The 113233-nt window shown below is 70.2% G+C and carries 105 protein-coding genes and 2 rRNA genes (1 of these 107 running past the window's edge); 46 read left to right on the forward strand and 61 right to left on the reverse strand.

Annotation, left to right across the window (positions count from 1 at the left end):
• Nucleotides 1-1077, forward strand: partial view of a cytosine permease gene (locus D1369_RS17095; RefSeq protein ID WP_007383908.1) — the 3' portion only. 315 nt of this gene lie to the left of the window's left edge; the window shows 1077 of its 1392 coding nt (coding positions 316-1392); its start codon lies beyond the left edge, outside the window; it ends in the stop codon at nucleotides 1075-1077.
• A gap of 48 nt (nucleotides 1078-1125) precedes the next feature.
• Here D1369_RS17095 and D1369_RS17100 read toward each other — a convergent pair whose 3' ends face one another.
• Complete coding sequence (locus D1369_RS17100; protein ID WP_007383907.1) at nucleotides 1126-2100, reverse strand: 2-oxoglutarate and iron-dependent oxygenase domain-containing protein; 975 nt, start codon at nucleotides 2098-2100, stop codon at nucleotides 1126-1128.
• Nucleotides 2093-2542, reverse strand: coding sequence for a nucleoside deaminase (locus tag D1369_RS17105; protein ID WP_202477060.1), 450 nt, complete (start codon nucleotides 2540-2542; stop codon nucleotides 2093-2095). The genes D1369_RS17100 and D1369_RS17105 overlap by 8 nt, the downstream gene beginning before the upstream one ends.
• Before the next feature lie 93 nt (nucleotides 2543-2635).
• Between D1369_RS17105 and D1369_RS17110 the strand changes: the two genes are divergently transcribed.
• Nucleotides 2636-3898 (forward strand): PucR family transcriptional regulator, encoded by a 1263-nt coding sequence (locus tag D1369_RS17110; protein WP_007383905.1) that lies wholly within the window; start codon nucleotides 2636-2638, stop codon nucleotides 3896-3898.
• Here D1369_RS17110 and D1369_RS17115 read toward each other — a convergent pair.
• Together D1369_RS17115 and D1369_RS17120 are read right to left on the reverse strand one after the other, a co-directional pair.
• Nucleotides 3895-4764, reverse strand: coding sequence for a transglutaminase domain-containing protein (locus D1369_RS17115; protein ID WP_240436079.1), 870 nt, complete (start codon nucleotides 4762-4764; stop codon nucleotides 3895-3897). The genes D1369_RS17110 and D1369_RS17115 overlap by 4 nt on opposite strands.
• Nucleotides 4765-4884: 120 nt before the next feature.
• Complete coding sequence (locus D1369_RS17120) at nucleotides 4885-5859, reverse strand: zinc-binding dehydrogenase (RefSeq protein WP_007383903.1); 975 nt, start codon at nucleotides 5857-5859, stop codon at nucleotides 4885-4887.
• A 96-nt stretch (nucleotides 5860-5955) separates the two neighbouring features.
• On the opposite strand from D1369_RS17120, the gene D1369_RS17125 reads away from it, so the two are divergent.
• Nucleotides 5956-6288, forward strand: coding sequence for a helix-turn-helix domain-containing protein (locus D1369_RS17125; RefSeq protein WP_007383902.1), 333 nt, complete (start codon nucleotides 5956-5958; stop codon nucleotides 6286-6288).
• Between the two features lie 79 nt (nucleotides 6289-6367).
• Here the strand turns inward: D1369_RS17125 and D1369_RS17130 are convergent, their stop codons facing one another.
• A complete protein-coding gene (locus tag D1369_RS17130; protein ID WP_007383901.1) occupies nucleotides 6368-7750 on the reverse strand; it encodes a cytochrome P450 in 1383 nt (460 codons plus the stop codon).
• A 59-nt stretch (nucleotides 7751-7809) separates the two neighbouring features.
• Here D1369_RS17130 and D1369_RS17135 point away from each other — a divergent pair, with 59 nt between their 5' ends.
• The 6 genes from D1369_RS17135 (at nucleotide 7810) to uppS (ending at nucleotide 13742) form a co-directional block, all read left to right on the forward strand.
• Entirely contained in the window at nucleotides 7810-9297 is a 1488-nt protein-coding gene (locus D1369_RS17135; RefSeq protein ID WP_082319442.1) for a GMC family oxidoreductase, read from the forward strand.
• A gap of 128 nt (nucleotides 9298-9425) precedes the next feature.
• A complete protein-coding gene (locus D1369_RS17140) occupies nucleotides 9426-9788 on the forward strand; it encodes a nitroreductase/quinone reductase family protein (protein WP_237557656.1) in 363 nt (120 codons plus the stop codon).
• 399 nt (nucleotides 9789-10187) lie between these two features.
• Nucleotides 10188-10844: a hypothetical protein gene (locus tag D1369_RS17145; RefSeq protein WP_162951015.1), complete on the forward strand. Its 657-nt coding sequence runs from the start codon at nucleotides 10188-10190 to the stop codon at nucleotides 10842-10844.
• A 50-nt stretch (nucleotides 10845-10894) separates the two neighbouring features.
• Nucleotides 10895-11491, forward strand: a complete 597-nt coding sequence (locus D1369_RS17150; protein WP_007383897.1) for a DUF6230 family protein — start codon at nucleotides 10895-10897, stop codon at nucleotides 11489-11491.
• The gene (locus tag D1369_RS43875; protein WP_162951016.1) at nucleotides 11482-11961 is read left to right on the forward strand and encodes a DUF6114 domain-containing protein; all 480 of its coding nucleotides are present in this window, start codon (nucleotides 11482-11484) and stop codon (nucleotides 11959-11961) included. The genes D1369_RS17150 and D1369_RS43875 overlap by 10 nt, the downstream gene beginning before the upstream one ends.
• Nucleotides 11946-13742: a polyprenyl diphosphate synthase gene (uppS, locus tag D1369_RS17155; protein WP_037903556.1), complete on the forward strand. Its 1797-nt coding sequence runs from the start codon at nucleotides 11946-11948 to the stop codon at nucleotides 13740-13742. The genes D1369_RS43875 and uppS overlap by 16 nt, the downstream gene beginning before the upstream one ends.
• Here the strand turns inward: uppS and D1369_RS44540 are convergent.
• The gene (locus D1369_RS44540; RefSeq protein ID WP_272920904.1) at nucleotides 13736-13867 is read right to left on the reverse strand and encodes a hypothetical protein; all 132 of its coding nucleotides are present in this window, start codon (nucleotides 13865-13867) and stop codon (nucleotides 13736-13738) included. The two genes, uppS and D1369_RS44540, sit on opposite strands and share 7 nt — an antisense overlap.
• 108 nt (nucleotides 13868-13975) lie before the next feature.
• On the opposite strand from D1369_RS44540, the gene D1369_RS17160 reads away from it, so the two are divergent.
• Nucleotides 13976-16075 (forward strand): hypothetical protein, encoded by a 2100-nt coding sequence (locus tag D1369_RS17160; protein ID WP_007383895.1) that lies wholly within the window; start codon nucleotides 13976-13978, stop codon nucleotides 16073-16075.
• On the forward strand, nucleotides 16075-17637 hold the full coding sequence (locus tag D1369_RS17165) for an ABC transporter substrate-binding protein (protein ID WP_007383894.1): 1563 nt from the start codon (nucleotides 16075-16077) through the stop codon (nucleotides 17635-17637). Before D1369_RS17160 ends, D1369_RS17165 begins: the two co-directional genes overlap by 1 nt.
• A 23-nt stretch (nucleotides 17638-17660) precedes the next feature.
• Here the strand turns inward: D1369_RS17165 and ccsB are convergent, their stop codons facing one another.
• The 7 genes from ccsB to hemL form a co-directional block, all read right to left on the reverse strand.
• Nucleotides 17661-18767, reverse strand: coding sequence for a c-type cytochrome biogenesis protein CcsB (ccsB, locus tag D1369_RS17170; protein ID WP_007383893.1), 1107 nt, complete (start codon nucleotides 18765-18767; stop codon nucleotides 17661-17663).
• Nucleotides 18764-20479, reverse strand: coding sequence for a cytochrome c biogenesis protein ResB (locus D1369_RS17175; protein WP_007383892.1), 1716 nt, complete (start codon nucleotides 20477-20479; stop codon nucleotides 18764-18766). Before D1369_RS17175 ends, ccsB begins: the two co-directional genes overlap by 4 nt.
• Before the next feature lie 3 nt (nucleotides 20480-20482).
• Complete coding sequence (locus tag D1369_RS17180; protein WP_007383891.1) at nucleotides 20483-21256, reverse strand: cytochrome c biogenesis protein CcdA; 774 nt, start codon at nucleotides 21254-21256, stop codon at nucleotides 20483-20485.
• A gap of 1 nt (nucleotide 21257) precedes the next feature.
• On the reverse strand, nucleotides 21258-21863 hold the full coding sequence (locus tag D1369_RS17185; protein WP_007383890.1) for a TlpA disulfide reductase family protein: 606 nt from the start codon (nucleotides 21861-21863) through the stop codon (nucleotides 21258-21260).
• Between the two features lie 66 nt (nucleotides 21864-21929).
• Complete coding sequence (locus D1369_RS17190; protein ID WP_007383889.1) at nucleotides 21930-23201, reverse strand: hypothetical protein; 1272 nt, start codon at nucleotides 23199-23201, stop codon at nucleotides 21930-21932.
• A gap of 174 nt (nucleotides 23202-23375) precedes the next feature.
• The gene (locus D1369_RS17195) at nucleotides 23376-24065 is read right to left on the reverse strand and encodes a histidine phosphatase family protein (protein WP_007383888.1); all 690 of its coding nucleotides are present in this window, start codon (nucleotides 24063-24065) and stop codon (nucleotides 23376-23378) included.
• Complete coding sequence (gene hemL, locus D1369_RS17200) at nucleotides 24062-25381, reverse strand: glutamate-1-semialdehyde 2,1-aminomutase (protein ID WP_037901049.1); 1320 nt, start codon at nucleotides 25379-25381, stop codon at nucleotides 24062-24064. Before hemL ends, D1369_RS17195 begins: the two co-directional genes overlap by 4 nt.
• Before the next feature lie 303 nt (nucleotides 25382-25684).
• Here hemL and D1369_RS17210 point away from each other — a divergent pair, with 303 nt between their 5' ends.
• Nucleotides 25685-26332, forward strand: coding sequence for a hypothetical protein (locus D1369_RS17210; protein WP_202477059.1), 648 nt, complete (start codon nucleotides 25685-25687; stop codon nucleotides 26330-26332).
• Nucleotides 26333-26505: 173 nt separating this feature from the next.
• On the opposite strand, the gene D1369_RS17215 is transcribed toward D1369_RS17210, so the two are convergent.
• Complete coding sequence (locus D1369_RS17215) at nucleotides 26506-27075, reverse strand: TetR/AcrR family transcriptional regulator (protein WP_037901048.1); 570 nt, start codon at nucleotides 27073-27075, stop codon at nucleotides 26506-26508.
• 104 nt (nucleotides 27076-27179) lie between these two features.
• Between D1369_RS17215 and D1369_RS17220 the strand changes: the two genes are divergently transcribed.
• Both D1369_RS17220 and D1369_RS17225 read left to right on the forward strand, forming a co-directional pair.
• Complete coding sequence (locus tag D1369_RS17220; protein ID WP_007383885.1) at nucleotides 27180-28574, forward strand: MFS transporter; 1395 nt, start codon at nucleotides 27180-27182, stop codon at nucleotides 28572-28574.
• A gap of 431 nt (nucleotides 28575-29005) precedes the next feature.
• On the forward strand, nucleotides 29006-29362 hold the full coding sequence (locus tag D1369_RS17225; RefSeq protein WP_037901047.1) for a carboxymuconolactone decarboxylase family protein: 357 nt from the start codon (nucleotides 29006-29008) through the stop codon (nucleotides 29360-29362).
• 46 nt (nucleotides 29363-29408) lie between these two features.
• On the opposite strand, the gene D1369_RS17230 is transcribed toward D1369_RS17225, so the two are convergent.
• Together D1369_RS17230 and D1369_RS17235 are read right to left on the reverse strand one after the other, a co-directional pair.
• Entirely contained in the window at nucleotides 29409-30824 is a 1416-nt protein-coding gene (locus D1369_RS17230; protein WP_007383883.1) for an MFS transporter, read from the reverse strand.
• Nucleotides 30821-32710: a glycoside hydrolase family 15 protein gene (locus tag D1369_RS17235; protein WP_007383882.1), complete on the reverse strand. Its 1890-nt coding sequence runs from the start codon at nucleotides 32708-32710 to the stop codon at nucleotides 30821-30823. The genes D1369_RS17230 and D1369_RS17235 overlap by 4 nt, the downstream gene beginning before the upstream one ends.
• A gap of 301 nt (nucleotides 32711-33011) precedes the next feature.
• On the opposite strand from D1369_RS17235, the gene D1369_RS17240 reads away from it, so the two are divergent.
• From D1369_RS17240 to D1369_RS17265, 5 genes are all read left to right on the forward strand, one after another.
• Nucleotides 33012-33209: a hypothetical protein gene (locus D1369_RS17240; RefSeq protein WP_007383881.1), complete on the forward strand. Its 198-nt coding sequence runs from the start codon at nucleotides 33012-33014 to the stop codon at nucleotides 33207-33209.
• Nucleotides 33210-33388: 179 nt separating this feature from the next.
• Nucleotides 33389-34069, forward strand: coding sequence for a DUF308 domain-containing protein (locus D1369_RS17245; protein WP_007383880.1), 681 nt, complete (start codon nucleotides 33389-33391; stop codon nucleotides 34067-34069).
• A 333-nt stretch (nucleotides 34070-34402) separates the two neighbouring features.
• On the forward strand, nucleotides 34403-34867 hold the full coding sequence (locus D1369_RS17255) for an SHOCT domain-containing protein (RefSeq protein WP_007383878.1): 465 nt from the start codon (nucleotides 34403-34405) through the stop codon (nucleotides 34865-34867).
• Nucleotides 34868-34897: 30 nt separating this feature from the next.
• A complete protein-coding gene (locus tag D1369_RS17260; protein WP_007383877.1) occupies nucleotides 34898-35395 on the forward strand; it encodes a hypothetical protein in 498 nt (165 codons plus the stop codon).
• Complete coding sequence (locus tag D1369_RS17265; RefSeq protein ID WP_118082515.1) at nucleotides 35395-36765, forward strand: diacylglycerol kinase family protein; 1371 nt, start codon at nucleotides 35395-35397, stop codon at nucleotides 36763-36765. The genes D1369_RS17260 and D1369_RS17265 overlap by 1 nt, the downstream gene beginning before the upstream one ends.
• Before the next feature lie 116 nt (nucleotides 36766-36881).
• Here the strand turns inward: D1369_RS17265 and D1369_RS17270 are convergent, their stop codons facing one another.
• From D1369_RS17270 to D1369_RS17285, 4 genes are read right to left on the reverse strand one after another with little or no spacing between them, the layout of a single operon-like run.
• Nucleotides 36882-38240: a GH1 family beta-glucosidase gene (locus tag D1369_RS17270; RefSeq protein ID WP_037901045.1), complete on the reverse strand. Its 1359-nt coding sequence runs from the start codon at nucleotides 38238-38240 to the stop codon at nucleotides 36882-36884.
• A gap of 20 nt (nucleotides 38241-38260) precedes the next feature.
• Complete coding sequence (locus tag D1369_RS17275) at nucleotides 38261-39100, reverse strand: carbohydrate ABC transporter permease (protein ID WP_037901042.1); 840 nt, start codon at nucleotides 39098-39100, stop codon at nucleotides 38261-38263.
• Between the two features lie 13 nt (nucleotides 39101-39113).
• Entirely contained in the window at nucleotides 39114-40103 is a 990-nt protein-coding gene (locus tag D1369_RS17280; RefSeq protein ID WP_037903552.1) for a sugar ABC transporter permease, read from the reverse strand.
• Between the two features lie 5 nt (nucleotides 40104-40108).
• A complete protein-coding gene (locus D1369_RS17285; protein ID WP_007383872.1) occupies nucleotides 40109-41425 on the reverse strand; it encodes a sugar ABC transporter substrate-binding protein in 1317 nt (438 codons plus the stop codon).
• 161 nt (nucleotides 41426-41586) lie between these two features.
• Between D1369_RS17285 and D1369_RS17290 the strand changes: the two genes are divergently transcribed.
• Nucleotides 41587-42846, forward strand: a complete 1260-nt coding sequence (locus tag D1369_RS17290) for an ROK family transcriptional regulator (RefSeq protein ID WP_118082516.1) — start codon at nucleotides 41587-41589, stop codon at nucleotides 42844-42846.
• Nucleotides 42847-42933: 87 nt separating this feature from the next.
• Here the strand turns inward: D1369_RS17290 and D1369_RS17295 are convergent, their stop codons facing one another.
• From D1369_RS17295 to D1369_RS17305, 3 genes are all read right to left on the reverse strand, one after another.
• Nucleotides 42934-43227 carry an antibiotic biosynthesis monooxygenase family protein gene (locus D1369_RS17295; protein ID WP_007383870.1) on the reverse strand — a complete coding sequence of 98 codons (294 nt, stop codon included), beginning with the start codon at nucleotides 43225-43227 and terminating at the stop codon, nucleotides 42934-42936.
• 15 nt (nucleotides 43228-43242) lie between these two features.
• On the reverse strand, nucleotides 43243-45804 hold the full coding sequence (locus D1369_RS17300) for a GH32 C-terminal domain-containing protein (RefSeq protein WP_037901040.1): 2562 nt from the start codon (nucleotides 45802-45804) through the stop codon (nucleotides 43243-43245).
• Between the two features lie 171 nt (nucleotides 45805-45975).
• Nucleotides 45976-46938: a carbohydrate kinase gene (locus D1369_RS17305; protein WP_007383868.1), complete on the reverse strand. Its 963-nt coding sequence runs from the start codon at nucleotides 46936-46938 to the stop codon at nucleotides 45976-45978.
• A 216-nt stretch (nucleotides 46939-47154) separates the two neighbouring features.
• Here D1369_RS17305 and D1369_RS17310 point away from each other — a divergent pair, with 216 nt between their 5' ends.
• The 4 genes from D1369_RS17310 to D1369_RS17325 all read left to right on the forward strand — a co-directional run bounded on the left by D1369_RS17310 (nucleotide 47155) and on the right by D1369_RS17325 (nucleotide 51257).
• On the forward strand, nucleotides 47155-48171 hold the full coding sequence (locus tag D1369_RS17310; RefSeq protein WP_007383867.1) for a sugar ABC transporter substrate-binding protein: 1017 nt from the start codon (nucleotides 47155-47157) through the stop codon (nucleotides 48169-48171).
• A gap of 131 nt (nucleotides 48172-48302) precedes the next feature.
• Nucleotides 48303-49316, forward strand: coding sequence for an ABC transporter permease (locus tag D1369_RS17315; protein ID WP_007383866.1), 1014 nt, complete (start codon nucleotides 48303-48305; stop codon nucleotides 49314-49316).
• A complete protein-coding gene (locus tag D1369_RS17320) occupies nucleotides 49313-50149 on the forward strand; it encodes an ATP-binding cassette domain-containing protein (RefSeq protein WP_007383865.1) in 837 nt (278 codons plus the stop codon). Before D1369_RS17315 ends, D1369_RS17320 begins: the two co-directional genes overlap by 4 nt.
• Nucleotides 50150-50225: 76 nt before the next feature.
• Entirely contained in the window at nucleotides 50226-51257 is a 1032-nt protein-coding gene (locus tag D1369_RS17325; protein WP_007383864.1) for a LacI family DNA-binding transcriptional regulator, read from the forward strand.
• Between the two features lie 4 nt (nucleotides 51258-51261).
• Here the strand turns inward: D1369_RS17325 and D1369_RS17330 are convergent, their stop codons facing one another.
• Both D1369_RS17330 and D1369_RS17335 read right to left on the reverse strand, forming a co-directional pair.
• The gene (locus tag D1369_RS17330; protein WP_007383863.1) at nucleotides 51262-52308 is read right to left on the reverse strand and encodes a CU044_5270 family protein; all 1047 of its coding nucleotides are present in this window, start codon (nucleotides 52306-52308) and stop codon (nucleotides 51262-51264) included.
• Nucleotides 52305-52931 carry an RNA polymerase sigma factor gene (locus tag D1369_RS17335; protein WP_202477854.1) on the reverse strand — a complete coding sequence of 209 codons (627 nt, stop codon included), beginning with the start codon at nucleotides 52929-52931 and terminating at the stop codon, nucleotides 52305-52307. Before D1369_RS17335 ends, D1369_RS17330 begins: the two co-directional genes overlap by 4 nt.
• A gap of 161 nt (nucleotides 52932-53092) precedes the next feature.
• On the opposite strand from D1369_RS17335, the gene D1369_RS17340 reads away from it, so the two are divergent.
• The 3 genes from D1369_RS17340 to D1369_RS17350 are packed head-to-tail and all read left to right on the forward strand — an operon-like array spanning nucleotide 53093 to nucleotide 56698.
• On the forward strand, nucleotides 53093-54436 hold the full coding sequence (locus D1369_RS17340) for an MFS transporter (RefSeq protein WP_007383861.1): 1344 nt from the start codon (nucleotides 53093-53095) through the stop codon (nucleotides 54434-54436).
• Nucleotides 54433-55803 (forward strand): alpha/beta fold hydrolase, encoded by a 1371-nt coding sequence (locus D1369_RS17345; RefSeq protein ID WP_118082517.1) that lies wholly within the window; start codon nucleotides 54433-54435, stop codon nucleotides 55801-55803. Before D1369_RS17340 ends, D1369_RS17345 begins: the two co-directional genes overlap by 4 nt.
• A 52-nt stretch (nucleotides 55804-55855) precedes the next feature.
• Entirely contained in the window at nucleotides 55856-56698 is an 843-nt protein-coding gene (locus D1369_RS17350; RefSeq protein WP_007383859.1) for a PaaX family transcriptional regulator C-terminal domain-containing protein, read from the forward strand.
• A gap of 302 nt (nucleotides 56699-57000) precedes the next feature.
• Here the strand turns inward: D1369_RS17350 and D1369_RS17355 are convergent, their stop codons facing one another.
• The 4 genes from D1369_RS17355 to D1369_RS17370 form a co-directional block, all read right to left on the reverse strand.
• Complete coding sequence (locus tag D1369_RS17355; protein WP_007383858.1) at nucleotides 57001-58425, reverse strand: HAMP domain-containing sensor histidine kinase; 1425 nt, start codon at nucleotides 58423-58425, stop codon at nucleotides 57001-57003.
• Nucleotides 58426-59139, reverse strand: coding sequence for a response regulator transcription factor (locus D1369_RS17360; protein WP_007383857.1), 714 nt, complete (start codon nucleotides 59137-59139; stop codon nucleotides 58426-58428).
• Between the two features lie 86 nt (nucleotides 59140-59225).
• Nucleotides 59226-59867 carry a CE1759 family FMN reductase gene (locus D1369_RS17365; RefSeq protein ID WP_118082518.1) on the reverse strand — a complete coding sequence of 214 codons (642 nt, stop codon included), beginning with the start codon at nucleotides 59865-59867 and terminating at the stop codon, nucleotides 59226-59228.
• Nucleotides 59864-60970: a CE1758 family FMN-dependent luciferase-like monooxygenase gene (locus D1369_RS17370; protein WP_007383854.1), complete on the reverse strand. Its 1107-nt coding sequence runs from the start codon at nucleotides 60968-60970 to the stop codon at nucleotides 59864-59866. Before D1369_RS17370 ends, D1369_RS17365 begins: the two co-directional genes overlap by 4 nt.
• 224 nt (nucleotides 60971-61194) lie before the next feature.
• On the opposite strand from D1369_RS17370, the gene D1369_RS17375 reads away from it, so the two are divergent.
• A complete protein-coding gene (locus D1369_RS17375) occupies nucleotides 61195-61533 on the forward strand; it encodes a DoxX family protein (protein WP_037901035.1) in 339 nt (112 codons plus the stop codon).
• A gap of 34 nt (nucleotides 61534-61567) precedes the next feature.
• Here D1369_RS17375 and D1369_RS17380 read toward each other — a convergent pair whose 3' ends face one another.
• A complete protein-coding gene (locus D1369_RS17380; RefSeq protein WP_007383852.1) occupies nucleotides 61568-62455 on the reverse strand; it encodes an NADP-dependent oxidoreductase in 888 nt (295 codons plus the stop codon).
• Between the two features lie 125 nt (nucleotides 62456-62580).
• Between D1369_RS17380 and D1369_RS17385 the strand changes: the two genes are divergently transcribed.
• Nucleotides 62581-62982, forward strand: a complete 402-nt coding sequence (locus D1369_RS17385; RefSeq protein WP_007383851.1) for a helix-turn-helix domain-containing protein — start codon at nucleotides 62581-62583, stop codon at nucleotides 62980-62982.
• 10 nt (nucleotides 62983-62992) lie between these two features.
• On the opposite strand, the gene D1369_RS17390 is transcribed toward D1369_RS17385, so the two are convergent.
• The gene (locus tag D1369_RS17390; protein WP_037901031.1) at nucleotides 62993-63484 is read right to left on the reverse strand and encodes a hypothetical protein; all 492 of its coding nucleotides are present in this window, start codon (nucleotides 63482-63484) and stop codon (nucleotides 62993-62995) included.
• Nucleotides 63485-63614: 130 nt separating this feature from the next.
• Between D1369_RS17390 and D1369_RS17395 the strand changes: the two genes are divergently transcribed.
• Nucleotides 63615-63950, forward strand: coding sequence for a YnfA family protein (locus tag D1369_RS17395; protein ID WP_007383849.1), 336 nt, complete (start codon nucleotides 63615-63617; stop codon nucleotides 63948-63950).
• A gap of 10 nt (nucleotides 63951-63960) precedes the next feature.
• Here D1369_RS17395 and D1369_RS17400 read toward each other — a convergent pair whose 3' ends face one another.
• The gene (locus D1369_RS17400) at nucleotides 63961-64392 is read right to left on the reverse strand and encodes a nuclear transport factor 2 family protein (protein WP_037901028.1); all 432 of its coding nucleotides are present in this window, start codon (nucleotides 64390-64392) and stop codon (nucleotides 63961-63963) included.
• Between the two features lie 134 nt (nucleotides 64393-64526).
• Between D1369_RS17400 and D1369_RS17405 the strand changes: the two genes are divergently transcribed.
• On the forward strand, nucleotides 64527-65303 hold the full coding sequence (locus tag D1369_RS17405) for an SDR family NAD(P)-dependent oxidoreductase (protein WP_007383847.1): 777 nt from the start codon (nucleotides 64527-64529) through the stop codon (nucleotides 65301-65303).
• Nucleotides 65300-65425 carry a hypothetical protein gene (locus D1369_RS44545; RefSeq protein WP_007383846.1) on the forward strand — a complete coding sequence of 42 codons (126 nt, stop codon included), beginning with the start codon at nucleotides 65300-65302 and terminating at the stop codon, nucleotides 65423-65425. Before D1369_RS17405 ends, D1369_RS44545 begins: the two co-directional genes overlap by 4 nt.
• Nucleotides 65426-65432: 7 nt before the next feature.
• Here the strand turns inward: D1369_RS44545 and D1369_RS17410 are convergent, their stop codons facing one another.
• Nucleotides 65433-66626, reverse strand: coding sequence for an RtcB family protein (locus tag D1369_RS17410; protein WP_007383845.1), 1194 nt, complete (start codon nucleotides 66624-66626; stop codon nucleotides 65433-65435).
• 204 nt (nucleotides 66627-66830) lie between these two features.
• On the opposite strand from D1369_RS17410, the gene D1369_RS17415 reads away from it, so the two are divergent.
• From D1369_RS17415 to D1369_RS17425, 3 genes are all read left to right on the forward strand, one after another.
• Nucleotides 66831-67643, forward strand: coding sequence for a hypothetical protein (locus tag D1369_RS17415; protein WP_007383844.1), 813 nt, complete (start codon nucleotides 66831-66833; stop codon nucleotides 67641-67643).
• 253 nt (nucleotides 67644-67896) lie between these two features.
• Nucleotides 67897-68709 (forward strand): DUF3558 domain-containing protein, encoded by an 813-nt coding sequence (locus D1369_RS17420; RefSeq protein WP_037901027.1) that lies wholly within the window; start codon nucleotides 67897-67899, stop codon nucleotides 68707-68709.
• A gap of 104 nt (nucleotides 68710-68813) precedes the next feature.
• Nucleotides 68814-70070, forward strand: a complete 1257-nt coding sequence (locus D1369_RS17425; protein WP_237557654.1) for a DUF2637 domain-containing protein — start codon at nucleotides 68814-68816, stop codon at nucleotides 70068-70070.
• Nucleotides 70071-70129: 59 nt separating this feature from the next.
• On the opposite strand, the gene lysS is transcribed toward D1369_RS17425, so the two are convergent.
• A complete protein-coding gene (lysS, locus tag D1369_RS17430) occupies nucleotides 70130-71875 on the reverse strand; it encodes a lysine--tRNA ligase (RefSeq protein WP_007383841.1) in 1746 nt (581 codons plus the stop codon).
• Nucleotides 71876-72009: 134 nt separating this feature from the next.
• On the opposite strand from lysS, the gene argS reads away from it, so the two are divergent.
• Nucleotides 72010-73764, forward strand: a complete 1755-nt coding sequence (gene argS / locus D1369_RS17435) for an arginine--tRNA ligase (protein ID WP_007383840.1) — start codon at nucleotides 72010-72012, stop codon at nucleotides 73762-73764.
• Nucleotides 73765-73774: 10 nt separating this feature from the next.
• On the opposite strand, the gene D1369_RS17440 is transcribed toward argS, so the two are convergent.
• From D1369_RS17440 to D1369_RS17450, 3 genes are read right to left on the reverse strand one after another with little or no spacing between them, the layout of a single operon-like run.
• A complete protein-coding gene (locus D1369_RS17440; protein WP_007383839.1) occupies nucleotides 73775-75091 on the reverse strand; it encodes a serine/threonine-protein kinase in 1317 nt (438 codons plus the stop codon).
• A gap of 56 nt (nucleotides 75092-75147) precedes the next feature.
• Nucleotides 75148-77082, reverse strand: a complete 1935-nt coding sequence (locus tag D1369_RS17445) for a hypothetical protein (protein ID WP_007383838.1) — start codon at nucleotides 77080-77082, stop codon at nucleotides 75148-75150.
• A gap of 56 nt (nucleotides 77083-77138) precedes the next feature.
• Nucleotides 77139-77540 carry an ATP-binding protein gene (locus D1369_RS17450; protein ID WP_007383837.1) on the reverse strand — a complete coding sequence of 134 codons (402 nt, stop codon included), beginning with the start codon at nucleotides 77538-77540 and terminating at the stop codon, nucleotides 77139-77141.
• Between the two features lie 113 nt (nucleotides 77541-77653).
• Here D1369_RS17450 and D1369_RS17455 point away from each other — a divergent pair, with 113 nt between their 5' ends.
• The 6 genes from D1369_RS17455 to D1369_RS17480 all read left to right on the forward strand — a co-directional run bounded on the left by D1369_RS17455 (nucleotide 77654) and on the right by D1369_RS17480 (nucleotide 81721).
• Nucleotides 77654-78481: a helix-turn-helix transcriptional regulator gene (locus tag D1369_RS17455; protein ID WP_037901025.1), complete on the forward strand. Its 828-nt coding sequence runs from the start codon at nucleotides 77654-77656 to the stop codon at nucleotides 78479-78481.
• The gene (locus D1369_RS17460; RefSeq protein ID WP_037901022.1) at nucleotides 78478-78654 is read left to right on the forward strand and encodes a DUF397 domain-containing protein; all 177 of its coding nucleotides are present in this window, start codon (nucleotides 78478-78480) and stop codon (nucleotides 78652-78654) included. The genes D1369_RS17455 and D1369_RS17460 overlap by 4 nt, the downstream gene beginning before the upstream one ends.
• 42 nt (nucleotides 78655-78696) lie before the next feature.
• Nucleotides 78697-79521 (forward strand): DUF4253 domain-containing protein, encoded by an 825-nt coding sequence (locus D1369_RS17465; RefSeq protein WP_037901020.1) that lies wholly within the window; start codon nucleotides 78697-78699, stop codon nucleotides 79519-79521.
• A 126-nt stretch (nucleotides 79522-79647) separates the two neighbouring features.
• Nucleotides 79648-79974, forward strand: a complete 327-nt coding sequence (locus tag D1369_RS17470) for a hypothetical protein (RefSeq protein ID WP_007383834.1) — start codon at nucleotides 79648-79650, stop codon at nucleotides 79972-79974.
• Entirely contained in the window at nucleotides 79974-81221 is a 1248-nt protein-coding gene (locus D1369_RS17475; RefSeq protein WP_007383833.1) for a putative T7SS-secreted protein, read from the forward strand. Before D1369_RS17470 ends, D1369_RS17475 begins: the two co-directional genes overlap by 1 nt.
• Nucleotides 81218-81721, forward strand: a complete 504-nt coding sequence (locus D1369_RS17480; protein WP_007383832.1) for a hypothetical protein — start codon at nucleotides 81218-81220, stop codon at nucleotides 81719-81721. The genes D1369_RS17475 and D1369_RS17480 overlap by 4 nt, the downstream gene beginning before the upstream one ends.
• Before the next feature lie 6 nt (nucleotides 81722-81727).
• Here the strand turns inward: D1369_RS17480 and D1369_RS17485 are convergent, their stop codons facing one another.
• Nucleotides 81728-82939, reverse strand: a complete 1212-nt coding sequence (locus tag D1369_RS17485) for a PLP-dependent aminotransferase family protein (RefSeq protein WP_007383831.1) — start codon at nucleotides 82937-82939, stop codon at nucleotides 81728-81730.
• 112 nt (nucleotides 82940-83051) lie between these two features.
• Nucleotides 83052-83954 (reverse strand): SAM-dependent methyltransferase, encoded by a 903-nt coding sequence (locus tag D1369_RS17490; RefSeq protein ID WP_007383830.1) that lies wholly within the window; start codon nucleotides 83952-83954, stop codon nucleotides 83052-83054.
• Between the two features lie 235 nt (nucleotides 83955-84189).
• Here D1369_RS17490 and D1369_RS42970 point away from each other — a divergent pair, with 235 nt between their 5' ends.
• Nucleotides 84190-84363 carry a hypothetical protein gene (locus D1369_RS42970; RefSeq protein ID WP_162951018.1) on the forward strand — a complete coding sequence of 58 codons (174 nt, stop codon included), beginning with the start codon at nucleotides 84190-84192 and terminating at the stop codon, nucleotides 84361-84363.
• Nucleotides 84364-84392: 29 nt separating this feature from the next.
• On the opposite strand, the gene D1369_RS17495 is transcribed toward D1369_RS42970, so the two are convergent.
• The 11 genes from D1369_RS17495 to D1369_RS17550 form a co-directional block, all read right to left on the reverse strand.
• Nucleotides 84393-84749 (reverse strand): DUF805 domain-containing protein, encoded by a 357-nt coding sequence (locus tag D1369_RS17495; protein ID WP_007383828.1) that lies wholly within the window; start codon nucleotides 84747-84749, stop codon nucleotides 84393-84395.
• 294 nt (nucleotides 84750-85043) lie between these two features.
• Nucleotides 85044-86036, reverse strand: a complete 993-nt coding sequence (gene hemB, locus D1369_RS17500) for a porphobilinogen synthase (RefSeq protein ID WP_007383827.1) — start codon at nucleotides 86034-86036, stop codon at nucleotides 85044-85046.
• 83 nt (nucleotides 86037-86119) lie between these two features.
• Nucleotides 86120-86479: a hypothetical protein gene (locus D1369_RS17510; RefSeq protein WP_007383826.1), complete on the reverse strand. Its 360-nt coding sequence runs from the start codon at nucleotides 86477-86479 to the stop codon at nucleotides 86120-86122.
• A gap of 46 nt (nucleotides 86480-86525) precedes the next feature.
• Nucleotides 86526-87404 carry a glycine betaine ABC transporter substrate-binding protein gene (locus tag D1369_RS17515; protein ID WP_037901017.1) on the reverse strand — a complete coding sequence of 293 codons (879 nt, stop codon included), beginning with the start codon at nucleotides 87402-87404 and terminating at the stop codon, nucleotides 86526-86528.
• An 84-nt stretch (nucleotides 87405-87488) separates the two neighbouring features.
• On the reverse strand, nucleotides 87489-88133 hold the full coding sequence (locus D1369_RS17520; protein WP_007383824.1) for a hypothetical protein: 645 nt from the start codon (nucleotides 88131-88133) through the stop codon (nucleotides 87489-87491).
• 270 nt (nucleotides 88134-88403) lie between these two features.
• On the reverse strand, nucleotides 88404-92336 hold the full coding sequence (locus D1369_RS17525) for a WD40 repeat domain-containing protein (RefSeq protein WP_276147340.1): 3933 nt from the start codon (nucleotides 92334-92336) through the stop codon (nucleotides 88404-88406).
• A gap of 235 nt (nucleotides 92337-92571) precedes the next feature.
• On the reverse strand, nucleotides 92572-94275 hold the full coding sequence (locus D1369_RS17530; RefSeq protein ID WP_007383821.1) for a bifunctional uroporphyrinogen-III C-methyltransferase/uroporphyrinogen-III synthase: 1704 nt from the start codon (nucleotides 94273-94275) through the stop codon (nucleotides 92572-92574).
• Nucleotides 94272-95231 (reverse strand): hydroxymethylbilane synthase, encoded by a 960-nt coding sequence (hemC, locus tag D1369_RS17535; protein WP_007383820.1) that lies wholly within the window; start codon nucleotides 95229-95231, stop codon nucleotides 94272-94274. Before hemC ends, D1369_RS17530 begins: the two co-directional genes overlap by 4 nt.
• Nucleotides 95228-96937: a glutamyl-tRNA reductase gene (locus D1369_RS17540; RefSeq protein WP_007383819.1), complete on the reverse strand. Its 1710-nt coding sequence runs from the start codon at nucleotides 96935-96937 to the stop codon at nucleotides 95228-95230. Before D1369_RS17540 ends, hemC begins: the two co-directional genes overlap by 4 nt.
• Nucleotides 96934-97701: a redox-sensing transcriptional repressor Rex gene (locus D1369_RS17545; protein ID WP_007383818.1), complete on the reverse strand. Its 768-nt coding sequence runs from the start codon at nucleotides 97699-97701 to the stop codon at nucleotides 96934-96936. The genes D1369_RS17540 and D1369_RS17545 overlap by 4 nt, the downstream gene beginning before the upstream one ends.
• A 209-nt stretch (nucleotides 97702-97910) precedes the next feature.
• A complete protein-coding gene (locus tag D1369_RS17550; RefSeq protein ID WP_037903548.1) occupies nucleotides 97911-98189 on the reverse strand; it encodes a glutaredoxin family protein in 279 nt (92 codons plus the stop codon).
• A gap of 103 nt (nucleotides 98190-98292) precedes the next feature.
• Here D1369_RS17550 and D1369_RS17555 point away from each other — a divergent pair, with 103 nt between their 5' ends.
• The 3 genes from D1369_RS17555 (at nucleotide 98293) to D1369_RS17565 (ending at nucleotide 101755) form a co-directional block, all read left to right on the forward strand.
• A complete protein-coding gene (locus D1369_RS17555) occupies nucleotides 98293-99219 on the forward strand; it encodes an HAD-IB family hydrolase (RefSeq protein ID WP_007383816.1) in 927 nt (308 codons plus the stop codon).
• 314 nt (nucleotides 99220-99533) lie between these two features.
• A complete protein-coding gene (locus tag D1369_RS17560; RefSeq protein WP_007383815.1) occupies nucleotides 99534-100307 on the forward strand; it encodes an ECF subfamily RNA polymerase sigma factor, BldN family in 774 nt (257 codons plus the stop codon).
• Nucleotides 100308-100540: 233 nt separating this feature from the next.
• Nucleotides 100541-101755, forward strand: coding sequence for a DUF5667 domain-containing protein (locus D1369_RS17565; RefSeq protein WP_118082520.1), 1215 nt, complete (start codon nucleotides 100541-100543; stop codon nucleotides 101753-101755).
• A gap of 71 nt (nucleotides 101756-101826) precedes the next feature.
• On the opposite strand, the gene D1369_RS17570 is transcribed toward D1369_RS17565, so the two are convergent.
• The 11 genes from D1369_RS17570 to D1369_RS17620 all read right to left on the reverse strand — a co-directional run bounded on the left by D1369_RS17570 (nucleotide 101827) and on the right by D1369_RS17620 (nucleotide 112978).
• Nucleotides 101827-102879 (reverse strand): lysophospholipid acyltransferase family protein, encoded by a 1053-nt coding sequence (locus D1369_RS17570; protein WP_007383813.1) that lies wholly within the window; start codon nucleotides 102877-102879, stop codon nucleotides 101827-101829.
• Nucleotides 102880-102893: 14 nt separating this feature from the next.
• Complete coding sequence (locus D1369_RS17575; protein ID WP_118082521.1) at nucleotides 102894-103958, reverse strand: NAD-dependent epimerase/dehydratase family protein; 1065 nt, start codon at nucleotides 103956-103958, stop codon at nucleotides 102894-102896.
• Between the two features lie 225 nt (nucleotides 103959-104183).
• On the reverse strand, nucleotides 104184-104282 hold the full coding sequence (locus tag D1369_RS17580; protein ID WP_003948845.1) for an AURKAIP1/COX24 domain-containing protein: 99 nt from the start codon (nucleotides 104280-104282) through the stop codon (nucleotides 104184-104186).
• A 178-nt stretch (nucleotides 104283-104460) separates the two neighbouring features.
• Complete coding sequence (locus D1369_RS17585) at nucleotides 104461-104670, reverse strand: helix-turn-helix domain-containing protein (RefSeq protein WP_016437488.1); 210 nt, start codon at nucleotides 104668-104670, stop codon at nucleotides 104461-104463.
• Nucleotides 104671-104799: 129 nt separating this feature from the next.
• On the reverse strand, nucleotides 104800-105615 hold the full coding sequence (locus D1369_RS17590) for a phosphatase (protein ID WP_007383810.1): 816 nt from the start codon (nucleotides 105613-105615) through the stop codon (nucleotides 104800-104802).
• Nucleotides 105616-105806: 191 nt separating this feature from the next.
• Nucleotides 105807-106979 (reverse strand): acetoin utilization protein AcuC, encoded by a 1173-nt coding sequence (locus D1369_RS17595; RefSeq protein ID WP_037901011.1) that lies wholly within the window; start codon nucleotides 106977-106979, stop codon nucleotides 105807-105809.
• Nucleotides 106930-108141 (reverse strand): MFS transporter, encoded by a 1212-nt coding sequence (locus D1369_RS17600; RefSeq protein WP_007383808.1) that lies wholly within the window; start codon nucleotides 108139-108141, stop codon nucleotides 106930-106932. Before D1369_RS17600 ends, D1369_RS17595 begins: the two co-directional genes overlap by 50 nt.
• A 66-nt stretch (nucleotides 108142-108207) precedes the next feature.
• Nucleotides 108208-108891, reverse strand: a complete 684-nt coding sequence (locus D1369_RS17605) for a VC0807 family protein (RefSeq protein WP_007383807.1) — start codon at nucleotides 108889-108891, stop codon at nucleotides 108208-108210.
• 69 nt (nucleotides 108892-108960) lie between these two features.
• Nucleotides 108961-109605, reverse strand: a complete 645-nt coding sequence (locus D1369_RS17610) for an HAD family hydrolase (protein WP_037903547.1) — start codon at nucleotides 109603-109605, stop codon at nucleotides 108961-108963.
• A 64-nt stretch (nucleotides 109606-109669) separates the two neighbouring features.
• Nucleotides 109670-109786 (reverse strand): 5S ribosomal RNA (rrf, locus tag D1369_RS17615).
• A gap of 70 nt (nucleotides 109787-109856) precedes the next feature.
• Nucleotides 109857-112978 (reverse strand): 23S ribosomal RNA (locus D1369_RS17620).
• Nucleotides 112979-113233: the final 255 nt, after the last annotated feature.

The following is a 113233-nucleotide window of genomic DNA, read 5'->3' on the forward strand; positions in this document are numbered from 1 at the left end:
ATCGGCCGCCTCTCCTTCGGCCACCGCGGCAACATCCTGCCCGCCGCGGCCAACGGCCTGGTGGCCGGCGTCGGCTGGTTCGCGGTGAACAGCGTCAGCGCGGCCTTCGCCCTCAACACCCTGACCGGGCTGCGCCCGCTGCCGTCGCTCCTCCTCGTGGTGGCCGCCGAGATCCTGATCGGCTTCATCGGCCACAACTTCGTCCACGCCTTCGAGAAGTACGCCTTCCCCGCCCTCGCGGTGATCTTCCTGCTGGCCGGGGTGTGGACCTTCAAGGACGCCGACCTCGGCGGAGGCGGCACGGGCGGCGGCATCGGCGGCTTCCTGCTCGCGTTCAGCGCGGCCTGGGGCTACGCGGCGGGCTGGAACCCGTACGCGTCCGACTACTCGCGCTATCTCCCCCGTACGGCGAACAAGGTCAGGACGGTCCTCTACCCGGCGCTCGGCCTGTTCCTGTCCATCACTCTGGTCGCGGTGATCGGCGCGGCCTCGGCGACCATCGTGGCCCCGAAGGACGCGACCCCGACGGCGGCCTTCACCGGCCATCTTCCGGGCTGGCTCGGCGACCTGGTGCTGATCGCGATCATCCTGGGCGCGGTCTCCGCCAACGCCCTCAACGTGTACTCCGGCGCGATCTCGATCGCCTCCTTCGGCCTGAACCTCCCGGCCTGGCTGAGCCGGAGCGTGCTGGTCGTGGTGTCCGGAGTCGCCGGTACGGCGGCGGCGTGGGCCTCGCTCTCCGACGCGGGCGCGGCCTACGAGGCGTTCCTGCTGGTGATCGCGTACTGGGTGGCGCCCTGGCTGGGTGTGGTCCTGGTCGAGCGGTGGCTGCGGGCCCGGGTGCCGCAGGAGCAGTCGGCGGCCCAGCTGTCCGACCGCTCCTTCACCAACTGGCCGGGGCTCGCGGCCCTGTTGATCGGCGTGGCGGTCTCCGTGCCGCTGTTCTCCAACCAGGAGGACTACGTCGGCTACGTACCGGAGCACTGGCCGTCGTTCGGGGACATCACCCCCGTGGTCGGCTTCGCGCTGAGCGCCCTGCTGTACGCGGCGCTGCGGAGGCGGTCGCCGGCCCGGTGACGGCCGCTCGGCCCGGCTTCGCCGGGCCGATGCCCCGCAGCGCTCCCCTCACCCGACCGTGATCGAGTCCAGCTTCGCCCTCAGGTACACGTGGGAGTCGACGGGTTCGTACGCCACCCGCCCGACCGGGGCCGGGACGGACTCGACGGTCGTGCCCGGGGTGCACTCGCCGAAGTAGACCAGGGACATCAGCTCCTCGGCGGGCGCGTCCGCAGGTGGCGGCAGCACCCGGTGCCGTCCCGACCGCCAGCGGTCACCCGTCCAACGGGCCATCAGGTCGCCGATGTTGATGGTGAAGGCGTCGGGGTCGAAGGGCGCGTCCTCCCAGCCGCCCTCGTCCGTGAACACCTGGAGGCCGCCCTTGCCGGCCTGCCGGTCGAGGATCGTGACCGTGCCGAAGTCGGTGTGCGGGCCGATGCGGAACTGCCCGGGCTCCGGGTCCCCGGTCACCTCCGTGCCCGGATACCAGTTGATGTTGAAGCCGTAGGTCGGATGGTCCATGTGCCGGGAGAAGAAGTCGGGTGCGAGCCCGAGGGCCTCACCGAGCAGGGAGAGCAGCTGCTTCTCCAGCTCGCCCATCTTCTCCAGGTACTCCTCGCACAGGGTCCGGAGCTTCGGCACCTCGGCGGGCCAGACGTTCGGCGCGTACCACTCCGCGTTGACGACCGGGTCCTCGAAGGGCTCGTGGGTGGCGAAGGTCAGCGACTCCTTGAGGTCCGGCGGGGTCTGCGTGCCCTCCGAGTAACCGTTGGCCTCGGCGCCGGGACCAAGCCAGCCACGGCCGCCGACCTTCGCCTCGTACGCCTTCTTCGTCTCCGCGGGCATCCGGAAGAAGGCGCGCGCGGCCTCCCGGATCCCGGAGCGCAGGGCCGGGTCGACGCCGTGCCCGGTCACCAGGAAGAACCCGGCGGTCTGCAGGGCCCGGTCGAGGGTGCGGGCGGTGGCGGCGCGGGCGTCGGGGTCGCCGGAGAGCCAGGGCCCGAGGTCGACGGTCGGAATACGGGGCTGGGGGGTGTCATTCACCGATGTCCTCGTTCCACAGTTCCGGGTTCTTCCCGATGAAGTCGGTCATCATCCGCACGCATTCGGGGTCGTCGACGAGCACGATCTCCACACCGTGCTCGGCGAGCCAGTCGTGGCCGCCGTGGAAGGTGGTGGCCTCCCCGACGACGACCCGCCCGATCCCGAACTGCCGGACCAGACCGGAGCAGTACCAGCAGGGCGAGAGGGTGGTCACCATCGTCGTACCGCGGTACGACCGCTGCCGTCCCGCGGCCCGGAAGGCGGCCGTCTCCGCGTGCAGGGAGGGGTCGCCGTCCTGGACGCGCCGGTTGTGGCCGCGGCCGAGGAGGGTGCCGTCGGCGCCGTAGAGCGCGGCCCCGATGGGGATGCCGCCCTCGGCGAGCCCGGCGCGGGCCTCCTCGACGGCGGTGGCGAGCCACCGGTGTGCCTGTGCCTGATCCATGCCTCTCACTCTCCTGTGGCCGAAACACGAGGGCAACGTGCGGAAAGTACTCTCCGGGCAGCCCACAGCCGGACGAACTGTCGGGAGGCGCACATGCCCGCACTCACCCTTCGCGAGATCCTGGCCCTCGATCCCGTCCGCGCCGCCGGGCCCGAGCTGCTGGCCGGAGACACCGCGCTGGACGGCCCGGTGCGCTGGGTCCATTCGAGCGAGGTGTACGAGGGCGCGAACTTCCTGGACGGCGGCGAGCTGCTGCTCACCAACGGTTTCGGGCTGACGGACGCCGACGAGGAGGTCCGCCGCCGGTACGTGCGCGAGCTGGCCGCCCGGGGCGCCGCCGGGCTCGCGGTGGAGGTCGGCCGCGCCCTGCCCGCCATGCCGCCCGAGGTCACCGACGAGGCCCGCCGCCTGGGTCTGCCCCTGCTGGCCCTGCGCCGGGTCGTGCCCTTCGTGCGGATCACGGAGGCCGCCAACCGGGCGATCGTCGCGCGCGGGCTGTCCGGCCGTTCGGTGGTACGGCCGTGGGGCGACGACCATACGGCGGCCCTGCTCGCCGACCTCGCCGACCGGGCGGCGCTGAACCAGCCGGAGGTGGAGGCGCGGGCGGCGCTCGCCGGGTTCCATCCGGGCCCGGGAGCCCGGCTGATCGGGGTGTCGCTGCACGGCACCCGGGAGGTCAGCACCGTCGACCGGGCGGTACGGCTGCTGGGCGGGGCCGGGGTGCTGCGGGCCGCGTTCCCTGGGGACGTCCTGGCGCTGCTGTCCCTGCCGGGCACGCTCCCCGGTGACCCCGTGAAAGCGGTGCAGGAGGCCTTCCGCACGGCGGCCGCGCCCGGGCTCACCGTGGCGGTGGGCCACGCCGTCTCCGCCTCCGACGGCGGCTGGCTGCGCTGGAGCGACACGCTGCGGGCGGCCCGTACGACCCTGGAACTGGCGTTGACCGTCCCGCCGGCCGAACCGGCCGCCCCCGAGGGCCCGTCGGTGACCTCGTCCCGGGCCCTGGCGCTGGAGCGGGAACTGACCCGGGGCGGCGTGGACGCCAACCGGGACCGCCTGGCGGCGCTGGTCCAGCACGCCCTGGGGCCGCTGCTGGCCTGGGAAGCGGCCCACCCGAGCGACCTGGTGCGAACCCTGGAGGTCCACCTCCGCAACGGCTGCTCACCGACCCGCACGGCGGCCCTCCTCCACATAGGCCGCCAGTCCCTGTACCAGCGCCTGGAGCGCATCGAGTCGTTGCTTGGCCTGGAGATCGACGACCCGGACCTGCTGGGCGAGTTGCTGACGGCGACCTGCGCACAACGGGTGGTACGCACGACGAAAGCCGTCGCACGGGGCGGGCTGCGGACGGTGGCCTAGCGCAGGGTGACGAGGTGCGTCCCGACGAACGGCGCGTAACACGTCACCGTCGACGGCGTCCGCAGCACGTCGTCCTCGGCGAACACCTTCCGCACGGCCTCGAACGACACCTCCCCGCTCACCAGGGGTGCCACCCGGTCGTAGCGCTCCAGCTCCTCCTCCTCACCCCACACGTCCCACAGCAAGGTCTCCACCTTGTTGAGCGCGGCGAGGTCGAGGCGGATGTTCCCCGCCACGAACCGCTCCCCGACGAACGGCTCCTCCCCGGGCAGGCGCAGCCCGAACTCGGTCTCGTCCGCCCCGCCCTCCCGGATCGCCCGCCAGGCCTCACCGGCGACGAGGAACCGCGACCGGGGAACGTCCATCGGGTCGAAGTCCACCGGCCAGTTCGCGGTGATGCCGGGGTCGGCCAGCTGCGCGTCCGCCAGCAGCCAGCCCCGCTTCTCGTCCCAGTACTCGGTGACCACGTGGTCACCGTGGAAGCCGGTCGAGGAGAAGTAGTCGGCGAACCCGGACCGCAGCCGGGCCGGGATGCCCACGTGCCGCAGCAGTGAGACGTGCAGCAGCGTGAAGTCGCGGCAGATCCCGACGAACCGGTCGCCCGGCTCGCGCCGCACGGTCAGCGGCGCGTCGTTCCGCTCGACGATGATCCGCAGGATGTCGTCGATGTACCGGGTCTCGGCGTCCTGGTAGAGCCGGTCGGTGGGATGGGTGTGCCCGAAGAGCTCGCCCTCGACCCGATGGATCATCACCTCCCGGACGATCCGGGCGAGCCGAGCGGGGTCGCGCGGCAACCCGGCGTACCGCGGGGCCATGTCCCCGGGGTCGGAGAACACACTCTGCGTCGCATAGAAGGAGAGGGACACGACGGACCTCCCGAAGGGCATCATCGACCACGCGTTCGATTACGGGTCGGCGCGCCCCACCGTGTCAAAATTCGCCGCCGAATGTCCAGACGGCGGGCGGCCCGTGGTCCGTGACGGGGATCAGCCACCGACCCTCAGCAGGAGCTTGCCCGTGCTCGTCCGCGCCCCCATCAGCCGGTGTGCCTCCGCCGCCTCCTCAAGGCCGAACTCCGCGGTGACCGGCAGGGAGACCGTCCCGTCGGCCACCGTCGCGAACGCCCGCTCCGAGAGGGTCCGCAGCTCGGCGGGGGCGGTTCGGGCGAGGGTGAGGATGGAGAAACCGGCGACGGAGAGGCCGAGGGGATACAGCTCGGGCTGGCCCACGGTCCACGCCGGTGCGCCGCTCGCGTTGCCGAAGGAGACCAGGCGGCCGTAGACCGCGAGGGAGGCCAGACAGTCGCGGAGGGTGTCGCCGCCGACCGGGTCCAGGGCGAGGTCGACCCCACGCCCGCCGGTCGCCGCCCGCAGCGGTTCCGCGAAGTCACCGACGAACACCTCGTCGTACCCGTGCTCGCGGGCGTACGCCGCCTTGGCCTCGCCGGACACCACGCCGTACACCGTCGCGCCGGCCGCCTTCGCCAACTGGCCCACCACGGTGCCGATTCCGCCCGCCGCGCCCTGCACCAGGACCGTCTCCCCCGCCCGGAGCCGACCGACGGTGTGCACGAGGGCGTACGCCGTCGGGAGGACCGCCGGCAGGGTGGCCGCCGTGCGCAGGCCGACGCCGGACGGGAGCGGGAAGACGTTCTCCGTGTCGGCGACGGCCACGTCCGCGTAACCGCCGCCCACCGTCAGGGCGGCCGTCACCTCCTGGCCGACGCTCAGGCCGGTCACGCCCTCGCCCAGCTCCCGGACCCGCCCGGACACCTCCAGACCGGGGACGAAGGGCAGCCCCGGCACCCGGTAGCCCTCCGCGCGCGCCTTCAGGTCGGCGAAGTTCACCCCGGCGTACGCCACATCGACGCTCACCTGGCCGGGTCCGGGGCCCGGAACGTCCGCCTCCACGACCTTGAGCACCTCGGGACCGCCGTACTCCTGGAACTCCACCGCGCGCATGCCTCACCCCTACTGTTCAACGGAAACCGAACACTCGCCACTGTATGGTTTTCATCGAACACTCGGCAAGCGGAACGGAAGGAACGGCAGCGATCCATGAGCACGCCCCGGCACCGGACCGCCCCCGAGCACACCCACCCTGACGACGTCCCGGTGCTCACGGCACTCGCCGCGCTCGCCGATCCCGTCCGCCTCACCCTGGTGCGGGAGCTGGCCGGTTCGCCCGAGTGGAGCCGGGCCTGCGGCACCTTCGACGTGCCCGTCGGCAAAGCGGCCCTCAGCCACCACTTCACGGTGCTGCGCGCGGCCGGGCTCGTGGAGCAGCGGGACGAGGGGCCGCGGCGCGTCAACCGGCTGCGCCGGGCGGAGTTCGACGCGCGCTTCCCGGGCCTGCTGGAACTCGTGCTCCGAACGGAGCCCAGCGCCTGATCAACAAGCTCAAGGCATGGCGAGGGGGCCCCGCGCACGCCAAGGCCGGCGGCGCCTTCCCGCTGGGGCGCTGCGGCGCTCAGGACTGGGCGGGTGCGGCGCTGGTCGTTCGCATCGGAGTGCGCTGGGTGATGAGGGCGGGCAGGGTGCCGGGGCGCAGGAAGAGCCTGGGGGTGGGGCGGTGGCGGTGTCCCGGCGGGGTGTGGAGTCGCCAGTGCTGGGTGATGGTGGCGAGTGCGGTGAGCATATGGGTGGTGGCGAGCTGGTCGCCGATGCATTTGCGGGGACCGGTACCGAAGGTGAGCTGGGCGACTTTATGCAGGGCGCGGGTGCGTTCGGGCAGCCAGCGGTCGGGGTCGAAGCGCAGGGGGTCGTGGTGGATGCCGGGATGGTGGTGGGCGGCGTAGGCGCCGTAGGCGATCTCGGTTCCGGCGGGGAAGTCGGTGGTGCCGAGGCGGACGGTGCGCAGCGTGCGGCGGGCCAGCAGCCACACCGTCGGGTGCAGGCGCATCACTTCGGTGAGCAGGCGCCGCGTGTAGTGCAGGCGGGGCAGGTCCTCGGCCTGCACGGGGCGGCCGGACAGGACGGTGTCGAGTTCGGCGTGCAGGCGCTCTTCCGCGTCGGGGTGGCGGGACAGCTCGAGGAAGACGTGGGGCAGGACGTCGGCGATACCGTGGACGGCGGCGAACATGTAGAACGTGATCTCGTTGACGATCTGCTCGTCGCTCATGGCTTCGCCGGTGTCGTGGTAGCGGGCGGACAGCAGCGCGGACAGCACGTCACCACGGTCCCGGGGATCGGCCCGGTGCTGTTCGATGGCGCCGGTGACGGCCGCGCGCAGACGAGCCACCGCTCGCTTGAAAGAACCGGTTCCGGGCACACCGGAGAGCCGGCCGAGCCGGGGCAGGGCCACGCGCCAGTACACCCCGGTCGTGGAGGAGGCGGTGAGCGCGGCCAGCGCGCCGGCCATGGAGTCCGTGGCTGCGCAGAAGGTGCGGGCGGTGACGTCGTAGGCAAGGCGAGCCAGGTCCTGGTCCAGGCGGAGCGTCTGTCCGGCCTGCCAGTGTCGGCAGTGCGTTTGGGTCAGCTCCCGTACCTGCGGTACCTGGGCGGCGGTGCGGCGGGGGTGGAAGGCGGGCTGGAGGGCGCGGCGGTGCCGACGGTGGGCTTCGAACAACGTCAGCCCGTCGAAGTGGATGTCCATCAGCAGGCTGGGCCCGAACTGGGGCGCGGCGCCGTCGGTGATCCGCCCCTTGGCGTAGTCGCGCGTGTCGGTGACGAGCATGCGATGCAGCAGATCGGGGTCGGTGACCAGATAGACGTCCGGCCCGGGCCCTTTGAGCCGGACCACCGGGGCGAGCGTGTTGGCCTTCCTCATCAACGGCAGCGGGTCGCGCAGCAGGTGCAGTCCGTGTCCGATGAAGGGGAGCGCGCCGGGCATGGTCGGGACGGTTGCGGACATGGAGCCTCGCCCTCTTCTGCTGGACACACAACGAAGTTGAGACTGTACGCTGCGTCACCATGCCAGAGGTAATTGTGATCGGGTCGGGGTTCGGCGGGAGCGTGGCCGCGCTGCGCCTGGCGCAGAAGGGCTACCGGGTCACCGTCCTGGAGACCGGACGCCGCTTCGCCGACGAGGAGTTCGCCTCCCGCCCTTGGCAGTTGCACCGCATGCTCTGGGCGCCGCGCCTCGGCCTGCACGGCATCCTGCGCATCCGGCTGCGCCGCAACCTGCTGGCCATCAGCGGGGCCGGCCTGGGCGGCGGCTCGCTGGCTTACGCGGGCGTGCATTACCGGCCCGACGAGGACGCCTTCCAGGAGCCGGGCTGGCCCCCAGGAGTCGAATGGGCCAGCGAACTCGCCCCGTACTTCGATGTGGCCGAACGCATGCTGGGAACCACCACCGTGCCGGGGCAGGCCCGGCCGGGCGCCGGAGAGCGGGTGCTGCACGAGATCGGCGAGGCCCTCGGCGCCCGGCCGCACCCGGTCCGGGCCGGCATCCACTTCGGTCCGCCGCAACAGATGCTGGCCGACCCCTACTTCGCTGGCCAGGGCCCCGCCCGTGCCGGCTGCACCCTGTGCGGGAGCTGTGTCACCGGCTGCCGCCAGGGCGCCAAGAACACTCTCACCAAGAATTACCTCCACCTCGCCGAACAACTCGGCGCACGTCTGCGCCCGATGACCACCGTCACCGCCCTGTGGCCGCGCCCCGGCGGCGGCTGGACGGTCCGCACCGCCCCCTCCACCCCCGGCAAGCGCCGTGGCGAAACGTTGAGCGCCGACCACGTCGTCCTGGCCGCCGGCGCCTGGGGCACCACCGAACTGCTCCACCGCGCCCGCGCCGCCGGCGCCCTCCCCGATCTCTCCCTGGCATTGGGAACACGGGTGTGCACCAACCGCGGCGTCCCCCTGGCAGCCGCTGCCCCCCACTTCGACGTCGGACCCGGCATCGCCATCAGCTCCGCCGTACGCCCCACCCCTTCCACCCTGGTGCAGCTGTGCCGCGTCGGCCCCGGCACAGCCCCGCTCGCCGCCGCCTTCGCCTCCCTCACCGGCCCGCCCGGACCGGGGCAAACACCGCCCGCACGCCGCTTCGAGCAGCACACCGCCCTGCTCTTCGCCATGGAACGCAGCAACTCCGTCCTCACCAGCCGTTACCGGCGCGGCCGCCTGACCTTCACCACCCCCGACAGCACGAAGCCGACGAGCCTGCGCATGCCCGCAGCCGAAGACGTGGCCCGCGCCTACGCCTCCCGGATCGGCGGCCGCGCCTATACCTGGTGGCCCAGTCGACTGCTGCGCATGCCCGTCACCGTCCACCAGCTGGGCGGCTGCCCCCTCGGCGATGACCCGCAGACATCGGTCGCCGACCTGCAGCATCGCGTACACCGCTACCCGACCCTGCACCTCAGTGACGCCTCCGTCATCACCGCCAACCTCGGGGTCAACCCTTCCCTCACCATCACCGCCATGGCGGAACGCGCCATGTCGCACTGGCCGGACGCATGAACCACCGCACCCGCCCCGTGCCGCGATGGACAGTCCGTCTGGGCCAGACACGGCTCTTCCTCCACCTCGCCCCGCACCTGCTGCCACGCTGCGACCGCTTCGTTCACCGCCTGACCCGAGGCCGGTGGATGCCCAGCCGCCTCTTCCTGCCCGTCATCCAGCTCACCACCACGGGCCACCGCACCGGCCTGCCCCGCCACACCCCGATCTGCGCTCACCACGCCACTGTGGACGGCACGTGGCTGATCGTCGCCAGCAACTTCGGTCGCCCTCACCACCCCGCCTGGAGCACCAACCTCCTGCACCACCCCCACGCCGCCATCGCTCACGGCGGATCCGCCCAGCCGGTGACGGCCCGGCTCCTCACCCCGCACGAGCAGGCCGAGCACCGCGCCCGAATCCTCGCTGCCCTGCCCGTGTTCGACTCCTATGCGGCCCGAGCCCGACGCGACCTCCGCGTCTTCCTGCTCACCCCGACGCCTCCCTCGTGACGTCCGCGTCCGCGCCCACGATTGCAGGAGGAATCGGCTGCAGCGCTGGGGCGACCGGCACGGGACACGATCCGGTGAACCGCCAGCCACACCGCCCAATCGGGTCGTTCCCCTGGCATGACAAACGTTCCGTTCCTGCACGCTCTTGTGCGGGAAGCGACCCATAGGCAGCGACGGGAAGACGCTGCTCCCCGCGGCCTGGGCGCGCACTGCATGTCGCGCTACTCAGAACACCGGCTCGCATGGCTTCTGATCTACGGAGCTGTTCTCACGGGCTGCCTCAGCGAACCTGGAATAGGGCCACGAGGACAACTGGGCCTGGGAATGGTCCTCGCCGGCCTGACGGGAATCCTGGCATGGCACGAAAGCCCATGGGTGCGGGCACAGACTCTGTGTGCCGTGACGGTGGCCTGCACGGTGGAATACATCGGCACCCACGTCATGCAGTGGTGGGACTACCGGCTCGGCAATCTGCCCGCCTGGGTCCCCGCCGGCCACGCAGCCCTCTTTCTCCTCAGCATCATCAGTGCTCGCACCCCAGCACCGCGTTGGCTCCGTCGCACCGCGTATACGAGTCTGGCGGCGTGGTCACTGTGGGGCCTCCTGCAGGCCCAACGCCCCGACTACAGCGGCGCCTTCAACCTCCTTGCCATCGCCACCCTCCACCGAAATCCTGTGATGCGGACTCGCCTTCCGTGGATCATCGCGGTGACCGCTCCGGCGGAGTTCGCCGGCACCCACTTCGGCCTCTACAGCTACCGGCACCACGACATCACCGGACTGCTCCTCATGGGCAATCCACCCGCCGGCCTTCCCGGCGGCTACGCCCTCGTCGACTTTGCGGCCCTGCTGACGGCGACCCTCCTGTACCGGGTACGTCGCCGCTACCGCTCAGCAAGAAACCACCACAGCCGCGCCACGGAGCCGCCCGCGAATTCCCTGCGAACCCTGCCGCCGGCGAAACAGGCAGATCGCCACCAGGGGCCGGCGCAGCCGGTTCCCGGGAGCGGGCCCTGCCCGCCCCTTGCGAGACGCAACCGGCGGCAACAGGGGTGAAGCAACTCGCGCCGACCGTGTCGTGATCACGGAGCGGGCGTTGTCAGAGCATGAACGCCGCACTCCAGAACTTCAAACCGAAACCACCCCCGACTCGGCGGCGTTGGCTGCGGTTCTGGCTGCTGATGGCACCGGCCTCGCTCGCAGCGGGCGGCGTGCTGCTCGCGATGGGCACCGGGGCACTGGCTGCCTCCGTCGCTGCCTCCGGCGAGGCGTTCAAGGTCTCCGGTGACAGGCTCAGCGGCAGCGGCTTCACCGCCCTGCCGGGGATGAACGTCGATCCCAAGACCGGTGCCCGCCATCCGGTCCTGGTCGTCACAGCACAAGAGGCAGAGCTGGCGAACCTCTGCGTCAGCATCCTCGTGAAAACCCCCCTGGGCCCGGTGACCGTCCGCGTCCACGCCGGCAGTGAGGAGCCGGTGGCCGCCACCGGACTGGTCGTCGACAGCGACCAACTGCACGGCGACATCAACTTCACCGACGTACTGGCCCGCTCCGAAGGCGGCTCCTCGGGCGGCTTCCTCGCCCGCACCGCACGAGTGACCGTGCACCACCCCCGCTTCACCGGATGGCAGGGCACCGCCGGCTCCTTCCGCCTGAACGGCCTGAGCATGCGCGTCACACCGGGAGCCCACGAATGCTACTGACCTGTCGCCGCGGCCACCCGCATCCCGGCCGCACCCGCCGGTGGAGCCGGCAACGCCCGCTGGCCGCCGCCCTCCTGGTCTGTACCGCCGGCGCGGAAATGATGCTGCTGCCCTTCCTCGGCGCCCCCGCCGCCATCCTGCGCCCCGGCGTAGCGGACGCCGCCGGCCTCGGCGTGAGCCTCCCGCTCTTCCTGGCGGGCCTCGTTCTGCTGCGCTTGCCGCAACTGCACGCCCTGACCGGCGTCGCCGCCGTCGCCCTGGCCGTGCTCGCCCTGATCACCTGCAACCTCGGCGGACTCCTCGCCGGCAGCGCGCTCGGGATGGTGGGCGGCTCCCTCGCCTTCGCCTGGGCTCCTGCGTCCGCAATGCACCAACCGGCCGTCCTCCCCGACCAACCCGGCGCCGCCCACAGCACTGTGCCGCAGCAGACCCTTCACGAAACGGAGGCGCCCCGGTGCCCGGCATCCTGACCCAGGCCGCCATCGACGACCCCGCCCTGCGAGCCGCCTACCTCCACTGCCGGCGCACTGTCCGGCGGGACGACCCCGTCGAATACTCGATCATGCAGCTGATGCCGCCGCTACTGCGCCCGGCCTGCTGGGCGATGTGGGCCGCCTTCAGCGCCGCCGACGACCTCGCCGACGCCCCGGCCGGCACGACCGCCACCCGCACCGCGCAGCTGAAGGCATGGACCACCGCCCTGGAAGACGAACTCACTGCAGGACACAGCGATGACCCGGTCCGCCGCGCCCTGATCGACACCATGCATCGCTGGCGCCTGGACCTGGCCGACCTGCGGCTCTCCTTCGCCACCCTGGACGGCGACACTCGCGGCCGCCACCTGCACACCTGGGAGCAGTGGAGCGTTTGGGTCGGCGACTCCAACCTCTCCTGGGCCACACAGAGCATGACCCTGCTCGCCCGCGCCGGCATCCCGGTTCCCGTGTGGCTGCGTCGCAAAGACAGCTACCAGCGCTACCTCGACGGGTTGTACCTCACCGACACCCTCACCGACCTCGCCCAGGACCTGGCCCGCGGCGAACTGAACCTGCCCACCCAGGTCCTCGACCAGTTCCCTGACGCCGCCGACCACCTGACAGCGCGACACTGGAGCCCCGCCGCCGGCGCGCTGATCGCCCACCTGACCGGGCAGGCCCGCCGCTGGCTCGATCAGCCCGGCCTGACCAGCACCCTCCATCCCGGCCCCGCCGAACTGCTGAGCACCGCCACCCGCCTTTTCCACGCCCGCCTCGATGCCGTCCAGGCGGCCGGGCCCGCCCTGCTGTCCCGCCCGGCGGTGCCCGCACCTTTTGTGCGCTGGCGCATCCTGGCCCGCGCCCGCACCAGAGGCGCCCTTGCCTGGCGCCTCACCCCGCTTTCCGCAACGCCGCACGGCAGCAGCCCGGGCTATGCCCTGCCCCGCCAAACCCGTCCCCCCAGCAAGTTCCAGCCACCGGCCCCTCACCCCAGCGGAGCCCGCCCGCCGACCATTCCAGCGAGCCGGATGCCCCGCCACGTCGCCGTCATCATGGACGGCAACGGACGCTGGGCCACCCAGCGCGGCCTGCCCCGCCACGAAGGCCACCGGGCCGGCGCTGAGGGCGCCACACGCGACGTCATCTGCGGAGCCGCCGAGATCGGCCTGGCCCACCTGACCCTGTACGCCTTCTCCACCGAGAACTGGAAACGGGACACCGAAGAGATTGCCTTCCTCTTCGAAAGCATTCGCAATCAACTACGCACCTACGCCAACGACAAGGAAGAGCTCGGCATCCGTATCCGCTGGGCCGGCAGCGCCGTGGGACTGCCCCAAGACCTGATCGAGGAACTCCTCCAAGCCGAGCTGAGAACCCGCCACCGCACCGGCTTGTGCGTGACGGTCTGCATCAACTACGGCGGCCGCGACGAACTCACCCGTGCCGCCGCCCAACTGGCCAGGGCCGCCGCCGCTGGTGACATCGACCCCGACCACGTCAGCGATACCGACCTCGCCCGCCACCTGACCTGGCCCGACACGCCGGACGTCGACCTGCTCTGGCGCACCGGCGGCGAACAGCGCATCTCCAACTTCCTGCTCTGGCAAGCCGCCTACGCCGAACTCCACTTCACCGACACCAACTGGCCCGACATCGACCGCCGCGACCTGTGGCAGGCCATCACCGAATACAGCGTCCGCCAGCGCCGCCACGGCGCCGCACCTGCCGCGGACTCCAGCAAAGACGGGACGGTCGCCCATAGGGCTTGTCACTGACGGGTGCAGGCGGTCGACTTGATGCCGGCCTCTTCAGCGTACGACGTCTCGTAGATCTCGGTCTTGTAGCCCTTCTGCTCCGCCCAGCGCAGTTTTCGCCAGGTAGTTGCACTCGCTTCACGCAAGAAGATCTAGCGGTGTGTGGGCAGTTTGATCACGACTCGATACGCGCCCTAGTCCGAACCAACTCCCCCTCCCTACTCTGGTATTGATAAACAGCGCGCATGGGGGGAATGCGGGTGCACAGACAGCTGCGCGGGCGCGGGGCGCTGTTCGACACGGAACCGGCGGGGCTCGCACCACGGCTCGTGGGACTGCGGCCGCACCAGCACCGGGCCACCCCGGTGGAACATCCGCAGGAACTCCCCTTCGTCGTGCTCACCGGCGCGCGCGGAACGGGCAAGAGCGCCCTGCTCGGCGAGCTGCGTACGGCCTACCACGGGCACACCCCGGTCGCCCTGGTCGACTGCGAGGCGGCCGAGTTCGCGGCGCCGCCCGCCGGCCGGGACGCCGAGGCCTGGTCGCCGGTGTCACAGGCCCTGCTGGTGATCGCCGAGCAGCTCGCGCAGCCGGTGACCGGCGCCGGGCGGATCACCTTCCCCCGGCTGATGTCCGGGCTGGTCGCGGTGGCCGCGGGCGGGTGGCGGGACGCCGATTCCGAACGGATCCGGCGCGAGGTCGAGCGGATCCTGCTGCTCAACGAGAGCGGGTCGTGGATCGCCGGGTTCGCCGGGCGCTGGGCCGGGCGGGTCGCCGCCAACGTCGCCGCCGCCGCGACCGGTACCGGACCGCTGCTCCAGTCCGCCATCGAGGCCACCCTGGAGTCCATCTCCGACGGCTTCGTGCACCGACGACAGCAGCGCGCCGCCACCTGGTGGCGCGACTACCCCAACGCGAGTGGCAACGCCCGGCGCGGACTCATGCTGCTGTCCGGGCACTTCAGGGCCGGCGGCACCTCCCGGGACCACGCCGAACGCCATCTCGTCCGCGCCCTGCTCGCCGACCTCACCGACGCCTACACCGGAGTGCTGCCCCGCATGCAGCGCCTGGGCCGGCCCCTCGTCCTCGTCGACAACGCGCAGTCGGCGCCCGGCCCCGGCCTCACCGACGCCGTCCTGCGCGACCGCTCCGCGGGCATCGCCGACCAGGTCGTCTTCATCACCGCACTGCGCGGCACCGGCCGCCCCGCCCTGCGCAACGCCGTACGGCGCACCCTCCCCGAGCTCGCCCGGCGCACCGACTGGACGCCCGACCCCGCCTCCCCCTCCTCCCGCGCCCTGCTGGTCTCGCTGCCGCCGCTGACCGCCGACGACACCCTGCACATCGTCGACGAGCACCAGGTGCCGCCCCAACTCCCGCACGCCGTACACCGGTTGACCGGCGGCAACCCGCTGGGCATCACGCTGCTCACCGAATCCGCCGCACAGCACGGCACGGCCTCCCTGGGCGAACTGCTCACCTCCGAGGTACAGCTGCGCGAGGACCGCGACGGCAGACCCACCTACGTGGAACTCCTGGACCGGCTCGTGCCCGCCGACCGGCTGGAGGAGCTGACGGTGCTGGCCGCCGCCCACGACCACGACTCCGCCACCGCCCTGGCCGCGGCCCTGCTGCCGGACGACTTCGGCCCGGCCGACGTACGGGCGCTCGAGACCCGGCTCGTCCAGGAGGGGCTGCCGGAGGTGCCGGGCCGGTTCGTCGGCGACCCCTTCGTGCGGACGCTGCTGCTGCTCCGGCTGCACCACCGCTCCGCCGACCACGGGCGCTGGCGCGAGGCGCACGAGACCCTGATCGCGCACTACGCGCCCCCGGACCCCGACGAGGCCCACACCCGCTACCGCCTGCACCACGAACTCGCCCTGGGCTCCACCGAGTCGGCCGTCGCCCACCTGCGCGCCACCTTCACCGCCCTGGACACCCGCACCTGGCTGCGCACCCTGCGCTTCGTCGCCTCGGCGCCCTACTTCCACGCGCACGACGCCGAGGGCCACGACTTCGCCGCCCACGACGACCGGCGCGCGGCCGTCGCGCTCGGTCACACGGACGCCGCCCAGCTGCTGCCGGACTCCCCGGACCCCGTGCTCGCCGTGCTGCATCTGCGGATACGGCGGCTGCTGCACGCCGTGTGGCAGCTGACCGATCCGCTCGCGCTGCCCGACCCGAAGGTCTGCGACCGGCTGCGCTTCGAGCTGGAGCAGCTGTCCAACCTGCGTCCGGCCGGCAACGCGCTGCTGTGGCGGGCCTCCCGGGACTGGCCCGAGGATGCCCTCGCGGGTCGGCCGCTGCGCATCCCGGACGACGAGGACGACAGCGACGGCGAGGGGGAGGCGTGATGGCCGGCAGAGGCTTCGGGACGTGGCTGCGGGAGGGCGTGTGGGAGATTCCGCTGCGCCGGTACCTCGCGATCGTGCTCGCCGTGGTGGTGACCGCGGGCCTGGTGCTCGCCGTCCGCGCCCTCGCCCACGACGACCGCTCCTGCGCGGCCGGGGTCGTCAGACCGGAGGGCAGCGACGAGTGCGTCGGCGTCTCGGCGACCGGCTACGACTGGGGCCGGGCCCCGCTGCGGCCGGTCGTGCGGGCGATCGACCGTGAGAACCGGTCCATCAAGGGCCCGTACGTGACCGTGGCCCTCCTCGAACCCTTCACCGCGACCGACGCCGACAACCTCGGTGACGTGCTGCACGAACTCCAGGGCGCGTATCTCGCGCAGTACCAGGCCAACCACCGCTCCAACGGGACCGTCCCCGCGATCCGGCTGGTGCTCGCCAACCCGGGTGCCACCGGCGCCCACTGGGAACACACCGTCGACCAGCTGGCGGGCATGACCGGCGGCAAGGACCGGCTGCGGGCGGTCGCCGGGGTCGGGCTGAGCACCGCCGACAACAAGCGGGCCGTCACCGCGCTCACCGCCCGCGGCATCGCGGTGATCGGCACCTCCATCACCGCCGACAACCTCGCCAACGGCCAGGGCGGCAAGGACCCCTTCCCCGGGCTCGCCCGGGTCGCCCCCACCAACACCGACGAGGCCCGCGCGCTCACCTCCTTCGCCAAGGTGGCGGCCGACAAGGCGGTCCTGGTCTACGACCAGAAGGCGGACGACAGGGACAACGGCGACCCCTACTCGCTGACCCTGCAGCGGTCCTTCGAGAAGCTGCTCAAGGGATCGCCGTACGCCCCCTGGTCGTTCAACCCGCCCGACGACCGCACCCAGGAGGGCTCCACCGCCAACGACTTCGAGCAGATCACCCACCTGGTCTGCGACACGGACGCCGGCACCGACACCATCCTGTTCGCCGGCCGCCACACCCAGCTGCGGCAGTTCATCAACGCGCTCGGCGAACGCGGCTGCCAGAAGCGGAGGTTCACCCTGCTCACCGGCGACGAGGCGTCCTACCTCACCGGCGACAGGGACCTGAACCGGGACGCCCTGAACCGCAACCTCACCGTCCGCTACACCGCGCTCGCCCACCCGGACGCCTGGCTGAAGTCCCCGCCCGCGACCGGGGGTTCGACCGCCGACGCGAAAGTCCTCCAGGAGCTGGTACTGGCGGGCCAGGGCGACAAGGTGGGCCCGATCGGTGACGTCGACCTGGAGGACGGCCAGCTGATCATCGCCTACGACGCGATGCGGCTGACGTACCAGGGCATCCGGTTCGCCAAGGGCAGCAAGGACGTCCCCACCCTCGAAGAGGTCCGCAACGAGTGGCGGCTCATCAAGGGCACCCAGCAGCGCGTCAGCGGCGCGAGCGGCTGGATCTGCCTCGACAACCACGGCAACCCGTACGACAAGGCCGTACCGATCGTGGAACTGACCCCGCAGGGCACCGCACGCTTCGTGCGGATCGCCTGGCCGGAGGGCAAGCCCCCGGCAAAGGAATGCCTGCCGCCCTCATAGGACGGCAGGCAGGGTCTCAGCGCTCAGACGCCGGCGTACGAGTGCTTTCCGGAGACGAAGATGTTGACGCCGTAGTAGTTGAACAGCCAGCAGCCGAAGGCGGCCATCGCCAGGTAGGCGGCCTTGCGGCCCTTCCAGCCCGCCGTGGCACGGGCGTGCAGGTAGCAGGCGTAGGCGACCCAGGTGATGAACGACCAGGTCTCCTTGGGGTCCCAGCCCCAGTAACGGCCCCACGCGTCGCCCGCCCAGATGGCGCCCGCGATGATCGTGAACGTCCACAGCGGGAAGACCGCCGCGTTGACGCGGTAGGCGAACTTGTCGAGGCTCGCGGAGGCCGGCAGCCGGTCCAGGACGGAGTTCGCGAACCGGCCGGGCGTGCCGCCGGACGCGATCTTGTTCTCGTAGCTGTCCTTGAAGAGGTACAGGATCGTGGCGACCGCGCCGACGTAGAACACCGCACCGCAGAAGATCGCGGTGGAGACGTGGATGTACAGCCAGTACGAGTGAAGGGCGGGAACCAACTGGTCGCTGGCGGTGTACAAGACGGTGACGGCGAGGCCGAGATCGAGGAGGACCGTGGTGATCAGGAACAGCCCGAGCCAGCGCACGTTCTTCTTCAGGGCCAGCAGCCCCAGGTACACGGCGACGGCCACCGTGGAGAAGGTGATGTTGAACTCGTACATGTTGCCCCAGGGCGCCCGCTCCACCGAGGCGGCGCGGGCGACGACCCCGCCGAGCTCGACGAGGAAGGCGAGCACCGTGAGGGAGATGGCGATACGCCCGTAGAGGTCGCCCTGCGCGTCCCCGCCGTGCGCCCCCGGCCCGTCGGGCACGTCACGCGACCCCGCCGCCGACCGCACCACGACCTGCGGCCGCTCCAGTACGGCGGTGCTGCCACCCTGGTTCACGGTGACGGCCGGTGCCTTGGCCTTGGCCTTGGTCTTCGCGTCGGCGGTGAGCGCGGCGGCGGTGCGGCCGACCTTGCTGCGGCTGCCGAGGAGCCATTCGGCGATGTACGCGAAGAAGGCCAGGGTGTAGACGGCCATCGCGGAGTAGATCAGCGTGTTGCTGATGTTGGCGAGGTGCTCGTTGGTGGCGGTGGCCAACTCGGTTGCGGCGGCGAGAGTCACTTCTCAGCCCCTTCGGAGGGTGCTACTTGGGGGTCGGGGGTGGGGTGCGGGTGGGTGTCATCGGTCGGCTGCGGCGTTTGGTCGTACAGGATCCCGGCCAGCTCGCCCAGTTCCTCCGGCAGCTTCGCCGACTCGCTGCGGCCGAGGCCGGCCATCTCGACGACCGTCACGCCGTCGTCGCCGCGCACCGCCCGCACCCACACCCGGCGGCGCTGGATGAACAGGGACGCGGCGAGGCCGAAGATCGCGGTGAGGGCGCCGGCGAGGGCCCACCCGCTGGCGGGCTGCTGGACGACCTGGAAGTTCGCCCACTGCTTGGTGCCCTCGTAGGTGACCGAGCCGGCGCCGTTCGGGAGCTTCATGGTCTGGCCGGGCTTCAGGTTCTCCCTGAGCTCCTGGCCCTTGGCGTCCTTGAAGTCCTTCATGTGCGACTTGTCGAGCTGGTACACGCTCTGCGGGATGCCCGAGTCGACACCGAGGTCGCCGTGGTACGGCGTGAGGTTGAGCACCGGGTTGTTCAGCGCGGGGAAGGTGGAGGCCGTCTCGCTGCCCTTGGTGTAGGTCGGCAGGAAGAAGGCCGAGACGCCCAGCTGCTCGCTGACGCCCTTGGCGTTCTTGTAGCCGTCGAGGACCTTGATCACACCGGTGGAGGTGACGTTGGAGTCCAGCGGAAGCAGTGCGACCGCGTCGCGGTAGACGACGTTGCCCTTGCCGTCCCGCACGGTGATCAGGGGCGCGTAGCCGTGGGCGGTGAGGTAGACCTTCGCGTCGCCGATCTCCAGCGGCTCGTTGACCTTGACCAGGGTCTTGTGGGCCTTGCCGTAGGCGCCCTCGCTGTAGGTGATGGCCGCCTGGTAGAGGCGCGGGGTGCCCTTGTTGGGGCCGTTGGTCTCGTAGGTGCCGGTGAACTTGTTCAGGCGGAAGCTGAGCGGCACCAGGTCGCCGGTGTCGAAGAGGTTCCCGGACTTGAAGTCGTCGTACTGGGTGAGGGTGTTGGAGAAGCCGTCGCCCTCGACGACCAGCTTGTTGCCCTCGGACTTGAAGAGCTGGCCCCAGGCGAAGGCGGTCAGCAGCACGATCAGCGCGATGTGGAAGGCGAGGTTGCCGACCTCGCGCACATAGCCCTTCTCAGCTGCGACGTTGTCACCGGCGAGGTGGGCGCGGAAGCGTCGCTTCTTCAGGAGGGCGAGCGCGGCCTCGCGGACCTGCTCGGGCTCGGCGGCGGTGCGCCAGGTGGTGTAGGCGGGCAGCCGGGTCAGCCGCTTGGGGGCGCCCGGCGGCCGGCTGCGCAGCTGCCCGACGAACTGCCAGGTGCGGGGCACGATGCAGCCGACGAGGGAGACGAACAGCAGGATGTAGATCGCGGAGAACCACACCGAGCTGTAGACGTGGAAGAGGCCGAGCTTGTCGTAGACGTCCCCGAGGGTGGGGTTGTTCTTGACGAAGTCGGCGACCTTCGTGGCGTCGGTCCCGGACTGCGGGATCAGCGAGCCGGGGATCGCGCCGAGTGCCACCAGCAGGAGCAGCAGCAGCGCGACCCGCATCGAGGTCAGCTGCCGCCAGAACCAGCGGGCCCACCCGATGACACCCAGGGCGGGCACGCTCAGGCTCTCCGTGGGCGCGGTGGACAGCTGGGAGCCCGCGGCACCGAGGTCCTGGTCGCCGACGGGAGCGTCGGGGGCGTCAGGGGTGGCGGGTGTGGTCTTGCTCATGGATCAGATCCCCACAGTGAAGCCGGCGGACCAGGACTGGACGTCCTGCACGAGGCGGTCCCACGCGCCGGTCAGCAGCAGCAGCCCGGTCACGATCATCATGGTGCCGCCGATGCGCATGACCCAGACGTAGTGGCGCTTGACCCAGCCGAAGGCGCCGAGCGCCTTGCGGAAGGCGACCGCGGCGAGCACGAAGGGCACCCCGAGGCCGAGGCAGTAGGCGACGGTCAGTATGGCACCGCGGCCGGCGCTGCCCTGCTGGGAGGACAGGGCGATCACCGAGGCGAGGGTCGGGCCGATGCAGGGGGTCCAGCCGATTCCGAACAGCGCGCCGAGCAGCGGGGCACCGAGCAGGCCCATCGTGGGCTTGTTGTGGAGGCGGAACTCCCGCTGGGTCATCCAGGGCATGAGGCCCATGAAGAAGACGCCCATGAGGATCATGAGCACGCCCAGCACCTTGGACAGCACGCCCTGGTGCTCCTGGAGCGTCTGGCCGAAGTAGCCGAACAGCGCACCGCTGGAGACGAACACCGCGGTGAAGCCGAGCACGAACAGGGAGGCGCCCGCGACCATCCGGCCGCGCCGGGCCTCGGCCAGATCGGTGCCGGTGACGCCGGTGACGTACGACAGATAGCCGGGGACCAGCGGCAGCACGCACGGGGAAAAGAAGGAGACGAGGCCGCCGAGGACCGCGATGGGCAGGGCGACGAGCAGGGCGCCGCTGAGGACGGTGCCGTTGTAGCCCGTGTCGGCGGCGAGCGTGACGACTGCGCTCACGTCACTTCTCCGCGAGGACCGGGTCGATCATCTTGCGCAGCTTGCTCTCGCTGAGCGCGGCCAGTGAGCGGGCGGCGATCTTCCCGTCCCGGTCGATGACGAGCGTGGAGGGCACGGCCTGCGGGTTGAGGGTGCCCTTGGCGAAGCGGAGCATCAGCTTGCCCGTCGGGTCGTACAGGCTGGGGAAGGTGACGCCGAGGTCCTTCTCGAAGGCGCGCGCGTTCTGGACGCTGGTGTCGCGGGTGTTGATGCCGACGAACTGCACGTCCCGGTTCTTGAGGTCCTTGTAGACCGTCTCCAGGTTGGGCGCCTCGGCCCGGCAGGGCGCGCACCAGGAGCCCCATACGTTCAGGACGACGACCTTGCCCTTGTAGTCGGCGACGTCGAGCCGTCCCCCGTCGACGGTCTTGCCGGACAGGTCGGGGGCGGTGCCCCGGTCCGCCTGGTCGGCGGTCGAGATGCCGTCCGCGCCCATGACGAAGTTGGTGTCGCCGCCTCCGCCCGAGGTGCCACCCGAACTGCAGGCGGACAGGGTCAGCGCTGCGGCTGCGGCCCCCGCGGTGAGCAGGGTGGTGCGGACTCGGGAGCGGCTACGGCTGGCACTCATGTGAAAAGTTTCGCATGCCCGTTCCGGGGATCTTGGGCACCCCCCTTGCGGGCGGAAACCCGCATTTCAGGCAGCGTTCGAGGAGGGTGTCGCGGGCGCCTTGAGGAACGTCTTCCAGCCGCCCGCCGGCTCCTGGCCGACATCGAGGGTGCGGAGCTTCGCGAGCACCTCCGGCTTCTGTACGTCCATCCAGTCGACGAACTGCCGGAAGGAGACCATGCGCACGTCCGCGCCCTTCTCCTTCTCCCGCGCGATGTGCGTGAAGGCCTGCTCGACGGCGTCCATGTAGATGCCGCCGTTCCAGTGCTCGAAGTGGTTGCCGACGAAGAAGGGGGCGCGGTTGGTCTCGTAGGCGCGCTGGAAGCCGGAGATGTAGGCGCCGGCGGACTGCTTGCGCCAGGCCGGGTAGTTGTAGGCGGGCGCGTTGGTCGAGTTGATCGACTGGTTGGCGAGCATGTTGTAGTCCATGGACAGGACCTCGAAGCTGCGGCCGGGGAAAGGTATCTGCTGAAGCGGCAGGTCCCATATGCCGTTGTTCTTCTCGGGCCAGACCTGACGGCCGCCGGGCGAGGAGGCGTCGTAGCGCCAGCCGAGCTCGCGGGCGGTGGGCAGCAGCTTGTCCTGGCCCAGCAGGCAGGGGGTGCGGCCGCCGACGAGTTCCTTGTCGTAGTCGAAGGGCAGCGCGGGCAGGTCGGTCCAGCCGGTGTTGGTGCGCCACTCCTTGACGAAAGCTTTCGCCTGCTGGATCTCGCTCTTCCACTGCTGGGGAGTCCAGTTGCCGACGGTGCCGTAGCCCGAGCAGAAGTGGCCGTTGAAGTGGGTGCCGATCTCGTGCCCCTCGAGCCAGGCCCGGCGGACGTTGGTGAGGGTGGCTTTGACGTGCTCGTCGGTGAGGTAGCCGATGTCGGAGGCGCCGCGGGGGTTGTTCGGGGGGTCGTAGAGCCGCTTCTTCGACTCGGGCAGCAGATACAGCCCGGACAGGAAGAAGGTCATGTGCGCGTCGTGCTTCCTGGCGAGGTCGAGGAAGCGCGGGAAGAGGCCGTTGCCGACCTCGCCGGCTCCGTCCCAGGAGAAGACGACGAACTGCGGCGGGGTCTGGCCGGGCTCCAGCGGCACGGGCTTGGCGGGCTGGTGCGGCTGCTTGCCGGTGAAGGCGGTGGAGCCGTCGCCGATGGGGCGGGCGGTGGGGGCCGGCTTCTTGCTGGGCGTGGAGCCGGCGCCGTGGGTCACCCCGTCCGAGCCGTCGGACCCGGTGAGGGTTCCGCACCCCGACAGTCCTACGGCGGCCGCGGCACCCGCGCCCAGGCCTATCGCTCCCCTACGGGTGAGAGAGTGCATGCTTCCCCGATTTCGTCACGTTCTCCGGTGGTTACCCAGTCAGAGGTGACGAGGGCGGGGAAGGTTCCGGTGCTATTTCCGGATTCGGTAACAGAGACGCCCCGAGGGGGCGCGGGGAACTGCGCGGCCAGCCACAACGGACCGCCAGTTCCCCACGGGCCTTCAGCGGAGCGGCTACGCCCCGAACCCCTTGGACCCACCCTTCACCGGCTTGGCCCCGGCCCGGAGGTGCGCCGGCACCAGATCGATCGCGGGCTCGCTGTAGCCGACGGAGACGATCCGGTCGCCCTGGTAGGTGAAGGACGTGAGGGAGGCGAGCGTGCACTGCCGCTTGCGCGGGTCGTGCCACAGCCGCCGCTTCTCGACGTACGACCGCACGATCCAGATCGGCAGCTGATGGCTGACCAGGACGGCCTCGTGCCCGCGCGCCCGGTCCCGGGCAGCGTCCAGCGCGCCCTTCATCCGGACGACCTGGTCGACGTACGGCTCGCCCCAGGACGGCTTGAACGGGTTGACGAGGTGCTTCCAGTTCTCCGGGTTCTTCAGCGCCCCGTCGCCCACGCCGAAGGTCTTGCCCTGGAAGACGTTCTCGGCCTCGATGAGCCGCTCGTCGGTCGCGAGATCGAGGCCGTGCGCCTTGGCGATCGGCGTGGCGGTCTCCTGCGCCCGCTCCAGCGGGGAGGCGCAGACGTAGGTGACGTCCCGGGGAGCAAGGTGCTCGGCGACCCGGTCGGCCATCTGCCGTCCGAGCTCGGAGAGGTGGTAGCCGGCGAGACGGCCGTACAGCACCCCGTCGGGGTTGGCGACCTCGCCGTGCCGCATGAGGTGGACGACGGTGATGTCGCTGTTGTTCGGGGTGCTCATGCTGCCGTGGCCTCCGCCGCCGCTCGGGCCGCCGCCGGAAGGGCGTCGGCGATCCGCTGAACCGCCTGCTCGTCGTGGGCCGTGGAGACGAACCACGACTCGAAGGAGGACGGCGGCAGGTAGACGCCGTTCTCCAGAAGGGAGTGGAAGAAGGCGGTGTACCGGAAGGACTCCTGCGCCTTGGCGTCCTCGTAGCTGCGCACCGGCCGGTCGGTGAAGAACACCGAGAACATGTTGGAGGCGTTCTGCACGGTGTGCGCGACGCCTTCCTTGGTGAGCGCCTCGGAGACCAGTGCCTGGATCTGCTCGGAGACGGCGTCGACCTTGACGTAGGCCGCGTCGTCGAGCAGCCGCAGCTGGGCGAGGCCGGCGGCGGTGGCGACCGGGTTCCCGGAGAGGGTGCCGGCCTGGTACACGGGCCCTGCGGGGGCGAGGTGGGCCATGACGTCGGCACGGCCCCCGAAGGCGGCGGCGGGGAATCCGCCACCCATGACCTTTCCGAAGGTCATGAGGTCGGGGCGGACCCCGTCGATGCCGTACCAACCGCTCCGGCTGGTCCTGAACCCGGTCATGACCTCGTCGGAGATGTAGAGGGCGCCGTTCTGCGCGCAGGCGTCCTTGAGCCCCTGGTTGAACCCGGGCAGGGGCGGCACGACACCCATGTTGCCGGGCGAGGCCTCGGTGATCACACAGGCGATCTCACCGGGGTGCCGGTGGAAGGCCTCGTGGACGGCTTCGAGATCGTTGTACGGCAGCACGATCGTGTCGCCGGCCTGGGCACCGGTGACGCCGGGGGTGTCGGGCAGCGCGAAGGTGGCCACTCCGCTGCCGGCCGCGGCGAGCAGCGAGTCGACGTGACCGTGGTAACACCCGGCGAACTTGATGACCTTGGTGCGCCGGGTGAAGCCGCGGGCGAGCCGGATCGCGGACATGGTGGCCTCGGTCCCGCTGGAGACGAGCCGTACCTGGTCGACGGGCTCGACCCGGGCCACGATCTCCTCGGCGAGCGCGACCTCCCCCTCACCGGGGGTGCCGAAGGAGGTGCCCTTCGACACCGCCTCCTGGACGGCCGCGATCACCTCGGGGTGCGAGTGCCCGAGGATCATGGGGCCCCAGGAGCAGACGAGGTCGACGTACTCCCGCCCGTCGGCGTCGGTCAGATAGGGCCCGGTGCCGGACACCATGAAGCGGGGGGTGCCGCCCACGGCACGGAAGGCGCGGACCGGGGAGTTCACGCCGCCGGGCGTGACGACGGACGCGCGGTCGAACAGGGCCTGCGAGACAGGCGCCTCGTATGAATAGGGCAATTCACTCATATCCTGCGACTACTCCGACCTTCTCCGGTTTGTTCGGCTTTCTCGGACTCCGTTGCCGGTGACCACCTCAGGGTAGGCCAGCCCTCGAACACCCCCGGCGCCCCACGATCTGCGAAACTGGATGCGGATACACACAGCTCACGGAGACGATGGCACGGAGCCGTCTGTTCAGAGGCTGCGAAGATCCTGCGGACAGGTGTTTCAGCGCACGTTTCGGCGGGCGGCCGTGGGGGAGGTCACTGACACGATGATCGGGTTGCGCGGCGGGGCCTGCGCGTCCTAGAAAAGCAGTCGGGTGGAGATATGCATCGCGGTGGCGGACTGGGCGAGGGGACTGATGACCTGGGTCCTCGACGTGCCCGGCGGGGAAGGCACCGGCGCGAGGCGGAGGAAGCGGCCGAGACACGTCAGGGACGCAGTGCCTCGGGCACCCCGGGTGAGTCGGAACGCGACGAACGACGTATCGAACGTCGGATCGATCCGTTGAGGGCGGGAAGCAGGAATGGTGGTCGGGTGGGGGTGACGTACAAGTACTTCGGCGCGCCCGACGGCGCGACCGCGGCCCGTGTCCCGATCTCGATGCGCCCCGAGGAACTCGGCGGCGACGAGCTCGGGATGAACGGCATGTTCACCAAGATCAAGCCGGAGACCATGGCGGCCATGGTCCTCACCGGCATCGAGGGCGTCCCCCTCCACAAGGTCCCCCCGCTCGAACTGGTCGTCCTGCACCCCGACTACGCGGTGGTCAAGCTCCCCATGACGGTCGTGGACCCTCTGCGCGGCATAGGCGAGGAAGCGGTCGGCGCGGCGGCGTTCATCTGGTCGACGGTCCCGGACCGGGGCGGGCCGCGGGACGCGTTCAACGTGTACCAACTGCTGCACGAGTGGCAAGACTTCAGCCATCGGTTGCATGAGGCGGGGCATCAGCCGTATTGCCTGGTGTGGCCCTGAGCTGGGGTTTTCTTGCGGATCGGGCGGGGTCTTCGGGCCTCGCCCTTTTTGGTGCCGGGGAGGGGCCGTCAGGCGGCTCGGGCACGTTGCGGGCACGTGGGTTTCGCCACCCGCTGACCCGTGCCTTCGAAGACCAACGGGCGGACAACACCGACTACTCGGCCGCCTGACGGTCAGCGCAGCAGCCGGTCGACCAGGCCGTCCACGTACTCCGGGGTGAGCGGGCCGGCGCCGAACAGGACGCGGATGTACATCGGGGCCATGACGTGGTCGACGACGGCCAGCGCGTCGGGGGGCCGCTCCCCGCGCTCGCGCGCCCGGTCGAGCATGGACTGCAACTGCCGGGCGCGTTCGGCGAGGAAGCCGTCGCGCAGCCGCAGGCCCTCGGGTCCGGAGCCGGACAGGACGACGGCCAGGCGGAGCACGGCCAGGCCGTCGGGTCCGGTGATCTCGCGGGCCACGGCGGCCGCGTAGGTGCGCAGGTCGCCGACCAGGTCCCCGGTGTCGGGCATCGGTGACCGCGCGTTGAGGCGGGTCAGCGTCACGTCGGTGAGCAGCGCTTCGAGGCTGCCCCAGCGGCGGTAGACGGTGGTGTCGGCGACCCCCGCGCGGGCCGCGACCTCGCTGACGGTGAATCCGCCGTAGCCGCGTTCGCCCACCAGCTCGGTGACGGCCTGATGCACCGCCGCGCCGACGCGGGCGCTGCGTCCGCCGGGCCGCCGGGTGCGCTGTTGCTCGTCCATGCCCCTCACCTTAAAGCAGTCCGTACTTGCGTTTGCGTGCCACCCGCTCTACGGTCTCACTTAATGCAGCTGTCAGCTGCATTAAGTGAGGGGGAGGGGACGTCATGCTCGTGGTGACCTGCCTGGGGCAGTTCATGGTGCTGCTCGACAACACCATCGTCGGCGCGGCACTGCCCGACATGCAGCACCGCCTGGGCGCGGGGCTGACCGGCCTGCAATGGATCGTCGACGCCTATGTCCTGCTGGTCGCCATGCTGCTGCTGTCCGGCGGAGTCTTCGCCGACCGCTTCGGCCGCAAGCGCGTGTACCTGAGCGGTGTCGCGGTGTTCACCGCCGCGTCCGTGCTGTGCAGCGTCGCCCCCTCGGTCGGCTGGCTGGTGGCCGGGCGGGTGCTGCAGGGGGTCGGGGCCGCGGCCCTGAGCCCCGCCTCGCTCGCACTCCTGGTGGCCGCGCATCCCGCCCCGCGGGAACGGGTCAGGGCGATCGGACTGTGGGCCGGGCTCAGCGGCATCGGCCTGGCCGCCGGACCCGTGGCCGGCGGTGTCCTGGCGCAGGCGTTCGGCTGGCCCGCGATCTTCCTGGTCAACGTGCCCATCGGCGTGGTCCTGCTGGTGGTCGGCCGACGCGTCCTGAAGGAGTCCCGCAACCGGGACGCCCGTGCCCTCGACATCCCCGGCACGATCCTGTCCGTCCTCGGGGTCGGCACCCTCGCCTACGCCCTGATCGAAGGCGGCTCGCGCGGCTGGACCTCACCGGTGATCCTCGGTGGCTTCGCCGCGGCGGCCGTCCTCCTCGCCGCGTTCGTCGCCGTCGAGCGGCGTCACCCCGCACCGATGCTGCCGATGGGCCTGTTCCGCAGTCGGCTGTTCACCGTCTCCAACTCCGCCATGGTCGTGGTGGGGTTCGCGCTCATGGGCTCGTCGTTCTTCTTCTCGCAGTTCTTCGTGTACGTCCAGGGCAGCTCGATCCTGCGGGCCGGACTGCAGACCCTGCCCGCGACCCTCGCCATGGTCGTCGTCAGCCCCTTCGCGGGCCGCCTCGCCGCCAGGTACGGCTACCGGTCCGTCGTCACCGGCGGCCTGGCGCCGGCCGGGCTCGGGCTCCTCACTCTGGGCGGGGTGCACGCCGACACCGGTTACGCCGACGTGTGGTGGCGGCTCGCCACGGTCGGCGTCGGCTTCGCCCTGACCATGTCCCCGCTGACCGGCGCCGCCATCCAGGCGGTCGACCCGCAGGAGGGCGGCCTCGCTTCGGGCATCAGCAGCACCACGCGGCAGATCGGCGCGGTGCTCGGTGTGGCGGTGCTCGGGGCCGTGGTCCGCGCCCGGCAGTCCGGCGGTGCCTCCTTCGAGGCCGGTCTCGACAGCGCCTTCGCCGTGGCCGGAGCCGTCACCCTGGCCACCGCGGTGTGCACCGGCCTGTGGCTGGTGAGGTCCCGGTCGACACCCGCGCCCGCGCCGCGGCAGCGCCCCGACCTCAGCGCGCGGCGAACTCCGTGAACGGCCTCCAGGCGTCCGCCGACAGCGCCCACCGTGCGTCCGTCAACGACGCGTCAGGCGAAGGATCGGATGATCCGAAGGAAACGCCCTGGCTGGGTAGATCGCTCCACGGTCGGACCTCGCGGTCCAGCGGCTCTGCTCGGCGTCTCCACGGGCTCGGGAACCGGACAGCGTCCACCCTCGAGCCCGCTCACCATCGCGGGGCGGTCCTCCCCGCGACCGTGCGACGTGCAGGACTTCAGTCATCGGTCGCATGAGGCGGGGCATCAGCCGTATTGCCTGGTGGGGCCTGCGATCACCCGGTCAGCCCAACATGCGCTCGGTTCCCGTGGCTCCTACCGTGGATGAGTGAACGGCCGACGCATGACGCGTTCCAGTGGTCGACGGGACGGCGCGCGGCGGCCCGCACGGCAACGAAAGGCGGACCGACCATGGCCACTCGGTCAGATACCCCCGTTCTCGACACACTCGCCGCCATGACCGTCGACTCGATCGAGCGGTGCGGCCTGGACGAGAAGACGTTCCTCCTCACCCGCCTGGCCGCGCTCGCGGCCATGGACGCACCGGCGATCTCCTACCTCGCCCATGTCGATCCTGCCGTCAAGGCCGACCTGACCGCCGAGCAACTGCAGGACGTTCTCGTCGCCATCGCCCCGGTCGTCGGCACGGCGCGCGTCATGTCGGCCGCGACACACATCACCGAGGCACTCGGCATCACCATCGCGCTGGCCGAGGCCGAGGCCGAGGTACTCGCGCAGGCGGAAGCCCAAAGTCGGAGCAAGCCCTGAGCGGAGTCTCCCCGCTCCGTGCCGGGCCGGGCCGGTACCGCTCTCGTCACCGGTGGCGGCCCGCGACCGGCTCGGGCGTACGGGGAAGGAAGGCTGCCGCGGTCAGGCCGCCGAGGCCGACCACGGCGAGGACGGCCATCGCGGCGGCGTAGGCGTTCTTCGACAGGCCCGCGACGAGGATGGTGCCGGCGATGGCGGTGCCGAAGGACGAGCCGAGGTTGGAGACGCTGCGGGAGAGGCCGGAGATCTCTCCCTGGCGCTGCTCGGGGAAGGCGGACTGGACGACGTTGACCGAGGGGGTCAGCATCACGCCGAGGCCGAGGCCGATCAGCAGCAGGCCCGGGGCGAACGCCCACGGTCCTGAGGAGCCGGCGACGAGGGCGATCAGAACGCCGATGCCGGCGACGGCGAGTGCGAACCCGGCCATGATCAGGGAACGTTGCGACCATTGTTTCGCCAGGCGCTCGGCGGCGAGCGAGGAGGCGAGCAGGCCGAGGGTGGCCGCGGTGAAGATCACGCCTGTCTGAACGGCGTCGTAGCCGCGGACGACCTGCAGGAACGCGGCGACGGTGAACGAGGTGCCCATGAGCACCAGCCACTGGGCGTTCTGGGTGATCAGGCCGAGGTTGGACGTGCGGTTGCGGAACAGGCCGGTCGACAGCAGCGGCTCCTGCCCGGCCTTCTCCTGCCTGCGTACCCGTCGCAGGAACCAGACCAGGACGAGTGCCCCGGCCGCCAGCAGCGCGGCCGTCAGCCAGAGGTTGTTGTCGGCGGCGAGGATGCCCGAGACGATGAGTACGAGGCCGGCCGCGGAGAGCACGGCGCCGGGGCTGTCGAAGTGCCGGCTCCGGTCGGGCGGCAGCGGGTCGTCGAGCGAGACGCTCAGGACGATGATCAGCACGATCACCAGAGCCTGGAAGACGAACGCCGCACGCCAGCTGATCGCGGAGGTGATCAGACCGCCGATGAGCGGGCCCGCCGCCGCGCCGACGCCGCCGGCGGCCATGACGATGCCGAAGGCGCGGGCGCGTGAGGTGAGGTCGGAGAAGAGCAGGGTGGTGAGGATGTAGACGGGCGGGATCAGCAGGGCCGTCCCGACGCCCTCGAGGATCGAGTTGCCGAGGATCAGCACGCCCAGCCCGGGCGACACCGCACTGAGGGCCGCGCCGACTCCGTACACGACGAGGCCGGTGAGGAAGCAGCGCTTACGGCCGAGGATGTCGGTCAGCTTGCCGCCGGGGATCATCAGTGCGGCCATGACCAGCAGGAAGATCGTGATGGCGACCTGGACGCCTTGGACGGTCGTGTCGAGGTCGTGGCTGATGTCGTTGATCATCACGTTCATGTTCGACCCGGCGAAGCTGCAGATGAACTGCGCGAGGGCGAGCGGGGCCAGGACCCGACGGCCGGAACCGGCCCGCGGCTGCGTGCGCGGTCCGGCCGGGGGGCTCTGCCCGGTCATGGTGCCTCCGCGCCTCGCGGCCCGTCATGCCGTCCGCGCTCGGCGGGCCGCGTCGTCTGCCGGTCGAGCTCCTCGTCGAGCCCGATCGCCGCGTCGATGAGGGCCAGGTGGGTGAACGCCTGGGGGAAGTTCCCGAGTTGCTCGCCGGACGGCCCGATCTCCTCGGCGAAGAGACCGACATGGTTGGCGTAGGTGAGCATTTTGTCGAAGGCGTAGCGGGCCTGGTGGACGCGGCCGGACTTGGCGAGGGCATGGACGTAGAGGAAGCTGCACAGGTTGAAAGTGCCCTCGGAGCCCCGCAGCCCGTCGGGGGAGGCCGCCGGGTCGTAGCGGTAGACGAGGCTGTCGCTGACGAGTTCCGCGTCCATGGCGTCGAGTGTGGTCAGCCAGTCGGGGTCGTCCGGGGCGAGGAACCCGACGCGAGGCATGAGCAGCAGGGAGGCGTCGAGGACGTCCGTGTCGAAGTGCTGGACGAACGCGCTGCGCTTCTGGCTCCAGCCGCGGTCCACGATCTGGCGGAAGACGGTGTCGCGGGCGGCGGTCCACCGGCCGAGGTCGGCGGGACGGGAGTGAGCTGTGGCGACCTTGACGCCGCGGTCGAAGGCCACCCACGTCATGAGGCGGCTGTAGGTGAAGTTCTGGCGGCCGCCGCGGGTCTCCCAGATGCCCTCGTCGGGACGGTCCCAGTGGTCGACCAGCCAGTCCAGAAGGTCGGCGAAGACCTTCCAGCCGCGGATGCCACCGATCTCCTCGGTCTCGGCGAGGGCGTAGGCGGCCTCGCCGTAGATGTCGAGCTGGATCTGGCCGGCGGCCTCGTTTCCGGCCCTGACCGGTGCGGAGCGGCGGTATCCCTCCAGATGGTCGAGGACCTCCTCCGTCAGACGGGGTTCGCCGTCGACGCGGTACATGATCTGGAGCGGTTCGCCGGAGGCGGTGGCGCCGGCGGCGAGGCGTGCGCGCAGCCAGCGACGGAAGGCGGCCGCCTCGTCGGTGAAGCCGAGGTCGATCAGCGCACGGACGGACAGCGAGGCGTCGCGGACCCAGGTGTAGCGGTAGTCCCAGTTGCGTTCGCCGCCGATCTGCTCGGGCAGGCCCATCGTGGCGGCCGCGATCGGGGCCCCGGTGGGGGCGTAGGTGAGCAGTTTGAGGGTGATCGCGGAGCGTACGACCATCTCGTGCCAGCGGCCGCGGTAGCGGCAGGAGCGCAGCCAGGTCAGCCAGAAGGTGCGACAGTCGTCGAAGGCCCTGGCGATCGCCTCGGCGTCGGGGCTCCGGCCGCCGGGGCGCCCGCTGCGAGTGCCGGCGCCGCCGCTCTCGCTGGTGAGGACGATCGCGGCCACTTCGCCGGCGTGCAGGGTGAAGCGGGCGGTGACGTCGCTGCCGTCCGGATGGAGGGCGACCGGGGCGGTGGCCTGCACATGCAGGTCCGTGTCGGGGCCGTGGAAGACGACGGACCCGTCGTCGAGGCGGTCCAGGGAGTGCCCGGCTCGGCCGTAGTCGAAGCGCGGCCGGCAGATCAGCTCGAACGGCAGACTGCCGCGCACCACGCGGGCCACCCGGACCAGGCGGTGCGTGGCGGACGGGGTCGCCGACGGGTCCGGCTCCATGAAGTCGACGACCTCACCGACGCCGTCCTGGGCCATGTAACGGGTCACCAGGACAGCCGTGTCCGGCATGTAGAGCTGGCGGACGGTGGCCTCGTCACCGACGTCGGCGGCCAGTCGGCAGTGGCCGCCGCGGTCGCTGTCGAGCAGGGAGGCGAACAGGCTGGGTGAGTCGAACCTCGGGGTGCACCACCAGTCGACGGTGCCGTCGGCGGCGATCAGTGCCGCGGTCTGCAGGTCGCCGACGAGCCCGTGGTCGGCGATGGGAGGGTAGGCGTCCATGGCTTCTCCTCGTCGTGCGGGACACGTGTCCACCGCAGTTCGATCCGATGCCGCGGACGCGGAAGGCCGGGCACGCCCGGGAGGGCGGGCGAAGCCGGGAGAAGTTCCCCGCCCGGAGGGGCGATGTCCTCCCATCCTCCGTCCGGCGTACCGGTGTCGCATCCCTGGGCGCCCTGGGACGCGCGGGGCACCGACGCGGCAGGTCACCTTTACCGGGTGAGGCCCGGACCGGCGTCGAGACGGAGGGTCGTAGGGAAGAACGCCGTCCGCCCGTCCCGGGAAGCCCAGGGGAGAACAGCTCGTGCGCTACGAGATCCGCGTCGAGGGACACCTGTCGGAAACGCTGGCCAAAGCGTTCCCGGAGCTGGGCCACGTGGTGATGTCCGGCCAGACGGTCCTGTTCGGCCCGGTCCTGGACGAGGCGCACCTGTACGGGCTGCTGGCACGCTGCCGGTCACTGGGACTGCGGGTCGTGGAGATGCGGCAGCTGCCGGAGTGACGGGAGGACCGGGCTCGGCGCGACACCGGACCGCATGCCGGCTTCCGCCCCACCGCCGACGGCGGCGTCGTCGGATCACCCTTGGTGGGTGACCCCGGCACCCGGTCACCGGCGTGACCCTGAGGCGGTCACCCTGTCGGCGGTCCGGAAGCGACCACTCGATCACGCGAGGAGGAGCCATGACCGAGCCGCGTGGTCCGCAATCGCGTACCGGGCCGGAGCACCGGCCCGGCGGGGCGGCCTCCGGCCCCATCGACGACCCGGCGCGGACAATCGACGACCCGACGCGGACACTGGAGCGGCTCGGCGGCTCCTGGACCTGGCTCCTGGCCTCGGCCGTCGCGACCCTGGTGCTGGGCGTCCTGGTCCTGGTCTGGCCGGAGGCGACCCTGCACGTCCTGGCGGTCCTCGTCGGCCTGCACCTGTTGGTGGCCGGGGCGTTCCGGTTCGTGGACGTCTTCGCACGCGGCGGGCACGAGCGGCTCCCGGGGCTGCTTCTGTCGGTGCTGTACGTCCTCGCCGGGGTGCTGTGCCTGCGCAACCCGCTGCAGACGATCGCCGCGCTCTCCCTGATCGTCGGAGTCGTCTGGCTGATGTCCGGCGTCCTCACCCTCTACACGGCCCTCGCCGCCGTGGACCTGCCGCACCGCGGCGTCGTCCTCGGTGCCGCGGTGCTCGGCATCGTCGCGGGGATCGTGGTGCTCGCACTGCCGACCGAGTCGGCTCACGCCCTGACCCGGCTGCTCGGCCTGTGGCTGATCCTGCTCGGCCTGGGCGAGGCGGCGGTCGCCCTCGCGTGGCGGGCCGCACTCCGAAAGGCGCACCTCGCGGGTCCGCACTCCCCCACCGAGACGGACTGACACCGCACCCAGCCGTCGTTTTTCCGGCGGGCGCGGCAGACGCACCGGAACCCCTCGGTCGCCACAGCACCGTCATTACGAGCGACTGCGCCGTCACGTCTCGGTGCACCACCGGCGACTGCGCCAGGTCCAGGACACGGTCTCCGACACCGACCGGTACGTGGAGACCATCACGCCTCTGGCGTCCGACCCGGCCGTCCAGGAGGTCGTGATCAACCGGTCCGCGCTGCCACACGCTCACCCCCGTCGGGTGAGGCCCCCGGCCCCGGCCGTGGCCACGCTGAGGACAGCACGCAACGGCGGCCGGGCCCACGCCCGGGACGGAGGAGAGACATGAGCGCGCAGACGTACCTGGCGTACGACTATCCCCTGCTGAGCGTCTTCTGGAGCATGTTCCTGTTCTTCCTGTGGATCATGTGGTTCGTCCTGCTCTTCCGCGTCGTCGTCGACATCTTCCGGGACGACGCCATGAGCGGCTGGGCCAAGGCCGGCTGGCTGGTGTTCACGATCGTCCTGCCCTTCCTGGGCGTGTTCGTCTACGTCATCGCCCGCGGCAAGAACATGGGCCACCGGGAGGCGCGGCAGGCACGTGCGCAGCAGGAGGAGTTCAACACCTACATCCGGCAGACCGCGGCCGGCGGCCGGTCCAGCAGCGTCGACGAGCTCGCCAAGCTGTCCGAGATCCGCGCCCGCGGCGACATCACGGACGAGGAGTTCCGCAGGGCCAAGGACCTGGTCCTGACCGGCCACGGCCCGGCGGAGCCCGCGGGTTCCACCTCCGCCACCGGCCACCGCTGAGTATCCGGATCACACGAAACGAGGCGCAAGATGACCGCGACACACACCCGTCCGGAACACGCGGCGAAGCAGGAATGGGCAACCGGCATGACCGCCTTCGCCGCTGTGATGCTCTTCCTCGTCGGCCTGCTCGACATCTTCCGCGGCATCATGGCCATCGCCGAGGACGACATCTTCCTCTCGACGCGCAACTACGTGTTCCAGTTCGACCTGACCGGCTGGGGCTGGGTCCACCTCGCTCTGGGCGCGGTGGCCGTGATCGTCAGCATCGGGCTGCTCCGGACCTCGACATGGGCGCGCGTCCTCGGCGTGGCCATCGCCGGACTCGTCATCATCGCCAACTTCCTCTCCCTGCCGTACTACCCGGTCTGGTCGGTCGTGATGATCACCATCTCGGGCTTCATCATCTGGGCCCTGTGCGTGGTCCAGCGCGGCAACCTCTACGACCTGTCGGAGGAGCGCCCGGCGTCCGAAGAGCACCGGAGCTACGAGGAACGCCGCCCCTACGAGAAGCGCCCACCGGTCTGATGCGACGCGGCGGCAGCACGAGAAGGCCGGGAGGGGAGGGCCCGGCCGTGCAGGCGGGCAGGGCCGGGCGGGCCCGCCTCGCCGTGCTTGCCCTCCTGGCCTGCATCCTCGTGCCGCTCGTCGCCGCCGGTGTGCGCAGTGTGCTGTGGGCGCTGGCCGGCATCGCCGGACTGGCGCTGGCCGCCGTCGGGGTGTGGTGGGCCCTGGCGCACACCGGTGCGCTCCGCGCCCTCGGGGCCGCCCTGTCGGTGGCCGCGCCGGTCGCCGTCCTCGCCCTGTACGCCTCGTACGGCATGCTGGCGCCGGCCCTGCTGTCCCTGGGCCTGTGGCTGCTGGCCCTGACAGCGGCGCGTACGGCCTTGGCACCCGGCCCCGTCGCCGCCTTCCCCCAGGCCGACGTGGAGGCACCCCGTACCCCCTGGGTCCTCATGAATCCGCGCTCGGGCGGCGGCAAGGTGGACCGTTTCGACCTGGTGGAGAAGGCCCGGGCCGCGGGCTGCCGGGTGGTCCTGCTCGACGCGGGCCGGCACCAGGACGTCAGCGAACTGGCCCGGCGGGCCGTCGCCGAGGGAGCAGACCTCCTGGCGGTGGCGGGCGGCGACGGCACCCAGGCGCTGGTGGCCGAGGTGGCGGCGTATCACGACCTGCCGTTCGTAGTGATCCCCGCCGGTACCCGCAACCATTTCGCCCTCGACCTCGGCCTCGACCGTGACGATCCGGCGGCCGCCCTGGAGGCCCTGACCCACGGTGTCGAACTCCGCGTCGACCTCGGCTACGCGGCGGACCGGGTCTTCGTCAACAACGCCTCGTTCGGCACGTACGCGTCCATCGTCACCGACCCCGCGTACCGGGACGCCAAAGCCCGCACGGCCCTGCGCACCCTGCCCGGCCTCCTCACCGGCGAGGACGCGCCCGGGCTCCGGGCGCAGGCCGACGGAACCCGCCTCGACGGACTTCAGGCACTCGGACTTCAGGCACTCCTCGTCAGCAACAATCCCTACGGACGTGCCGTCGACGCGGCCCGTCCGGGGCGCAGGGAGCGGCTGGACTCGGGGCTCCTGGGCGTGGTGTGCGTGCGGGTCGGCAACACCGCGCAGGCGGCGCGCATCGTGGGCGGTCCGCGCTCCGGGGGACTCGTCCGGCTGAGCGCCGGGGAAGTCGTCGTCGAATCCGACACGGGCACTCTCCCGGTCGGCATCGACGGAGAGCACGTCGTTCTGCCGTCGCCCGTCGTGTGCCGCAGCGCTCCCGGGGCACTCCGGGTCCGCGTGCCGCGCCATCGCCCCCACGCACCGCGTGTCACCGGCGGGGCGGCCGACTGGCCGCGTGTGGCCCGGCTGGCGCTGGGGCGCCCGTCTGTTCCGGAGTGAGCGCGACTCGCCGGGACGTTCCGGAGTGAGCGCGACCCGCCGGGACGTTCCGAGGTGAGCGCGACCGCCCGGGACGTTCCGAGGTGAGCGCGACCCGCCCCGGACAGCGGCCTCCCTCAGGCCGCCCTGCGCCCCCTCTCGCCATGCGCCCGGATGACATCCGCGTACCGGTACCCCGTTCCCTTGATCGTCCGCCGCTGCGTCTCGTAGTCGACGTGGACCAGGCCGAAGCGCTTGTCGTAGCCGTAGGCCCACTCGAAGTTGTCCAGCAGGGACCAGGCGAAGTAGCCGGCCAACGGGGCGCCCTTGCGGGCGGCGGACGCGCAGGCGGCCAGGTGGTCGAGCAGGTACTGCTGGCGTTCGGGGTCGTCGACGGTTCCGTCGGGGCGTATGACGTCGGGGTAGGCGGAGCCGTTCTCGGTGACGTAGAGCTTGCGGGCGCCGTACTCGTCGGTGAGGCGGAGCAGGAGGGTCTCGATGCCGTGCGCGTCGATCTCCCAGTCCATGCCGGTGCGGCGGACGCCGGGGCGGGCGACCTGGCGGGCCCGGGGTGCCGGTCCGGTGGGGTCGTCGGCCACGGTGAGCGGCATGTAGTAATTGAGGCCGAGCCAGTCCAGGGGGGCCGCGATCGTCGTCAAGTCGCCTTCATGCTCGGGGAGTTCGACGCCGTAGACCTCACGCATGTCCGCCGGGAAGCCGCGGCCGTGGACCGGGTCGAGCCACCAGCGGTTGGTGTGGCCGTCCATGCGGCGGGCGGCGGCGAGGTCCTCCGGGCTGTCGGTGGCCGCGTGGACCGTGGAGAGGTTGGTGACGAGGCCGACCTGGGCGGACGGGGAGACGGCGCGGATCGCCTGGGCGGCGAGACCGTGGCCGAGAAGGAGGTGGTAGGAGGCGCGGACGGCGGCCGTGAGGTCGGTCAGGCCGGGGGCCATCTTCCCCTCCAGGTGGCCGATCCAGGCCGAGCACAGGGGTTCGTTGAGGGTCGTCCAGTGGTTGACCCGGTCCCCCAGCCGCCCGGCCACGACCGAGGCGTACGCGGCGAAGTGCTCGGCGGTCTCGCGTGCGGGCCAGCCACCACGGTCCTGGAGGACCTGGGGCAGGTCCCAGTGGTAGAGGGTGACGGACGGGGTGATGCCGGCGGCCAGCAGGGCGTCGATCAACTCGTCGTAGAAGTCGAGGCCCTTGGGGTTGACCGGGCCGTCCCCGCCCGGGATCACGCGCGGCCAGGCGACGGACAACCGGTAGGCGTTGGTGCCGAGCCGGCGCATGAGGCCGATGTCCTCGCGCCAGCGGTGGTAGTGGTCGCAGGCGACGTCGCCGGTGTCGCCGCCCGCGACCTTGCCCGGGGTGTGCGAGAAGGTGTCCCAGATCGACGGCGAGCGGCCGTCCTCCGCCACGGCTCCCTCGATCTGGTAGGCCGCCGTGGCCGTGCCCCACAGAAAGTCGTGCGGGAGTGCGGCGAGGTCGATGCTCACGAAAGTCCTTTCAAGATCGGTCACTTGACGGCGCCCGCCGTCAGCCCGGCGACGAGATAGCGCTGGAGCAGCAGGAACCCGGCGACCACGGGGACGCTGACGACCAGCGAGGCGGCCATGATCTGGTTCCAGTACACGTTGTTGAGCGTGGAGTAGCCCTGGAGTCCGACGGCGAGGGTGCGGGTGCTGTCGTTGGTCATCACCGACGCGAAGAGCACCTCGCCCCAGGCGGTCATGAAGGCGTAGACGGCGACCGCGACGATCCCGGGGATCGCGGCCGGCACGACGACCCGGAACAGCGCGCCCAGCGGCCCGCAGCCGTCCACCAGCGCGGCCTCGTCCAGGTCGCGCGGCACCGAGTCGAAGTACCCGATCAGCATCCAGATCGAGAACGGCAGGGAGAAGGTCAGATACGTCAGGATCAGCCCGCCGCGCGAACCGAACAGGGCGATGCCGGTGGCGTTGCCGATGTTGACGTAGATCAGGAAGAGGGGGAGGAGGAAGAGGATCCCGGGAAACATCTGCGTGGACAGCACGGTGACCGTGAAGACCCGCTTGCCGCGGAACTCGTAGCGGCTGACGGCGTACGCGGCGAACACCGCGATCACCACCGAGCAGACGGTCGCCGCGCCCGCCACGATCAGCGAGTTCACGAAGTAGCGCGCGAGCGGGATCGTCGACCAGATGTCGATGTACGGCCGGACGGTCACCTCGCTGGGCAGCCAGTGGAACTCACCCGTGACGTCGGCGAGCGGCTTCAGTGAGCTGGAGACCATGACGTACACCGGCAGCAGGACGAAGCCGGTGAGCAGGGTGAGGAAGATCCGCCGGGACCAGAAGAACGAACGCGGCGGAGCCATGGGCGAGTTGGTGCTAGCCATGGGCCGGCTTCCTTCCCCGGGAGGTCAGCAGGAGGTAGACGCCCGTCACCACGAGCAGGAACAGCAGCAGGAGTACGGACATGGCGGAGCCGGTGCCGAAGTTCCAGGTGACGAAGGACGCCTGGTAGATGTGCACCGAGATCAGGTCCGCGGCCTCCGGGGCCGACCTGCCGAACAGGACGAACGGCGTGTTGAAGTCGTTGAAGGTCCACAGGAACAGGACCAGGAGCAGTACCTGGTTGACCGGCCGCAGGGACGGCAGCGTGATGCGGCGGATCTGCTGCCACATCCCGGCGCCGTCCAGGGCCGCCGCCTCGTACAGCTCGCCGGGGATGTTCTGCAGGCCGGCCATGACGATGAGGAAGGCGAACGGCCAGCCCTTCCACACGGACACCGTGAGCAGCGCGTAGAAGCTGTTGTCGCCGATGAGCCAGAAGGACGGCTTGTCGGTGAGGTGGAGCTGGTCGTGCAGGACGTGGTTCACCAGGCCGTTGTCGTGCTGGAACATGAACACCCAGGTGATGACGGCCGCGTAGACCGGCAGGGCGTACGGGATCAGGAAGAGCGCCCGCAGCAGGCCGCGGCCGCGGAAGGTGTCCTGGAGGTAGACCGCCGCCGCGGTGCCGATCAGCCAGCACAGGCCGACCGACAGCAGGGTGAAGGCCACGGTGACGAGGAACGAGTGCAGCAGCGCCTCGCCGACCGGGGCGTCGAAGTCCACGGACACCTTGTAGTTGTCGAGGCCGGACCAGGGCGCGGTGCCCCAGTCACGGATGTAGAACTGCGTGAGCTCCTTGAAGCTCATCACGATGCCGATCACCATCGGCACCAGGTGGACCAGGAGTTCGAGAAGCAGGGCCGGCAGCAGGAGCAGGTACGGCAGGCCGATGCGGCGGATCCTTCCGGGGCGGCGGGGATGCGGATGCGCCGCCCCGGAAGGGGTCTCGCCCACGGCTGCCTCGGCGGGCGCGGTGGTGGTCATCGTGCTCACTTCGTCGGCATCTGCTGCTGGGCCTTCTCCAGCGCCGCCTTGACCGACTCGGTGGTGACCGCGCGTCCGGCGGCCGCGTCGGCGAACAGGTCCTTCACCGCGGTCCCTACGGCCGTCTCGAACTGCGACTCGTCGGCGACCTGCGGCAGGGCGGCCGCGCTGGTGGCGAGGGTGTCCTTGAGGACCGCGTTGGCACCCGAGCTGAAGACGGACTCTCCCTGCACGGTCTTCACCGGCGGGATGGAGCTGTAGGCGGTGTTGAGGATCTTCTGCTCGGCGTCGCCGGTCATGAACTTCACGAACTTCTTGGCACCGTCGATGTTGTCGGTGTTCTTGAAGACGGCCAGGTTGATGCCCATGACGGCCGAGTTGACCTGGGTGCCGGCGCCCGGGGTGCCGGACTGCACCGGCACGGGGGCGATGCCGTACTTGTCCTCGCTCATGCCCTGGGACTTGAGGTTGGCGGAGGCGGACTGCCACAGCAGCATGGCCTGCTTGCCCTTGGCGAAGTCGCTCACGGACTGGTTCTGGGCGTACTCGGCGTCGCCGGTCGGGATGACCTTGTCCTTGGCCATGAGGTCGACGTACTGCTTGACCGCGGCCACCACGTTGTCGTTCGCGAAGTCGGGCTTGCCGTCGGGGGTGAAGAAGTCACCGCCGTGCTGCTTGGCGAAGACGAAGACGTGGTGGATGTTCTCCGACAGGTTCGCGCCCTCCGCGCCGAGCGCGGACTTGCCCTTGGCCTGGATCTTCCTGCCGTCGGCGACCAGTTCGTCCCAGGTGGCCGGGGGCTTGGTGATGCCGGCGTCGGCGAAGATCTGCTTGTTGTAGTAGAGGGCGTAGGACATCGAGTAGAGCGGGACCGCGGCCGGGTCCTGGCCCTGGGCGCCGGTGGAGCCGAGCGCGGAGTCGACGAAGCGGTCCTTGCCGCCGATCGCGGCGAAGTTCTTGGCGTTCCAGGGCAGCAGCGCGCCGGTGGCCTGGAGGGAGGCGCTCCAGGTGTTGCCGATGTTGAGGACGTCGGGGCCCTGCCCCGAGGTGGTCGCGGTGAGGATCCGGTTGAGCAGGTCGGACCAGGGGACGACCTCGACCTTGACCTTGATGCCGGTCTGCTTCTCGAACTTGTCGAGCTCGGGCTGGAGGACCCTCTTGTCGACCTCGATGCTGGCGCCCTGGTTGGAGGCCCAGTAGGTCAGGGTCTTCGGCGAGTCGTTGGACCCGCCGCTCGTCGACGAGCCGCCGCCACAGGCGGTCACGAGAGTCATGAGGGAAACGGTGACCGCACCGGCGGCCGCGGCTCGGGTTCTGCGCATGGCTCTGGCGTCCCTTCCAGGGAGAGACCCCTGGGCGCGTTCGTTTCCCGAACACCGCCCCGGAGTTAATTTATGGCGTGATTTAAGACGCGAAGGAAAGTCGCGTCAAGAGTCGGCGCGGCGGTATCTTGCAGGTCGAGGCGGCGTCAGAAGGGAACCACATGGCGGGGCGGAGCGGGCGGACGGTGCGTGACCTGCGACGGGGCAATCGGACCGCCGTACTGCAACGGTTGTATTTCGACGGCCCGATGAGCCGCTTCGAGCTGGCCCCGGCCACCGGCCTGAGCGGCGGCTCCATCAGCAACGTGGTCGCCGAACTGGTCGCGGACGGCCTGGTCGAGGAGGCCGGCACCGTCGAGTCCGACGGTGGCCGCCCCCGCACCCTGCTGCGCGTCGCCCCCTCCGGCGGCCACATGATCGGCGTCGACGTCGGCGAGACCCGCGTCCGCGTCGAGCTCTTCGACCTCACCCTCACCGAACTGGCCCGCACCGAACGGCCCCTGGAGCGGCACGGCTACGACGTCGAGGTCGTCGTGGGCCACATCCGCGACGGCATCGCCGAGGTCCTCGCCGGCACGGACGTCACCCCCGAGCAGCTGCTGGGCGTCGGCATCGGGGTTCCCGGCATCGTGGCCCGCACCCCGGGGCAGGGCGCGGTGGTCCACGGGCAGACGATGGGCTGGGACGCCGTACCGCTGGAGTCCCTGCTGCGTTCGACCTGTGAACTCCCCGACTCCATCCCGTACTTCATCGACAACGGCGCCCGCACGCTCGGCCAGGCCGAGCTGTGGTTCGGCGCCGGCCGGGGTTCGCGCAACGCGGTCGTCGTCCTCTTCGGGTCGGGCATCGGCGCCTGTCTCGTCACCGAGGGGGTGGAGTACGGCCGCGCCCTGGAGTGGGGACATGTGACCGTACGGGTCAGGGGTCGCCGCTGCCGCTGCGGGGCCCTCGGCTGTCTGGAGGCGTACGCGGGCGCGGGCGCGCTCGTCGACCGCTGGCGCGAGGCGGGCGGCCGGCCGCCCGAGGGCACCGACGAGGAGACCGCACTGGCCGCGCTGCTGGCGGCCGCCCACCCGGCCGGGAACGCCGAGGCCGACCCGGTGGCACTCGCCGTCCTGGAGGAGACCGCCGAGTACGTGGGGGCAGGTCTGTCCGACCTGGTCAACCTCTTCCAGCCCGAACGCATCCTCATCGGCGGCTGGGCCGGTCTCCAGCTCGGCCCCCGCTTCCTGCCCGCCGTACGCCGGTACGCCGACGCGTACGCCCTGCGGCACCCGGCCGAACGTGTCTCCATCGACCTCGGCAAGCTCGGCCCCGACGCGGTCACGGTCGGCGCGGCGAGTCTGCCCCTCGCCGACCTCTTCGCCCGGGGCGGGCGGCCCGACGCGCACAGGCAGGACCGCGAGGACGCGACCGGCTGACCGGAGCTGGAGCGCGAGCGGCCGGGGCGCTGCCGTCGGCGTCACCGGCGGATCAACACCCCGTCCCCGGCACGGCGCCGGCCCCGGTCAGACCACCGGGTCGAGGAACGTCAGTACAGAGGCGTCCTCCTCGATCAGCGGAGTGAGCGCGGCGTTGAACGGGCCGCCGTACGGGGCCTTCAGGTGCGCCTGGAACGCGTCCTCGTCCCGGTAGACCTCGAAGATCCAGAAGGCGCGGGGGTGGGACGCCTTGGTGTAGACGTCGAAGACGAGGTTGCCCTCCTCCGCACGCACCTTGCCGGCGTACTCCGTGATCATGCGCGCGACCTCGTCCTGCGCTCCCTCACGGGCGGTGAACTCGGCGAGCAGGGTCTTCTTCACGGTGTGGTGTCCTTGTCAGTCGCGGTAGGAGCCGAGGTGCCAGACCCGGGCCCGGTCCAGTTTCACCGAGCCGTTCTCGGCGAAGACCCGCACTCCCTGGCTGTCGGGGTGGGGGAAGATCTGGTCGGTGATCACGGCCTCGCCGCTGCCGCCGAAGACCTCGACGGAGGACCGGTCGACGAGGATCCGCAGCCTGACCTTGCCGTCGACGGCCTTGAGCGGCGCCCGCTGGACGCCGGGGAAGGCGCTGCTGAAGTCCGTGGCTCCGGAGCGGGTGCGGTCGACGTAGAGCTCCTGGGTCGTGGTGTCGTACCCGATGACCGTCTCCTCTCCCCCGACGCCGGTGCGCACCTTGAGCCCGAAGCGGTCGGCGTCCCGGAGGGAGAAGCCCGCCTCGATGTCGAGTGCCGTGCCCTGTGCCTTCGGGCCGATCAGCGGCTGTGAGGTGCTGGTGACGGTGACACCGGACGCCGTCGCCGCGCTTCCCTCGCGCAGGGACGCCAGGGAGGCCACCGGCTCACTCGTCAGCCGGACACTGCCGTCCACGGTGCGCAGCGCCATCCGGCGCGGGACGCTCTGCGCGCCGCGCCAGGGGGAGGTCGGGACGGCGCCGCCGTACTCCCAGTCGTTCATCCAGCCGATCATGTACCGCTCGCCGTCCGGGGCGTCCTCCCAGGACACGGCCGCGTAGTAGTCCTTGCCGTAGTCGGCCCAGTCGGCGCGCTGCACGACCGACTTGGCGGGAGCGGCCGCGGTGGTGAAGCGGTCGGCCATGATGTGGCCCCAGCCGCCGGTGTTGTTGTCGACGAGCTGGATCCGCGCCTGCTTGCCGGCATAGGGCCGCAGGTCGAAGGAGGCCCAGTCCAGGGTCTCGCTGTCGGCACCGGTGGCGCTGCGCACGACCTTGCCGTCCACGAGCAGGTTGACGGCCGTCTCCCGGGAGACGGGCTCGGCCCGGGTGTCGGACAGCACGACGTGGTCGACGTTGAGGTGACCCCAGCCGCCGGTGTTGTCGTCGACGATCCGGATCCGCGCCTTCTTCCCGGCCAGGTCGCGCACGTCCCAGGAGGCCCAGTTCAGCGCCTCGGTGTCGCTTCCGGTGGCGCTGCGCACGACCTGGCCGTCGACGAGGAGTTCCATCGCGGTCGGGTGGTCCGAGCCGGCCGGGTGGTTGCCGCCGCCGATGAGGAAGTCGACGTAGTCCCGGTCGAGGGTGAACTCGGGCGAGGTGAGGGCGCCTGTGGTGGCGTCGCCGTTCAGGAAGGTGTTGACCAGGCCGTCGCCCAGCCACCCGGTGACCTCCTGCTGGCCGGGCAGGGTGCCGCCGGCCGGTGCCGTGCCGAAGGCGTCGCCGGTCGCCGTCCAGTCGCCGTAGGTTCCGCCCTCGAAGTCGGCGAGGACCGTCCCCTCGGGCGTGGCCCCGCGTTCCAGTACGGTCCCGTCCTGGTGCGGGTGGTTGCCGCCGCCGACCTTGAAGTTCAGGTACGGGGTCTCGACCGTGAAGGGCCGGGAGGTGAGGGTGCCGGTGGCGGAGTCCCCGCCGTGGAAGCTGTTGGCGAGGCCCTTGCCGTCGTATCCGGTGACCGCTCCCTGTCCGTCCAGCGCGCCGGCCGCCGGGGCCTCGCCGAACGCCGTCCCGGTGGTCGTCCACGGGTCGAAGCCGGTGCCCTCGAAGTCCTGGACCACCGTGCCGGCGGGCGGGGTGTAGGCGCCCTTGTCGTCGGCGGTGAACTTCACGCCGTCGAAGTCGCCCACGAAGTACTGGGCACCCGAACCGCCGGTGATCCCACCGGGGTTGATGTTGACGACCAGGACCCACTTGATCTTCTTCGGGTCACCGTCGACCGCGAGCGGGAACAGGTCGGGGCACTCCCACACCCCGCCGGTCGCGCCCGCCGGACCGAACTCGCTCAGCAGGTCCCAGTCCTTGAGGTTCCTGGACGAGTAGAACCGCACCTTGTGCTCGGCGGACAGCGAGACCGTCATCAGCCAGCTCCTGGTGGGCGCGTACCACTGCACCTTCGGGTCGCGGAAGTCCTTCGAGCCGATGTCGATGACCGGATTGCCCTGGTACTTGGTCCAGGTGCGGCCGCGGTCGGTGCTGTAGGCGAGCGCCTGGGCCTGGGTGCCCGTGCTCTTGTCGAGGCTGGTGTAGACCGCCACCATCGCCGGGTCCTTCTTCGTGCCGAACCCGGTGGTGTTGTCCTTGTCGACGACCGCGCTGCCGGAGAACACCATCTCCTTGTCGTCGTGCGACAGGGCGAGCGGCAGCTCCTTCCAGTGCACGAGATCCGTGCTGACCGCGTGCCCCCAGGACATGTCTCCCCAGGAGTTGCCGTTCGGGTTGTACTGGTAGAAGAGGTGGTACTCGCCCCGGTAGTACACGAGGCCGTTGGGGTCGTTCATCCAGTTCTTCTGCGGTGTGAAGTGGAACTGGGGGCGGTAGGTCTCGGTGTACGGCGGGGTGTCGGCGGCGACGGCCCGCGGGGCGAGCGGGGTCACGGACAGGGCGCAGACGGTTGCCGCCGCCGCGATCATCCAGGTGCGGGCATGCCTGAGTACACGGCCAGAAGTCATGGGTCTCCCGTACTGATGACGCCCTGGGACCGGCACCGTCCTCCGCGACACCGGTCAGAGGTGTCATCGTTGACTCATGTCATCGTTGACACCGAGGCCCGATGATGAACGCAAGCTGTACGGCTCGTCAACGGTTCTGCCGCGACCGCTTCCGCTCGGGCGGTGGATCCGTCACGCGCCGCCGACGGTCGCGAACTGCTCCAGGTCCTCCCGCCACGGCGGGTTGGGGCCGGCGACCGAACAGGTCAGCGCCGCGACCCGAGTGCCGAACACACAGGCCTCGGCGACCTCGTCGAGCCGCAGGCCGGTGAGCCGCCCGCCGAGCAGGCCGCGGCTGTCCAGGTGGTGCAGCAGACCGGCGGTGAAGGAGTCACCGGCCCCGACCGTGTCGACCACCTCGGTCGCCACCGCCGGCACCTGGATCCGTTCGCCGTCGAGGGAGGCCAGCACGCCGTCGCCGCCCCGGGTGATCACGACGAGCCGGGCCCCGGCGGCGTGCCAGAGGTCGCAGGCCTGCTCGGGGGCCGTGTCCGGCAGCAGGAGCCCGAGGTCGTCCTCGCTCAGCCGGAGCACGTCGGCGAGCGCGCACCAGTGCGCGAGCCGCGCCCGGTAGACCTCGGGCCGGACGAGCAGCGGGCGGACGTTGGGGTCGATGCTGATGGTCGCGTGGGGTGCGGCCGCCGCCAGGAACTCCTCCACGACCGCGCCGCCGGGTTCCCGGACCAGAGCCAGGGACCCGGTGTGCACACAGGTGGTGCCGGACAGGTCGACCCGGGCCAGCTCCTCGGCCGACCACTGCCAGTCGGCCGTGTTCTGCGCGTGGAAGGAGAACGCGGCCTGCCCCTGGTCGTCCAGTTCCGCCACGGCCAGCGTGCTGGGCTCGGCGGCCGCGACGGCGTCCGACAGGTCCACGCCCGAGGCCTCCAGGTGTGCCCGGAACAGCCGGCCGAACACATCACCGGACAAGCGCGCGAGGAAACGGGCCGGAGTGCCGAGGCGGGCCAGGGACACGGCTGTGTTCGCAGGTCCGCCGCCCGGCAGGACCCGCAGGGCGAGCTCGCCCGAGGCGCGCGCGGGCTCGGCGAACGCGTCCGCGACACACTCTCCGAGAACGGTGATCTGACGTGCGCTCATGAGCTGCTCTTCTCTGCGAACGTGCGCCGAAAACGGGCACGGACCGGGCGGCCGCCATCAACGTTGCGGACTTGTGACGGACGCGGGGCATTGACGTTGCCGGGAGACGGGGTCATCATCCTCGGCAGTGTCAACGATGACATAAGTCAACGATGACACCTAGGGACGGCATGCTCCGATGCCGCCGCTCGCCCGCAATCCCGCTGGAGTCGTTTCATGTCTCGCACCCCTCGACTGCCTTCCTCTCTGCTCAGAGTCGCCGCGTGCACCTCGGTCGCGGCCCTCGCCCTGACGGCCTGCGGTTCCGGCTCCGGATCGGGCTCCACGAGCTCCGGATCGGGCACGGTGAAGGTCGGGCTGATCACCAAGACCGACACCAACCCGTTCTTCGTGAAGATGAAGGAGGGCGCGGAGAAGGCCGCCAAGGAGAACGGCGCCCAGCTCATGACCGCGGCGGGCAAGTTCGACGGCGACAACGCCGGCCAGGTCACCGCCATCGAGAACATGGTCGCGGCCGGGGTGAAGGGCATCCTGATCACCCCGAGCGACTCCAAGGCGATCGTGCCCGCGATAGCCAAGGCCAAGGCCAAGGGCGTGCTGGTCATCGCCCTGGACACGCCGACCGAGCCGGAGAGCGCGGTCGACGCCCTCTTCGCCACCGACAACCTCAAGGCCGGCGAGCTGATCGGCGAGTACGCCAAGGCCGCCATGAAGGGCAAGACGGCGAAGATCGCCGCCCTCGACCTCGCGCCCGGCGTCTCCGTCGGCGTCCAGCGGCACAACGGGTTCCTCAAGGGCTTCGGCGCCACCGAGAAGGACGTGGCGTGTGCCCAGGACACCGGCGGCGACCAGGCCAAGGGCCAGACGGCGATGGAGAACTGCCTCCAGAAGGAGCCGGGCATCAACCTCGTCTACACGATCAACGAGCCGGCCGCGCTCGGCGCGTACACCGCGCTGAAGGCCAAGGGCCGCGAGAAGGACGTACTGATCGTCTCCGTCGACGGCGGCTGCACCGGCACCCAGGCCGTCAAGGACGGCAAGATCGCGGCCACTTCGCAGCAGTACCCGCTGAAGATGGCCGCCCAGGGCGTCAAGGCCGTCGTGACGTACGCCAAGGACGGCAAGAAGGCGTCCGGTTACACCGACACCGGCGTCACCCTGATCACCGACAAGGCCCAGCCGGGCGTCACGTCCAAGGACACCGCCTTCGGCCTGGAGAACTGCTGGGGCTGAGGCCGGCCCCAGGGACCGTACGACATCGCCTCTCCCCGAGCGGGGCGGCCGGCCCCGCTCCTCCCCGACCCGGGGACGGCCGCCTCCCCTGTCCTCCCACCAGGACTTCTGTCTTCCGACAAGGACTTCGCATGACCGCCACGTCCACGCCTCCGAGCACCTCCTCGCCGTACGCCGAACTCAAAGCGCCGACCACGGCCCGCAGGCTGCTCACGGCGCCGACCACCGGCCCGCTGGTCGCCCTTCTGCTCGCCTGTGTCTTCTTCGCCGTCTCGTCCGACCAGTTCCTCACCGGCGGGAACTTCTCGCTGATCGTGCAGCAGGTCATGGTCGTCGGCACCCTCGCCATCGGCCAGACCCTGATCATCCTCACCGCGGGCATCGACCTGTCGTGCGGCGCGGTGATGGCGTTCGGCAGCATCGTGATCGCCAAGATGGCCGCCGAGGGCTCGCTGCCGCCGCTCGTCGCCATCGCGCTGGGACTGGTGGTCTGCGGCGGATTCGGGCTGCTGAACGGGCTGTTGGTGCAGAAGATCCCGCTGCCGCCGTTCATCGTCACCCTCGGCATGCTCAACGTGGCGTTCGCGCTGACCCACATCTACTCCGAGGAGCAGACGGTCACCAACCTGCCCGGGCCGCTGACGGCCCTCGGGCAGACCTTCCCGATGGGCCACACGGACATCACCTACGGCTCCCTCGTCACCATCGGCCTGTTCCTGCTGCTCGCCTACGCGCTCAGCAGCACCGGCTGGGGCCGGCACGTCTACGCCCTGGGCAACAGCCAGGAGGCCGCGCGGCTCAACGGCATCCGCACCTCCCGGCTGACCATCGGCGTCTACACCGTCGCCGGTCTCCTCTACGGCGTCGCCGCCCTGCTCCTCATCTCCCGCACCGGAGTCGGCGACCCGCAGGCCGGGCAGACCGACAACCTCGACAGCATCACCGCCGTCGTCCTCGGCGGCACCAGCCTCTTCGGCGGCCGCGGCTCGGTGCTCGGCACCTTCATCGGCGTCCTCATCGTCGGCGTCTTCCGCAACGGGCTCCAGCTGATGGGCGTCGCCTCCATCTACCAGACCCTGATCACCGGTGTGCTGGTGATCCTCGCGGTGACCGTCGACCAGATCTCCCGGAAGAAGGCCCGATGACCGCCATCGCCTCCCCCACCCCCGTCCTCCAGGCCCGCGGTCTCGTCAAGCGCTACGGCCAGGTCACCGCCATCGACGGCGCCGACTTCGACCTGCTGCCCGGCGAGGTGCTCGCCGTCATCGGCGACAACGGCGCCGGAAAGACCAGCCTCATCAAGGCCCTCACCGGCGCGGTGACACCCGACGCGGGCGAGATCCGCCTCAACGGCGAGCCCATCCAGTTCTCCGGCCCGCAAAGTGCCCGCGCCCACGGCATCGAGACGGTCTATCAGGACCTCGCCGTGGCCGCGTCGATGGACATCGCCTCGAACGTGTTCCTCGGGCGGGAGCTGCGGCGCCCCGGTGTCCTCGGGAGCGTGTTCCGGATGCTCGACAAGAAGCGCATGCGCCAGGAGGCCGCCGAGCACATGGCCGACCTGAAGATCGGGCTGCGGTCGCTGACCCAGGCGGTCGAGACCCTGTCCGGCGGGCAGCGGCAGGCCGTGGCGGTCGCCCGCTCCGTCGCCTGGGCGCGCAGTGTCGTCGTCATGGACGAACCCACCGCGGCGCTCGGCGTCAAGGAGTCCGGACAGGTCCTCGACCTCATCCGCCGGGTCCGGGACAAGGGCATGCCGGTCGTCCTGATCAGCCACAACATGCCGCACGTCTTCGAGATCGCGGACCGGATCCACGTCCACCGGCTGGGCCGGCGGGCCGCCCTGATCAAGCCCTCCGACTACTCCATGGCGGAGGTCGTCGCCATCATGACCGGCGCGCTCACCGTCGACGAGGCCGGCGGTACTGTCGTAGCGGATTCCGAGGCCGCGAAGGCCGCGGGCGTCCAGGCCACCTGACCACAGCACTCGACACTCGACGGCATCCGGCCGAGGCCGCGGCCGGAACCGACGAGCACAGGAGACGGTTTCCTCCATGGCAGCGAACCGCCGCCCGACCCTGGCCGACGTCGCCCGCGAAGTGGGCGTCAGCGCCAAGACGGTCTCCCGCGTTCTCAACGAGGACGGACCCGCGTCGCCCGAGACGAGGGAACAGGTGCTGGCCGCGGTGGCCAAACTCGGGTTCCAGCCGAACCTCATGGCACGCAACATCCGTGTCGGCGGGCCCGACACCACCGTCGGTCTGGTCATCCCCGACCTCGGCAACCCGTTCTTCGGAGCGGTGGCCCGCAGCATCGAGGACACGGTCCGCGACCGCGGACTGACCCTGCTGATGGGCTCGTCGGCGGACGAACCGGACCGTGAACGGGCCCTGACGGACAAGTTCCTGGCCCGCCGCGTCAGCATCCTGCTGGTCGTGCCGTCCGTCGGCGCCGACCACTCCCACCTCAAGACCCACCGTGCCACGGGGCTGCCCGTCGTCTTCCTCGACCGGCCCGGAGTGGGCCTGGCCGCCGACAGCGTGGTCAGCTCCAACCGCACCGGCTCCCATGACGGCGTCGCCCACCTGATCGCCCACGGCCACCGGCGCATCGGCTTCGTCGGCGACCTGCCGGTCAAGCTCTACACCCGCCGTGAGCGCCTGACCGGATACCGCGAAGCCCTTGACCGGGCCGGCCTCCCCTACGACCGCTCCCTCGTCACCAACGCCCATGACCAGCAGGGCGCTTCGGCCGCGACCTCCCAACTCCTCTCCCTGGCCGACCCTCCCACCGCCCTGTTCGCCGGCAACAACATCGTCGCCCTGGGCATAGTCGCCGAACTCGCCCGCAGCAGGCGCAAGGACGTCGCCGTCGTCTCCTTCGACGACGTCCCGCTCGCCGAGGCACTCGAACCGGCCCTGACCGTCGTCGCCCAGGACCCCGAGGAGATCGGCAGAACGGCGGCGACCACGGCCCTGTCCCGTCTCGACGGCGACCGCACCCGGGCCCGGACCATCACCGTGCCGACGCGCCTGATCGTGCGGGGCTCGGGCGAGCGGCCCGCCCCGGAGTTGCAGCGGGCCTGACCCGTCAGCCCGCCCGCCCCGGCACCTCCTTCATCTCGTTCACGACCGCCCGCCGGGTGATCGCGACGGTGAAGGTCACGGTGCCCTTCTTGAAGGTCTCGCTCGGCTCGACCTGCACATTGCGCTCACCGAGGAACGCGTACGTCTTCCTGTCGAAGATCCACTCCGTGCGCTGCCCGCTCTGCTCGTCGAGCCGCGCGATGGCGACCCCGTGGCGCCCCACCGCGTCGACCGCGTCGTCCACCGCGACGACACCGGGGATCTCGGCGGCGGCCTTGTAGAGCGCGGCGGTGAGGTTGGCGGGCGGGTAGCTCTCGGTCAGCAGGTCGCCGATGGCGACGAAGGCGGCCTGGTCGCGGGGGACTTCGGGATCCCTGTTGGCGTCCGACTCCTGGTAGATCTTCCGCAGCAGGGCCCCGGGTTCCGTGGGCAGTCGGGCGAGCCGGTGGTAGGCCGAGCTGGGCGGGTTCGGTCCGGCCAGGGTGATGCCGTCCTCGCTCGTGTTGCCCGGCTCGATGAGCCAGCCGTTCCTGCCGTCGGGGGACATCCAGACCTGGCGGGAGTGCAGCTTCTCGCTGACCACCGTGGTCCTGTCGTCGACCGTCTTCGGGTAGGTGCTGGCGACCTTGGACGCGATGTAGAGGAACTGGTCGTCGCGCACGGCGGGTTCGGAGGTGTCGGCGGCGGCCAGGGAGATGTGGTCGAGCAGGCGGTCGGCGCCCTGGGCGTCGGCGGCGCCGATCCGGGTCGTCAGGGCGGGCCCGGTGGCCAGGGAGGTGTTCCCGTCCCCGCCGCCGGTGAGGGCGAGGCCGCCCACGACCGCGCCGGCCAGGGCACAGGCCAGCGCGGGCAGCAGGACCGCCCGGCGCAGGAACGGATTGCGGCGCGCGGGGACAACAGGGGTCGTACGCAGGTCTTCGCGGATCCGGACCATCATCTGCTCCTTGTGGAACTGGTGGCGGCCCGCCGGCAGATCCCGCTCCACGGAGGGCAGAAGACCCTGGGTCTCCGTCCACTCGGCCGGGTGCGGCTGGGAGGGGCTGGCGTTCATCGGTTTCCTTCCTGTGCGGACCGGATCACGTAGTCGCGATCACCTGTTATCTGCCGGTTTGCGCTGCCGAGTTCCCGTCTTTTTCGCTCCAGTTCGGCCTCGGCGAGCTTGCGCAGCCTGCCGCGCGCCCGGGACAACCGGGAGCGGACGGTGCCTACGGGGATGCCGAGGGCCCGGGCGGCGTCGGCGTACTCCAGCCCCTCCCACAGACACAGCACCAGGACCTCGCGTTCGGGGCGCCGTAGGGAGGCGAGCGCGGTCAGTGTGGCGGCGATCCGGCGCCGGTCATCCACCCGGCCGGCGGTCTCCTCCGCGTGGTCGGCGACCTCCGCGACGCCCGCCGAGGCCGCCGCGCTCGCCGCGGCCCGGTAACGCCGGTTGCCGCGCCCGTGGGAGCGGGAGACGTTCGTGGCGATGCCGAGCAGCCAGGGCCGCAGGGAGCCCCCGTCGGCCTCGATCGAGTCCCGGCGCCGCCAGGCCTCCATGAAGGTCGCCGACATGACGTCCTCGGCCACGGACCAGTCGGCGGTCAGCCGGAAGGCGTGGTTGTACACCGACCGGGCGCACTCGTCGTAGAGCTCGGCGAAGGCGTCCGGATCCCCGGCCCGTATCCGGGTTCGCATATCTGTGGTCACGCACTCAACTGCCCGACGGGATCATCGAGTTCCAGTGACTCACGTCACACTCTCCTCTCGCTCCCCTGTCAATGTTGTGCACTTTCTTGACGGCAGTCACCAGACAGCCTAATTTCACGGTGTCCTTCCCCCGCTCAAGGGAGAGCGCGATGCCCCCGTCCCCCACCGCATCAGAACGCACCCGCCAACTCCGCCGAGTCGCCCTCTCCGGCCTCCTCGGCACCGCCGTCGAGTTCTACGACTTCCTCGTCTACGGCACCGTCGCCGCCCTCGTCTTCGGCGAACTGTTCTTCCCCGGCGCCGACCCCGCCGTGGGCACGATCGCCGCGTTCGGCACCTTCGCCGCCGGATACGTGGCCCGCCCCATCGGCGGCATCGTCTTCGGACACTTCGGCGACCGCCTCGGCCGCAAGAACATGCTGCTGCTCACCATGGGCCTGATGGGCGGCGCCAGCTTCCTCATCGGCCTGCTGCCCACGTACGACACCGTCGGCGTCTGGGCCCCGGTCCTGCTGATCACCCTGCGCGTGGTCCAGGGCATCGCCATCGGCGGTGAATGGGGCGGTGCCACGCTCATGGTCGTCGAGCACGCGGGCGAGAAGCGCCGCGGACTGTGGTCCAGCTTCACGCAGATGGGAGCCCCGCTCGGCTCCCTGATCTCCGCCGCCGTGGTCGCGATGGTCTCCACCCTCCCCAAGGACCAGTTCGCGGCCTGGGGCTGGCGGGTGCCGTTCCTGCTGAGCGTCCTGCTGCTCGGTGTGGGCCTGTTCGTCCGCCTCAAGGTGGTCGAGAGTCCGCTGTTCGCCGAGGTGAAGAAGGACCGCGCCGAGTCCCGGCTGCCGATCCTCGACGTACTCAAGCGCCCCCGTCCCGTCCTGCTGGCCTGCTGCGTCGGCATCGGCGCCTTCACCGCCCAGTCCCTGCTGACCAGTTACCTGATCGCGTACGCCACCGGCATCGGCTATCCCCGCCCGCAGGTGCTCACCGCGCTCACCGTCTCCGCCGCGGTCGCCCTGGTCGTGCTGCCCTGCGCGTCCGCGCTCTCCGACCGGATCGGCCGCCGCCCGGTCGTCCTCACCGGCGCGATCCTGTCCGCCGCGACCGCCTTCCCGGTCCTCGCACTGGTCGACTCAAAGTCGTCGGGAGCGCTGATCCTGGCCGTCGTCATCGGCCACGGCATCTCCCAGTCGCTGATGTACGGCCCGCTGGGCGCCCTGTTCAGCGAGATGTTCGGCACCAGGGTCCGCTACACGGGCGCCTCCCTCGGCTACCAGGGCGCGACGCTGGTCGGCGCCGGCTTCTCCCCGATGATCGCCGGAAGCCTGGTCGCGAGCAGTGGCAACGGCACCCCCGTCGCCCTCCTGCTGTGCGGCGGCTCGCTGATCACCGCACTGACGGTGTGGTTCGTCCGCGAGACGAGCCGTACCTCACTCGGCGAGGACCCCACCCCCGACCTCCCCACCACCCCCCACACGGAGGAGATCACCGCATGAGGCACGCCACCCGCATCGCCTGCGCGACGGCGCTTCTGCTCACCCTCACCGCCGTACCCGCGGCGGCGGCCACCACCGACACCACCACCCACGTGGACGGCCAACTCCCCTCCGGCGCAACGTACATGATGGACGTCCCCGCCAACTGGAACGGCACCGTCCTCCTGTTCAGCCACGGCTACAACGCGGGCCCCGCCAACCCCGCCCAGGACGCTCCGGACGCGGCCACCAAGCCCCTGCTCCTCCAGCAGGGTTACGCCCTCATCGGCTCCTCGTACGCGTCCACCGGCTGGGCGGTCACCGACGCGGTCCCCGACCAGATGGCCACCCTGAAGGCCTTCACCGCCCGCTTCGGCCAGGCCTCCCGCACCCTCGCCTGGGGACGGTCGTACGGCGGCCTGGTCACCACGGCGATAGCCGAACGCCACCCGGACGAGATCGACGGCTCGCTCTCCATGTGCGGCCTGGTCCACGGCGGCGTCGCCAACTGGAACAACACCCTGGACCCGGTCTTCGCCCTCAAGACACTCCTGGGCTCCGACGTCCCCCTGGTCAACCTCCCGACGCAGCAGGCCGCCACCGACGCGGCGAACACCCTCACCACCACGGTCGACTCCGCCCAGACGACGCCCGAGGGCCGCGCCCGCATAGCCCTCGCCGCCGCCCTGCACAACATCCCGGTCTGGAACGCCCCCACCCAGACCCGCCCCGCCGCCAACGACTGGGACACCCAGCAGGCCAACCAGTACGACGCCGTCAAGGGCCTGCTGAAGATCGCCGCCTTCAACCGGCGCCAGGAGGCCGAGACCCGCGCGGGCGGCAACATGTCCTGGAACACCGGCATCGACTACGCCCGCCTGCTCGAAAAGTCCTCCGTCCGCAAGGAGGTCACCGAGCTGTACAAGAAGGCGGGCCTCTCCCTGACCAAGGACCTGGCCGCCCTCAACCGGGCCCCGCGCATCAAGGCGGACCAGAACGCCGTGACGTGGATGAGCAGCACGAGCTCCTTCACCGGCCGCCTGACCAAGCCCCAACTCTCCATCCACACCATCGGCGACCCCCTGGTCCCCGTCCAGACGGAGAGCGCCCTGCGCCGAGCGGCGACGGCCGCAGGATCCGCCTCCCTCCTCCGCCAGGCCTACGTCGACAACGCCGGCCACTGCTCCTTCAGCACCGCCGAACAACTGGCCGCCCTCCACACCCTGGAGGACCGCGTGACCACCGGCAGCTGGCAGGGCACCGACCCGGCGTCCCTCAACGCCCGCGCCACAGCGGCCGACCCCACCACCCCCGCCCGCTACGTCCGGTACCACCCCACCCCCTACCTCCGCCCCTACGACCTTGCCCACCCCGACGACCGCCGATGACCTCGTACGACCGCCTGCCCCACGCTCGGCGGGCGGTCGTACTCTTGCCCCCGTGGAGGACGACGACATCCTGGACACCGCGGAGGGGCCGCAGCCGCGCCCGCAGTCGCTCATGCTCACCTTCTTCGGCAACCACGTCCTGGAGGAGGGAAACCTGGCCGTTTACTCGGGCAGCATCATCGACGTCCTGGCCCGCGTGGGCGTGGGCGAACAGGCCGTACGCTCCACCCTCACCCGCATGGTCAACCGGGGCCTGCTCCAGCGTCAGCGCGAGGGCCGCAAGATGTTCTTCGGGCTGACCCCGCAGGCCACCCGGGTCCTGATCGACGGCCGTACCCGCATCTGGAAGCAGGGCGCCGTCAACGACGACTGGGACGGCTCCTGGACCCTGCTCGGCTTCTCCCTGCCCGACTCCTGGAAACGCCAGCGCCACGACCTGCGCTCACGCCTGACCTGGTCCGGATTCGGCGCCCTGTACAGCGGCCTGTGGATCGCCCCCGGCCAGGTGGACGTCTCCGCGGTGGTCACCGACCTCGGCCTCACCGCCCACGTCAAGATCTTCCACGCCAAGGCCGCCGAGGTGACCGACATCGAGCAGATGATCCGCGACACCTGGGACCTGGAGTCCATCGCCGCCCGCTACGTGGCCTTCGACAAGCGCTGGACCTCCCACCTGGGCAACGGCACCGACGACGACCCCATCGGCACCCGCCTCCGCCTGGTCAGCGACTGGCTCCGCACCATCCGCACGGACCCGCGACTCCCGGCCCGCCACCTCCCCCCGGCCTGGCCGGCCCGCACCGCCCAGGAAACCTTCCACCGAGTCGCGAACCAGACCCACCCGGCCCTGGAGGCGGCCCGCACGACACTGGAGACGATCCCCTTGCTGCCGTAGGCCAGTGGGGGCTGGTCTCGCAGTTCCCGCGTCGGAATGGGCCGTGGACCGTTGGCCGCGTACGGCGGTAAGGGGACGGGGTGGGGGGTGTCCGCCCGCAGCGGCCGGCGTCCGTTACAGAGCACTGCTCAAGTGACCGAGCCGCCGGACCGAGGACGGATACCCCCCACCCCGGCCCCGACCCAAACCACACCGCACGCGCTACACCAGCCCCCACCGAACCCGCAGCTGCGCCGCAGGCATCAGGGGCGCGGGGAACTGCGCACAAACACCCGCCCCCACCAACCCGCACAAACAACCGCTCAACCGCCAGCCGCACCCCCACCCACACTGAACCCAATCCCCGCCCCACCCCCCTCCCGAGGAAACGCAAACGGCGCCCCCCCATGCGACAGCGCAACCTCTCGCACGATCGACAACCCCAACCCCGACCCCGGCAACGACCGCGCGTCCGCCGCCCGGTAGAACCGGTCGAACACCCGCACAAGATCGGCCTCAGCGATCCCCGGCCCCCGGTCCAGCACTTCCACCCGCACCGGCCCGGCCACCGTGAACCCCGACACCGAGATCTCGATCGGAGCAGTACCGTCCCGGTCGAACTTCACCGCGTTCTCGACCAGGTTCGACAGGGCCCGCTGCAGCATCCCCGGCCGCCCGTCCGTCACCGTCGACCCCTTCGCGTGCACCACGATCTCCCGCCCGGTCCGCCGCCGGGCCAGCCCCGCCACCTCCTCCGCGAGATCGGCCAGATCCACCCGCTGCGGCGGCTCGTTGTCCGACTGCCCCGCCGCGAGGTCGACCAGCTCGTTGACCAGATCGGTCAACTCCCGTGCCTCCTGCGTGAGATCGGCGACGAGGTCCTCGCGCGTGGCGGGCGGCAGCTCGTCGATCCGCCGCAGCAGCGAGATGTTGGTGCGCAACGACGTGAGCGGCGTCCGCAACTCGTGCCCCGCGTCCTGGACCAGCCGCCGCTGGTCCTCCTCGGACTGCGCGAGCCGCCCCAGCATCCGGTCGAAGGCCCGTCCGAGCCGCCCCACCTCGTCGTAACCGGTGACCGGCACCTCGATCCCCAGCCGCCGGGTCCGTGCCACGTCCTCCGCGGCGGAGGTGAGGATGACCAGCCGCCGGGTGATCCGCCGGGCCAGCCACCACCCGAACAGGCCGGCGCCCACCACGACCGCCACCATGAGCAGAAACGTCCGCTGCTGAAGGGCCCGCAGCAGATCCTCGGTGTCACTGAACTCCTGGGCGACCTGCACCGCGCCCCGCCCGCCCCCCAGCGAGACGGTCGCGACCCGGTACACGTCGCTGCCGACCGAAACCTCCTTGTGCAGCACCATCCGCCCGGCCGGACCGGCGACCGCGATCCGCCGGTCGCCGGAGACCACCGGCAGCCCGGGCCGCCCGGGATCGGCAACCGCCCCGGTGGGCCCCAGCACCTGCACGTCCGTACGGGCGGGCCGCACCAGGTCGTGCCCCGGCGCCGAGGACGAGAAGTCCTCCGGCGCCATCCGGTGCTGACTCACCTCGTCCCGGAGATCCTGCACGACCTGGTCGAACACCGACTCCTGGTCCACCCGCACCAGCCGGGCGGCCGCGCTGTAGGACAGCACACCGACGAGCACGGTCACCGCGGCCGTCACCGCGGCGAAGGACACCGCGAACGTGGTCCGCAGAGACAGCAGCCGGGGCCGCGGCCGGGCCCACAGTCGAGCCAGCCGCCCCACTCAGTCCTCCCGGAGCACGTAACCCACGCCACGCACCGTGTGGATCAGCTGCGGCGCGCCGGGCTCGTCGAGCTTGCGGCGCAGATAGCCGACGTAGACGGCGAGGTTCTTGGAGCCGGGCCCGAAGTCGTAGCCCCAGATGCGGTCGTAGATCGTCGAGTGGTCGAGCACGATGCCCGCGTTGCGCACGAGCAGCTCCAGCAGCTCGAACTCGGTACGGGTCAGCTCCAGCTCGCGCGTCCCCCGCCAGGCCCGCCGCGCCTGGATGTCCATGCGCAGCCCGGCCGCCTCGATCCGCCCCTGCGGCAGCTCGGGCGCGACGGCCTTGGGAGCGGCGCCGACCGGGGCCATCCCGTCGGGGCTGGTCCGCCGCAGCAGGGCCCTCAGCCGGGCGAAGACCTCCTCGACGTCGAAGGGCTTGACCACGTAGTCGTCGGCGCCCGCGTCCAGGCCGGCGATCCGGTCCTGGGTCTCCACGAGCGCCGTCAGCATGAGGATCGGCGTACGGTCGCCCTCGGCGCGCAGCACCCGGCAGACCTGGAGTCCGTCGATCCCGGGCATCATCACGTCGAGGACGAGCACGTCCGGCGGCGTCTTGTGGGCCTGCGCCAGCGCCTCGACCCCGTCGGCGACCGCGGTGACCTGGTAGCCCTCCAGGGTCAGGGCGCGCTCCAGGGCGTGGCGGATGGCGCGGTCGTCTTCGGCGAGCAGCACATTTGGGGGCACCTCCTCAGTGTGCCGTGCCCCCCGAGTCGTACGACGTGATGAGCAGCTCACCGGCCGCCCTTCTTACTGGCCTCTCACCCCGCCGGACGCAACGCGGCGAGCTGCTCCTCGAACGGCACCACGGCCGAGAACGCGTCGGCCCGGGCCGCACGCGGCGCACGACCGGCCGGTACCTCGGCCGACACTCCGCCCGACACTCCGCCCGACAGGCCTGCCATCAGCGCGGCCAGTTCCCCGGCCGCCCGCTCGATCCGCCCGTCCAGCCCCTCGGCGCCCCAGTCCTCCGACGCGGCGTACACCCCGGTCGGCACGACGACGGCCTTCAGATAGGCGAAGAGCGGCCGCAGCGCGTGTTCCAGCACCAGCGAATGCCGGGCCGAGCCACCGGTCGCCGCGATCAGCACCGGCTTGCCCGCCAGCGCCTCCGGGTCGAGCACGTCGAAGAACGACTTGAAGAGTCCGCTGTACGACGCCGAGAACACCGGGGTCACGACGATCAGCCCGTCGGCCGCGGCCACCGCCTCCTGCGCGGCGGCCAGGGCCCGGCCCGGGAAACCGTTGGTGAAGTTCTGCGCGATCTCCACGGCGAGTTCCCGCAACTCCACGACCTGCGTGTCCACCTCGGCCGCGCGCCCCACGGCGGCGGCCAGCCGGTCTCCCAGCAGGCGCGTGGACGACGGGACGCTCAGCCCCGCGGACACGACGACGAGCTTCATGCGACGACCTCCTTGTTCTCCTGGGCCTTGTTCTGCTGGGCGGCCAGCAGGGACGCGTGGGTGGGAGCCTCCGGCACATCGGCCGGGCGGCCCGCCGCGAACTCCTTGCGCAACACCGGTACGACCTCCTCGCCGAGCAGGTCGAGCTGCTCCAGGACCGTCTTCAGGGGCAGTCCGGCGTGGTCGAGCAGGAACAGCTGGCGCTGATAGTCCCCGGCGTACTCGCGGAACTTCAGCGTCTTCTCGATGACCTGCTCCGGGGAACCGACGGTCAGCGGGGTCTGCTCGGTGAAGTCCTCCAGGGAGGGCCCGTGCCCGTACACCGGCGCGACGTCGAAGTACGGCCGGAACTCCTTCACCGCGTCCTGCGAGTTGCGGCGCATGAACACCTGGCCGCCGAGCCCGACGATCGCCTGCTCGGCCGTGCCGTGCCCGTAGTGGGCGTACCGGGCCCGGTACAGCTCGACCATCCGCTTGGTGTGGTCGGCCGGCCAGAAGATGTTGTTGTGGAAGAAGCCGTCACCGTAGTAGGCGGCCTGCTCGGCGATCTCGGGAGACCGGATGGACCCGTGCCAGACGAACGGCGCCACCCCGTCCAGCGGCCGGGGCGTGGAGGTGAACCCCTGCAACGGCGTCCGGAACTTCCCCTCCCAGTTCACGACGTCCTCGCGCCACAGCCGGCGAAGCAGGGCGTAGTTCTCGATGGCGAGGTTGATGCCCTCGCGGATGTCCTTGCCGAACCAGGGGTAGACCGGCCCGGTGTTCCCGCGGCCCATCATCAGGTCGACGCGGCCGTCGGCCAGGTGCTGGAGCATCGCGAAGTCCTCGGCGATCTTCACCGGGTCGTTCGTGGTGATCAGCGTGGTCGAGGTCGAGAGGATGAGCTTCTCGGTCCGCGCCGCGATGTACCCGAGCATGGTGGTCGGCGACGACGGCACGAACGGCGGGTTGTGGTGCTCACCGGTCGCGAAGACGTCGAGCCCGACCTCCTCGGCCTTCAGCGCGATGGCGACCATGGCCTTGATCCGCTCGCGCTCGGTCGGCGTACGGCCGGTCGTCGGGTCCGGCGTGACATCACCGACGCTGAAGATCCCGAACTGCATGGTCGCTCACCCTCCAGGTTGTTGACGGTTCAACTATAACCGCGTACCCGGAGAACGAGACCCGACCCCCACCTATTCCCACCCCAGGGTCGTGGGGACCTGCGCGACAAGCCCCACCGACCCGGGACCCGGCTCCGAAAAAAATCCGGCCGGGCTGTCACACTCCCGCTCCGCCCCGGGTCAACCCCGTGAAACCGATGACCCGGAGCTCGAAGGAGCCACTCATGTCCGTCGCCCACACCGTCGTCACCCTGCTCGCCGCCGCCATGGCGGGCTACTCCGGCACCGTCGTCCTCACCCGCGCCGACTGGATCGTCAAGGCCCTCACCGACTACGGCGTCCCCCGCACCTGGTGGAACCTGCTCGGCGCGGCCAAGATCGCCGGCGCGGTGGGCCTCCTGGCCGGCCTCTTCCTGCCGTACGTCGGCCTCGCGGCCGGCATCGGCCTGGTCCTCTACTTCACCGGAGCCGCCGTGACCGTGGCCCGCGCCCACTGGTACAGCCACATCCCGTTCCCGCTCGTCTACGCGGCCCCGGTGGTCGCGGCGCTGGCCCTGGCCTGAAGAACGCCCAGGCCCCCCTCCGGCGGCTCAGTCGCTAGGGCACCAGCACGAGCCGCCCCCGCACCCCGCCCTCCTCCAGCCGGGCGTGCGCCTTGGACACCGCGTCCAGGGCGTACGTCTCGGCCACCCGCAACGTCAGCGCCCCCTCGTCCACCAGCCCCGCCAGCTCGGCGAGCCGCGCCCCGTCCGCCTCCACCGCGACGGACGCCGTCCGCACCCCGCGCACCGACCCGGGATGCGCCCCGGGCAGTACGCCGACATAGGCACCCCCGTCCCGCACCCGCTCCAGCACCGCCTCACCGAGCACCGCCGCGTCCAGCACGGCGTCGAAGGTCCCGGCAGCGGCGGTGGTCGTGAACTCCCGGGCCCCCAGGGACCGTACGAACTCCTCGTCCCCCTCCCGGGCCAGCCCGGTCACCGACACCCCCTGGCGCGCGGCCAGTTGGACGGCGAACCCTCCCACCGCGCCCGCCGCCCCGGTGACCAGCAACGACTGCCCCTCGGTCAACTCCAGCAGATCCAGGGCCTGTGCGGCGGTCAGCGCGTTCAGCGGCAGCGTGGCCGCGTGCACCGCGTCGGCCGTGGCCGGCGCCTTGGCCACCGCGTCCGTGTCGACGACGACGTACTCGGCGTGCGTGCCCAGGGTCTTGGCCACACCGCCGTGCAGCGCGACCACCTCGTCCCCGACGCTCCACACCGTCCCGACACCCACCGCGTCCACGGTCCCCGCGACATCCCAGCCGAACCCGATCTGCTTGCCCGCCCCGCCGAAGAAACCCGTCCTGACACCCAGGTCCACCGGGTTCAGCGCGGCCCCGGCGACCTTGATCCGCACCTGCCGGGCCCCCGGCTCGGGCAGTTCGCTCTCCACCACCTCCACGGCCTCGGGCCCGCCGAAGGTCCTCACCACAGCTGCACGCATGACTGAATGCTCCCTATAGGTCACTGTTCGCGCCGGTATCTCCGCCGCTGCAGCAACCCTAGGAAGAGCTACTATCTATTCGGAAGTAGTTACCTGAAGGTGCCTACGTACCCCGGAGGTGAGCCATGCCGACCATGACGGCGGCCCAACGGCGCGAGCAGGCACGCGCCGAGTACGACGCGTTCATCAAGGGCTGCCCCACCAACCAGCTCCTGGACCGGCTCAGCGACAAGTGGGTCAGCCTCGTCGTCGCGGCCCTCTCCACCGGCCCCATGCGCTACAGCGACCTCAGCCGCAAGATCGCCGGCGTCAGCCCCAAGATGCTCACCCAGACCCTGCGCTCCCTGGAGCGCGACGGCATCCTGACGCGCACCGTCACCCCCTCCGTCCCGGTCCGCGTCGACTACGCCCTGACCCCCCTGGGCAGCAGCCTGGCCGGCCTGCTCACCGCGGTGAAGGCCTGGGCGGAGACCCACATCGAGGAAGTCCACGAGGCACGGGAACGCTACGACGGCACGACCGACTGACGTCGGCCCGTCAGAAGTAGTACTGGTCCCCGCTGTCCAGCACCAGCACCTGCTGCAGGTCGTTCTCCCGGTTCCGGTCCACCGTCCCGCCGTTCCACACCGTGTCGATCTCCAGCAGCACCTCCGACGGCGCCCCCCGCAACCGCACCCGCATCGCGACCCGCTCCCCCACCCCGTCCGCCGCCAGCGCCCCCACCCGGCACAGCACCACCCGCTCCGCCGACCGCGCACACCCCTGCGGCAACGCCTGCTCGTCCACGAGCGGCTCGGACCACTGCAGCCGTACGGTCGCGTCCGGCACCGCGGCGGGTCCGTGATTGTGCGGCGTGAACCGCACGTCCACCATGCCCCCGGCCAGGGACGCGGCCCCGTGATAGGCCAGATCCGCCTCGGGCCCGGGCGCCCCGGCCCCGCCGACGGCCACCGCCGTACCCCCGCCCACCACCACCGCGGCCACCGCGACCACCGCACCCGCCACCGCACGCACCCGCAGACCCCGCATGCCACCCACTCCTCGCTCCAGCCGCCCGAACCTCCGCGGTCGCAGGGATGTATCCCACGTATGGCGAACGACAGGCGCCCTCCATCAGGTGACACGGGCCCCAGCGAGGCGGCGTGCGAAGCTGGACCCCATGCTCGTAGCCCGCTCCGCCGCCCTCTTCGTCGTAGCCGCCCTCTTCGAGATCGGTGGCGCCTGGCTGGTCTGGCAGGGCGTACGGGAGCACCGCGGCTGGATGTGGACCGCGGGCGGCGTCCTCGCCCTCGGCGCCTACGGCTTCGTCGCCACCTTCCAGCCCGACGCCCACTTCGGCCGCATCCTCGCCGCGTACGGCGGCATCTTCGTGGCCGGCTCGATCCTGTGGGGCATGGCCGCCGACGGCTACCGCCCCGACCGCTGGGACCTCACGGGCGCACTGATCTGCCTCGCGGGCATGGCAGTGATCATGTACGCCCCGCGGGGTGACTGAGCGGTCGTGCTCAAGGAGTCTCGTCGGGCAGCAGCCCCAGCTGCCCCAGGAACTCCATCTCGTCGAAGTAGAGCCGGTAGTCGACGATCCGCCCGTCCTTCACAGTGGCGATGTCCACGCCACGGACCCGGACCTCCTTCTGGGTTGCGGGCAGCGTCTCACCGGTGGGCAGCCGGATCGGCCCGGTGTTCCGTCCGCTGAAGACGCCCTCGTCGATGGCCGTGTCGCCGCTCTCGTACGCGTGCAGCGTCTCGAACGTGCCGTCGGGGACCATCTCCGTCATCTGCCGCCAGTACTCGACGATGTCGTCGCGCCCGCGGATCTCCCCCTCGTCGGGCGTGACGGCGACCGCGTCCTGCGCGTACAGGTCGGCGATGACCTTCAGATCCGGGTGCGTGACCGCCTCGGTGAGCCGGTCCATGACCTCGCGCGCTTCTCCCATGATCCACCTCCGCGTGTCAGGGGATCACCCACCTCATTTTCCCACCGGACCGCGATCCGGACCCCCGCAGAGGAAGACCCGGCGCCCGCCTATCCTGGCGGAAGCCCGTCACCCGACCGTCCGAGGAGCAGCTCATGGCATCCGCCGCCCCGTCCCCCGCGTCCCGGATCGCGATCGTCACCGGGGCGAGCAGCGGAATCGGCGCGGCGACCGCACGGCAGCTCGCCGCGGCCGGCTACCGCGTCGTCCTGACCGCCCGCCGCAAGGACCGCATCGAGGCGCTCGCGGAGGAGATCAACGCGGCGGGCCACCAGGCGACGGCCTACCAGCTGGACGTGACGGACCGCGCGGCGGTCGACGAGTTCGCCACCGCCTTCAAGACGGTCGGCGTCCTCGTGAACAACGCGGGCGGAGCCCTCGGCGCCGACCCGGTGGCCACCGGCGACCCGGCCGACTGGCGCACGATGTACGAGACGAACGTCATCGGCACCCTCAACCTCACCCAGGCCCTCCTCCCCAAGCTCGACGCGAGCGGCGACGGCACGGTCGTCGTGGTCTCCTCGACCGCCGGCCACGGCACCTACGAGGGCGGCGGCGGCTATGTCGCCGCCAAGCACGGCGCCCACGTCATCGCCGAGACCCTGCGCCTGGAGATCGTCGGCCGCCCGGTCCGCGTGATCGAGATCGCGCCCGGCATGGTCAAGACCGACGAGTTCGCCCTGACCCGCTTCGGCGGCGACCAGGAGAAGGCGGAGAGGGTCTACCAGGGTGTCGCCGAACCCCTGACGGCCGACGACGTGGCCGACACCATCACCTGGGCGGTGACCCGCCCCAGCCACGTCAACGTCGACCTCCTGGTCCTGCGCCCCCGCGCCCAGGCCTCCAACACCAAGGTCCACCGCGACCTGTGACCCGCGACGGGAAGGACCCCCACGACGAACGCCACATGTGGTGGTGGCTCGCCTACTTCCTCTTCGGCATCCACATCGTGGCGTTCGTCATGATCTACGCGGTGACCCACGCGCCGAAGTGAGCGCGGCTCAGCCCTTCACACAGACGACCTGCTTCAGCTTCGCCACGACCTCCACCAGGTCCCGCTGCTGGTCGATGACCTGGTCGATCGACTTGTAGGCACCCGGGATCTCGTCCACGACACCGGAGTCCTTACGACACTCCACGCCCCGCGTCTGCTCCTCCAGGTCCCGCGTCGAGAACCGCCGCTTGGCCGCGTTACGACTCATGCGCCGACCCGCGCCGTGCGAGGCCGAGTTGAAGGCCTTCTCGTTGCCGAGACCCTTCACGATGTACGACCCGGTCCCCATGGAGCCCGGGATGATGCCGTACTCGCCGGAACCGGCCCGGATCGCGCCCTTGCGGGTCACGAGCAGGTCCATCCCGTCGTAGCGCTCCTCGGCCACGTAGTTGTGGTGCGCGCTGATCTCCTGCTCGAAGGTCGGCTTCGCCTTCTTGAACTCCTTGCGGACCACGTCCTTGAGGAGCGCCATCATGATCGTGCGGTTGTACTTGGCGTACTCCTGCGCCCAGAACAGGTCGTTGCGGTACGCCGCCATCTGCGGGGTCTGCGCGATGAAGACGGCCAGGTCGCGGTCGACCAGCCCCTGGTTGTGCGGGAGCTTCTGGGCCACGCCGATGTGATGCTCGGCCAGCTCCTTGCCGATGTTCCGGGAACCGGAGTGCAGCATCAGCCAGACAGAACCGGTTGTATCCGTGCACACTTCGACAAAGTGATTTCCGGATCCAAGCGTTCCCATCTGCTTTCCAGCACGTTCGTGACGGAACTTCACCGCATCCGCCACCCCCTCGAACCGCCCCCAGAAGTCGTCCCACCCAGCAGTCGCCAGCCCATGGAACCGCCCCGGCTCGACGGGACTGTCATGCATCCCCCGCCCCACCGGAATCGCCTGCTCGATCTTCGACCGCAGCCGGGACAGGTCCCCCGGCAGGTCGTTCGCGGTGAGGGACGTCTTCACGGCCGACATCCCGCAGCCGATGTCCACCCCCACCGCCGCCGGGCACACCGCACCCTGCATCGCGATGACGGACCCGACCGTCGCGCCCTTGCCGTAGTGCACGTCCGGCATCACGGCGAGGCCCTTGATCCACGGCAGGGTCGCGACGTTGCGCAGCTGCTGCAGGGCCACGTCCTCGACGGTCGCCGGGTCGGTCCACATACGGATCGGGACCTTGGCGCCCGGCATCTCCACGTACGACATATCGTCCTCATTCCCCCGGAAAACATCAGAAGTCTCAAAGCGCAAAACCGGTGCCAAGGTCGACGTATGGGATGACGGACCGGCGTTCACGGCAGTGCGTGCGATACACATTGTCTGCTGGGGACGCCCCCGTGCGGCAAGCGAATAACCTGCGGGGACACTGAGATCCCCACGAGTCGGAGACATTCCGAGAGGAGCCCCACCGTGCAGCGGAAGGCCTACGTACCCGGCGTCGCCGCCCTCCTCGCGGCACTGCTGGCCGGCTGCACCGGCAGCTCCGGTGGCGACGGCACGACGGACGACGCCAACCCCGGCGTCGCCGGCACCGCCTCCGTCGCCGCCCAGCCCGGCAAGTACCGCACCCTCCCCGAGGCCTGCGGTGTGGTCGGGCAGAGCACCCTCGACACGCTCCTGCCCGGCATCCAGCAGATCGCCGACGCGGATCAGCGCGCCAGGGCCTACGAGGGCGACGCCACGCTCACCTACGACACCGACCGCAAGGTCGGCTGCCGTTGGAAGGTGGAGGCCACGGACGCCACCGAGTACCTCTCGATCGACTTCGAGCGCGTGGTGTCGTACGACAACGCGGTCAGCGACGACACTCAGGCGCAGCAACTCTTCGCGCAGGCCGTGGAGAAGGCCGATCTGCCGGCGGCGACGTCCAGCGCGACCTCGGACGTCGAGGGGAGCGGGACCGCCAGTGCAACGGCCTCCCCGTCGGCCACTCCGAGCGGTTCCGCGAGTCCGGGTGGTTCGGCCTCCGCCACTCCGTCCGATCTGCAGCCGCGCCTCTTGGACGATCTGGGCGACGAGGCGTTCCTGGACGACGTGGTGGGCAACTCCGGTTCGACGGCCCGGCAGCGCAAGGTGACTGTGGCGTTCCGCACGTCCAACGTGATCGTGACCATCGAGTACGAGGAGCAGCCGACGACGGTCGGCGTCACGCCGGACAGCAAGGAAATGCAGGACAACGCCCGGAAACTGGCCTCCCAGCTGGCCGGGTCGCTGTCCGGCTGAGCGCTCCGCACACACCCCTCACCCGTGCGCACAAGGCGTTCGAAGCTGGACCGCACGGCATCCTCACCGCGTACCGTGGCCCCTCGGACCCGATCCGACGGCAGGAACCACAAGCGTCATGAGTGAAGGAACCATGCAGCGACGAGCAGAGCGTGACCAGGGTGTTCTGGGGGCCCCTCCCACGTCTTTCGGGCAGTGGGGGAGAGCGAAGCGTCTTCACCGCGTCCTTGTCTGCGCGGCCGCAGTCCCGGTGATGCTGATCGCCGCCGGCTGCTCCTCCGACTCCGGCTCCGGCGACTCCGGCTCCGGCAGCGGTGGGGACAAGGCCGCGGGCGCCGGTGCGACGGTGTCGGCCTCCGCGAGTGCGGCGCCCACGGTGCAGGCGGCGGCGTACAAGTCGCTTCCCGAGTCGTGCGGGGTGCTGTCCTCGAAGACCCTGAAGTCGCTGGTGCCCAAGGCCTCGAAGTCCGGCAAGAAGGGCACGTCGGAGGCGGGTACGCGCGGCAGTTGCTCCTGGAGCAGCCTCGACAACAACGGCGTGAAGGGCTCTCAGTTCCGCTGGTTGAACGTCTCGCTGCTGCGCTTCGAGTCGGACAGCTCGCGCGGTACGGGCGAGGCGCAGGCGCAGAAGTACTACGAGCAGCAGATCCAGGACGCCCAGTCGGTGGCGGGTGCGAAGAACGCCAAGTCGCAGGCGGTTTCCGGGACGGGTGACGCGGCGACGCTGGTGCGTTACGACCTGAAGAAGAAGGAGGGTGCCTTCAAGCAGCAGACGGTCGTCACGCGCGTGGAGAACGTCGTCGTCACCGTCGACTACAACGGCGCGGGTCTGGCCGGCGACAAGGCGCCCAGCTCGGACACCCTCGCGAAGCTCGCGGAGCGGGCGGCCAAGGAGACGGTGACCGCGGTGTCGGCGGCGAACGGCGAGGGTGCGGCGAGCCCGGCCCCCTCGGACTCCGCGTCGGGGTCGAAGGCCCCGTCGAAGTCCGCGGCCCCGTCCAAGTCGGCCACGGAGTCGGCGTCGAAGTCGGCATCTCCGTCCAAGTCGGCCGCGAAGACGAGCTGAAGAAGTACTGACGGCCAGTACCGGCCATCCGTGCGCAGCACATATGTGCCACTCTGTTGCGCGCAACAACACGTACCGGGAGGGGAGTACGGGTGGCCGCGCCCATGCAGCTGACTCGAATGCACCGCGTGCTCATAGGCGTGGTCGTGTTCGGCGCCGTGATCATCGCCGGCATCGGCTTCGCGGGGTCCTACGCGGCCGTCCGTGAACTCGCTTTCCAAAAGGGCTTCGGGAACTTCAGTTATGTGCTCCCGATCGGCATCGACGCGGGCATCTGCGTCCTGCTCGCCCTTGACCTGCTTCTGACGTGGATCCGCATCCCGTTCCCGCTGCTGCGGCAGACGGCGTGGCTCCTGACGGTCGCCACGATCGCCTTCAACGGCGCGGCGGCCTGGCCGGATCCGCTGGGTGTGGGCATGCACGCGGTGATCCCGATCCTGTTCGTGGTGTCGGTGGAGGCGGCCCGGCACGCGATCGGCCGGATCGCGGACATCACGGCGGACAAGCACATGGAGGGGGTGCGCCTCACCCGCTGGCTCCTCTCCCCCATTCCGACGTTCCTTCTGTGGCGCCGCATGAAGCTGTGGGAGCTGCGCTCCTACGAGCAGGTCATCAAGCTCGAACAGGACCGGCTGGTCTACCAGGCCCGGCTCCACTCCCGCTTCGGCCGGGCCTGGCGCAGGAAGGCGCCGGTGGAGTCCCTGATGCCGCTCCGCCTGGCCCGGTACGGGGTTCCGCTGGCGGAAACGGCTCCGGCGGGGCTGGCGGCGGCGGGCATAGAACCGGTCCTGCTTCCGCCGGCACCCGAGATCACCGCCGGTGCGGCTGCTCCCGAACCGCAGAGGGCAACGCCCCAGGGCGGGCAGCGCCCCGAGTTGGACGGCGCACTCCGCCCGCAGCAGGCCGCCCAGGAACCCGAACCGGACCTGAGCCCCTGGTTCGAGGCCCCCCAGCAGATCGAGTACCAGGGCGGCTACAACCCCGACTACGACCCCGCGGAGCAGTACAACCGCTGGTACGAGGAACAGATCGAGGCCGAGCAGTACGAGCTCCAGCAGATCCAGTACGAGGAGCCTCCCAGGGAGCCCTCGATGGAGGAGACCGGCAGCTTTCCCATCCCGGTGAGCAGCGGCCGTACCCGGGAACTCGGCGAGGGCGGCGGCACCCCGGAGCCGACGGAGGAAGACTTCTACCAGGTCTTCAAGAAGTCGATAGACGGCAGCTACCCCTCCCCCGGCCAGCTCAGGGGTGACGTGGAAGCGACGTACGGCGTCGTGCTCCCGCAGCGCGAGGCCGAGCGCATGGTCAACCGCTTCACGAACCGCCACACCGCGGAACTCCAGGAAGACCACATCGCCTGAGCCACCCGGACATGAGAAGGGGCCCTCCACGCCGGAGGGCCCCTCTTCCGTACCGCCAGTTACTCCCCGAGCAGCGCCCGGACCCGCTCCTGACCGACGGCCAGCAGCAGCGTGGGCAGCCGGGGCCCGGTGTCCCGGGAGACCAGCAGCCGGTACAGCAGGGCGAAGAAGGTCCGCTGGGCGGTCTTGATCTCGGCCGGCAGTTCCTTGGGCGTGGCGTCCGCGGAGAAACCGGCCTGCACCTTGGGCACGCCGTACACGAGGTGGGTGAGCCCGTCGAGCGACCAGTTCGAGGCGAGCCCGTCGAGCAGCAGCCGCAGCGACTGCTGGGAGGCCTCGTCGAGGGACTTCAGCAGCTCGGCGTCGGGTTCGTCCCGCACGATGGTCCGCTGGTCGGCGGGCACCTGCGTGTTGATCCAGGCCTCGGCCTTGTCGTACCGGGGCCGGGCCTCGTCCAGCGCCGACAGCGGGTTGTCGGGGTCCAGCTCGCTGAGGATCCGCAGCGCCTGGTCCTCGTGCCCGGCGGTGATGTCGGCGACGGAGGCGAGCGTCCGGTACGGCAGCACGCGCGCCGTCCGGGGCAGCTCCCGGCCGGCCGTACCCACCGCCCGCGCGTGTGCGGCCACGTCGGCCGGCAGCGCGGTGCCGTCGGCGACCTTGGCGTCCAGCTTGTCCCACTCGTCGTAGAGCCGCTGGATCTCCTGGTCGAAGGCGATCTTGAAGGACTGGTTGGGCCTGCGGCGGGCGTAGAGCCACCTCAGGAGCTGCGGCTCCATGATCTTCAGCGCGTCACCCGGGGTGGGCACCCCGCCCTTCGACGACGACATCTTCGCCATCCCGGAGATCCCGACGAAGGCGTACATGGGGCCGATCGGCTGCTTCCCGCCGAAGATCCCGACGATCTGCCCGCCGACCTGGAACGACGACCCCGGAGAGGAGTGGTCGACCCCGCTGGGCTCGAAGACGACACCCTCGTAGGCCCAGCGCATCGGCCAGTCGACCTTCCAGACCAGCTTGCCGCGGTTGAACTCGTTCAGCCGGACGGTCTCGGAGAACCCGCAGGCGTTGCAGGTGTACGACAGCTCGGTCGTGGCGTCGTCGTAGGAGGTGACGGTGGTGAGGTCCTTCTCGCAGTTGCCGCAGTAGGGCTTGTACGGGAAGTACCCGGCGGAGCCGGAGGAGCCGTCGTCCTCGGCGGCCGCGCCGGATCCCTCGGCGGCCTCGACCTCGGCCTCGTCGAGGGGCTTCTGCTGCTTCTTCGCGGCGGCCGGGGCCTTCTTGGTCCGGTACTGGTCGAGGATCGCGTCGATGTCCCCGCGGTGCGCCATGGCGTGCAGGATCTGCTCGCGGTAGACGCCCGAGGTGTACTGCGCGGTCTGGCTGATCCCGTCGAACTCGACGCCGAGATCGGCGAGCGCGTCGACCATGGCGGCCTTGAAGTGCTCGGCCCAGTTCGGGTGGGCGGACCCCTTCGGCGCGGGCACGGAGGTCAGCGGCTTGCCGATGTGCTCGGCCCACGACTCGTCGATGCCCGGGACCCCGGCCGGCACCTTGCGGTACCGGTCGTAGTCGTCCCAGGAGATGAGATGCCGCACCTGATGTCCCCGCCGCCGGATCTCGTCGGCGACGAGGTGCGGGGTCATGACCTCGCGCAGGTTCCCGAGGTGGATCGGTCCCGAGGGTGAAAGGCCGGACGCGACGACGACCGGTTTGCCCGGGGCCCGACGCTCCGACTCCTCGATGACCTCATCCGCGAAACGGGAGACCCAGTCGGTGGTCTCAGCGCTCTGACCCACGATCGGCACGTCCTCTTTTTACTGATGGCGTTGATGGAGACTCCATTCTCCCAGACCGCCCCGCGCCGGAGAAAACCCCTTTACCCACCATGGGATACTGACCGTGTCTATCTGATCCCCCGAGGAGAACGGCACCCACTCCCATGGCCCCGGTCACGTCCCTCAGCGACGCCGTCAACCAGCAGCTCACCTCCGCGATCTCCGCCTCCCTGCCGGAGACCTCCGCGGACCCCCTGCTCCGACGCAGCGACCGGGCGGACTTCCAGGCGAACGGCATCCTCGCCCTCGCCAAGAAGGCCAAGGCGAACCCGCGGGACCTGGCGACGCAGGTCGTCTCCCGGATCACCACCGGTGATGTGATCAAGGATGTCGAGGTCTCCGGCCCCGGCTTCCTCAACATCACGCTCACCGACAAGGCGATCACCGAGAACCTCGCCGCCCGCTACGAGGACGGCGACCGTCTCGGCGTACCGCTCAAGGACGAGCCCGGCACCACGGTGATCGACTACGCCCAGCCGAACGTGGCGAAGGAGATGCACGTCGGGCACCTGCGCTCGGCGGTGATCGGCGACGCCCTGCGCGGCATGCTCGACTTCACCGGTGAGAAGACGATCGGCCGGCACCACATCGGCGACTGGGGCACCCAGTTCGGCATGCTCATCCAGTACCTGATCGAGAACCCGGGCGAGCTGGCCCCCCCGGACGAGGTCGACGGCGAGCAGGCCATGTCGAACCTGAACCGGGTGTACAAGGCGTCCCGTGTGGTCTTCGACTCCGACGAGGAGTTCAAGGAGCGGGCGCGGAAGCGGGTCGTGGCCCTGCAGTCCGGTGACAAGGAGACCCTCGAACTCTGGCAGCAGTTCGTGGACGAGTCGAAGGTCTACTTCTACTCGGTCTTCGAGAAGCTGGACATGGAGATCCGGGACGACGAGATCGTCGGCGAGTCGGCGTACAACGAGGGCATGCCCGAGACCGCCCGCCTCCTGGAGGAGATGGGCGTGGCGGTCCGCTCCGAGGGCGCGCTGGTCGTCTTCTTCGACGAGATCCGCGGCAAGGACGACCAGCCGGTCCCGCTGATCGTGCAGAAGGCGGACGGCGGCTTCGGCTACGCGGCCTCCGACCTGACGGCGATCCGCAACCGGGTCACCGACCTGCACGCGACGACACTGCTGTACGTCGTGGACGTACGCCAGTCGCTCCACTTCAAGATGGTCTTCGAGGCTGCCCGCCGGGCCGGCTGGCTGTCCGACGGTGTCACCGCGCACAACATGGGCTACGGCACGGTGCTCGGTGCGGACGGCAAGCCGTTCAAGACGCGTGAGGGCGAGACCGTCAAGCTGGAGGACCTGCTGGACGAGGCGGTGCAGCGGGCGGCAGAGGTCGTACGGGAGAAGGCCCAGGACCTCACCGAGGACGAGATCCAGGAGCGGGCGGCACAGGTGGGCATCGGCGCGGTGAAGTACGCCGACCTGTCCACCTCCCCCAACCGGGACTACAAGTTCGACCTGGACCAGATGGTCTCGCTGAACGGCGACACGTCCGTGTACCTCCAGTACGCGTACGCCCGTATCCAGTCGATCCTGCGCAAGGCGGGAGAGGTACGGCCGGCCGCCCGCCCGGAGCTCGAACTGGCGGACGCGGAGCGGGCGCTGGGCCTGCACCTGGACGCGTTCGGCAGCACGGTCTTCGAGGCGGCCGCGGAGTACGCCCCGCACAAGCTGGCGGCGTACCTCTACCAGCTCGCCTCCCTGTACACGTCGTTCTACGACAAGTGCCCGGTCCTCAAGGCCGACACCCCGGCGCAGGTCGAGAACCGCCTGTTCCTGTGCGACCTGACGGCCCGCACCCTGCACCAGGGCATGGCCCTGCTGGGCATCAGGACGCCCGAGCGCCTCTGACCGTCCGGTCCTATGCGATGTGGTCCTCCTGCAACTCCGCCGTGTGCCGGTTGGTGAAGCGGAGGACCATGCCGAGGGCGTCATCCAGCGGGAGCCGGGTGCCGTACGTCGCCTCCACCGCGTTGGCGAGCTGGTCGGCGGTGGGGTACATGCCGTCGATCGACATCTTGAAGACCTGGTAGTAGTCCTCCTCCGACATCGGCGCGGAGATCCTGTCGATCGCCACGTCGAGGTCCTCGGTCCGCCGTACGAGGACGTCCAGCTCCTGCCGGACCTTCTCGACCGTGAGCTTGGCCGCGCGGGTCGCCTCGGCCTTGAGCTCCTCGGCCTCCAGGACGATCCGTGCGGCTTCTTCCTGGGCCTCGGTCAGGAGGCGTTCCGCCTGGGCTCGTGCCGTTCTGACGAACTGCCCCACGAGGGACGTGCCGTGGCCGAGCCCGGCCATGTCCAGGATGCCACCGCCGGGTGCTGCCAGGGCGCGGCTCACCAGGATCGTCATCAGGGTCTCGTGGACGGCGGCGGCGTCGAAGGGCCGGTCCTCGGGATGCTTTTCGAGCAGGCCCATGATGAGGCCGTTCAGCGCCGCCGGGATACCCGGTGCTCTCCTGCTCGGTGGCGTGGGCGTCTCCTGCTTGTGCTTGAGGACGACGGACCACTGGCTGTCGCCGCCGAAGGGCGGGCTGCCGGTCACCGCGTGGTAGAGGAGACAGCCCAGGGAGTAGAGGTCGCTACGACGGTCGACCGGCCCTATGGCATCGATCTGTTCGGGAGACATGTACGCGGGGGTTCCGAGCAGGACCCCGGGCGCGGTCAGTTTCCGGGCGCCGACGGTGTCGCCGAGGAACTTCGCGATGCCGAAGTCCAGGACCTTCAGCGTCCCGTCAGGTGTCTGAAGCACGTTCGCCGGTTTGATGTCCCGGTGGACTACTCCCTTGCGGTGCGCGGCGTGCAGCGCCTGGGCGATCTGCGCGCCCCACCCCACCGCGAGCGGCCAGGGTGCCGGGGCCGGTCCCTTGAACCGCTTGTCCAGGGAGACCCCGTCGACCAGCTCCATCACGAGGTAGAGAGTCTGACGACCACCGACCAGGACCTCTCCCCAGTCGTGGACGGTCACGATGTTCTGATGGGTCAGGCGGGCAGCCAACTGCACCTCGCGCTCGAACCTGTCCCGGACCTCGGCCTCGCCCGCGCCGTACTGCGGATGCACCACCTTGACCGCGACATCCCGCCGCATCCGCTCGTCTTCGGCGGCCCAGACCTGCCCCATCCCACCGGAGCCCAGCAGAGCAGTGATCCTGAACCGTCCGGCGAGCACTTCGTTCTGCACCGGTCCCCTCCCCCGTCGGCGAGCCGACCCCGCAAGTCCCTCACGAGTATGGCGCCTCAGGGCCCCGCGGACTCACCAGAGCTGCCGTACGACCCGCCCGCCGTCCGTCGTAGTCTCCGGGCCTCCTCTTCCATCCGGCCGGCGACCTCTCCGACGCCCGTGCCCTCTTCCAGACCGCCGGCGCGGAGTTCGGCGGCGAGGCCGGTGAAGTAGTGGGCGGTGGAGAGGAGGTAGTCGTCCACGTCGACGCCGACGGACGCGGCGGCGCCCGGGGGAATGCGGTTGACCTCGCCCAGGACGCGGTTGACCTGGAGGGTGATCTCGTCGCGGACGTCTCGCGTCAGGGCCACCGCCCGCCCCACCTGGGCGAGGATCGAATGGCAGGAGCGCGCGAGCTGCATCAGGAGCCGGTCGTCGCGGTTGAGGGAGGACGAACCCGACGCGCCGGGGTGCACAGTGCCCGAGGCGATGCGCGCGTCCGCGAGCTGGCACTCGTAGCGCCGCAGGTCGAACGCGGTCGTCGCGCCGAGCGCCGCCCGGAAGCAGGGGTGGACCTGGAACTCCGTCTCGTGCGGCTGGACCGGCAGCCCGTCGTCGCCCGCGTACACCACGTCGTTGCCGCGCCGCACGCCAAGGAATCCGGTGCCATACAGCACGTCGATGATCCCAGGAAGCGTCAACGCGTTGGCGTACGCCGGGAAGTCGTGGTGAAGGGTCTCGGCGGCCGCATCGAAGCGGCGGGTGAGTGCGGCGCGCGTGACGACGTACCCGGTGTTCTGGAACAGCGGGAAGAGGTTCCGGAGAAAAGGGTGAGCGACCAGGTACTCCGAGGTCAGGTCCTTGAGCTTCCACTCCGAGAACTGCCGGCCCGCCTGTGTCACGTCCGCCTCGGTGATCCGGTCCCGCTCATGGTCCAGCCAGGCCTTCTCCTGGCACAGGTTGAGGAACTGGATAGCGTCACGGGGTCTTGGCAGACAGCGGCCGAAGAGATGGCCGGTGATCTCCTCCCCGCCCACCGTGTGGGGGAACAGCTCCTTCCACAGCCGTTCCTCGGTCAGCTCTTCCCCGACGGAGGCCCGCGCCCTGGCCAACGCGAGGTCCTTCAGGGCCTGTTCCGTCCAGGCGATCCTGAGCTCGTCCCCGTGGAACTTGTCGCCCTCCCCGAAGGACAGCGAGTCGTAGATGTCGGCGCGCAGGAACAGCAGGAACCGCACCGAACGGGCGTACAGACCCGCCGCGTGCTTGGCCGCCAGCAGCAGCCCGATCACCATGGAGTTGCTGTCCGGCTCGGCGGACCACACCTGTTCCAGCTGGTCGACCATGAGGAGAAGGGGCGGATGTACGAGGCCGTCGCAGCCCAGGTCGGTGAAGGCCCGCGCCACTCCCTGTTCGACGATCTCCAACTGCCGCGCCGCACGGGCCCCTTCGGACGGCGACTGGGCGAGGTCCATGCTCGCCTTGACCCCGAAGGCCTCGAGGGACAGAGAGGTCTGGAGCCCCCGGGCGCCCTGCGCCAGCCGCTCCACCAGCCGGCCGCCCCCGCCCGGCGCCTCGCCGTTCTGCTTGAGGAACCGCCCGAGCGCCTTGACCGAGTCGGCCTTGTGGCCGCCGTCATGTGCGCCCTTGGCATGGTCGACCAGATGCCGAGCGGCGTGCACGGCGAACACATACCGCCAGATCAGCGCCTTGGCCGAGTCCCCCGGCAGCCCCTGCAGCTCGAACCGCCGGATCTCCTCCCCCGCGGCCTCGTCAGGGGTGACGAGTACTTTCCCGCCCCGGTGCCCGCCCTCGCCGTCGGACATCAACTGCATGCAAATGGCGCTCTTCCCGGACCCCTTGCGCCCGATGATCAGCATCTTGCGCCCGCTGAGCGCACCCCGGTACGCGGCGTTCGGCAGGAAGCCGCCGCGCAGCAACAGCCCCTCGGTTACGTCCCGTTCGGCGTCCTCACGCCCGAAGTGCAACTGCGCGAGCACTGGCTGGTCGGCCATCCCGTCCCCCTACGTCGTACTGATCCCCACGGTATCGGGACCCACCGACAACAGGGCTACGCCCACGCGAACTCGCACCACACCGCCTTCCCCGGCGCCCGCTCCCGCACCCCCCAGCCGTCACTCAACGCGGCCACCAGCAACAACCCCCGCCCGCCCTCGTCCCGGTCGTGGACGACGTGCGGCACACCGCCCCCGCTGTCGTGCACCTCGACGACCAGGGCGCTCACGTCGTATCGCAGGAACAGCCGCAACTGCCGTCCCGGCGGCACGCCGTGCAGCAGCGCGTTGGTCACCAGTTCGCTCACGCAGAGCAGTACGTCGTCCGCCCGCGGGGTCTCCGCGAGCCCCCAGCCGGCCAGGGTCTCGGCAGTGAAGCGCCTCGCGGCCTGCGCGGACCGGCGTTCGCGGCGGAAGAACCTCTCGCGCAGGAGCGGTAGTCGGGTCGTCTCGTTCACGGGACGAGGGTTGCGGAGAGTGACTAGCGTGGATCACTCGGTGAACCCGTACAGATTTTTTGTACGGGCTCGTACCCGGTGACGTACGTGTCCGGAGGGGGAGGGAGACCTTCATGAGCGCCAGGAAGCCGCCGCGGCCGAAGAACCTCACGTCCATGAAGATGCTGGGCAAACAACTCGGCACCGCGCGCCGCGCCGCGGGCCACACCCAGACCGCCCTCGCCGACCTCGTCCGCGTCGACGAGGAGACCATCGCGTCCATCGAGCAGGGCAGACGCACGCTGAAACCGGACCTGGCTGCGGTGCTGGACGAAGTCCTGGAGACCAAGGGGATGTTGGCGGCGGGGGTGGCCAACCTGCCGGACATCGACCAGTTCCCGATGTGGGCCGAGCTGTACATGGAGCATGAGCGGGAGGCCATCTCCCTCTCCTGGTACGACAACGCGGTCCTCCCGGGCCTCCTCCAGACCGACCTCTACGTCCGGGCCGTACTCCGCAACCGGGTTCCCGCGTACGACGAGGACGAGATCGAGACGCGTACGGCGGCCCGCCTGGAACGCCAGGAGATCCTGCACCGCAGGAATCCGCCGACGCTGAGCTTCATCGTGTGGGAGCCGGTGCTCCACATGCGGATCAGCGGGCAGGACGTTTGGAGGGAGCAGCTGCGACATTTGCGAGCGCTGACTGAACTCCCGTGCGTGTCGCTTCAGTTCCTGCCGCTGAACAGTCCGTACAACGCCGGACTCAACGGCCCCTTCACCCTCCTCGAAACACCGGACCACCAGCACCTCGCGTACACCGAGTCGCAACGCGGCAGCCAGTGGGTTTCCGACGCGGATGAGGTATCCAGGCTGGCGCGCAAATATGCGATGCTGCGGACACAGGCCCTGACCACACAGGACTCCAGGGATCTGCTCGACCGCCTGGTAGGAGAGCAATGAGCGCCGAAGCACTTCAGTGGTTCAAGTCGACCTACAGCGGCGATGAGGGCGGCCAGTGTGTCGAGGTAGCCGCCTGCCCCCACACCATCCACATCCGCGACTCCAAGAAGCCCGAGCCCACCCTCCAAGTCACCCCCACCACCTGGACCGCCTTCACCACCGCTCTCAAGTAGTGCCGTCGGCCATTGTCAGTGGCTCCCCCTACAGTCACTGACATGGCGACTCTTCCCAACCCGCTGCCCACCCTGGCGGCAGACCCGAGCGGCCGTTCGCTCGGACTCGGGCTCCCCCTCGGGAGACTGATCGACGAGACGAACGACGGCCCCTGGCACGAGCCGTTGCTGTGGCATGCCGAGTACGCCGCGTCCTCCGGCGCCTGGACCGCACTGGGCACCCCGGCCGCGCGAGCGGGTCTGCTGCCGGTGCTGATAGAGGCCGGCGGCAGCCAGGGCGGGCCGGACGAGTGGCAGTTGATGCCCGGGGAGATGTCGTACCCCGGGGACCACGACCCCGAGGAACTGCTCACGGAGTACTGGGCGTACGCGATCGAGGAGCCCGACGACCTCGACGAGATGATCGCCCCGTACGACGAGACGTGGCCCGGTCTGGCCCCGTCCCCGGAGTCCCTCCCCGCCGACCCCGACACCCGCGCCGCCGAGACCGCCGACGTGCTCCTCGACGAGGGCTCGTGGTTCAAGGAGCCCCGTCTCGCCCTGGTCCCGGCCCGCCGCAGCGCGGACATCCCGGCGGCCATCGGCTGGACGGGCCCCCTGAACTACGAGAACGACGTGGCCCGCCTCTGCGCGGTCCTCCGCTCCTGGGAGGACCGCTTCGGCATACGCGTCATCGCGCTCACCTGCGACCAGTTGGTCCTGTCCGTGGCCGCCCCGCCCACGACGAAGGACGAGGCGGAGGCCGTCGCCGCCGAACACTTCGCGTTCTGCCCGGACAACATCATCCAGGGGGACCACGAGACGTTGCGCGAGTACGCCGAGCAAGCGGTACTGGGGCAGCGGATCTGGTCCTTCTGGTGGGACTGAAAGGCAAACCAGAGGTCTCCCATGAGCAAATTCCCTTTCAATTCACCCCCTCCCGTCCCGACTCACTGAATCCGTCGCTAAACTCCCTTTTCGTTTGCGGTCCTTAACAGGGGGAGGGCGCTCAGCATGCCGGACGGCTTTTCCGTGGACCTCGGCGCGCTGCGCAAGGCCGCCTCTGGGATCAGCACCACACTGGACGCGATGGCCACCAAGAAGGTGAGCGACATCGACGTTCCCAAGGGCGACTTCGGGCACGACGAACTGGCCTCGGCGATCGTCGACTTCACCGACCGGTGGAACATCGGCGTCTCGCACCTGGCCTCCGACGGCTCCGAGGTCTCCGACCGGCTGAACCGCTGCGTCCAGAACTATGAGGCGGCCGAGGAGCACATCCAGCTCTCCACCAAGGGCATTCTCCAGTCGCCCTCCGGAACAGACCCGGGGGCGTCCTGATGGCCGAGCTCGGCGAGACGTCGGACCCCCGCGAGCTGGTCCCCGGCAACCCCGACTCCCTGACCACGACCGCACAGGCCCTGCTCGCCTACGGTGACGTCCTCATCGAGGCCGGCGAAGGACTGGCGAAGATCGACACCGAGGACGGCTGGCGGGGCCCGGCCGGGGACGCCTTCCGGGACCGTTTCCACGGCCAGCCCGCCCGGTGGACCGAGGCGGGCAACGAGTTCCACACCGCCGCGAACGCCCTCTACGACTACCTTCACACCCTGCGCGCGGCCCAGCAGCGCGCCGCCGACGCCATATCCCGGTACGCGCGCGGCGAAGCGGCCACCACCAACGCCAAGAACGCCCACGACCGGCAGGTCACCGAGGCGCGCGGAAAAGGGGACACCACCGAGATCCCGTTCAACGATCCCGGTGAAGCGGACCGTGCCGCCGCCCGCGCGGACCTCGACACCGCTCGCGGCAATGTGAACACCGCCGGACACACCGCGGCCGCGCTGGTGCGGAAGGCCACCGAGTCCGCCCCGGAGCGCCCGGGATTCTGGTCCAAGGTCGGTGACGTCCTCGGCGACGTGGGCGAGGGCCTGCTGAACGGCGGCAAGACCGTCGTCAACGACCTCGCCTCCTTCGGCAACGCCATGGTCCAGCACCCCGGCGACAGCGCGGCGATGCTCGGCGGCATGCTCCTGGCCGGCGTCAGCGCCGGCGGCGAAGGGCTCGGCGTCGCGCTGGACGCCACTGGGGTCGGTGCCATCGCCGGTGTGCCCCTCAACGTGGTCTCCGCCGCCGGGATCACCGCGGGCGTCGGCCTGGCGGGCGCCGGCGCCGTGGACCTCGCCCAGCACGCCACCAGCGACTCCCAGGTCGAACCCCTGCGCATGAACAGCGAGGGCTCCGGCACCGGCGGCTCCACCCAGCAGCCGGCCTCCGATCTGATCAAGAACGGGCAGCAGTACAAGGGCACCGGCGGGCGCGCGGGAAACAACCTGCCGGTGGAGAACGGCCCGAAGGACGGCACCCTCTACAAGACGGACCCGCAGACCGGAAAAGTCACCAACTACACGACCTACGACTCCGAGGGCCGTGCGGTGAAGCGGGTGGACCTGGAGGGCCGTCCGCACGGCGGGGTGGACACCCCGCACGTCGTAGAGTACGAGCGCAACACCAACCCGAAGACCGGTCAGGTCTTCGTGCGCCCGTCGAACGAAGTACGCGCCGCGTTCCCCTGGGAGATCCCGTGACCAGCAGCAAGCCGTCGTGGTCCGACCGGAGGCTGCCGGCCTTCTTCACCAGCTGGCGCACCGACTGGAAGAACGACGAACTCACCCCGGCCAACTACCTCGACTTCGAGGGCGGCCTGCGCTTCGTCCTGGCCGCGGCCTGGCTGTTCTGCCCCGAGACGGTGGAGTACCGCGGCGGGGTGTTCCTCAAAGAACAATTCCGTCAGGAGAACGTCGACAACTGGTTCACGAACCTGGGCGACGACAGGGAACGTGTCGAAGCGGTCACCAACCAGGTCAAGTTGTGGGACACCTTCGTCAACACTCCCCTGACGGACGACGATCAACTCGGCGAGGAACTGCCGCAACTCGCGCTCGCCCTGGGGGAATGCTGGCAGGGCGTCCTGTCCGCCCGGTACCCCGACCTGGAGATCACCGTCGAGGTCAGCGACGAGGAGGACGGCTCCTACGGCCCGACCGTGACCTTCTGGACCTCCCCGGCCGTCTCACCCTTCGGCTGACACGTCTCACACCCCGGCCCGGCCGCCCCGCAGTCCCTCCCCCAGCCTCCGCAGCCCCTCCCCGATCTCCTCCGGCGTCTGCGTCACGAAGCAGAGCCGCAGGGTCGAGCGGTCGGGGTCACCGGCGTAGAAGGGCGCCCCCGGGACGTAGGCCACATCCCGCGCCACGACCTGCGGCAGCAGCGCGGTCGTGTCGTACGAGGACGGGAGCCGTGCCCACAGGAACATGCCGCCCTCGGGACGCGTCCAGGCCGACCCCTCGGGCAGGGCCTCGGCCAGCCCCGCGAGCATGGCGTCCCGCCGCTCCCCGTAGACCTCCGCGACGCGCCGGACATGCGCGTCGAGGTCCCGGTCGGCCAGGTACCGGGCCGCGGCGAGCTGGTTGACGGTCGGGGTGTGCAGGTCGGCGGCCTGCTTGGCGACCGCGCAGGCCCGCCGCAGCCCACCGGGCGCGCGCAGCCAGCCCAGCCGCAGTCCGGGGGCCATGACCTTGGAGAAGGATCCGAGCAGCACGACCCGGTCGCGGACCTCCTCGTGGGCGGCGATCCACGGCACCCGCTCCCCCTCGAAGCGGAGTTCGCCGTACGGGTCGTCCTCGACGATCCACAGCCCGCACCGCGCGGCCACGGACGCGACCGCGGCCCTGCGTCCCTCCGACATGGTCCGCCCGGTCGGGTTCTGGAAGGTGGGCACGGTGTAGAGCAGCTTGGGCCGCTCCCGCACGACGAGTTCCTCCAGCGCCACGGGATCAGGCCCTTCGTCGTCCCCCGGCACGGCCACCACCCGCGCGCCCGCGAACCCGAAGGCCTGGAGAGCGGCCAGATAGCAGGGGCTCTCGACGAGAACCGTGTCCCCGGGCTCGATCAACGCGGTGGCGAGCAGCGACAGCGCCTGCTGCGAGCCGGTGGTGACGAGGACGTCGTCGGCGTCGGTGGCGAGCCCGCGCACCGACATCCGCTCCGCCAGGGCGGCCCGCAGCACGGGCTCGCCCTCGGTGGTCGAGTACTGCAGGGCCCGCTCGGGCACCTCTGCCAGCACGGCCCGGTAGGCGTCCGCGATCCCCTCGGCGTCGAACAGTTCGGGCGCCGGCAGTCCGCCCGCGAAGTTGATGACCTCGGGGCGGGCGGTGACGGCGAGGATGTCCCGTACCGGCGACCCACCGACCGACCGGGCCCGGGCGGCGAGCGGCGGCACGGAAGCGAACGTGGGCACCGTCATGACACGGCTCCTTCGACTGCTGACTGCTAGGACTGGTCAGCGCAGCCTAAGGAACTGAGTGGCACCTACAAGCACCTTTCCGCGATACGGACACAGCGCACTCGTGGCCCGCTCACGCCTTCGTGCCGGTCGCCCCGTAGACGTTGATGTCGTCGTCCGTGACGTCGTTGATGTCGCGGTAGCGGATCTTCTCGATGTCGTCGAGGGACTCGAAGTCCTCCGCGTCGATGGCGGGCGGCGCGGGCGCGGGCCCGGGGTGCCACAGATGCGCGGGCACCACACCGGGCTCGTCCAGCAAGACGCCCGGCACCTCGGTGAAGAACCGCTCCACCTCCTTCCTGGACCGGAACACGAAGGTGAACCCGCGCTCGGTGTAGGTGCGCTGGACCGCGCGGGCCGGCTCGGGGTGCATCTCGTCGGTCAGATGGCTGAGCACGATCCGGCTCCCCGCGGGCAGGGCCGCCACGAGCTCCCGCACGATCGGATAGGCCTCGTCGTCCTCGACGAAGTGCAGGATCGCGACCAGGCACAGCGCGATCGGCTGGTCGAAGTCCAGGGTCCTGGCGGCCTGTTCGAGGATCTGCGCGGGGCTCTTGAAGTCGGCGTCGATGTAGTCCGTACGCCCCTCGGGCCCGCTCGTGAGCAGCGCGCGGGCGTGCGCCAGCACCACCGGGTCGTTGTCGACGTACACGACCCGGGCGTCGGGCCGGATCCGCTGGGCGATCTGGTGGACGTTCTCCGCGGTGGGCAGCCCGGTGCCGATGTCGAGGAACTGCCGGATGCCGTCCCGCCCGGTCAGCCGGGCGACGGCCCGGCGCATGAAGTCGCGGTTGTGGCGCACGTCGAGGTAGCCGCGGGGGTTGGCGGCGAGCGCGGCGGCGGCCGCCTCGCGGTCGGCGGGGTAGTTGTCCTTGCCGCCGAGGAAGACGTCGTAGACGCGGGCCGGATGTGCCTTGGTGGTGTCGATCCTCTTGGCCAGTTCGGCCGGGTCCTGGCTCAGCGCGTCACCGGACATGGCGTCTCCCCTGTGCATGTGTCGGTCCTTCGACGGACAACCACCGCGATGGTCAAGAACCTAACTCCCCGGGCGACTTGATGGTGCCCGGTGCCCGAATCGCCCCTTCCCGCATCCCGCGGGACGTACTCGGGAAGGCACATCCGTGCAGGTCAACGCGGCTGCCGGTACGAGGCCGTCCCGAATTCCCCTGCCAGGTCTGGCGAATGCCCCAGCAGCCCCGCAACCTGATCCCATGCCCAGCCGACCCCACACCCCCCGCCTGCTCACCGCACTCGCCCTCGTCCTCCTCTCCCTCACCACTCTCACGGGCTGCAAGGACGGCCAGGGCGTCCGCGACGAGGGCCCGGCCGCGGACAAGGCGGCCGCGGTGAGCCCCGCGGAAAACCAGAAGGCCGCCCGGAACTGACCGGGCGGCCTCGAAGCGGAGCTACGGCATCACACGTGCGCGGGGGCCAGCTTCGGGTTGGGGCCGTACTTGTTGTCGCCCGGCTCGCCGTCCAGCACCGAGAAGACGAACAGGGTGATGCCGCCGACGAGCGGCACGAGGCCGAACAGGATCCACCAGCCGCTGCGGCCCGTGTCGTGCAGGCGGCGCGCGGTGACGGCGAGGCCGGGCAGCAGGAAGGCGAGGTAGGGGATCGCCACGAGCCAGGACTGCTTGCTGACGGCGCCGAGGATGGCGAACACGACGTAGATGATCCCGGCGAACAGCGCGAACATCCAGTATTCCTTGCGGCGCGCACGCCCGCTGAAGACCGCGTACTTCTTGAGTGCCTCGATGAACCAGCTCATGGTGGTGTCCCCCCATAGATCGCCGCTCGGAACCGTTCCGAATGGATCAGGCCAGGCGCAGAAGATATGGAGGATGTCGGGAACTCGTCAATTCAACGGATGTAAGCATTCCATCAAGCCGAGGGCTCGACGCAGCGCGACAAATCCACCGCATCCGGATGCGCATTACGGACACAACGCCAGAAGATCACCGGGCGAAGTGGGCGATGTTATCCGGACGTTGGCCGGAACGAGCTCAGCCCGTATCCGGACCGAGCTCGAACCGTTGCCGGGACACGCCGCCCCGCGGCTTCGTCAGCGGAGCTTCTGCGCCACCTCGGTGGCCCAGTAGGTGAGGATGTTCTGTGCTCCGGCCCGCTTGATTCCGGTCAGGGTCTCCAGGATCGCGCGGTCCCGGTCGATCCAGCCCTTCTCGGCGGCGGCCTCGATCATCGAGTACTCACCGGAGATCTGATAGGCGGCGACCGGCACGTCCACGGCGTCCGCGACCCGCGCGAGCACGTCGAGATACGGCCCGGCCGGCTTGACCATCACCATGTCGGCGCCCTCCTCCAGATCGAGGGCGAGCTCCCGCAGCGACTCCCGCACGTTCGCCGGGTCCTGCTGGTACGTCTTGCGATCCCCCTGCAACGACGAGGCGACGGCCTCCCGGAACGGACCGTAGAAGGCTGACGCGTACTTCGCCGTGTACGCCAGGATGGCCACGTCCTCCCGACCTATCTGGTCGAGCGCGTCCCGGATGACCCCGACCTGCCCGTCCATCATCCCGCTGGGCCCCACGACATGGGCGCCCGCGTCGGCCTGCACCTGGGCCATCTCGGCGTACCGCTCGAGGGTGGCGTCGTTGTCGACGCGCCCCTGGTCGTCCAGCACCCCGCAGTGGCCGTGGTCGACGGTCTCGTCGAGACACAGGTCGGACATCACGAGCAGGTCGTCACCGACCTCGGCCCGCACGTCCCGGATGGCCACCTGCAGAATCCCGTCGGGATCGGTCCCCGGCGTCCCGACCGCGTCCTTCTTCGACTCCTCCGGCACCCCGAAGAGCATGATCCCGGACACCCCGGCCGCCACGGCCTCCGCGGCAGCCTTCTTCAGACTGTCCCGCGTGTGCTGCACGACCCCGGGCATCGCCGAGATCGGCACGGGCTCGCTCGCCCCTTCCAGCACGAACGCCGGAAGGATGAAGTCAGCGGGGTGCAGCCGGGTCTCGGCGACCATGCGCCGCATGACGGGGTTGGTCCGCAGCCGCCGGGGCCGCGTGCCGGGAAAGGATCCGTACGTCGACATACCACCTACGCTACGCCCGCCCCGGGGGCACCTTTGCCGACGTCCTGTCGCCGGCCGGGCCCCGGGACGGGCGGTGGTCGTTCCTACGACTGGTGGTACGTGAAGGTACGGCCGTTCTTGGACTTCGGTACGTACACCTGGTGCCAGGTCCAGCCGGCCGGCGGACGGACGTAGTGGAACTCGACCGAGCTGTTGGTCTGCCACCAGTAGTTCGAGGCCGTGGTGCAGCCGTTGGCCGGGACGTCCCAGAACCGGGAGTTGACCCAGTCGCCCTGGTCGTTGTAGCCGACGAGGAAGAACTTCAGGGCGGCGTTGTTGTCGTTGCAGATCTGGATCTGCACGTTGGCGGTGGCGGCGCTGGCCGTCGCGGGCACCGCGAGGACGCCGGTGGCGGAGGCCAGGGCGAGCGCGGCGATGGTGAGCTTTCTGCGGAGGTTACCCATGTCGCTGGTGCCTTTCGGGGGAAGGACGAGGAGGGAGTGGGGGTGCTCAGCCGAGCAATCCGTTGGACCGCAGCCAGGTCCGCGCCGTGCCGGACGGGGATGCTCCCCCGTCGACGGAAGCGGCGAGTCCGGCCAACTGAGCTGTGGTCAGACGGGAGTTGAGGCGGGCAAGGGCCTTGCTCGCGGCCAGGCCCGCGTAGGGGGCGCCGATGAGCGGGAAGACGTGTTCGGGGGGCAGGGCGTTCTTCGGATCGGTCAGCACGACCAGGCCGTCCCGGGTGATGACGGGGTCGGTACCGCGCAGGACCAGGACGTCGGCGGTGGCCCAGGCACGGGTCTCGGTGAGGTGGGTGCCGTAGGCCTTCCGCAGCGAGGCGACCGACGGGGCGTCCGGATCGCCGGAGGCGGGGCCGCCGAGGGTGAGGCGGCCGGCCTTCGCGAGGTCGGCGAGGGTGCGCAGGCCGTGCGTGCGGGCGGTGGCCCGGGTGACCGCGAGGACGACGCCGTTCTGTGCCCGCGCGGGTGGCAGGGCGTCGATGCCCGGGGGCAGGGCCATGCTGAGGGTGGCGGCCATGTTGCCGGGCAGGGTCTGGCCGGCGGGCAGGGCGCGCAGCGTCGAGGTCTCGTAGGCGGGCGCGAGGCCGATCCGCCCCTCCGCCACGGCCCGCGTGGTGGCGGCCGGAGAGGAATAACGGGCGCTCGCCATGCGCGCCTTCACCCCTGCGTCGGCGAGCAGTTCGCCGTACAGGGCTGCCACGACCCGGCTCTCGGCCGAACCGTCGGTGCCGATCACCAACGGTCCGGCGTCATCCGCGTAGGCGGTCGCGGTGTTTCCCTTCGCCGCGCCGCCGCAGCCCGCCAGGAACAGCAGCGAGCAGAGGACGGCCGCGACAGCGGCACGCGGACGAAGACGACTGTCTGGCATCACGGAACACCACTTCTTGTGGGGGCGGGCGACCCGGCACGGTCCGTTGCCTGCGCCGGGCCGCCCGCTGTCCTACGGGACGGTTCAGCCGCAGTGCGCGGCGCGCTCGCCGGACGTCATCTGCGCGTCCTTGAAGTTGACGTAGCCGTTCTGGGGGTGGTCCTGGTCCCAGCCGGCCGCCTGGTAGTTGTTGATGTACCAGATGTAGTGGCCGTAGTAGCGCTTGCCGAAGTGGAGCTCGTACCAGCCCTTGGCCTTCTGCTTGGAGGTGCCGCGCTCGAGCCAGCCCTTGTATCCGGGGCGGACGTTGACCGTCTTGGTTTCGGAGTCGGTGTGCGAGGTCGTCCAGGAGTGGGAGTACGACAGCTCGACGGAGGCCTTGTAGACCTTCCAGAACTCCACCCCCGCCTCGATCGCCACGCCGACCGTGTTGGTGGCGGAGGTCGTGTCCGACCAGTTGACGGTGTGCTGGTTGGTCTCGTGGCCGCAGTTGAACGCGGTGGAGCCCACCTGGTGCTTCGGGCCGGTGTACGCGGTGTAGCTCTGCGGGTGGAACTTGCACACGTCGGCCGAGCCGCAGGCCTGGAGGAGCTGTGCGACAGAGGGGCTGCTGTCGGCGTAGGACTGCGGGGCCGCCATGAGGGAGGCGCCCAGGGCGAGGGCCGCGACGGCACCGGCGCTGCGGGCGAGGCGGCGGGAGGGGGTGGTGGAGCGGGGCGCAAAACGCATCGAATACTCCAGTGGAGACGGCTTCCCACTGCGGGGAAGCCCGGCTGAGGACATTCCGGGAATTGCTGCGCTTCTTTGTTTTGCCGGCCCTCGGGGGTGTGAGGGCCGGCACGGCGGGACCGCGCCACTACCGCACCGGGGGGAGTCGGCAGCGGTGGAGCGGACCGCTCGACCTCCACTTTCGGAGCCCCGGAGTTGTTGATCAATGCAGGTCAGAGGGGTAAACAATGCGATCGGCGACCTTACCGTCGGGTAGGTCGCCGATCGGTGTCACCTGTGTTTCCGTGCCGGGGCCGGCATGGTCCGGGGGGTCGGCGGATTTCCTTCGGCCCGCTTTTTCGTCCTCTGGTTCTCGCCCGAACCCGCCCGGTTCCCACCCGTGCGATGTTCCGCCCGGGGCCGGGGATCGGGGGCGGGCGTGGGCTTCGCCTCGTCGGCGGCGCCCGGGAGCACGGCCACCGCCGGTGACGGTGGCGACGGCGTGCGGGCCGGCTCGACAAGGCCGGGGCCCGCCTCGGTCGCGGACTGCGCGGACCCGTCGTCCGGGCGAGGCCCGTCACAAAGGGGCCGGTAGGACATGCCGGGGAGGTAGCGCCGCCACTCGGCGACGGTCAGGGACCGCCGCCCCGCGCGGACACAGAGCCGGGCGGCGACCTGCGCGGGGCCTACCGGGTAGGCCTGGACGGAGACGTGCGGCCCGGCGGCGTAGAGGTAGCCGTCGGAGCCGAAGGCCAGGGAGTCGATCACGTCACCCGAGGTGGCCGGGCTGTCGCCCAGAAGCCGGTTCGTCCTGAGGTCCCACAGCCGCAGGGCTCCCGAGCCGTAGGCGACGGCGAGGGTGCTGCCGTCGGGGACGAAGGCCAGGGCGGTGATCCGCGCGCAGGCGGCGCAACCGGCGACGGCGGAGGGCGCGGGGATCACGGCCCCCGGGTCACGGTCCGTTCCGGTGTCCCGCACGGTGACGGTGCCGAAGGCCCCGCCCGTCGCCACATGGATGCCGCCGGTGCTGACCGCGAGCTCGTACGTCCGTCTTCCGTCGATGAACGAGGGGTGCGGGTCGGGACCGACGGGCGCCATGGCCATGCGGCCGGCGAAGCCCGCGGCCATGGCCTCCTTGACCACGGCCTTCGGATCGTCCGACCGCGCCCACGGGACCCCGTGCGAGGTGTCCCACATCCGCCCGACGAGCGAGCCCGCGGGTGTGCTCCAGCCGACCAGCAGCTTCCGGCCGCGCGCGGTGAGGACGATCGCACGGGCCGTGGACGCGGCCGGACCCGTCACGGTGAACGAGGTGCCCCCGCGGCCTGCCGATGAGACCTCGCGGACGGCGAACCGAGCGGTGGGCACGGGTCCGGACACCCCGGTGGTGCCGTAGGCGATGCTGCTGCTGTCCGGGCTGAAGGCCAGCAGGGGGTGGGAGGCGTCGGCGGGGTCGGTGGCCAGGCGGGGGAAGGGCAGGTCGGCGACGACGCGGGCGGAACGGGTCTCCTGGAGACGGAGCCGGTAGCCCGCCGCGATCCGCTCCGCGGTCGCGAGGAGCCGGCCGTCCGGACTGAGCGTTACGGCGTCCGCGGGCCGTGCGCGCCACGGGGCGGCCAGGACGGAGCCGAGGTCGAGCGAGTGCACGGTGCTGCCCGTCAGATAACGCAGGGTCCGCCCGGTGGGGGCCCAGGCGAGGGCGGTGACGGAGCTGCCGGGCCCCGGCCGGCGCAGCACCGGCAGCCGGGCTGCCGCGATCCGCCAGACGGTGACGCCACCGGGGCCGGACGCCGCCAGGAACGCGCCGTCCGGCGTGAAGGCGAGGTGCCCGGTGGCCGGCCCGGCGAGGTCGGCGAGTTGTCGTCCGGTGGCCGTGTCCCAGACGCGGACGCCGGTGTCCGTGGCCACGGCGAGCCGGGCGCCGCCCGCGCCGAAGACGACGGTCCCCGAGGAGCAGTCCGCCGCCCTCGCGGTCCCCCAGTCACCGGGCCTGGCCACCTTGCTCGTGGTGTCCCACACCTCCGGCGGCCGGCCCGGCCGGCAGACCGCCACCAGCGAGTCGTCCGGTGAGGGGACGGGAGAGGCGTCGCCCCCCGCCTCGAACAGGGTCCGACCACCGTCGACGGCACGCAGCCGCACCTCGGGGTCCGGCCCGTGGTCCCGTACGACATAGCTGTGTCCGTCGGCCCCGAAGCCGAGGACCCGGCCATCCGTCCCGGGATGACCGGTACCGGCCCCCGGGGTCAGGGGCCACAGGCGCCCGCCGCCGGTGAGCAGGGTCCGGCCCGCCGGGTCCGCCTCCGCCACCCGGCCGTCCGGCAGCGGACCCGATCCGATGGCGCGGTGCGTGGCCACGTCCCAGGAGGACCAGGTGCCGGTCCCCGCCACCAGCAGGGTGCGGCCGGAGTCGACGAGGAAGGCGCGGTCGTCGTCACCGAGCACCGGGCCGGTCAGGACGTCGTCCTCGGGTTCGGCGAGTGTGCTGATCAGGGCCGCGCGGCTGACCGGGGAGGGGTCGAGCCGCCAGGAGGCGACGCTGAGCAGGGCGGCGGTGCGGGGATCGACCGCCTGGGTCTCAGCGGCGAGGGCGGCGGCCTCCAGCGCCGTGGCGCGGATGTTCTGCAGTTCGGCCGCGTTGCCGCGCTGCCAGGCGATGTGCGCGGCGAGAAGCGCGCCCACCACCACGACAGTGCACGCCACCGCCAGTGACCGCATCCGCCGTTGTATCCGCCTCGCCTTCCAGCGCTCCATGGAGTCGGCGACCCGGGAGGCGCTGAGGAAGGCCCGTTCCCGCCCGGTGAGGTCATGGTCGCTGGTACCCCGGTCGAACAGCAGGTCGGCCACGGCGAGCTGGGTTCCCCGGTAGAGGCTGCAGGGGTCGTGGTCGCGCTCCGTCCAGAGCCGCGCGGCCTCGCTGAGGCGCCGGTGCTCCCGCAGCCGTTCCCGGTTCGTCTCGATCCACGCCTGAAGCCTCGGCCAGTGCGTGATCAGGGCCTCGTGGGCGAGTTCGACGTTCCCCTCGTCCAGGAGGACGAGCCGGGCACCGGCGAGCCGGTCGAGGACGACAGGCAGCTCGGGGTCGGGCCACTCGCGCAGATCGGCGAGGCTGACCGGGCGACGGGTGTCGGTGCTGCCCTCGCCGGGGGTGATGAGCGCCTGCAGCAGCCGCCGTGCGGTGGCGGCTTGAACGGCTGTGAGTCGGCCGTAGACCTCCTCGGCGGCCGCGGCGATCGCGCCGTTGATGCCGCCCGCCGCCTCGTACGCGGCGAGTGTCAGAACGCCGCTGGTGCGTCTTCGCCAGGTCTCCCGCAGGGCCTGCGAGAGCAGCGGCAGCGCGCCGGGCCGGTCCGCGGCCTCCTCGACGATCCGGGCGGTGAGCTCCCGCTCCACCCGCAGCCCCGCCGCCGTGGCCGGCTTGACCACCGCCTCCTGCAACTCCGCCCGGGTCATGGGCCGGACGGCCAGGGCGTGGTGCCGCAGCGCGTGGGCCAGACCGTCGTGCTGTGCGCACCGCGGGAGAAAGCTTCCGCCCACCGCGATCACCACCCGCAGGCGGCTCGCCGGTTCAGCGGCGGCCAGGAGCCGGTCCACGAACCGCCAGCGGTCGGTCCGGTCCCGGCACAGCGTGAAGATCTCCTCGAACTGGTCCACCACCACGAACCGTTCCGGCCCGTCCGGCGCCGGATCGAGCAGCCGCTCGTGGGTGGCGGCGGGCCGGGTCCCCGGCGTGATCAGCCGGAGTTCCATGTCGCAGTCCCGTTCCCGGATCAGGGCGTCGAGACGCGGCAGCAGCCCGGCTCGCAGAAGGGAGGACTTCCCGCTGCCCGAGGTGCCGTGCAGCACCGCGAACCGGTGGTCCACCACCAGCCGCAGCGCTTCCTCGGCCAACCGGTCCCGTCCGAAGAACAGGTCCCGGTCACCCGGCTCGAACCTGGCCAGCCCCTGATAGGGCGAGTCCGCCTCCTCCGCCCCCTGCGGCGCCGCCTCCTCGGCGACGGCCTCCCGACGGCGCTCCCACTCGTCCGGATCCGCGCCACAGGCCCGGGCGTACGCCCGTACCACCGCGGCCGAGGCGAGCCGCTCGCCGGAGGCGGCCCGCGACAGGGCGGTCACGGAGAGGCCGGTGCGCTGGGCCATCGTCCGGTACGACGGTGATCCGCCGTCCCTGCGAAGCGACCGCAGCTCGTGCGCGAAGCGCTGTACGGGCCCGGCGCCGGGGTCCACTGGTCGTTCGGGCCGGCCCAAGACGCCACCTCACCTCAGGACACACATCGGCGCAGCAAGCGATTTCCTTGTACTTTAAAGTACCGGGGCGGAAGTATCCACAGCATCCGAACCCGTGATGGGCACAGCCCTGCGTGACCTGGCCAGGTGGTCACGGCAGAAGCGAAGGGTCCGCCCTGAGCCGCCCGTCACCCCGGTGGAGCAGGGGATCCGAACGGCCCAGGGCAGACCCGAGTCAGGTGGTACGACGACGCCTGGCCCCCGGCCGCCGCTCACTCGGCCGTGTCACGGGGTCCCCCGCCTCCAGGGCGGCTGCACGCCGCCGCAGCCCGAAGTCGGCCAGCGCCTCGGCCAGCTTGTGCACGGACGGCTCGGGAGCCATGACATCGACCCGAAGCCCGTGCTCCTCCGCGGTCTTCGCCGTAGCCGGCCCGATACACGCGATCACGGTCACGTTGTGCGGCTTCCCGGCGATACCCACCAGGTTCCGCACGGTGGACGACGACGTGAAGAGCACGGCGTCGAACCCGCCCCCCTTGATCGCCTCCCGGGTCTCCGCGGGCGGCGGCGAGGCGCGCACGGTCCGGTAGGCGGTGACGTCGTCGACCTCCCACCCGAGCTCGATGAGCCCGGCGACCAGCGTCTCGGTCGCGATGTCGGCACGCGGCAGGAACACCCGGTCGATCGGATCGAAGACGGGGTCGTACGGCGGCCAGTCCTCGAGAAGACCGGCGGCCGACTGCTCACCGCTCGGCACCAGATCGGGCTTCACACCGAAGGCGATCAGCGCGTTCGCCGTCTGCTCCCCCACCGCGGCGACCTTGATCCCGGCGAAGGCCCGGGCGTCGAGCCCGTACTCCTCGAACTTCTCCCGGACGGCCTTGACGGCGTTGACCGAGGTGAAGGCGATCCACTCGTAGCGTCCGGTGACGAGCCCCTTGACCGCCCGCTCCATCTGCTGGGGCGTGCGGGGCGGCTCGACAGCGATCGTGGGCACCTCGTGCGGCACGGCGCCATAGGACCTGAGCTGGTCGGAGAGCGAGGCAGCCTGCTCCTTCGTGCGCGGCACGAGAACCTTCCAGCCGAACAGCGGCTTGTTCTCGAACCACGACAGCTGGTCGCGCTGGGCTGCGGCCGAGCGCTCACCGACCACGGCTATCACCGGCCGCCCGCCCTCGGGCGAGGGCAGCACCTTGGCCTGCTTGAGCGTCTGGGCGATGGTGCCCAGGGTGGCCGTCCAGGTCCGCTGACGCGTGGTCGTACCGGCGACGGTGACGGTCATCGGGGTGTCGGGCTTGCGCCCGGCCGCGACCAGTTCGCCGGCGGCGGCGCCCACGGAGTCCAGGGTCGTCGACACGACCACGGTCCCGTCCGACACCCCCACCTCCGTCCAGCACCGGTCGGAGGCCGTCCGCGCGTCCACGAACCGTACGTCCGCGCCCTGCGCGTCCCGCAGCGGGACACCGGCGTACGCCGGCACGCCGACGGCCGCGGCCACACCGGGCACGACCTCGAAGGGCACGCCCGCGCGGGCGCAGGCCAGCATCTCCTCGGCGGCGTACGCGTCGAGCCCGGGGTCCCCGGACACCGCACGCACGACCCGCCTGCCGCCCCGCGCGGCCTCCATGACAAGATGTGCCGCATCCCGTACAGCGGGGACAGGAGCGGTTGTTGACGTGCCGTCAACGACTGTCAGTTGGGGCGCGCCCGTGCCCGGACCCGGAGCCGAAGGCGACTCCGTGTCCGTGTCCACGACGGCGACGCCCGACCGAGCGTGGACGCGCACGACGTCGAGCACCTCGTGCCCGGCGACGAGAACGTCCGCGTTCGTGAGCGCCTCGACGGCGCGCAGAGTCAGCAGTCCCGGATCTCCGGGTCCGGCACCCAGGAAGGTGACGTGCCCGTGTTCAGGACCGGCGGGAAGAGTGGTGGGGCTCACTGTGCTCGCTCCCCCATCAGACCGGCCGCGCCCTGGGCAAGCATCTCGGCCGCGAGTTCACGGCCGAGCGCCATTGCCTGGTCGTACGTCTCGGGCACGGGACCGGTGGTGGACAACTGCACCATGCGCGAGCCGTCGGTGGTGCCGACGACGCCTCGCAGGCGCATTTCCTTGACAATCTGCCCGTCGGCCAGCAGGTCGGCCAGCGCGCCCACAGGGGCGGAGCAGCCGGCCTCCAGGGCGGCGAGCAGTGACCGCTCGGCGGTCACGGCGACCCGTGTGAACGGGTCGTCGAGCTCGCCGAGCGCTGCGATCAGGTCCGCGTTGTCCGCGGTGCACTCGATCGCGAGTGCTCCCTGGCCGGGAGCGGGCAAAACCGTGTCGACCGAGAGGAAATCGGTCACTTCGTCGATCCGGCCGATGCGCTGCAGCCCAGCGGCTGCCAGCACCACCGCATCCAGCTCACCATCGCGCACGAACCGCATCCGGGTGTCGATGTTCCCCCGGATCGCAACCGTCTCGATATCAAGTCCGTGCGCGCGGGCGTACGCGTTCAGCTGCGCGGTCCGCCGGGGCGAACCGGTACCGATGCGGGCGCCCGGGGGCAGGTCGGTGAACTTCAGGGCGTCCCGGGCGACGATCACGTCCCGCGGGTCCTCGCGCTCGGGGAGCGCGGCCAGCACCAGCTCGTCCGGCTGCCCGGTCGGCAGGTCCTTCAGCGAGTGCACCGCGAAGTCGACCTCGCCCTTGAGCAGGGCCTCGCGCAGCGCGGTCACGAAGACACCGGTGCCGCCGATCTGCGCGAGCGCCTCCTTGGATACATCGCCGTACGTGGTGATCTCCACGAGCTCGACGGGCCGCCCGGTCACCTGGCTCACGGCTTCCGCCACCCGCCCGGACTGGGCCAGGGCGAGTTTGCTCCGCCTGGTCCCGAGCCGTAGCGCCTTGGTACTCATGACGAGCCTCGGTCTTTCTCATCGGTGGTGCTGTCCTCGGCGCGGGAGACGGCGGCCACCGTCTCGGGGTCGAGGTCGAACAAGGTCCGCAGCGCGTCCGCGTACCCGGCACCGCCGGGCTCGGCAGCGAGCTGCTTGACCCGTACGGTCGGCGCGTGCAGCAGCTTGTCGACCACCCGCCGCACGGTCTGCGTGATCTCACTGCGCTGCTTGTCGTCGAGACCCGGCAGCCGCCCGTCGAGCCGGGCGATCTCACCGGCGACGACGTCGGCGGCCATGGTCCGCAGCGCGACCACGGTCGGTGTGATGTGCGCGGCCCGCAGCGCCGCCCCGAAGGCGGCGACCTCGTCGGCGACGATACGGCGGACCTGGTCGACGTCGGCCGCCATGGGAGCGTCCGCCGAAGCCTCGGCGAGCGACTCGATGTCGACGAGCCGCACGCCGCCCAGCCGGTGCACGGCGGGGTCGATGTCCCGGGGCATGGCGAGGTCGAGCAGGAAGAGCGAGGGGGTCGGCCGCGGGATCTCGGCGACGGGCTCGGGCCTGCGCCGCTCGGGAACCCGCCCGAGGGCAGCGGCGGTGGCCGCGAGCGCGGCGATGGCGTCGGCCTCCTGCACGGGATCGACGACGGCCACGGACCCCTGCGGTCGAGGCGCGTTGTCCACCCAGGCGGCGTGCTGCTCCAGCTCGGAAGCGGCCATCCCGGCGACGGCGGCTTCCCCGAGCACGGAGAACCCGGCGGTGGCGGGCATCGGAGGCAGGTCCAGAGGACAGTTTTCCTCCGTCCCGTGGTCCGCGGGCAGTCGTGCCGCCTGGGCGGCTCCCGACCCGAAGCGGGACGGCACCTCGCCGGCGCCGGGCTGCGGGTCCAGCCCCCGCCCGGCGGCAACAGCCTCAGCCGACAGAACAAGCCCGGTGGCCCCCGTGCACGACACCACGACATCGGCACGTGTCAGCTCGTCCGACACCGAAGCCATCGGTACCGCACGGGCCAGCACGTCCGAGTCGGCCGCGTCATTGAGGATCTCCGCAAGCCGCTCGGCCCGCTCAGCGGTCCGGTTGGCGACCACGATCTCCGCCACCCCGACCCGCGCCAGCGTCGCCGCGGCCAGCGAGGACATGGACCCGGCCCCGATGACCAGCGCCTTCTTGCCGAGCGCCCAGTCCTGCACCGCCGTACCGGAAGCCAACTGCTCCAGCCCGAACGTCACCAGCGACTGCCCGGCGCGATCGATCCCCGTCTCGGAGTGCGCCCGCTTCCCGACCCGCAGCGCCTGCTGGAACAGGTCGTTCAGCAGCCGCCCGGCGGTGTGCAACTCCTGCGCCCGGGCCAGGGAGTCCTTGATCTGCCCGAGGATCTGCCCCTCCCCGACGACCATGGAGTCGAGCCCGCAGGCCACCGAGAACAGGTGATGGACGGCCCGGTCCTCGTAGTGCACGTAGAGATAGGGAGTGAGCTCGTCCAGCCCCACCCCGCTGTGCTGGGCGAGCAGCGTGGACAACTCGGCCACACCCGCGTGGAACTTGTCCACGTCGGCGTACAGCTCGATCCGGTTGCAGGTCGCGAGCACCGCGGCCTCCGCGGCCGGCTCCGCGGCGACGGTGTCCTGGAGCAACTTCATCTGCGCATCGGCATGCAGTGCCGCCCGCTCCAGCACGCTGACCGGCGCGCTGCGGTGGCTCAGCCCGACGACGAGGAGACTCATGCCGGCATCACGGCGGGTACGTCCCCGTCGGGCCCTTTGTCGGCGGAGTCGCTGCGGCCGGCGACGACCGGACCGGCGCCGTCGGAAGCGGCGGCGGCCTCCTCACCGGCCTTGCGCTGCTCGTGGAAGGCGAGGATCTGCAGCTCGATGGAGAGGTCGACCTTGCGCACGTCGACGCCGTCCGGCACGGAGAGCACGGTCGGCGCGAAGTTCAGGATGGAGGTGACCCCGGCGGCCACGAGCCGGTCGCAGACCGGCTGGGCGGCACCGGCGGGGGTCGCGATGACACCGATCGACACGCCGTTGTCCTCGATGATCTTTTCCAGGTCGTCCGAGTGCTGCACCGGAATGCCCGCGACCGGCTTGCCCGCCATCGCCGGATCGGCGTCGATCAGCGCCGCGACCCGGAATCCGCGGGACGCGAAGCCGCCGTAGTTGGCGAGAGCCGCGCCGAGGTTGCCGATACCGACGATCACAACCGGCCAGTCCTGGGTGAGCCCCAGTTCACGGGAGATCTGGTAGACGAGATACTCGACGTCGTAGCCGACACCGCGCGTTCCGTAAGAACCCAGGTAGGAGAAGTCCTTGCGCAGCTTCGCGGAGTTGACCCCCGCGGCGGCCGCGAGCTCCTCGGAGGAGACCGTGGGTACCGAGCGCTCCGACAGTGCGGTCAGAGCGCGGAGGTACAGCGGAAGCCTGGCGACGGTGGCCTCGGGAATCCCTCGGCTACGGGTCGCCGGTCGGTGAGTTCGGCCAGTTGCCACGGTGCTCCTGCGGGTAGAGCGGGGCTGTAGGCGGTCACACGTCCCCGGACCGCCCCGTCGAAAGCAGGCTATGTCTTTGTGAACGCGTGCACAAAGATGGTGTCCGATTTGCCCGGCCAACGTGACCGGGGTCACGCGCGTCTCTCTCGGAGGCAAAACCGCACACTTCCCTCATCAATCCCGCCCCCGAGGCCACTTCGCCATCGATCCTAAACGGTCAGGGCCTGACGGAGGCGGCCCTCGTCCACCCGCCAGAAAGTGTGCTGCTCCCCGTCGACGAGGACCACCGGGATCTGCTCCCAGTACTGATCGTGGAGTCGAGGATCCTCGTCAATGCTCTTCTGCTCCCACGGAACCCCGAGATCTCCACACACCTTCTCGATCACGGCCTGGGCGTCGTCACACAGATGACAGCCCGGCTTGCGGATGAGCGTGACGAGCCGTTCCTCGGGAAGCCTGGCCGCCCTGCGGCCGAAAATAGGACTCATGCCGGCCATTCTCGCCCTTGTTTAACGGCACGGTCCCGGAGTGTTCACACCCTTCAAACCTCTCGACTCCGGAACCACCGAACAAACTGGCTATGCTCACGCCATGGCCGCTCTCGGATGGCTCACTCCCCGTAGGCGCTCCGCCACGGCGCGAAGTGTGTTGGCAGGCGAGGCTTCGGCGGAGGCTGCGCGCAAGTCCTCCCAGGAGGTCGAGCAGACCCTCGGTACGGAACCGGAGTCACAGTTCCCGGTACTGGGCGACGACAAGGCCGCCGCCTTCTTCGACCTGGACAACACGGTGATGCAGGGCGCCGCCCTCTTCCACTTCGGCCGCGGCCTGTACAAACGGAAGTTCTTCGAGACCCGCGACCTCGCGAAGTTCGCCTGGCAGCAGGCGTGGTTCCGCCTGGCCGGCGTCGAGGACCCCGAACACATGCAGGAGGCCCGTGACTCGGCGCTCTCCATCGTGAAGGGCCACCGCGTCGCCGAGCTCCAGTCGATCGGCGAGGAGATCTACGACGAGTACATGGCCGAGCGCATCTGGCCGGGCACGCGCGCGCTGGCACAGGCGCACCTGGACGCCGGCCAGAAGGTGTGGCTGGTCACGGCGGCCCCGGTGGAGATCGCCCAGGTGATCGCCCGCCGCCTCGGTCTCACCGGCGCGCTCGGCACGGTGGCGGAGTCGGTGGACGGCGTCTACACGGGCAAGCTCGTCGGCGAGCCCCTGCACGGCCCCGCGAAGGCGGAGGCGGTCCGCGCCCTGGCGGCGGCGGAGGGGCTCGACCTGTCGCGCTGCGCGGCGTACAGCGACAGCCACAACGACATCCCGATGCTCTCGCTGGTGGGTCACCCCTACGCGATCAACCCGGACACCAAGCTCCGCAAGCACGCCCGCCGACTGGACTGGCGGCTGCGCGACTACCGCACGGGCCGCAAGGCGGCGAAGGTCGGCATCCCGGCGGCCGCGGGCGTGGGAGCGGTGGCGGGCGGCACGGCTGCGGCGATCGCCCTGCACAAGCGCCGCCGGTAACCAGGCAAACACACCAATCCCCGGGTTTTGTACGCGTAACCCCGTGTGCAGGCACATTGGCTGCACACGGCCACAACACGCCCCGTTCTCTGACAGAACGCGACCGTTTTCGATCAACAACCGGTCACTCTGTGGTACTTGAAGGGCCCCCAATCGGTTACGGAAGCGACGTAATCGATGAATAGAGCAACTGGGTGTAGCAGCGCCTGCACTAAGCGTTATTCTCCTCAGACGCAATCCGGTACCTCTCCGTCGCTACGACGGGTGAACGGTCCCGCACTGCACGTGATGGAAGCTCTGCCTCTGGGAGTCCCGTGTACCCACACGTCGGGGTTGACGCCTCGGGCCTGGCTACGCTGCGCGCAACGGTCCTCGACCTGTTGCGCGGCTTCGTCCCCACCGCGTACGCCGTCCCCGCCCTCGCCGTAGCCGCGGCACCGGTCGGCCCGTGCTATGCACTGGCCGACGGTTCCGCGGCCGTCGGCAGACGAGGGCGTTCGACCGGTGCCGCACCGGCCCGCCGTCCCGCCGCGGACAGCGACAGCGCCCGCATGATGGACCTGGTCGAACGCGCCCAGGCCGGCGAGGCCGACGCTTTCGGCCGCCTGTACGACCAGTACAGCGACACGGTGTACCGGTACATCTATTACCGGGTAGGAGGTAAGGCCACCGCCGAGGACCTGACGAGCGAGACGTTCCTGCGTGCGCTCAGAAGGATCGGCACCTTCACATGGCAGGGCCGCGACTTCGGCGCCTGGCTCGTCACCATCGCGCGCAACCTCGTCGCAGACCACTTCAAGTCGAGCCGGTTCCGACTGGAGATCACCACCGGCGAGATGCTCGACGCCAACGAGGTCGAGCGCTCACCCGAGGACTCCGTCCTGGAGTCCCTCTCCAACGCCGCGCTGCTGGACGCCGTCCGCCGGCTCAACCCCCAGCAGCAGGAGTGCGTGACCCTCCGCTTCCTCCAGGGCCTCTCCGTCGCCGAGACCGCCCGGGTGATGGGCAAGAACGAGGGCGCCATCAAAACCCTCCAGTACCGGGCCGTCCGCACCCTGGCCCGACTCCTCCCGGACGACGCCCGCTGAGAGCGCACGCCCGGTAATCGCCAACTCGCTCTCGGTGAAAGTCCGTTGACTCCGCGATCCGATCATCCGCAGTGCGTAACCCAAGTGCCACGCCACTCGTTGTGCGGGATGCAGGCTCCCTGTGGTCACTCCCTGGCCGACTCCGATCACTCGATCGGGTGCTTGTGCTCAGGGTGTGCAACCCTCAGGACCCCCTGGGGAGTCGACCGTCATGACGAGAGGAGGTGCCGCCAGTGATCGCGAACGTATCGGCGCACCGGCGGGCGAACGCCTTCGCCCAGGCCCTGGAGGAGCAGTCCGACCGGGAACCGGCGGCCGAGCAGTCCGAAGGACCAGCTCCGGCCGCCGCGGAACACCCCGATCCGGGCCGTCTGTTGGCCCTCGCGGAGTGTCTCGGCGAGCTGCCCAGGCCTGAGCTGGACCCCGAGGTCAAGGTCGTCCAGCGAGCCCAGCTGGTGGCCGCGATGGAGGCCATGCTGCTGGAGGGCGACGGGGCGGAACCCGCGGTCCCCGAACAGCGCTCCCATCGGGCCAAAGGCACCCACCGGGCGAGTCCGCTCGGGAAACTGCGACCGCGTTCCCGGCTCACCAAGGGCCTGGCCGCGGGCGGCCTGAGCGTCGGAGTCGCCGCCGGAGCCTTCGGCGGAGTGGCCGCGGCCAGCTCGGACGCCCTGCCCGGGGACTCGCTGTACGGCCTCAAGCGCGGCATCGAGGACTTCAAGCTCACCTACCTGTCCGACGGGGACGACGAGCGCGGTGTCGCCTACCTCGACCAGGCCTCCACCCGGCTGAACGAGGCCCGCCGCCTGATGGAGCGCGGCCGGGGCGGTCACCTCGACCACGAGTCCGTGGGCGAGATCCGCCGCGCGCTGTCCGGCATGCAGCACGACGCCTCCGAGGGCCACCGACTGCTGCACGAGGCGTACGAGCACGACCCGAACTCCCTGGGCCCCATCCAGGCCCTCTCCAGTTTCTCGCGCTCGCACCGCGAGGCCTGGGGGGCGCTCCGCGACCGGCTGCCCGTCCAGCTCGGCGACGTCAGCGACCAGGTGTCCGAGGTCTTCGACGCCATAGACGAAGAGGTCGCGCCGCTCCAGTCCCTGCTCCCCGAACCCCCGGCCCGTGGCGGCGGACCGGGACAGCAGCAGGGCGCCGGGCCGACGTCCTCGGACACCTCGACCGGCTCGGGCCGCTCCAAGGCCCCGGGTGGCACCGGCGGCTCCTCGGAGCACACCGGCAGCAGCAGCCCGAGCAAGTCGACCCCGTCCGGCAGCCAGGACGACGGCCTGCTCGGCGGCAACACCGGCGGCCTCCTCGACCCCCCGAAGGACACCGGCACCGCCACCCCGACGTCCCCGGCCCCCTCGGCCGACCCGGACGTCACCCTCCCGCCCCTCCTCCCGGGCCTCCTGCCCGGCCTGGGCATCAACGGCGAGGACGCGAACTAGCTCTTCCGGTACGACGGTGGGGGCGCCCTTCCTGCAAAGGGCGCCCCCACCGTCGTACCTTGATCACCCCGTCAGAAGAACACCGACCGCCGCTGCACCAACAGCTTGTAGAGCGTGTGCTGGATCTGTTCCCTCACCTGGTCGGTCAGGTTGAACATCAGCATCGGGTCCTCGGCGGCCTCCGGCGGATAACCGTCCGTCGGGATCGGCTCGCCGAACTGGATCGTCCACTTCGTCGGCAACGGAACCGCCCCCAACGGACCCAGCCAAGGGAACGTCGGCGTCAGCGGGAAGTACGGGAAGCCCAGCAAGCGGGCCAGGGTCTTCGCGTTGCCGATCATCGGGTAGATCTCCTCCGCGCCCACGATCGAGCACGGAATGATCGGGGTGCGCTGGCGCAGGGCCGTGGAGACGAAGCCGCCCCGGCCGAACCGCTGGAGCTTGTAGCGCTCGCTGAAGGGCTTGCCGATGCCCTTGAAGCCCTCCGGCATCACACCGACCAGTTCACCGCGCCCCAGCAGCCGTTCGGCGTCCTCGGCGCAGGCGAGGGTGTGACCGGCCTTGCGGGCGAGTTCGTTGACCACCGGCAGCATGAACACCAGGTCCGCCGCCAGCAGCCGCAGATGCCGGTCAGCGGGGTGGTGGTCGTGGACGGCGACCTGCATCATCAGGCCGTCCAGCGGCAGCGTCCCGGAGTGGTTGGCGACGATCAGCGCCCCGCCCTCGGCCGGGATGTTCTCGACGCCCTTCACCTCGACACGGAAGTACTTCTCGTACACCGGCCGCAGCAGGGACATCAGGACCTGGTCGGTGAGTTCCTCGTCGTAGCCGAAGTCGTCGACCTCGTAGTCCCCGGTGAGCCGGCGGCGCAGGAAGCTGAGGCCCGCGGCGACACGCCGCTCCAGGCCGCCCTCGTCATGCGCCGGCTGCGGCGGCTGTTCCTCACGCGTCACGGGAACATCATCCTGCGCGGAAGCCGCGCTGGGCAGGGGCTGGACCTCACGGACCAGCGCGGGCTCGGGACCCTTGCGCCGGCTTCCCGTGCTCCGGCGCCGCGCCGGCCGCTGTACGGCCCCTGCGCGGGACCGGTCGTCGTCGAACGGAATGACCTTGGCGTCCGCCATCGTTGATGCGCTCCTCAGTTGGCGCTCTGCGTCGGGGGGTGGCCGCTGCCCGCCAGGGGCGGCAGCGCGGCGATCCGGTCGACGGCCCCCGCGAGGGCCTCCGGCGGCAGCAGCCCGGGGCCCTGGCTGCGCGCGAAGTCCGCGAAGGTCTCCGCCGTCGTGTACTTCGGCCGGAACCCGAGCGTCTCGCGCATCTGGACCGTCGACACGACCCGGCCGTGGGTCAGCAGCCGGATCTGCTCGGGCGAGAAGTCCGTCATCCCCAGCGTACGCACCAGCGACCCGGCCCAGGTGACGGCCGGCAGCAGCAGGGGCACGGTGGGCCGGCCGAGCCGCCGGGAACACTGCGACAGCAACAGAACCCCGTCGCCCGCGATGTTGAAGGTTCCGCTGTTCAGCGTGCCCCGCTCCGGCTCGTGCGAGGCCATCCTGAGCACCTCGATCACGTCGTCCTCGTGCACGAACTGCAACCGCGGGTCGTACCCGAACACGGTCGGCAGCACCGGCAGCGCGAAGTACGAGGCGAGCGGGGTGTCCGCGGTCGGCCCCAGGATGTTGGCGAACCTGAGCACGCACACGGCCACGTCGGGGCGTCGCCGCGCGAAGCCGCGCACATACCCCTCGACCTCGACCGTGTCCTTGGCGAAGCCGCCGGAGGGCAGCGACTTGGGCGGGGTGGTCTCCGTGAACACGGCGGGATCGCGGGGCGCGGACCCGTACACGTTCGTACTGGACTTCACCACCAGCCGCTGCACGTTCGGCGACTTCTGGCAGGCACCAAGCAGCTGCATGGTGCCGATGACATTGGTCTCCTTGACCGTGGTCCGGCTCCCGCTGCCGAGCGCCATCCCTGTCACATCCAGGTGTACGACCGTGTCGGCGGCCGTCTCCGCGAGGATCCGCGCGATGCCGGGCTGCCTGATGTCCGCCTGGATGAAGTCGGCACCGCCCAGATGGTGTTCCGGCGACACCGCGTCCACGGCGATCACCCGGTCCACCTGTGGGTCACGCTGTATGCGTCGTACGAAGCGGCCTCCCAGCTGTCGGGCCACTCCGGTGACGAGCACGACCTTTCCCAAGATCAGCGCCTTCCTTCCAGCCGTAGTCCAGCCTGTACGGCTCCTGTACAGCCCCAGCCTGTGCCGCGTTCCCCGTGTGCCGCCAACTTAGCGGTTCGATGTTGCGCTGTGATGACCGCCCACTGCGTGAGGTGACGACATCCAGCCCACTGCCACGTCCTGACACGCGTGTGGCCCCCCACCGACATTGGGTGGGGGGCCACAACCACGCTTACGCGACGTCGCTTACTTCTTGTTGCGACGCTGAACGCGCGTGCGCTTGAGCAGCTTGCGGTGCTTCTTCTTGGCCATCCGCTTGCGCCGCTTCTTAATAACAGAGCCCACGACTACCCTCGCTCACTTCTCATCACTCGGTGCTGGGCGCCATGGGCCCATACGACCTACGAGGGGCTAGCCTACCCGCCCGAGCGCTGAGGTCGTAATCGAGGTGAACCGGGGAGATCCGGCAGGGGGCCACGAGTGCCCTGAGACCCCTTGGGAACCTCCCCGAGTCCGGTCGTCGTCAGGCCGTCTCCACCCCCACATAGCTCTCGCGGAGGTACTCGTGAACCGCGTTCTCGGGGACACGGAAGGACCGTCCCACCCTGATCGCGGGCAGATGACCGCTGTGCACCAGCCGGTACACGGTCATCTTCGACACTCGCATCACCGAGGCGACTTCCGCCACGGTAAGGAACTGAACCTCACTCAGAGGCCTCTGTTCAGCAGCCATGACACACCTGAACCTTCCGCACTCGACGGCCACCGGCTTCCCCTTCCGGTGACTCTTCGTCGCTGCGTGCTCACTCCCCAATGTAGGGGCGGGTGATGCAAGTGGGGAAGAGGTGCACCCATCGGCGGCCTACTGTGACAGACACGCTCGATTGAGTACGTAGCGGGTCAGCGGCCGGTAGTAATCAGACCGCACACCGTCATCAAGTGGAACGACGACGGACACGGCCCCCTCGGCCTCCCCCACAAAGAGCGCGGGGTCATCCGTATCCGCGAGCCCAATGGTCTCAAACCCCAGCTGACCTGCTCCGCAGACCCATCCGTGATCCCCGATCACGAGCTCGGGAAGCGGCCCGCCACTCTCTGCCGCGGCCGCCAGCGCGGTACGAACCGGGAGCGGTGAATGCGTGTGTGCGCCCGGCTCACCACCGGAGCTCTCCGCCTCCCGTCGCCGCACGAGCGCGACTCCCCGTACGTACTGAAGGTTGTACGTGCGTAGACCGAACCGGGTCGTTATGTCGACACAGCGACCATACGCAGGGGTGAGGACGGCACACCCCGCCGCCGAGAGGGCGTCCGCGAGGGCGGCGTAGAACCCGAGCAGTCGGTGCGGATGACCGGTGCCGAGGAGCACGGCCCCGCTGCGCTGGGCAACTGCCGCGAGCCGCTCCGCGAAGGCGTCGAGCGCGGCGAGTGTCCGCTCAGGATCGATCACATCATGGCCAGTTCTATGTCGAGGATTGCCCGAAACCCCGCACTTGTCAGCCATGAGATCGATCAGATCCTGCTCATTCCAGGACCATTCGGGATCAATCCCGATCAGCACTCTCGGATCCCGAGCCGCGAACAACCGATACCTCCGCAGACTCTCCTCCCGGGAGGTGGCCACGGGCCCGGCCAGACGAGCGGCCAGCAGATGGGCGCGGAGGGCGCCGGTGCTCAACACGGGAGAGATGGTGGCGGATGGAGGGCGGGGGTGCCTGGGGAACGGAGATTTACCGCACAGGTGGAGTAACGCTGCCTGCACGCACCTCAGGGGCGCGGGGCTGTCTCGATATGCGGCTTCGCCGCGTGGGCGCGACCAGCCACGACGCACCCGCAGCCGCCACCCAACCTCACCCGGCACCCCGCAGCGCGCTACGCCAGCATCCCCCGCAACGGAAACACCGCCCGCCGAGTGGCCAGCACCGCCTGATCGAGCCGGTCCGCGGGGTCGTACCCCGCATCCCACTCCGCATAGGACACCGGCCACCGCCCATCAGTCATCCGCGCCGGCGCCAACTGCCGAGTCCGAGCGAACACCTCTTGGCGCCATCCCTCAGGGATCACCGCCTCCGGCTCAATCGCCCGCCCCGCGGCGATCCCCACCAGATGCGTCCAGGACCGGGGCACGACGTCCACCACGGCGTACCCCCCGCCCCCCAACGCGATCCACTTCCCCCCGGCGTACTCGTGCGCCAGCTCATGACAGGCGACCTGCACCGCCCGCTGCGCGTCCAGCGACACCGCGAGATGAGCCAGCGGATCCTCGAAGTGCGTATCGGCACCGTGCTGCGTCACCAGCACATCCGGCCGAAAGTCGGCGATGAGCTCCGGCACCACCGCGTGGAACGCCCGCAGCCACCCCGCGTCCCCCGTCCCGGCCGGCAGCGCCACGTTCACGGCGCTGCCCTCGGCCGAGTCCGACCCCGTCTCCTCCGGCCATCCGGTCTGCGGGAAGAGCGTCCGGGGATGCTCGTGCAGGGAGATCGTCAGCACCCGGGGATCCTCCCAGAACGCCGCCTGCACCCCGTCCCCGTGATGTACGTCGACATCGACATAGGCGACCCGGCGGGCCCCCAGCTCCAGCAGCCGCGCGATGGCGAGCGAGGCGTCGTTGTAGATGCAGAACCCGGACGCTCCCCCCGGCATCGCATGGTGCAGCCCACCCGCGAAGTTCACCGCGTGCAGCGCGTCCCCGCGCCACACGGCCTCCGCCGCTCCCACCGACTGCCCGGCGATCAGCGCGGACACCTCGTGCATCCGCTCGAAGGCCGGATCGTCCATCGTCCCCAGCCCGTACGACTGGTCGGCCGCCCCCGGGTCCACGGAGGCCGCCTTCACGGCCTCGACGTAGTCCTCCCGGTGCACGAGCCGCAGCGTCGACTCGCCCGCCGCCTTCGCGGCCACGACCTCCACGTCCCGGTCCAGCCCGAAGGCCTCCACCAGTCGCCGGGTCAGGTCGAGCCGGACCGGGTCCATCGGATGGTCCGGACCGAAGTCATAGCCCGTTACTGCCTCGTCCCACATCAGCTGTGCGCGGCCGCTCATGCCCGCCACCGTATCGGTCCGGTTGAGCCGCGAACGACTTGGCGTACACCAGCGTCACCAGCACCAACACCATTGGCACGAGCATGGCCCCGCGATAGCTCCACGCGTCCCCCAACGCCCCCACCAACGGCGAACCGACCAGAAACCCCACGTAGTTGAAGACATTGAGCCGGGCGACCGCCGCATCCGACGCCCCCGGGAACAACCGCCCGGCCGCCGCGAAGGTCTGCGGCACCAGCACACACAACCCCAGCCCCAGCAGCGTGAACCCGAGCATCCCCACCCACGGCCCGGGCGCCACGGCCACCACCGCGAACCCCACGGCCGCCACCAGCGCCCCCGCCCGTACGACCGTCGCCGCCCCGAACCGCCTTACCCCGAAGTCCCCGATGGCCCGCCCCAGCAGGGTCGTCACCATGTAGACGTTGTACGGCACGGTCGCCAGCTGCTCACTGCTCCCGAGCACGTCCTGGAGGTACTTCGCGCTCCAGTTGGAGACCGTGGAGTCCCCGATGTAGGCGAAGGTCATCACCAGACACAGCGGCAGCAGCAGCTTGAAGACGACCCCGTCCCCGCCCTGCGCCTTCTCCTCCACGGCCGCGCCGTCCCCGTCGACGTACCACCGGCTCCCCACCAGGCACAGCGGCACCAGCACCACCACGACCGGCAGATAGGACACGAACAGCGCGAGGTGCCAGTGCGCCCCGACCCAGGCGAGCGAGGCGCCCACGATCCCGCCGAGACTGAACACCGCGTGGAAGCTCAGCATGATGCTTCGCCCGTACGACCGTTGCAGGCTCACCCCGAGCATGTTCATGGACGCGTCGAGCATGCCGACGGCGAGCCCGAAGGCCGCGAGGGAAACCCCGAGTTCGACCGTCGAGTCGCCGGCCCCCACGCCGAGCAGCGCCAGGAGCACGACGGGCTGGGCGGTCCGCAGCAGCCGACTGGGGCGTATTCGCTTCACCAGGTGTTCGGTCGAGACACTCCCGACCCCGGCGAGGATCGGCACGGCCGCCAGGAAGGCCGGCAGCAGGGCGTCGGAGACCCCGTACCGGTCCTGGATCGCGGGGATCCGCGTCACCAGCAGAGCGAAGGCGACACCTTGCGCGAAGAAGCTGAACGCCAGCGAGGCCCTACCGCGCCGCAGCACATCTGTCATGGCGGCGAGCGTAGGGCCCCGGCGTACTCGTGGGTAGATCCAGCCAAAGATGAATTTCCCTCAGCTTTATCGGGCGAGGGCGACCTCGGGCCTCGCGGGGGCGCAGGTCTTCGTCTCGGCGATCAGCATCCGGGCCATCGGACCGGCCCCGATCGCCCCGCTGACCAGGAAGGCCACCGCCATCGACACGACCATGACCACGGACCCGAGCCACACCATCGTGTCCACCGGCAGCGTGTACGCCCCCACGACCCGCAGCACACACTCCGTCAGCAGGACGACACCCCACACCACGGAGAACCGCCGCTCGGCCCGCCGGAAGTCCGCCGACCCGGCCAGGAGCCGTCCCCAGGCGGCCTCCCGCTCCGCGATCCCCTTCACCAGCCAGGGCTTCATGCCCGCGGTCATCATCGGCCTCCCCAGCGCTACGGAGACGAGGACACCGATCCCGATGACACTGCTGACCCCGCTGTCCTTGGCGAGCATCAGCCGTGGGTCGCCGGCCACGAAGCTGAGCAGCAGCCCCGCGACGTTGACGACGAGGATGAGGGCGGCGAGACCGTTCACCGTCCGCTCCTTCACCACACTCCAGCCGGTCCGCACGGCCGGCACGACACTGCTGAGGCCCAGCGCCATCAGCGTGCTCATGCCGAGCCCGTCCTTGAGCAGGTAGTACGCCCCGATCGGCACAGCCACGTCCACGATCAGGGGAGCCAGGTTCGCGCGCTTCGAGTTCGTCTTCGTCGTCATGCCCTCAGCTTCTCGTCCGGCGAGGGGGTGCCGACAGAAACGATCGTCCGGACCTCGGCATGACAAATGTCAGACGAGCAGGTCCGCCAACTCGCCCATGTCGGAGAAGAGTTGTGTCGCCCCCGCCAGCTTGGCGGCGGGCGTCATGGCAGTGAACCCACAGACGTCCATCCCGGCCGCGACAGCCGCCTGTACCCCCAGCGGGCTGTCCTCGACCACCACACACCGCCCTGGCTCTACCCCCATCCGCCCGGCGGCATGGAGAAACAGGTCCGGCGCCGGCTTCCCCCGCCCCACATCCTGCGAACTGAAGATCCGCTCGTCCTCGAACCACTGGTCAAGTCCGGTCGCCCGATGCCCCACCCGGATCCGCTCATGACTCCCGGAGGACGCGACACAGTACGGCACCCCGTCCGCCGTCAGCTTCTCCAGTACGCCGGTGACGCCGGCCACGGCCTTCAACTCCCGCTCGAACGCGGCGAAGACCCTCGCGTGGAAGACATCGTCGAAGTCGTCCGGCAACCGCCGCCCGGTCCGCTCCAGGACGAGGTCGTGAATCCGGTGCATGGCGGAGCCCATGTAGTCCCGGATGGAGTCCTCATAGGAGGTCGGGTGCCCGAGCTCCGTCAGATAGGCGGCGAGGTGCCGGTTGGAGATCGGCTCACTGTCGACGAGAACACCGTCGTTGTCGAAGATGACGAGGTCGTAGCGCATACTGTTGACCATAAACGCAGAAAGGCCCACACCATAAGGTGTGGGCCTTTCCACTCTAAAAGGAGTTCGGCGGTGTCCTACTCTCCCACAGGGTCCCCCCTGCAGTACCATCGGCGCTGTAAGGCTTAGCTTCCGGGTTCGGAATGTAACCGGGCGTTTCCCTCACGCTATGACCACCGAAACACTATGAAGTTCGACCGGAAAAAGACACAGTCGTTGCCTCAGAACTAACACAGTGGACGCGAGCAACTGAGGACAAGCCCTCGGCCTATTAGTACCGGTCACCTCCACCCATTACTGGGCTTCCAGATCCGGCCTATCAACCCAGTCGTCTACTGGGAGCCTTAACCCCTCAAGGGGGTGGGAGTCCTCATCTCGAAGCAGGCTTCCCGCTTAGATGCTTTCAGCGGTTATCCCTCCCGAACGTAGCCAACCAGCCATGCCCTTGGCAGGACAACTGGCACACCAGAGGTTCGTCCGTCCCGGTCCTCTCGTACTAGGGACAGCCCTTCTCAAGACTCCTACGCGCACAGCGGATAGGGACCGAACTGTCTCACGACGTTCTAAACCCAGCTCGCGTACCGCTTTAATGGGCGAACAGCCCAACCCTTGGGACCGACTCCAGCCCCAGGATGCGACGAGCCGACATCGAGGTGCCAAACCATCCCGTCGATATGGACTCTTGGGGAAGATCAGCCTGTTATCCCCGGGGTACCTTTTATCCGTTGAGCGACGGCGCTTCCACAAGCCACCGCCGGATCACTAGTCCCGACTTTCGTCCCTGCTCGACCCGTCGGTCTCACAGTCAAGCTCCCTTGTGCACTTACACTCAACACCTGATTACCAACCAGGCTGAGGGAACCTTTGGGCGCCTCCGTTACTCTTTAGGAGGCAACCGCCCCAGTTAAACTACCCATCAGACACTGTCCCTGATCCGGATCACGGACCCAGGTTAGACATCCAGCACGACCAGACTGGTATTTCAACGACGACTCCACCTGAACTGGCGTCCAAGCTTCACAGTCTCCCAGCTATCCTACACAAGCCGAACCGAACACCAATATCAAACTGTAGTAAAGGTCCCGGGGTCTTTCCGTCCTGCTGCGCGAAACGAGCATCTTTACTCGTAGTGCAATTTCACCGGGCCTATGGTTGAGACAGTCGAGAAGTCGTTACGCCATTCGTGCAGGTCGGAACTTACCCGACAAGGAATTTCGCTACCTTAGGATGGTTATAGTTACCACCGCCGTTTACTGGCGCTTAAGTTCTCAGCTTCGCCACACCGAAATGTGACTAACCGGTCCCCTTAACGTTCCAGCACCGGGCAGGCGTCAGTCCGTATACATCGCCTTACGGCTTCGCACGGACCTGTGTTTTTAGTAAACAGTCGCTTCTCGCTGGTCTCTGCGGCCACCCCCAGCTCGAGGAGCAAGTCCTCTCACCAGTGATGGCCCCCCTTCTCCCGAAGTTACGGGGGCATTTTGCCGAGTTCCTTAACCATAGTTCACCCGAACGCCTCGGTATTCTCTACCTGACCACCTGAGTCGGTTTAGGGTACGGGCCGCCATGAAACTCGCTAGAGGCTTTTCTCGACAGCATAGGATCATCCACTTCACCACAATCGGCTCGGCATCAGGTCTCAGACTATTGCCAGGCGGATTTACCTACCTGACGTCCTACACCCTTACCCCGGGACAACCACCGCCCGGGCTGGACTACCTTCCTGCGTCACCCCATCACTCACCTACTACAAGTCTGGTTCGCCGGCTCCACCACTTTCCTTTCCCCGAAGGGTCCGGAACGGCTTCACGGACTTAGCATCGCCTGGTTCGATGTTTGACGCTTCACAGCGGGTACCGGAATATCAACCGGTTATCCATCGACTACGCCTGTCGGCCTCGCCTTAGGTCCCGACTTACCCTGGGCAGATCAGCTTGACCCAGGAACCCTTAGTCAATCGGCGCACACGTTTCCCACGTGTGTATCGCTACTCATGCCTGCATTCTCACTCGTGAACCGTCCACCACTAGCTTCCGCTGCAGCTTCACCCGGCACACGACGCTCCCCTACCCATCACAGCCTCCGTTGGGAGTATTGCTGCAATGACACGACTTCGGCGGTACGCTTGAGCCCCGCTACATTGTCGGCGCGGAATCACTAGACCAGTGAGCTATTACGCACTCTTTCAAGGGTGGCTGCTTCTAAGCCAACCTCCTGGTTGTCTCTGCGACTCCACATCCTTTCCCACTTAGCGTACGCTTAGGGGCCTTAGTCGATGCTCTGGGCTGTTTCCCTCTCGACCATGGAGCTTATCCCCCACAGTCTCACTGCCGCGCTCTCACTTACCGGCATTCGGAGTTTGGCTAAGGTCAGTAACCCGGTAGGGCCCATCGCCTATCCAGTGCTCTACCTCCGGCAAGAAACACACGACGCTGCACCTAAATGCATTTCGGGGAGAACCAGCTATCACGGAGTTTGATTGGCCTTTCACCCCTAACCACAGGTCATCCCCCAGGTTTTCAACCCTGGTGGGTTCGGTCCTCCACGAAGTCTTACCTCCGCTTCAACCTGCCCATGGCTAGATCACTCCGCTTCGGGTCTTGAGCGTGCTACTCAAACGCCCTATTAGGACTCGCTTTCGCTACGGCTACCCCACCCGGGTTAACCTCGCAACACACCGCAAACTCGCAGGCTCATTCTTCAAAAGGCACGCAGTCACGACGCATTGAGTAAACTCAATGCGCGACGCTCCCACGGCTTGTAGGCACACGGTTTCAGGTACTATTTCACTCCGCTCCCGCGGTACTTTTCACCATTCCCTCACGGTACTATCCGCTATCGGTCACCAGGGAATATTTAGGCTTAGCGGGTGGTCCCGCCAGATTCACACGGGATTTCTCGGGCCCCGTGCTACTTGGGTGTCTCTCAAACGAGCCGCTGATGTTTCGACTACGGGGGTCTTACCCTCTACGCCGGACCTTTCGCATGTCCTTCGCCTACATCAACGGTTTCTGACTCGTCTCACAGCCGGCAGACTGTGAAAGAGAGATCCCACAACCCCGCATGCGCAACCCCTGCCGGGTCTCACACGCATACGGTTTGGCCTCATCCGGTTTCGCTCGCCACTACTCCCGGAATCACGGTTGTTTTCTCTTCCTGCGGGTACTGAGATGTTTCACTTCCCCGCGTTCCCTCCACATACCCTATGTGTTCAGGTATGGGTGACAGCCCATGACGACTGCCGGGTTTCCCCATTCGGAAACCCCCGGATCAAAGCCTGGTTGACGACTCCCCGGGGACTATCGTGGCCTCCCACGTCCTTCATCGGTTCCTGGTGCCAAGGCATCCACCGTGCGCCCTTAAAAACTTGGCCACAGATGCTCGCGTCCACTGTGCAGTTCTCAAACAACGACCAGCCACCCATCACCCCGGAGCTTCACTCCGAGTTCACTGGGGCCGGTATCAGAGGGGGTTCATTCCCTCAGACACCCAACAGCGTGCCCGACACCCTCGCCACTCGTGATCAGCTTTCCACGCTCCGAAGAGCAGTACTGGCAGCCCGAGATGACTGAAAGTGCCGAATAATCAACGTTCCACCCATGAGCAACCACCGCAGAACGTTTGCCTG

The sequence above is a fragment of the Streptomyces sp. CC0208 genome (genome assembly GCF_003443735.1).
Classification (GTDB): domain Bacteria; phylum Actinomycetota; class Actinomycetes; order Streptomycetales; family Streptomycetaceae; genus Streptomyces; species Streptomyces sviceus.

Bases quoted from the DNA above. Each gene is read 5' to 3' on its own strand.
- D1369_RS17265 (WP_118082515.1), top strand. From the start codon at position 35,395: ATGCGACGCGGCGGCAGCACGAGAAGGCCGGGAGGGGAGGGCCCGGCC.
- D1369_RS17255 (WP_007383878.1), top strand. From the start codon at position 34,403: ATGAGCGCGCAGACGTACCTGGCGTACGACTATCCCCTGCTGAGCGTC.
- D1369_RS17305 (WP_007383868.1), bottom strand. From the start codon at position 46,938: ATGAGCGCACGTCAGATCACCGTTCTCGGAGAGTGTGTCGCGGACGCG.
- D1369_RS17300 (WP_037901040.1), bottom strand. From the start codon at position 45,804: ATGACTTCTGGCCGTGTACTCAGGCATGCCCGCACCTGGATGATCGCG.
- D1369_RS17285 (WP_007383872.1), bottom strand. From the start codon at position 41,425: ATGCGCAGAACCCGAGCCGCGGCCGCCGGTGCGGTCACCGTTTCCCTC.
- D1369_RS17460 (WP_037901022.1), top strand. From the start codon at position 78,478: ATGAGCGCCGAAGCACTTCAGTGGTTCAAGTCGACCTACAGCGGCGAT.
- D1369_RS17540 (WP_007383819.1), bottom strand. From the start codon at position 96,937: ATGAGTCTCCTCGTCGTCGGGCTGAGCCACCGCAGCGCGCCGGTCAGC.
- D1369_RS17140 (WP_237557656.1), top strand. From the start codon at position 9,426: ATGCCCAGCCGCCTCTTCCTGCCCGTCATCCAGCTCACCACCACGGGC.
- D1369_RS17210 (WP_202477059.1), top strand. From the start codon at position 25,685: ATGCATCGCGGTGGCGGACTGGGCGAGGGGACTGATGACCTGGGTCCT.
- D1369_RS17290 (WP_118082516.1), top strand. From the start codon at position 41,587: ATGGCGGGGCGGAGCGGGCGGACGGTGCGTGACCTGCGACGGGGCAAT.
- D1369_RS17515 (WP_037901017.1), bottom strand. From the start codon at position 87,404: ATGCCAGACAGTCGTCTTCGTCCGCGTGCCGCTGTCGCGGCCGTCCTC.
- D1369_RS17275 (WP_037901042.1), bottom strand. From the start codon at position 39,100: ATGGCTCCGCCGCGTTCGTTCTTCTGGTCCCGGCGGATCTTCCTCACC.
- D1369_RS17510 (WP_007383826.1), bottom strand. From the start codon at position 86,479: ATGGGTAACCTCCGCAGAAAGCTCACCATCGCCGCGCTCGCCCTGGCC.
- D1369_RS17125 (WP_007383902.1), top strand. From the start codon at position 5,956: ATGAGCACGCCCCGGCACCGGACCGCCCCCGAGCACACCCACCCTGAC.
- D1369_RS43875 (WP_162951016.1), top strand. From the start codon at position 11,482: ATGCTACTGACCTGTCGCCGCGGCCACCCGCATCCCGGCCGCACCCGC.
- D1369_RS17410 (WP_007383845.1), bottom strand. From the start codon at position 66,626: ATGTCGTACGTGGAGATGCCGGGCGCCAAGGTCCCGATCCGTATGTGG.
- D1369_RS17400 (WP_037901028.1), bottom strand. From the start codon at position 64,392: ATGGGAGAAGCGCGCGAGGTCATGGACCGGCTCACCGAGGCGGTCACG.
- D1369_RS17610 (WP_037903547.1), bottom strand. From the start codon at position 109,605: ATGCGCTACGACCTCGTCATCTTCGACAACGACGGTGTTCTCGTCGAC.
- D1369_RS17390 (WP_037901031.1), bottom strand. From the start codon at position 63,484: ATGCGGGGTCTGCGGGTGCGTGCGGTGGCGGGTGCGGTGGTCGCGGTG.
- hemB (WP_007383827.1), bottom strand. From the start codon at position 86,036: ATGTCGACGTACGGATCCTTTCCCGGCACGCGGCCCCGGCGGCTGCGG.
- D1369_RS17380 (WP_007383852.1), bottom strand. From the start codon at position 62,455: ATGCGTGCAGCTGTGGTGAGGACCTTCGGCGGGCCCGAGGCCGTGGAG.
- D1369_RS17105 (WP_202477060.1), bottom strand. From the start codon at position 2,542: ATGGATCAGGCACAGGCACACCGGTGGCTCGCCACCGCCGTCGAGGAG.
- D1369_RS17260 (WP_007383877.1), top strand. From the start codon at position 34,898: ATGACCGCGACACACACCCGTCCGGAACACGCGGCGAAGCAGGAATGG.
- D1369_RS17280 (WP_037903552.1), bottom strand. From the start codon at position 40,103: ATGACCACCACCGCGCCCGCCGAGGCAGCCGTGGGCGAGACCCCTTCC.
- D1369_RS17495 (WP_007383828.1), bottom strand. From the start codon at position 84,749: ATGAGCTGGTTCATCGAGGCACTCAAGAAGTACGCGGTCTTCAGCGGG.
- D1369_RS17385 (WP_007383851.1), top strand. From the start codon at position 62,581: ATGCCGACCATGACGGCGGCCCAACGGCGCGAGCAGGCACGCGCCGAG.
- D1369_RS17315 (WP_007383866.1), top strand. From the start codon at position 48,303: ATGACCGCCACGTCCACGCCTCCGAGCACCTCCTCGCCGTACGCCGAA.
- D1369_RS42970 (WP_162951018.1), top strand. From the start codon at position 84,190: ATGCCCAGCCGACCCCACACCCCCCGCCTGCTCACCGCACTCGCCCTC.
- D1369_RS17405 (WP_007383847.1), top strand. From the start codon at position 64,527: ATGGCATCCGCCGCCCCGTCCCCCGCGTCCCGGATCGCGATCGTCACC.
- D1369_RS17160 (WP_007383895.1), top strand. From the start codon at position 13,976: ATGCGGGTGCACAGACAGCTGCGCGGGCGCGGGGCGCTGTTCGACACG.
- D1369_RS17550 (WP_037903548.1), bottom strand. From the start codon at position 98,189: ATGAGTCCTATTTTCGGCCGCAGGGCGGCCAGGCTTCCCGAGGAACGG.
- D1369_RS17165 (WP_007383894.1), top strand. From the start codon at position 16,075: ATGGCCGGCAGAGGCTTCGGGACGTGGCTGCGGGAGGGCGTGTGGGAG.
- D1369_RS17470 (WP_007383834.1), top strand. From the start codon at position 79,648: ATGCCGGACGGCTTTTCCGTGGACCTCGGCGCGCTGCGCAAGGCCGCC.
- D1369_RS17595 (WP_037901011.1), bottom strand. From the start codon at position 106,979: ATGAGCGGCCGCGCACAGCTGATGTGGGACGAGGCAGTAACGGGCTAT.
- D1369_RS17230 (WP_007383883.1), bottom strand. From the start codon at position 30,824: ATGACCGGGCAGAGCCCCCCGGCCGGACCGCGCACGCAGCCGCGGGCC.
- D1369_RS17375 (WP_037901035.1), top strand. From the start codon at position 61,195: ATGTCCGTCGCCCACACCGTCGTCACCCTGCTCGCCGCCGCCATGGCG.
- D1369_RS17345 (WP_118082517.1), top strand. From the start codon at position 54,433: ATGAGGCACGCCACCCGCATCGCCTGCGCGACGGCGCTTCTGCTCACC.
- D1369_RS17330 (WP_007383863.1), bottom strand. From the start codon at position 52,308: ATGAACGCCAGCCCCTCCCAGCCGCACCCGGCCGAGTGGACGGAGACC.
- hemL (WP_037901049.1), bottom strand. From the start codon at position 25,381: ATGAGTGAATTGCCCTATTCATACGAGGCGCCTGTCTCGCAGGCCCTG.
- D1369_RS17600 (WP_007383808.1), bottom strand. From the start codon at position 108,141: ATGACAGATGTGCTGCGGCGCGGTAGGGCCTCGCTGGCGTTCAGCTTC.
- D1369_RS17520 (WP_007383824.1), bottom strand. From the start codon at position 88,133: ATGCGTTTTGCGCCCCGCTCCACCACCCCCTCCCGCCGCCTCGCCCGC.
- D1369_RS17445 (WP_007383838.1), bottom strand. From the start codon at position 77,082: ATGGCCGACCAGCCAGTGCTCGCGCAGTTGCACTTCGGGCGTGAGGAC.
- D1369_RS17490 (WP_007383830.1), bottom strand. From the start codon at position 83,954: ATGTCCGGTGACGCGCTGAGCCAGGACCCGGCCGAACTGGCCAAGAGG.
- D1369_RS17225 (WP_037901047.1), top strand. From the start codon at position 29,006: ATGGCCACTCGGTCAGATACCCCCGTTCTCGACACACTCGCCGCCATG.
- D1369_RS17370 (WP_007383854.1), bottom strand. From the start codon at position 60,970: ATGCAGTTCGGGATCTTCAGCGTCGGTGATGTCACGCCGGACCCGACG.
- D1369_RS17420 (WP_037901027.1), top strand. From the start codon at position 67,897: ATGCTGATCGCCGCCGGCTGCTCCTCCGACTCCGGCTCCGGCGACTCC.
- D1369_RS17335 (WP_202477854.1), bottom strand. From the start codon at position 52,931: ATGCGAACCCGGATACGGGCCGGGGATCCGGACGCCTTCGCCGAGCTC.
- D1369_RS17185 (WP_007383890.1), bottom strand. From the start codon at position 21,863: ATGAGTGCCAGCCGTAGCCGCTCCCGAGTCCGCACCACCCTGCTCACC.
- D1369_RS17110 (WP_007383905.1), top strand. From the start codon at position 2,636: ATGCCCGCACTCACCCTTCGCGAGATCCTGGCCCTCGATCCCGTCCGC.
- D1369_RS17310 (WP_007383867.1), top strand. From the start codon at position 47,155: ATGTCTCGCACCCCTCGACTGCCTTCCTCTCTGCTCAGAGTCGCCGCG.
- D1369_RS17320 (WP_007383865.1), top strand. From the start codon at position 49,313: ATGACCGCCATCGCCTCCCCCACCCCCGTCCTCCAGGCCCGCGGTCTC.
- D1369_RS17585 (WP_016437488.1), bottom strand. From the start codon at position 104,670: ATGGCTGCTGAACAGAGGCCTCTGAGTGAGGTTCAGTTCCTTACCGTG.
- D1369_RS17570 (WP_007383813.1), bottom strand. From the start codon at position 102,879: ATGGCGGACGCCAAGGTCATTCCGTTCGACGACGACCGGTCCCGCGCA.
- D1369_RS17235 (WP_007383882.1), bottom strand. From the start codon at position 32,710: ATGGACGCCTACCCTCCCATCGCCGACCACGGGCTCGTCGGCGACCTG.
- D1369_RS17365 (WP_118082518.1), bottom strand. From the start codon at position 59,867: ATGAAGCTCGTCGTCGTGTCCGCGGGGCTGAGCGTCCCGTCGTCCACG.
- D1369_RS17150 (WP_007383897.1), top strand. From the start codon at position 10,895: ATGAACGCCGCACTCCAGAACTTCAAACCGAAACCACCCCCGACTCGG.
- D1369_RS17220 (WP_007383885.1), top strand. From the start codon at position 27,180: ATGCTCGTGGTGACCTGCCTGGGGCAGTTCATGGTGCTGCTCGACAAC.
- D1369_RS17555 (WP_007383816.1), top strand. From the start codon at position 98,293: ATGGCCGCTCTCGGATGGCTCACTCCCCGTAGGCGCTCCGCCACGGCG.
- D1369_RS17475 (WP_007383833.1), top strand. From the start codon at position 79,974: ATGGCCGAGCTCGGCGAGACGTCGGACCCCCGCGAGCTGGTCCCCGGC.
- D1369_RS17135 (WP_082319442.1), top strand. From the start codon at position 7,810: ATGCCAGAGGTAATTGTGATCGGGTCGGGGTTCGGCGGGAGCGTGGCC.
- D1369_RS17455 (WP_037901025.1), top strand. From the start codon at position 77,654: ATGAGCGCCAGGAAGCCGCCGCGGCCGAAGAACCTCACGTCCATGAAG.
- D1369_RS17340 (WP_007383861.1), top strand. From the start codon at position 53,093: ATGCCCCCGTCCCCCACCGCATCAGAACGCACCCGCCAACTCCGCCGA.
- D1369_RS17175 (WP_007383892.1), bottom strand. From the start codon at position 20,479: ATGAGCAAGACCACACCCGCCACCCCTGACGCCCCCGACGCTCCCGTC.
- D1369_RS17120 (WP_007383903.1), bottom strand. From the start codon at position 5,859: ATGCGCGCGGTGGAGTTCCAGGAGTACGGCGGTCCCGAGGTGCTCAAG.
- D1369_RS17325 (WP_007383864.1), top strand. From the start codon at position 50,226: ATGGCAGCGAACCGCCGCCCGACCCTGGCCGACGTCGCCCGCGAAGTG.
- D1369_RS17395 (WP_007383849.1), top strand. From the start codon at position 63,615: ATGCTCGTAGCCCGCTCCGCCGCCCTCTTCGTCGTAGCCGCCCTCTTC.
- D1369_RS17465 (WP_037901020.1), top strand. From the start codon at position 78,697: ATGGCGACTCTTCCCAACCCGCTGCCCACCCTGGCGGCAGACCCGAGC.
- D1369_RS17215 (WP_037901048.1), bottom strand. From the start codon at position 27,075: ATGGACGAGCAACAGCGCACCCGGCGGCCCGGCGGACGCAGCGCCCGC.
- D1369_RS17605 (WP_007383807.1), bottom strand. From the start codon at position 108,891: ATGACGACGAAGACGAACTCGAAGCGCGCGAACCTGGCTCCCCTGATC.
- D1369_RS17245 (WP_007383880.1), top strand. From the start codon at position 33,389: ATGACCGAGCCGCGTGGTCCGCAATCGCGTACCGGGCCGGAGCACCGG.
- D1369_RS17190 (WP_007383889.1), bottom strand. From the start codon at position 23,201: ATGCACTCTCTCACCCGTAGGGGAGCGATAGGCCTGGGCGCGGGTGCC.
- D1369_RS17130 (WP_007383901.1), bottom strand. From the start codon at position 7,750: ATGTCCGCAACCGTCCCGACCATGCCCGGCGCGCTCCCCTTCATCGGA.
- D1369_RS17195 (WP_007383888.1), bottom strand. From the start codon at position 24,065: ATGAGCACCCCGAACAACAGCGACATCACCGTCGTCCACCTCATGCGG.
- hemC (WP_007383820.1), bottom strand. From the start codon at position 95,231: ATGAGTACCAAGGCGCTACGGCTCGGGACCAGGCGGAGCAAACTCGCC.
- D1369_RS17425 (WP_237557654.1), top strand. From the start codon at position 68,814: ATGCAGCTGACTCGAATGCACCGCGTGCTCATAGGCGTGGTCGTGTTC.
- D1369_RS17485 (WP_007383831.1), bottom strand. From the start codon at position 82,939: ATGACGGTGCCCACGTTCGCTTCCGTGCCGCCGCTCGCCGCCCGGGCC.
- argS (WP_007383840.1), top strand. From the start codon at position 72,010: ATGGCCCCGGTCACGTCCCTCAGCGACGCCGTCAACCAGCAGCTCACC.